Genomic DNA, 115,343 nt, shown 5'->3' with positions numbered 1-115,343 from the left:
CCGATAAAGATTTCATTCGGTATATGGATTTCGACCAATGTCAGACCCATTTTAACCGCAATGAAGGTAATCAGCGCATAGGCTGTTGTTTCCAGCTCCGGCACTCTGTTCATCAAGCTGATGAAGAAGGTTGCGACACCCCTCATCAGCAGGATGCCGATCATGCCGCCGAGCAGGATGACCCATACTTCCTCTGACACGGCGAGGGCAGTCAGGATGCTGTCGACTGAGAACGCCAGGTCCATAAGCTCGACACTGATGACGGTTGCCCAAAAGATTCCGAAAGTGGTGACGAGCCAGCCTTTTGGCTTGCGGGCACCATCTTCCTCACCATCTTCTTTGCCTTTCAGCTTGTCCATAAAGAACTTAACAGACAGCCATAACAGATACAGGGCGCCGATCAATTTGATGAACCATAATTTGATCAGGAAGGTTCCGAGGCCGATGAAGATGAACCGGAACAGATAAGCTCCCCACAGTCCGAATATAAGGGCTTTCTTTTGCTGTTCCTTAGGCAATGGCTTAACGAAAGCCGACAGGACCAGTGCATTATCGGCTGATAATATACATTCGAGGACGGCCAGCGATAGGATCATTCCCCATGCTTTTGATGAGGTCAGCATTTCGGCCCACATATGCCAATCAAACATTGATGCGTAAGTTGATAAAATTTCCTGCCACATTCTCCATATCTCCTTTGATGTAATTATTTCATTTTTTCCAGCAGTTCATTCAGCTTTTTAAGCCCTTCTATGATGTCAGTCAGCGACTCCTCTGATTCGTCTTTAATGGCAAAAGATATTTTCTCGATCAATGCCGCGTTGATTTCTTCAACGGTCTGGGCACCTTTATCGGTAAGCGCAACTTTGACGACCCGCTCATCATTCGGATCACGGAACCGCCTCAGGAATTCCAGCTTTTCGAGCTTTTTGCACATGGTCGAAATATTGGTGCCTGCCATGTTCAAGCGTTCTGCAAGGCTGCCGATTGTATGGGCACCATGCTGCTGCACTTCGACCAGTATCCGGATCTGCAGGCTTGTCAGTCCATATTGCTCGCAAATGGAAGTGATGATCACATTTGTATTTTCACTGATTTTCCGTGTATAGTTCCACAGCATATTTTTAAAGTCCATTACAACCATGCCTGTTCCTCCATTGTATATGTTTTATATTATATATAATCTATATATATTATAAATCATATCATTATGGTTAGCAATTATTAAATTTGGGTGGATTGATTGCCTGCTAAAATAAGCAAAAGGCCGCTTTTCAGCAGCCGGTTACAGTATCTTATTTTTCACGATGAACCATATAATCCAGAAGATGTCTTAAAAAGGAGAACTCTCCGCGCAGTTCCTGAAGCGAATCAGCTGCCTCGCAATAATGCTCCCACATCGACCTTTTGGCGCCGTCCATCCCAAGCGCTGATACATATGTTTCCTTCTGGTTCCTCCGGTCCGTTCCAACTGGCTTGCCGAGAAGCGCTGCATCTCCCTCCACATCAAGCAGGTCATCCCGTATCTGGAAGGCAATGCCGGCATGCCGGGCAAATTTTTTCAGGATGTCAATCTCACCCTGCTGTGCCTCTGCAAGGATGGCCGGCATGATGATGGACGCTTCAAAGGCAATGCCTGTTTTATAAAAACAAAGAGCATCAAGCTGTCCGGGTGTCAGTGCTTTTCCTTTTGCTCCAAGGTCCATTGCCTGCCCGCGGCACATTTCAGCGGTTGAACGGGCAGTATAGCGAATCAGCTCCAGAACTGCTTCCGGCGTGAATGAGGTGAGCGACGCCTGGTCCTCTATAGCTTTCTGTGTCAAGTAAAGGCCGGTCAGTTCTGCTTCCGCAGTGCCATATACCTCATGGACGGCTGCCTTCCCCCTTCGGCTCGGGGCATTATCCTGTGCCGGTAGGTCATCGAAAATCAGGGAAGCTGTGTGCATATATTCCAATGAACGCATCAGCGGCATCAGCGCCGCTTCCTCCATCCCATACGCCTCAACTCCGACGAACCAGGAAATGACCGGCCGCAGCCTTTTTCCTCCAGCAGCCAGGCTGTAATTAGCAGCCTCCCGGACAGGTTCCTCCATCACCAGCTCATTTTCCTCAATCAGAAGCACGCTATCGATTTTTTGCTGCACTTCTTCCACTCTGTCCCGGAACTCTTCCCGCTCATGCCGCTCCTTTTGGAGGCTGTCAAGCATATGGTCCCTGAGCAGTTTATCGAAAAAGTCGACATCAGCAGCCTTCGCGGCCATCTGCTGGATCAGCTTGCTGAACTCAGGGCTACCTGGTGCAAACAGCTCCATGACTTCCCTGTATTTCTCTTTCCCGAGCCTCTCCTTGCAGCGCTTCAAACCATTGACGGCACGGTCCAAAATCACCTCACACGCCTTAGGATCTGACCGGTAGACATCATGGATGAGGTGCGCAATAACGGCCCAGTACAGCTCAAACGGATTCAGCAGATCATGCCGGGTCCTATGGTGGGTGAGGTAGTATGTATAAGGGGTGACTGCGCCCTCCTCCAGGTCAGCGAACAGATCGGCAAAATCATCGGCAAGCTGGTTGTAAATTCCATAATAAAAGGTCCGGCTGTCAAAGCCGTCATCTCTTCCGCTGTTCAGGACCGAACGGACAATCAGGCGCGAGGAGGAAGACTTCAGGATAACCGGAATATAGATTTCTTCATTTGTATAGGAAGCATTATTCAAATCCTTCTGCCGGTCCACCTCCTGGGACTGGAAAAAGACATAGGCCATCTCGAGGAAGGCAGCCAGCGTCTCCGGCGTCTGCTGTGCTTTTATATAATGAAAGGCTTCCCGGAGTTCATTGTGTACATAGCTGATAAAAGGAAGAATAGCACGCTGCCACCTGCCGAGCGGCGGGACGCTCCCTGTCGTCAGAGTGGTGCGGATCAGCTCTGAATACTGCTTTTTCTCATTTTCAGACAGCACCCGGCTGTCCAGAAGGTCGTCAATGAAAGGATAAGTCAGTCCATAGGAATAACCCAGCCTGATGGCCCGCTCCAGTCTTCTTTTCCGCTCCGCCCCTTCTATGCCTTCTTCCATTCCATCGGTTTCATGCATCAGGACACCTGCGATGATCTTGATGAGCTTTCGCTGGGCATGGGCTGCATCCATGCCTTCAGGGATATGCCGGGCAGTCTGCTGCAACTTTTCCATCAGCCAGATGATCGCTGATTGGAGTCCTTCTTTCTCAGCCCATCTGTAAAGCCCGGCCATTCCGGTCTCCCCGAAGCTGCCTTTCTCCTGCTGCGGGGCCGTCAGACGCTCCTTCAGGCTTTCCACCGCCCGTCCGATGCTTTCCTTCGTAACCTGGTCATCCAGAGATTTCCCCAAATCCCTCATATATAAATAAGAAATGCTCCGGTCCAGATAATCATCCAGCTTGCCCCTGTACTCCAGCCACTTGATATAAGAATGATAGGCTTTGGAATCCGGCTTTCTGTTTTTTTTTCGTGAAAAAAACGGCAAAAATGCCAGCTGCCGATGATTCTTTTTCCATGAATGAAAGTCTCTTTCCAGCACGGGGACAAAGCTTTTTTCTGCAGCCTGGGCGAATAGAGCCTGAAAATAGGCAGCTGCCTTCTTCTCCGCCTCCCGGTAGCAGGCTTCAGGATTGATTATGGTTTCTTTTATCATCTGGACACTACCTTTGCTTTTGGTCTGTTTCTATATGTATGCATGCACATGGGCAATCATTAATGCGGCGATTCTCTCATTTCATTCTTTTAACATAGCATGTTTGGTGGCTTTTGCGGGGCTGGAAAGGAAAAAAATCCCCAGCCGGGAACCGGAAGGGGATTACTGATGCAATTAGTGGACCGGAAGTTCAATACAATCCTGTTAGGAATATTGGGGCCTGCCGCTGTTCTGCAAGGAATGGTGCAGCGGTTTGTTCCAGGAAAAAGACGGCCTTCCTGCTAAAAAACAAGAAACGCCGTCCCAATAGTGATGATTGCCCCGCCAGCAATGGTATGCTTCCTCGCTTTTTCTTTTAAAATGACGAAGCTCAAAATCATAGTGAGGACAACACTGAATTTATCGATCGGTGCGACGACCGAGACCTTGCCGATAGAGAGCGCCCCGAAGTAGCATAGCCATGACAGTCCTGTCGCGGCTCCTGATAAGATGAGAAACAGATAGCCTTTGGAGGAGATGGTTTTCATTTCCCGGTAGGTTCTTTGGTAAAAGACAATGCTCCATGCGAACAGCAGGATGACAATGGTCCTGAGAAAGGTGGCGACATTGGAGTCGACCCCCTCCATCCCGATTTTGGCCAGGATCGAGGTCAGGGCAGCAAAAACAGCACCCAATATTGCATAAACAATATAACTCTGCGAGCCGGTGAATCTCTTTTTGTCTTCGTTTTTGCCAATCAGCACAAAGGTGCCGATGGTGATGAGGGCACCTCCGGCCAGGATCTGGGGAGCTGCCGGCTCACCGAGCAGCAAAATGGACAGGATGATTGTCAGGACAATGCTGGACTTATCAATCGGCACGACCTTGGAGACCTCACCGATTCCCAACGCTTTGAAGAAAAACAGCCAGGACAGCCCTGTCGCGAAGCCTGATAAGATAATGAAGAGCATGGCTTTCGGCTGTATCGCAGCGATCGTGCCGAACTTGCCTGTGATCAGGACCATGAGGAAAGCGAGGATCAGGACAACAATCGTCCTCACGGCGGTTGCCAGATTGGTATTTACATTTTCCATCCCGATTTTCGCCAGGATATTGGTCATTGAGGCGAAAAGAGCGGCCAATAAGGCGAGGATCATACTCATTGTGACATCTCCCTTAGTGTCAGGATTCCAGACAAAGCAAAAAGGCTGCCGGTTACAGCAGCCAGAGACTGGGTACATCCGGGTTCTTGTACCCTATAGTGTACGCCCGTTTGTCCCAATTACATCCTTATACCAATAAAAAGATTTCTTCCTGCTTCTCTCCATGGTGCCGGTTCCGTCATCCTGCTTGTCCACATAAATGAAGCCATAGCGCTTTGAGAATTCACCCGTCGACATGCTGACCATATCGATGCAGCCCCAGCTTGTATAACCCATCAGATCAACTCCGTCTTCAATGGCTTCCCCCATCGCTTCCATATGCCCGCGCAGGTAATCGATCCGGTAGTCATCATTGATTGTGCCATCTTCCTCAGGCTTATCATAGGCACCCAGCCCATTTTCAACTACGAAAAGCGGCTTCTGGTAGCGGTCATGCAGCAGGTTCAAACTGATACGCAGCCCTTCTGGATCAATCTCCCAGCCCCAGTCGCTTCTCTTCAGGAACGGATTGCGGACGCCTCCGATCAGATTGCCCTGTGAAGCTTCTTCATCTGACTTCTCCTTCTTCTCGGTGCGGGACATATAATAGCTGAAGCCGATATAATCGACAGTCCCTTCGCTGATAATATCCAGGTCTCCTTCTTCCATTTCAAGCTGGATACCATGATCTTTAAAGTATCTGTCCATATAGGAAGGATATGCTCCCCTGACCTGCACATCTGCACAAAAATAGTTGAAGAGCTGTTCTTCCCTTAAGCTGTGCATAACGTTGGCCGGATTGCTGTCAAAAGAGTACACAGGGGCAAACAGGATCATGCAGCCGATCTGGGATTCAGGGCTGATTTCCCGGCAAAGCTTCACCGCAAGAGCGCTGGCTACAAATTGGTGGTGGTACGCCTGGAATGTGGCTTGATAACGGTCTTTTTCCTCTTGGATGGAAAAACCAAGCCCCTGGATCGGCATGACAAGGCCGCTGTTGATTTCGTTAAAGGTCATCCAGTACTTTACTTTGTCCTTATAACGGGTCAAAACTGTTCTAGCATATTTTTCAAAAAAGGAAACTGCCTTTCTGCTTCTCCAGCCGCCATATTCCTTCACCAGGTGCAGCGGCATTTCATAATGGGAGAGTGTCACGACCGGCTCAATGCCTTGCTTATGGAGCTCATCAAAGACACGGTCATAGAAAGCCAAACCCTCTTCATTTACCTCTGTTTCATCACCATTCGGAAAAATCCGCGTCCACGCAATCGACATCCGGAAAGCCTTGAAGCCCATTTCCGCGAACAAAGCGATATCCTCCTGATAGCGATGGTAAAAGTCAATCGCTTCATGGTTAGGATAATAGTAATCATCAGGATGAATCTCAAAGTCAAAGCCCGGCCTTGTTAAAATTTCATAGCGGCCTTTTCCGCCGGGAAGGACGTCTGCAATATTCAGCCCCTTGCCCCCTTCATTAAAGGCGCCTTCTATTTGATTGGCTGCCGTCGCGCCTCCCCATAAAAATCCTTCTGGAAAATGATATTCTTTCATAGTTGTTTCCTCCTCATGCCAGCTCTTTATTTACTATTTGCCTGATTGGCCATTTATAAAGCATAGTCTGTACTTAAAATCTTAACTCCATTGCGGCCGCAGCGGAATGAAGAAGGAAGATTCAGTTTGTTTTTACAAAAGTTGAGATTTGTTACAAAGGTGAAACACTGTGTTTCGCCAGGTTCATTATGTTAGAATGTGGATAAAAAGTGGAAGGGCACTTGTCCAAAGGAGCAGCATAGCTATGTTTACCCATGAAATAATCGCCAGTTTTAATCCTCTGGAAATTGATTTATACAATTATATATCGCAAAACCAGGAAAAGGTGGTTTATATGCGGATCCGCGAATTGGCAGACGAAACGCATGTCTCGACAGCCACAATTCTGCGCTTTTGCCGCAAGCTGAATTGCGAGGGGTTTTCGGAATTCAAAGTTAAGCTGAAAATGCTTTTAAAAGAAGAAGCTGGTGCGAAGGTCAAAAGCTCACAGGAGTCGGCAGCCGAATTTCTTGAACGGGCACTGAGAGGGGAAATGGAAGAAAAGATCAAGGAAGCTGCCAAAATTGTGGAAGAAGCGGACAGCGTCATTTTCATCGGAATCGGGAGCTCAGGGATCCTTGCAGAATATGGGGCCAGATATTTTTCAAGCTTAGGGGCCTTCTCCCTTTATATAAAAGACCCCCATTTTCCGATCCATTCTAAATGGCGGAAAAACAGCATCGTCATTGCCCTGTCTGTTTCAGGGGAAACCCCCTTTACTGTCGCCCACCTGAACCAGCTGAAGCAGGAAGGAAGCAAAATTATCAGCATCACGAACAACCGTGCCTCCACCATTGCGAAAATATCAGATTTAAATATTGCTTATTATGTAAGCGAGGAATTTATGGGACAATCCAACATCACCACCCAGGTGCCTGTTGTTTACATCCTTGAATCGATTGCCAGGGAAATTCACCGGGAGGGAACAGAATGAAAAGGCCGTGCAGCCCTTTGGTCCAGCCTCCTTATGACTGCTATTTGCCTCTCTGGGTTTTGGGCAGATCCAGCTTATTCACTCAGCGCTCTCAAGCGCTTCATTCCCGAATGCACAGTCAGCCTGTGATAAGAAACCAGCTTTTTCTTATAAACAGCCCCATAGATGCCGTAAGGGGTTGGCGAAAGGCGCAGAAGCTCTTCCCTGCTTGTTAATTCAATAATATTTGCCCTCAGCCCTAGTCTTACTGCCGCCGCTGTGAGATTGTCTGCCGCAATCTCCACAAACGGGCATTGCGGCATACGGAGTATCGTCAGCTCTTGGAATGGTTCCAGCCGCTTTTCCCAGTCATCGGGAAAATATGGATCAGGATCATCCCCGAATTTATGGACCATGAGCTGGAATCCATACGGCGCCCTGCCTTTTTCAACAAACCCGTGCTTGATGAAAATGTCCGCGCTTGGCGTCCAGGAGGTGTCCGGATTTGTGATGACAATAACGCCGGCTTTCTGCTGCTGCCTGGCATCCTCAAGGCACCGCTCGATCAATTGCGAGGCAAAACCTTTCCCTGTTACATGCACCCACAGGCAGTGGATGACAAGATAATTTTCCCCATAGACAGCTCTTGAGGAAAATTCGATCGGCGTATATTCTATGAACCCTGCCTGCTTGCCGTTCTCCAGGACTTTCAAATACTTCAGGCCCTCTGTAAACCTTTCTGCCAGCCATAGATTTTTATTTTGGTAGCCTGGGGAGCCCGGATTGCTGCGCAGGCAGTAACAGCTCTTGCTTCCCAGACATTCTTTATTCAGCTCTGCCAGTTCTGCTGCAGCCATATTTCCCTCCTTCATTTCAATTTATCCCTAATTTGCAAGAACGCTGTACATGATAAAAACGAAGAGCAGTCCCGCAGTGATGAAGCTTCCTGCGGGAGACCAATAAAGAGGGCGGTTCCAGCCATTAGCCGTCTCGATTTTGCTTTTCTCTTTTTGGTCATCCCTCCCGCCTCCATGCTATATTATTTCTCCATTCGGGATATTTTTCCTTCTTTCCCGAGCTGCCTGAAGGATGATTCTAACGTTTACCGCCAGTGCATTTAGGTCAAATACACAATATAGAATCTGGAAACAAGGAGGTTCACAACTTTGAGTTCTTTCCTGACAGGAGCTGCCCTCGTTTTTATCGGGGCGAATCTGTATTATTTTTTTGCCAATAAGTCCTATAAGAAGAGCCGCTTCAGCTCTGTCTTATTTTTAAAGCTGTTTTTTGTAATGCTCAGCCTTACCATTGGCTTTGCCGTGATTTTTTACGCCCTTTCAATGGATGAAGTGGTGCTGCGGATCGGGACACTGGACGGTAAGCCTGCAGACCAGTCGTTTGCGAATCTGCTCTATTTCAGCGGAGTCACCATTCTATCAGTCGGCTACGGAGACCTGATCCCGGTAGGCTCCCTGCGACTTTTCGCCTTGCTTGAAGCTGCCGTCGGCGTTCTGCTGCCGACTGCCTATTTTATGAAAGCGATGGGGTCGTCGGGGAAAGAAGAAGAGCAGGATTAGAGGCCCCATTCTGCCTGAATCAGACATATTTTCAAAAAAAGAGGCTGCCGGACAAAATTCTCCGGCAGCCTCTTTTTAATGTTATGATGCTTCCACGGTTTTCATGGAAGTTTTTTTCTTTGGACGTTCTTTTTCAGTCATGGTCAGCCCGGTGAATCCGTAGAACAGGGATACGAGCGGAGTGATCAGCGCCAGGAAACAGAATGGCAGATACGCCCCTGTTGCAACCCCGAGTGCGCCTGCTGTATAAATGCCGCTTCCGGTCCACGGGACAAGGGAAGAGCTTTGTGTCCCGGTGTCTTCCAATATCCTCGACAGATTCTCAGGCTTGAGGTTCAGCCGTTCAAAAATTGGCCTCATCAGTGTGCCGCCCATGACGGTAGAGAAGTATACCGAGCCGCCGATGGCAAGAGTTGCATAGCTGACAAGGATGGTTACAAGTGTCAGAACGCCAGTGCTTTGAATTTTATCGGCAAAGGACGCAATGAGCGCTTCCAGGACGCCGGATTCCGCGAGCATCCCGCCAAGGCCGAGGGCGAACAGGAACAGCGCGATGAGCGCCAGCATGCTGACGAGTCCGCCGCGCTGGAGCAGGCTGTCGGCCATTTCAATGCCGGACTCTACTCCATAGCCATTATAAAAAATGCTGATTGTATCTGAAAAGCTGAAGCCCTGATAAGCGATGGCCACGATGCCGCCAACTGCTGCGCCGATAAAGATGGCCGGAATGGCCGGCTTTTTCAGCATGAGCATCCCGATCAGGACGATGACAGGGATCATCGGCACAAGACCCAGGTTGAATGCTTCAGCCAAATAAGATGTCAGTTCATTTACACTTGCTGCATCCACACTGGCTCCGCTGTATTTAAAGCCAATGAAGGTGAAAATAATTGCTGTGATCAGATAGGCAGGTACAGTCGTCCAGAGCATATGCTTGATATGGCTGAATAAGTCCCCGCCTGCAACGGTAGGGGCCAGATTCGTCGTGTCAGACAAGGGCGACATTTTATCTCCGAAATACGCTCCGCTGATAATGGCGCCGGCCGTCACGCCGACCGGTATGCCCAATGTGGTCCCTACACCCATCATGGCAATCCCTGCTGTTCCGATTGTTCCCCAGGACGTCCCTGTTGCTACAGACACAAGCGAACAGAATAATAGTGTCGTAACAAGGAAGAACTGTGGAGATATTGCTTTAATTCCATAATAAATTAAAGTAGGCACGGTTCCAGATGCAATCCATGCACCGATTAAAATGCCGACGGTTAATAGAATCAGCGAAGGCTGCAGCGCCTTGCTCATCGATGACAGCATCGATTTTTCCACTTGCTTATAGGAGTATCCCAATCCCATCATGAAAGGGATCAACACAAGCATACTAATAAACATCAGAATTTGAATCGGTGCATCAAATGCAAGAATGCCCACCGAAATGACGGCAATTGCCGCAAAAAGCACCAAAAGCGCATAAATAAAAGACGGTTTTCTAATATCGGTTTCCAACCAACCACTCCTTAGAGTAAATTTTGATCTTACAACTGTCCTGGATTGTTTTTTGACAAGAATGAAATAAGATCGTGTGTTTTTGCAGTACGAGGTTTAAATAAGAAAATCAGGGGTCCCTAAAAAGGGCAACAGCGTGCAAAGCTTGGTATGACAAGCTTTACTCAGAAGGCTTATGCAGGGGTTCCTTCCCGCTGACCTTTTAAAAAGGTATATGAAAATAATACTATAGTGGAATTTTTCTGTAAATTCCGATATAAGCGCATATTTCATCATGAAACATGGTAAAGGTCGCTTGGGGCCCCTCACCTCATGCATGCGCAATAATACGCCAATATTGTCCGGGAGACTCCCGTAAGGTTATAGCTGCCGGGCTATCTTGGTTAGCAGGGTAGGGGCTGAAAAAGTTACATAAAAAATGGCCAGACTGAATTCTGGCCGTTCTAGAAATTTTTACAGATGCAATTCTTTATCTGCTTCGTTCTCGACATATTTTTTTAAATTCTGGTACTGCTCTTCAAATACCAGCTTAGTTGCCCACCCAAAAAGCTTTGTAACCAGTTTATAAAAGACATTGCTTGGAACAAGGCTTGCTTCTATTATGAGGCGCGTTCCGTTATGGTCCCTTGATAATAAATATTTGGATATGCTCAAGCCTTCCTTAGAGCGGGAGTGCATGACCACTTTATTGGGAGCCTCATACTCAACTAAAATGGAATCAATTTTTATTATTTTTTTATCCACCTTCTGAACAGTCACAAACTTGGTCCCCGGCTCATAGACCGGCTTGTTTTCCTCATTATCGTAGATGTTTTCAATGAGCATGGTGTTCCATAGCTTAATTTTTTCATCGTCATCAATATACCTGAATACTACATCAATCGGGGCATGGATAACCTCATCAAATCGGTAGACCAGCATTTCATTCAAATTCAATCCCTCTAACTTTCTATATATTTGGAGACACTGCCTAATATTTATTTCGGTAATATGCAGTTATTTTTAACAGGTATTAGAAATTCCCTTCTCCCTCCTCTGTCCATAATAGTTATTGCGGCGCTATCTCAGTTCTGGTATAATTTGTTCAATTTCTAATGAAATGGAGGTTTTCCTTTTGACAGCATCAATGAGATTAAGAAACCCGCTTTTCAATCGTTAATTGAATACGTTTGAGGGCTCTGCCTATGTTCAGAGCAGCGGGATTGGTCTGTCTATTTGAAGGAAACCTAACATTTAACGGTTAACTTTTAAAGAGGAGATGAATTTCTACTCTTTTTTGCTGTCTTTTGAAATAGAATATATAGATCAGATTGGCTCCTATGAAATTAGGCAAAGCTTGTTTTTATAAAATATTATAGAAATGAGTGGATAAGCAATGGATACAGTCAATAATAATCATAAGGAGAATTGGCTGAAGAATATCATTCTCTTTTTAAGCAGCCAGACGATTTCGCTTTTTGGATCGTCCCTCGTTCAATATGCCATCATGTGGCATGTCACCTTAACGACAGAATCTGGTTTGATGATGACGCTTTACATAATCTGCGGGTTCATTCCGACCTTCTTTTTATCACCGGTTGCCGGTGTCTGGGCTGATCGCTATAACAGGAAAGTGCTGATCATTCTGGCAGATGGCCTTATAGCCCTGTCAACTCTGATTCTGGCGATCCTGTTCTTGATGGGATATGACGCGATTTGGCTGCTGTTTGTCATGGCTGCGATCCGGGCCCTTGGAACAGGAGTTCAGACGCCAGCTGTCGGAGCCATCCTGCCTCAGATTGTCCCGAAGGAAAAGCTGACCAAGGTGAATGGGGCAAATGGAAGCATCCAGGCCGTAATCATGTTTGTTTCGCCGATGGTGAGTGCAGCATTAATTGCTATGGCTTCGATTGAAATCATCTTTTTTATCGATGTCATTACAGCAGCGATTGGGATCGGAACCCTTCTTTTCTTCTTAAAAATCCCTGTGCACGAGAAGGCAGCAGAAAAGCAGACAACAAGCTATTTCAGCGACTTTAAACAAGGCTTGCAATATGTGAACAGCAATCCATTTTTAAAGAAATTCTTCCTGTTCTTTGCAATCTTTTTTGTGCTGATGGCGCCTGCGGCGTTTTTGACCCCTCTGCAGGTTACACGCACCTTTGGTGGAGACGTTTGGAAATTGACTGCTATTGAAATTGCTTTTTCTGTCGGCATGATGGCTGGCGGGGCAATCATTGCTTCATGGGGCGGCTACCCAAATAAAATTAGAACCATGACACTCGCCAGCCTCATCATGGGTGTATGCACATTTGCCCTTGGGATTGTGCCGGTCTTTTGGATCTATTTAATTTTCATGGCTTTGTTCGGAGTGGCCATGCCCATTTTCAATACACCGACAACCGTGCTGCTTCAAGAGAAGATTGAAGAGAATTACATGGGAAGGGTGTTTGGTGTCATGGGGATGATTTCAACCTCGATGATGCCGATTGGGATGCTTATATTTGGCCCGATTGCTGATATCATTGCGATAGAATGGCTCCTCGCTGGAACGGGGGCATTCATTATAATACTGGCTATCTTATTAGGCCGGAACGAGGTTCTGATCGAAGCAGGAAAACCAGTTTTGAGTGGTGCACAAGGCTCCGTGGAGAAAAACTGACTATAAATATACAAAAAACGCTTGGAGTGGTTTCGAGAACCTCCAAGCGTTTTTGATGTCCAGTTATTAGCTGTTATCCATTAAGCATCCCGCCATCATCGCCCCATTTTCCAAACTGCCGCAATATTTGCTGCAGACTGCTCAACATATTCGGCGGCATGCTCAAAGGCTTCTTCAAGGGAAATTGCCCCAGGCACGATGCTGAACACCGCGTCAATCCCGTGCTCACGTACTATATCGCTGTCCCTGGCTATACTTCCGGCCAGCCCAATAACAGGAACGCCGGATTTCTTGGCTGTTCTGGCAACGCCAATCGGTGTTTTTCCAAAAATCGTCTGGCCATCGATCCTGCCTTCTCCTGTGATGACAAGGTCCGCATCTGCCACAATCTGCTCCAGTCCGGCAGCTGCAATGACAATATCGACTCCCCGCTTCAGCTCAGCCGGAAGGAATGCCAGCAGTCCCCCTCCCAGGCCGCCCGCGGCTCCAGCTCCAGGCACATCCTTTATTTTTTTCCCAAGATCACGTTCAATCACTGCCGCATAATGCGCCAGGTTTTTATCCAGCAGTTCCACCATCTGAGGATCAGCCCCTTTTTGCGGACCGAAAATGGCGGAAGCCCCTTTTTCCCCGGTCAGCGGGCTGTCGACATCACATGCGACTTCAATCTTTACACCTGCAAGGCGTCCGTCGAGTTGTGAAATATCAATCAATGAGAGGCTTGATAACGCTCCTCCACCCCCGCTGATTTCCCGGCCTTCTGCATCGAGCAAACGGGCGCCAAGTGCCTGCGCCATACCCGCCCCTCCGTCATTCGTCGCGCTCCCGCCGATGCCAATGATGATATGGGTGACTCCAAGGTCCAGCGCAGCCTTGATAAGTTCTCCAGTCCCCTTTGTCGTTGTCACGAGGGGATTCCGCTTTTCCGCCGGCACAAGATGAAGTCCTGATGCTGCCGCCATTTCAATGACAGCGGTTTTCTTATCTCCCAAAAGGCCGAAGAAGGCTTCAACAGGCTCCCCCAGCGGCCCTGTCACCATCGCCGGGATAATGCTGCCGCCGGTCGCATCGACCAGTGACTGGACCGTGCCTTCCCCGCCATCAGCCATCGGCACTTTCACATATTCAGCATCAGGAATGATGCGCTTGAAGCCTTTTTCGATAGAATCGGCGGCCTCCATCGCCGACAAGCTCTCTTTATAGGAATCTGGTGCAATCACAATCTTCATTTTTATCACTCCTGTTTATCGAATTTTACCCGAACAGCTGAAATACACCGAATATGAGAGTAGATACAACCGCCATCGTAAGGCCGACCAGTGATTCGTACGGCATAACCTTCAGGCGCTCTTTAATCTCCATATTAACGCTGCCGCCTGTTGCGTGAAAAAAGCTTCCGTGCGGCAGGTGGTCAAGGACGGTAGCTCCCGCATGGACCATGGCTGCGCCTGCCAATGCGCTGACGCCCATTTCCAGGATCGTTGAACTGAATACCTGGCTCGCTACAGCCGTTCCGGCAGTTGTCGAAGCAGTGGCAGCCGACATGAAGATGCCGGATGCAGGTGCAAGGACATAGCCTGGAAGACCGACGGCATCAAGGCCGTTTATGAGGACATCCTTCAAACCTGAATTGGCGATGATCCCAGCCAATGTTCCTGTTCCAAGCAGCATGATGGCGACGCCTGTCATTTTCCCAAGTCCTGAGACGGCAAAATCATTGATCTTTCTTGCTTTGCCCATCACAATCGCTCCCGCTATCCCTCCAAGCGGGAGGGCAATCATCGGGTCGATGCTGATATCAAATAATGGCCTCAAGGCCAGTAAAATAATTGTAATGATTGGACCCATCAGCGCGGCCCAAAATGCCGGCAGTGCGCCTCCAGTGTGCGGGGCAACTTCGCTTGCAGAAATGGCAGTCCCTTTATTCACAAGCTTCCGCGCGATAAAGTAGGTCATCGCAAGACCAAAGATTGCGGGAATAATCCCTGCTGCCATGATGCTGGTCAGCGGGATATTGAATGCATCTGATGCGGCAATGGCATTCGGGTTCGGCGACATAATATTGCCGGCCTTGCCTCCGCCGATCATGGCGAGCAATATCGCCGTTTTGCTGATCCCTGCTCTTTGCGCAATGGCCAGGGCGATCGGTGCAACCGTGATGACAGCCACATCGACAAACACGCCTACCGCTGTCAGAATCATCGTGGCGGCCGCCAGTGCAAGCAGTGCCCTCGTTTCACCGAGCTTTTTCACAATCGTTTCTGCAATGACAGACGCAGCGCCCGATTCGATCAGCACACCGGCCAGGACGCCGGCAGCCAAAATCCTCAGGACAGCCGGGATGATGCCTTTGGCACCCTCCATCATTAAAGTGACTGTATCGGTAATATTAACCCCGCCGATGAGGCCGCCGATTAACGCACCTGCAATCATGCCATAGGCCGGGGAAACTTTTTTCAAGATCAATATTATGGCAAAAGCTAAAGCGGCAATCGCCCCTAAAGCGCTTACTTGAATGGTAGCTTCCAAGATGATTCCTCCCTTAAAAGATGTTAACTCTATTGTAAGCGTTTCTGTAAGGGTTTACATTGTTCAGACAATAAAATAAAGGCCCGGGATTCCCGGACCTTTTTGTGCATTTGCACAATTAATTAAAGCTGATTTTGCAGAAGAGATATGTAGAGTTCCAGTAAATCTTTTGTTGTACGCGGATCCTTGCCGGTCAGTTCCTTGATCCGCTCCAGCCTGTATCTTAGGGTGTTACGGTGTATATAAAGCCGGCCTGCTGAGGAGCTGCTGTCCCCATTTTCTTCTATATAAATCCTCAAAGTCTCCAGCAGCTCGCCTTTTTTGTCATGCTGATTCAAGTTTACGGCATGATGCTGGAACGCTTCTGCTATCCCGAGCTCTCCCGCCCTGGCAACGAAGACAGGCAGCTTATAATCTTCGTAAAAGTAAACCCTTTGCTGCGGGTCAAGCTTCCTTCCCGCCTCCAGCGTATTTACAGCCTCGCGGTATGAGGCGGAAAGCCCCTCCAAACCTGGATGATACTGGCCGATGGCCGCCTGGCATGACAGCCCCTGGCTGACTGCAAGCCCTGATAGCCAATCCTCCACCTGGTTCATCGTTTGCCCGGAATCCCAGCTTTCCCCTTTTGTAAGCACCTTTTTCAGCAGGACGATATAACCGGGATTCATCACATACAGATCTTCCTTTTCCAGCCTGTCGCGGATCCATTTATAGCTTTTGGCCTGCTCATCGGCTGCAATGACGATTGCTGTCCTCGGGATATCCAAGTCCATTCCGAGGCGGTTCACTCTTTCGAAATAGAGCGAATCCAGAATTTCAACGCCTGACAGCAGCTGGCTTGTCAGATCTTCTTTCAATCTTTCATCCCATTGCATTTCATCCATCAAAACAGCCTGCTGAAGGATCATTTCGGCAGCCATCCTGACCAGCTCTCCGTAGCTGCGGATTTCCTCCGGCTCCCCCGTAATCCCGATCACGCCGATGATATGGTTCTGGAAGGTGATCGGCAGATTGATCCCGGCCCTGGCGCCGTTTAGCTCCTCGGCCTCTGCTTCGGTGATTTCGAATCCGCTGCCGGCTTCGATCACCCGGACCGCTCCTTCATGAACAGACTGAATCCTCGCCTCGTCTCCAGAACCGATTATCACACCCTTGTCATTCATTACATTAATATTCCGGCCGATGATCTTCATCGTCCGGTCGACTATCTCCTGAGCAAGTGCTCTATCTAAAAATTTCATCATGCACCTCCTACTGGCCGGACGTAGGAACAGGTTTACTGTCCCGGACTATCGGAAAAAGCGGGACAAGCAGCCTGCCCTATTCCCGTCCTGTAATCAGCTCGCGCTTTTCTTTGTAAGGGTCAGCTTCCACCCGGCTTTCACTGTCAAAAATATAGGTATAGCGGTCCAGCGGCTGGTACGCCGGCCAATTCAGGTCATCTCCATCCGCATTGGGATTGCCCGCTTTAGCAAACGAGATCCATGCTGCCTGCATATGCCGGGAAAGTCTTTGTATGGTTTCATCCACTTTGACGCCGAGCCTGCTGAAGTAGAAAAGGTTTGAAAAAACAAACGCAATCTCCAGTCCATGTGCTGCCTTGCCTACATGGGGATGTCCGGGAATATGCCAATCAAACCGGTACATCCAGACAGGAGCATGCTTAGCCTGCCCGGAAGCATATTCAATCGCAGGCTTCCAGAAAACAAAATCGGTCATGAACTGAGATTCCCCTTCAATTGTTGCCGGGTAGTGCTCTTTCACCTTTTCCGCCGCCTCCGGCCCGATCAGCTTGGCCATCGCATCATCTCTTGCCGGGCCTGGCATCGGGGCTGAACCCGGCCTGAAGAAAAAGGCCCCTTCATCATGATTGGTCCCAATCATGACAGGGATCCCTTCTGCTGCTCCCCCGGTGATTGCCTGCAATGGAGGAACCGGCAGTGTCTCCCCATCAACCGTTGGCTGGAAGATCATGCCCGGTCCCTGGCCCGCGGTTACCCGCTCTGCAGCCTTCAAAATATCCTCTGCCGGCACTTCTTTCAATTTTTCCATGTTCCCCTCATCAATGCCGAGCTGCTGCAGCACCGCTTTAGCTATCATGGAAGCCTGCTCCGGCGGGATGATCTGGGATGCCCCGCTTTCCAGGATGGCCTTTTGAAACAATCCTTTTGCAGCAGGCATGGCCAATAAAGAGGCGATGCTCATTGCCCCGGCCGACTCCCCGAACACCGTCACCTGTTCAGGATCGCCGCCAAATGCTTGAATGTTTTCCCTGATCCATTTTAATGCCGCAATTTGATCAAGCAATCCAAGGTTAGCTTGATAGCTGCTGTCCAATCCGGCAAGATGCAGGAAGCCGAATGCGCCCAGCCTGTAGTTGATCGTTACGACAATAACCCCGCCGTTTTCCGCCATACTTGTCCCATCATAGAGAGGACTGCTCCCCGCCCCTGCCCGGAAGGCACCGCCATGAATCCATACCATAACCGGAAGCCCTTCCCTTGGACCTGCCGGTGCCCATATATTCAAATACAGGCAGTCTTCTGACATATTGTCAGCAGGCGCGCCAAGCATGGCTGCTATATCTTTATTTTGCGTACAAACAGGCCCAAACTCATTCGCTTCAAAGGTTCCTTCCCATGCTTCAGGAGGCGCGGGAGGCTGAAAACGCCTTTCGCCGGCCGGTTTTTTTGCGAAAGGAATGCCTCTCCACACTGTGGCAGCACGGCCCTCCGTACCTTTTACTAATCCTTGCTTTGTTTTTACGATGGCTGAATCCATTTTCACACTCTCCCTTTGGGTTTTTTTCAAAAAAAGAGCCATGCCCCATGATCGGGGCAAGCTCCTGCTGATCAGGTTCCGCAATAAGTAACATAGCCCTTTCCATCATCATCGGGACCGGTGCAATATTCCTCTTCAGCCTCAGCATGAGAGTATGGCTTTGCCAGCACGTTCAGGAGCCTGCCCATCACACTGTAGTCTCCTTCACCAGCCGCCTCAAGGGCCTCTTCCACTCTATGGTTCCTCGGAATCACTGCCGGATTGCTGTTTTGCATCAGCGTTTTGCTGTCTTCCAGGGTCATATCCTGTTTTTCTAAACGGGACTTCCATTTATCATGCCACCCGGCAAATCCCTGCTTGCCTTCTAAAGCTGTTTCCCTGCCGATCGTCAAGGCCCTGAATGTGTTCGTATAATCAGCTTGATGATCTTTCATCAGGGAAAGCAATTCCTCAAAGAGCGCTTTGTCTTCTTTTTCAACAGAGAAGATCCCAAGCTTTGCTCCCATACCCTCCAGCCAATTGCCCTGATAAATGTCCATAAAACCGGAAATTTCCTTCTGGGCAATCTCAACAGCCTGGTCCTGATCATCATGCAGAAGGACCAGTAGGCTCTCCGCCAGACGGGCCAGATTCCAGCCGGCCATGTACGGCTGATTTCCGTAGGCATAGCGTCCCTGCACATCGATGGAGCTGAAGACAGTTTCCGGATTGTAGGTGTCCATAAAAGCGCATGGGCCATAATCGATCGTTTCGCCGCTGATCGTCATATTATCCGTGTTCATGACTCCGTGGATGAACCCGGCCAGCTGCCATTTGGCGATTAATGAAGCCTGGCGCTTGATGACCGCTTTAAGGAGTTCCAGATAAGGCTGCTCCTCTCCTTCTATTTCCGGATAGTGACGGAGGATGGCATAGTCCGCGAGAGCTTTTACATCTTCCTTCTCCCCAAATTGTGCGGCGAATTGGAAGGTGCCGACCCGCAGATGGCTCGCAGCCACCCTCGTTAAAATGGCCCCCGGCAGCCTGGTCTCCCGCCGGATCATTTCACCTGACATCACAACGGCGAGGCTTCTTGTCGTCGGGATTCCGAGGCTGTGCATCGCTTCGCTTATGATATACTCGCGCAGCATCGGACCGAGCGCCGCCCGGCCGTCTCCGCCTCGGGAATACGGCGTCCGCCCTGAACCTTTCAGCTGAATGTCAAAGCGCTCGCCTTCCGGGGTGATCTGCTCGCCGATCAAGAGCGCGCGCCCATCCCCAAGCATATTGAAGTGGCCGAACTGATGCCCTGCATATGCCTGTGCAAGCGGCGCCGCTCCTTCAGGCATTTCATTTCCGGCCAGAATGCTGATGCTTTCATCACTCTGAAGCTCTTCAGCATCCAGTCCCAGTGAAGCCGCCAAAGGGCCATTCAGAATCGCCAGCTCCGGCGCCTCCACAGGATTGGGATCCTGGTTTGTATAAAATATTTCCGGCAGGCGTGCATAGCTGTTATCTAACTTCCACCCTGTTTCATTGCTGTTTGTCATTGTATCCCCTTTACGTTTTTGACATAAAAACCCTCTTTGCAGTCGATAGTTTTATTATACCCTTTCCGTTTTGAGTTGACGCGCGGAATGCATGGGAGGAGCTGATGGATGATTTAAAAATCTGAAATATGCGTAACTTCTATGCATCATCATTTTTATAAATCGGGCATATAGTCCTTTTTGCCTAAGCATTATACTTCTATAATTTCTCAGATTAGGTCTATAATAAAAGTGGTAATACATCTAAAGAACGATACAAATAGAAAGGGAGTTTTTTCTATGAATTACAAGAATGTAACCGTTGCCGGAAGCGGAGTGCTTGGAAGCCAGATCGCATTCCAGACGGCATTTAAAGGGTTCAATGTATCTGTATATGATATTAATGACGAGGCACTTGACCGCGCAAAAGATAGAATCGGAAAGCTGAAGCCGCGCTACCAGGAGGACCTTGGGGCCAGTGAAGAAGAAGTAAATTCAGCCTATGAGCGCATCTCCTTCCACAGTGACCTGGCTGCAGCTGTCGCTGATGCAGACCTCGTGATTGAGGCAGTTCCAGAAGTCGTGCAGATTAAGATTGATTTTTATACAAAGCTCGGGTCTGTGGCACCTGAGAAAACCATCTTTGCCACTAATTCATCTACCCTATTGCCAAGCCAGTTTGCTGACGCGACAGGCCGTCCGGAACAATTCCTGGCACTGCACTTCGCGAACGAAATTTGGACAAACAATACAGCAGAAGTAATGGGACATCCAGGCACAAGCAAGGAAGTATTTGACGATGTCATCGAATTTGCGAAAGCAATCGGCATGGTTGCGCTGCCTGTGCACAAAGAACAGCCTGGCTATATCCTGAATTCCCTGCTTGTTCCTTTCCTTGAAGCAGGCCAGAAGCTGCTCTTGAACGGCGTTGCCGATCCGGAAACCATCGACAAAACCTGGATGATCGCAACCGGAGCGCCAAAAGGCCCATTCGCCATCCTCGATATCGTCGGCGTCACAACTGCCTACAATATCGCAAACGGCAAAGGCCAGGCCGGCATGGCAGAATCCGCCAAACTGGCTGAAATGCTGAAAAGAGATTACATCGACAAAGGCAAGCTTGGAAGAGAAACAGGCGAAGGATTTTATAAATATCCGAACCCGAGCTATATGGAAGATGATTTCTTAAACAGCTGATTAAGCTAAAGTGAAAAAGCTGCCCGATTGCGCTAATTGCGCTTGGAGGGCAGCTTTTTTTGTGTGGTTTGGTATGCTGTGCTGGGCTGGATTCAGGTTTTGGACGGTGAAACGGTGCTCTGAACGGATTATGTTTCGTATATTAGCTTTTTTGAACTGCTCGCCAGCTCGAATTTAACATTCTCAGTCCCAAATAGAGGGAGAATTCTGTGGCCTGCTGACTGGATGAGCCGTTTATTAGCAACTTTTCCGGTATATTAGCAACTTTTGGATTTTATTAGCAACTTTTCCATTTTATTAGCAACTTTCCAGATATATTAGCAACTTTCATTTTTTATTAGCAACTAGCCCAAAATCACCCTCCCCGCCACCTCAAAAAAACACCAGCCCCACAAGGCTGGTGTCCCCCAAACTCCGCTCAAACCGTCATCTGCCAGCTTGAAAGAGCGAGCCATCTCTCCTGCTCTTTATAATCCGGCATCAGCTTGCCCACAAGCCGCCAGAAGGAGCGGTCATGATTCATATGCATCATATGGCACATTTCATGGATCACCACGTATTCAATCACCTTCGGCGGAGCCATGGCCAGCTTCCAGTTGAATGTGAGCCGGCGGTTAGAGTCGCATGTTCCCCAGGTCGTCGGGCTGTCAGAGATGCGGAAGGATTGCGGCTTCATTTTGAAATGCTGCTGATTGGCCTGGATGTTTTTTTCAACAAGCGCTTTGCACTGCTGATAGTAAAACCGTTTTAAAGCCTGCTGAATGTGTTCTTCCCCCGGCTGCTTCACAAAAATGCGCAGCTTATCACCGTCCACTGCAGCATAATCCTGCTCAATGCCGGCATCCTGACTCACTTCGATAGGATAAGATTTCCCCAGGTAGAGGAATCTCTCGTCCCGATCATAGCTCCGCTCTTTCGGCCCCTGCAGCCGGTCCTGCATTTCCTGAGAATTCGCAAGGATCCAATCCCATTTTTCCTCAACCAGCTTCAGCACACTTTCATCTTTTGTGCCTTTCGGGACGCGGATTTCTATGTGGCCAAGACCATCAATATAAATCCCGGCCGTTTTCCTGTTTTTATGGACAATCTGAAAACTGATCGTCTCCCCTTGATAGGTGTGCAGCATGATCCTGTCATTCTCCTCTAAATTTAACCGTTAATCCTTTTAAGAAATTACGGGCAAAATTATCCCCGCATTCTTTATAATTTTTATGGCCTTTTTTCCTGAGAAAAGCCCCGAGCTCCCCTTTAGTCACTGTGAGCCCTGCCAGCCTGAAAACCTCCAGCATATCTTCACTTGTCATGGAAAGCGCTATTTTCAGCTTTTTCAGCAGAAGATTATTCGCATGTTCATTGTCAGACAGCCTGGCCTGCGGCGGTTCCGGCTCCCCTGGCTTGGTTTCCTTCCGGCCGCGCTTAAATACAATAAATCCATTCAAAAACGTTTCCAGCATTTCATCTGTGCACGGAATATGCTTATCCGTTGCCACTGGAGCCGCATCATCGTCCAAATCAGGTGATTTTGTCAGAATCAGCAGCACTTCCTCCCGCGTAAACTCCATGCCCCCGAGCTTGAAAATCTCCACAACGTCGCTGTTTTTAATATCCATTGCATATCTGCACCGAATCAAAATATCATTATTATCCACTTTTACACACTCCTGTAATACCGGGACAGGCACGCTGTCCCAATTTATTGATGAACCGGAAGAACTCTCATCCCAGCCAAAGCCCGATAGCTTTTTCCAGTTCTTGATTTAGTTCCTCTTTCCTGCCATACAGCACATGGAGCCTGTCATAATCACTGCCGGCCTCTGCCATGCAGGCATCAATCTCTTTTAATTCCTGCTCAAGCCGCTGTATTTTTTCTTCGGCTTTCTCAGCTGACGCTTCCTGCTTTGGAGAATGAAGTTGAGTCTTCTTCTTCTCCTCAGGCTCTGCCGCCACCTGGACGGCTTTTTGCTCCTTTATCATTTTATAGGAATCATAGTTGCCTGGGTAGTTTTTCAGCGAATAATCTTCTACCGCAATCACTTTTTCGCTGATTCTGTTGATAAAATAGCGGTCATGCGAGATGAAGAAGATCGTTCCTTCAAAATCTTCCAGCGCAGTCTCCAGGGTTTCGATTGATGGGATATCCAGATGGTTGGTCGGTTCATCCAGGATCAGCAGATTAATATCCTGGTATAACAGCATCGCCAGCTTCAGCCTGATTCTTTCGCCGCCTGACAGCTGCTTCACCTTTGTGAAGACACTTTTTTTATAAAACATGAACTTAGCCAGATACTCACGGGCCTTTCCTTCCACAATGGAAATGCCTTCGCGGAAGGCTTCGAGTACGGTCAGCTCTTCATCATTGAACACGATTTTCTGCGGCAGATAAGCTGCTTGCACATTGGCGCCGAGCTCCACCGTGCCTCCATCTGGCAGCACCTCGCCGAGGAGCATCTTCAGAAAGGTGGTTTTGCCGCTGCCATTTGAACCTAGCAAACCGACTCTCTCCCCATATTGGACCAATAGGCCGCTGTCTTTAAAAATCACTTTATCATCAAAACTTTTGCAGAGCCCGGCAGCTTTGATGACTTCCCTTCCCGAACGCTGGGCCGTTTTAATATCCAGCCTCATATTCCTGCGTTTGAAGACAGGCTTTTCAAGCATATCCATTTTATCAAGCTTCTTCTGGATGCTGGCAGCCCGCCGGAAGAATTTATTGTTATCCGCCCTCATTGCCCAGTCGCGCAGGTCGGACACCGTCTTCTCCATTCCGTTGATTCTTTTCTGCTGCTCGCGGAAATGCTCATATTGAATCCGCATATTCTCTTCCTTCTGGCTGATAAAAGAAGAATAGTTGCCTTTATAGGTGATCGATTCCATATCCTCGATTTCGACTATCTTAGTGACGGTGCGGTCAAGGAAATACCGGTCATGGGAAACAATCAGGACAATGCCCCTGCAGCTTTTCAGATAGCTTTCCAGCCACTCGATCGCTTCCATATCAAGATGATTTGTCGGCTCATCCAGCAGGAGGATGTCAGGATTGTGGATCAGCAGCTTGCCGAGCACCACGGTCGTTTTTTCCCCGCCGCTCAATTGATCAAAATCCGTATTCAAAAAACTTTCGCTTAACTTCAGTCCGGTGCACACCTTGCCCAGCTTCTCTTCTCGTTCGTACCCGCCCTTCGCCTCAAGCTGCTGGACAAGATCGCTGTATTGGTTCAAGGCTTTTTCAAGCGCCTTATCTGTGAGCACCTTCATCTGCTCTTCCAGTTCACGCATGCGTGCTTCAATTTCATCGATTTCTTCAAAAGCAAGATTCAGCACATCCTTCACCGTCAAGCCCGGCGGGAAAACCGGCGACTGCTCCAGATACGCCTTGCTCGCCCCTCTGGGAAAATGAATCAGGCCTTCATCATAGCCTGGGCTGGATGTCTGCGGAAATCCCGGATAATAATGCATTTTTTCGATCCCCGCAATCAGCTTCAGGATGGTGCTCTTTCCGCAGCCATTGGCCCCGACAATCCCAATCTTCTCCCCTTCAAATGCTTCAAGCGATACATTCCTCATAATCAGTGTGGCTTCCATATATTTTTTAATTCCGTTCAGTTTTAATTCGAGCATCTTTTATTCCTTCTTTCATCCATAATGGCTGCTGCACTTTTATGGACAAGGCAAAGAAGAACTTTCAACTATTCAATTTTCCGCATATAAAAAGGCTGCAAGAAGATCTCCCTCCCTGCAGCCTGGATGTTCCTATAATTTATCGCCAGCACAGCCGGAAATGCGCCCATCACAAAATAAGCCCATTTCAGCCTCTGGAGCAGCCAATAGCTGCCGGACTGATCCCTAAAATTATAAACCCCGGTCAAGTAAAGTAAGTTTCCTTCTAATTTGCCATCATTCCATAAAGAGCATAGCAAATAGACCTAATCAGATTAGGCATTTCAACACTCAATACAAAATTCATATTAATTTAAAAATCAATTAATATTGGCAATTAGTTGGTTCCATAAACTTACTTCACCCCTTCATAATTTTCTGTATTATCTCACATTAGCCTTTATTTGTAAATGGAGCGCGGTGCTGAATCTTTTAACCTGACCTTAAATTCCAATGATTTTTCTGCCCCGCAGCATTAGAACAAAAATATGTTAAAATATTCCTATATTTTGGTATTACAGATAGAAATGGAGCTGATTCATCATTTTGATTTTGAAACTCATCTCACTTGGCTTTTTGCTGCTGCTCACAATAAGTGTGTTAGTCATGAATGCCTTATCACCTCTAGGATCCAATTACACGGTGCTTGCTGTTATCATTATTTCTTTTACACTTTCCGCAATTGTTTTGTACTCGAGACAGGCAAAAAAATCATCAGCTCTCATCATCACACCTATCATATTCATTGGAATACTTTTAGCAGTTTTTCAGTATAAAGCAGAGCAAATCGCCAATTTTACAGATGAAAAGACTTGGAAAGAAGAGCGGCAATTTCAAGTTTACCGTCTGGACAGTGTATTGGCCGAAAAAGATGTTAAGGGAATGTCTATGGATGAAGTAAAAAGCTTCTTCGGCGTTCCTGAATTGATTGAAACAAGAGATGGCGAAACCAGGTATATGTTTGTGTATGAAGGCCTCTGGGGTTTGCATGAATGGACGGAACAACTCTTCATTTATTTTGATAAGCATGGCACTGCATACGATTACAAGCGTGCCCTGGCAGACATTGTAGAAGATCGAAAAAACTTAAAGAGCCCTCAATATAATTGATGGCCATTCTTTTTGAGCGCTTTAAGCTTTGCCATTTTACCCGCCCAACTCTCCCGCTGAAAGCCTTTTCCTTTGAATTCACCTGTAAACTTTTGCTAACATTGTTAATGATAGAATTATCAAACAATAGATTCGGAGGGGTTAGATGAAAAAAATAAAGTTATTCGGCTTTTTGATGCTAGTGATGCTGATATTGGCTGCATGCGGAACAGACGATGCAGACAACAGCAGCGGTGATGGAGGGGACTCTGGTGGTGACGGGAGCAAGACGTACACTGTCGGCACAGATACTACTTATCCTCCGTTCGAGTTTGAAGAAGACGGCGAGTATAAAGGAATTGATATTGATATCATCCGCGCCATTGCAGAGGAAGAAGGCTTTGAAATCGAATTGAAGCCTATGGATTTCGGCGGCATCATCCCGGCCATCCTTGCCGACCAGCTTGACGTGGCCATTGCGGGCATGAGCATCACGGATGACCGCAAAGAAAAAGTCGATTTTTCAGATCCGTACTTTGATGCCGGGCTGACCCTTGTTGTTTCAGAAGATAACAGTGACATTACCAGTATAGATGATTTAGAAGGGAAAGTTGTCGCCGTTAAGAATGGTACAACAGGCGCAGAGCATGCCGAGGAAATCAAAGAAGAAGCCGGCATAAAAGAAGTCCGCCAATTCAATGACAGCCCGTCCATGTTCCAGGAAGTGGCTAACGGGAACGCCGACGTGCTGATTGAAGACTATCCGGTTATTGCATATGCCATTAAAACAAGCGGCCTTGATCTGAAGACCGTCGGAGACCGCCTGACCGGCGACCAATACGGCATCGGTGTAAAGAAAGGTGAAAACCAGGAGCTGCTGGAAAAAATCAACAGCGGCCTTGAAAAAATAAAGGAAAACGGCACTTACGATGAGATTTTAGGCCGTTATCTTGAAGAGTAAGAATTTGCTCAGCGCGCTCCCAAAAAGCGCGCTGTCTTTTTCCAGAAAGAGAGGAGCAGCGATTTGGACATTTTCATGGAAGCCCTCCCCGTCTTATGGGCCGGGTTAAAACTGACTGCATATATTACTGTTCTAGGCTTGCTGTTTGGGTTCATCATTGGACTCATTACCGCATTATTCCGCCTTTCCCCGATTCCTCCTTTACGGTGGATCGCCATCTGGTTCATCAACTTGGTACGCGGAACACCATTCCTCGTTCAATTATTTTTTATTTACTTTGGATTGAATTCACTTTCATTCATTTCGCTTGAGCCTGTTACAGCGGGCATTGTGGGTGTTGCCATCAATGCAGGCGCCTATATAGCAGAAATTGTGCGGGCCGGCATTCAGTCCATTGATAAAGGGCAGACAGAGGCAGCCCGGACACTGGGGCTGACCAGTGCGCAGACGATGCGCTATATCATCCTGCCACAGGCTTTAAGAAGGATGCTGCCTACATTTGTGAACCAGGCGATCATCAGCCTGAAAGACACCTCCCTCCTGTCGGTCATCGGAATCGCCGAACTGACTCAAAGAGGGCAAGTTGTCGTATCGGCGACCTATGAACCTTTTAAAGTATGGGGAATGGTCGCGCTCATGTATTTCATCCTGATCTACCTGCTAACCAAACTCGGCGACTTTATTGAAGGGAGGTATCAGCTGCGATGAGCGTAATCCAAGTCAATAACCTGAAAAAATCCTTCGGGGAACTCGAAGTATTGAAAGATATCAGTACAGAGGTAAAAGAGCAGGAAGTGGTCTGTGTTGTCGGCCCCTCCGGCTCTGGAAAAAGCACCTTCCTGCGGTGCCTGAATAAACTCGAGGAAATCACAGATGGCCATGTTATCGTGAATGGCAATGATATTACCGACCCTAAGATCAACATTAATAAAATCCGCCAGGAAGTAGGGATGGTGTTTCAGCACTTCAACCTCTTCCCTCATAAAACAGTGCTGCAGAATATTACCCTGGCGCCGATGAAAACAAAGGGCACCGACAAAGAAGCAGCAAAAAAGAAAGCCCTCGAACTTCTCAGAAAAGTAGGCCTTGAGGAAAAAGCGGACAGCTATCCCGGCGAATTATCCGGAGGGCAGAAACAGCGTGTCGCCATTGCCAGGGCACTTGCCATGGAACCAAAGGTCATGCTGTTTGATGAGCCCACCTCTGCCCTTGACCCGGAAATGATCGGAGAAGTGCTCGAGGTTATGAAAGATCTTGCCCGTGAAGGCATGACCATGGTTGTCGTCACTCACGAAATGGGATTTGCCCGCGAAGTCGGGGACCGCGTCATCTTTATGGACGGCGGATACATCGTTGAAGAAGATGTCCCAGGCGAATTATTCGGCAACCCCAAGCATGAACGGACGAAGGCTTTTCTTGGCAAAGTTTTGTGAGAGAAAAATCAAAAGGAGCCCTGCTGCTGCGGCAGGGCTCCTTTTGATTTTTGATTATAGAAGAGGCGAGTTGCTAATATAATTGAGAAGTTGCTAATAAAACGGGAAAGTTGCTAATATATGGATAAAGTCGCTAATAAAATCTAAAAGTTGCTAATATATCCAGAAAGTTGCTAATATCCGCTGAGCTGCCTGAAAACACATATAAGAAACTCCGTCTGGTTAACTGAAATGGACCAAAATGCCTCAGCTCTTCCCCAAAACCTGCGGCTGCCCTGCAATATTTCTGCCGCGAAGGCCCCGATCATGTTCCTTGTACGTAAAACTTCATCCGCCAAATCCCAAGATTGCCGTCGCTCCGCCTCCAGCCTAGCTAAGATCCCTTATCCGCCTTGTAAGCTCATTAAATTTCCGGTCCAGCTCCTGATAGTCTTTGTCTTTCGGCGTCATAAAGCTGAGCTTGCCCAGCACTTCCTGCCTTTCGGTTTCAAGTTTCATCCGAAGCTCTTCCCGGTCATCTCTGGTCTGCAGGTCCTGGTCGAATTTCCTTTGAATGGACCCGTCTGCAATGACGAGCTTGCTGCTGGTTATTTTCTCAAGAAAATAGCGGTCATGCGACACGGCCAGAAGTGTCCCTTGATATGCTGACAGGGTTTCTTCAAGCTGTTCGCGCGAAGGCAGGTCAAGATGGTTGGTCGGCTCATCAAGAATCAGTACATCTTTTTCTTCTAAAATATACTCCATCAGCTTGCACTTGACGCGCTCGCCCATGCTCATATCCCTGATAGGCTCCTTCCACTGCGATGCCGTAAAGCCGAGATGCTTCATCAAGGTTTGGACCTTTCCTCTCTCTGCGAATGTTTCCCGGTAAAAAAGCTCCTCAGGCGTCTTGTCGAGCGGCAGATCGAATACTTCCTGCGTTAAATAGCCGACACTGGCTGCCGGCGACATCCAGACCTCGCCCTCAGCTGTTTCCATTCCCATGATAATTTTCAGGAAAGTCGTCTTGCCGCTGCCGTTCTGCCCTGTAATGGCCACTCTTTCGCCATGCTGGACGGTAAAATGCGCTCCTTCAAACAGCCTGCGCCCATCAAAGGATTTTGCCAGATTCTTCACTTCTAAAAACCGCTTGCCCCGCTTTGTGTTCGCCGAAATCGAAAAGCGCACCTCATGCTCGGGAGCGACAGGAGCTGCCTTTGATTTTTCCAGCTCCTTTTCCAGCCGCTTCCGTTTGGATTTCACCTGTGAATCAAGGCGCTTCGCCTTCACACGGTGATATTCCTTGAAGCCTTCCTCTTTCGTCGATTTAGCATGGCCGGTGTTTGCCCAGGAGCTCAGCTCATTCAGCTGCCCCTCGATCCGCTCAACCATCTTCTGCTGCTTTTCATATTCCCGCTGCTGTGCGAGCCGTTTCTGCCTCCGTGCCTCCATATAACTCGAATAATTCCCTTTATGCTCAATCAGCTGCTTATCCTCGATCGACCAGATTTTAGAAACCGCATCATCCAAAAAGTGACGGTCATGCGAAACGAGGATGATCGTCCCTTTATAAGCTTCAATCTGTTCCTTCAAAATTTCCATGCTCTGCTCATCCAGATGGTTGGTCGGCTCATCAAGGAGCAGGAGGCCGGCTCCTGCAGCAAAGCCCTTTGCCAGACGGGCCTTCAGCTTCTCCCCGCCGCTCATCAGCTCAAAGCCCGCATCAGGGACCTGCCATTTTTCCAGGAGCATTTTTTCCAATGGAGATTGAAGCCCGGAAGCAAAAGATTCGGTTTCCTGCTCTACCATCAGAATCTCAGCTTCCTGCCCGATCCACTGGATTTTCCCGCTGGAAGGCTGCCTCTCACCGCTGATCAGCTGCAGCAGAGTGGATTTCCCTGCTCCATTTTTTCCAATGATGCCGATCACTTCCCCCTGGCGGACACTGCTATTCACCCCTTCAAACAAGCTCACATCCATGATTTCATAGCTAAGGTCATTCAGTTTCAATATTTCCTTCATACCATCATCCCTCTCTTTAAAAGGGAGAACTAAAAAATCCTCCCAATCAATTGGAAGGATTAGCCGTACCTTTGCATCAGCAAATAAACCATTATGTTAATGGCTGAATGATGTATCGATGAAAAATGGGCAGACTAATCCTATTTTTTGTGTGATTTGAAATATGCTATTTCAATCGAGAAAAAATAAGATCAGTTATCCATCGTCCACCCATCATTCCTTTCGCTTTTAGTTGGGTATTAGTATATCACAAACTAGCGGAACATTGTGATATAATACGTAAAAATAAGGAAAAGGAGGACACCTCATGTCTGGCAAGAAAGTAGCCGTATTCATCTTTGTTGGTGTTTTGGCTTTGGTCATTGTTTTGTTTGTTGTGATGAATTTGTTTTTCAGTTATATGGAAACCAATGATGGTACAGGTGGCACGGCCTTCGATGCTCCTGCTGATACTGCTGAAACTCTCACTTTACACAATGTTTAGCAGTTAATTCTGGCTTAATCTTCAATCCCCAGTCTCTCCTCCAGCTCCCTTTCTGCCGGAGATGATGCCGGAAATGCATTTCAGTCAGCTGATGCCACTCCACCGCATTCAGCCAGCCGAAACCTCCATGCTCTCTTTTGAGGCTTGGATGAGTCTTATACAGTTTTTGCCCCAATCCATCTATCCTCTTCTCCAGCTGTTCAAGCCTTTCGAACAAAGAAGCTGAAGTGCCGGAGTTGTCCGGCGGCTGGTTCATTTCATCCGGCAGCCTGATTTTGACAGGCGGGAAGCCGCCATCCCTGAACAGCTTTTCGCCGAATTCGGTTTTCCCGCTGTTCTGTGCTGCCTCTGACGCAGCACATGCTTCTGCTTCACCCAAATACCAGTGGGCTACCACAGTCACATGATCATACATCTGCGCCAGAGACCACACACCATCAGCCGGGACTTGCCTCAGCTGCTCCAAAGTATACTTTCCGAGGCTATGTTTATAACTCTCAATGACACTCTGCTCCCCCATCGCTTCCGCTCCTTTCCTAAGTCCCTAACAATACTATTCTCCACACAAATAAAGAATTCCTCCGCCAGGAAAAGAGGCCGGGGGGACGGGTCCCTTGGCCCATTAATCCCAAATTTAAATACCTTTCAAAAATCACACTCTCCTGCTAAAGTTAATATTATCCATATGTACTAAACGGGAGGCTTCTTCATGCTTGGCATTAAAAACTATAACCCAGTCTTTCACGATGACTCTCTGAAGTTCACAAATGATAACGGCAATCGCCTTAGATCCCTGGTTAATAAAAATCTATGTGAAGTGTGGACCGTCCATGAAGTGCGCGGCGGTGATTTTTGGGGTGATTGTCCAGTCGTCTTACTAATAGGAGGACAGCAGCTGGAGTTTTGCTCTTTTAAAGAACAAATCGCTGTAAGCTGGAATGAGATCGATTTAAATGAAAATCTATTATGGTATGGCTCCCGGGATTTAAAACTTGAATGGCGGAAAAATGCGTTAGAAGGCATCTCTGCTTTCATTGGCACTCCATTAAAGAGGATAGACTTGATTGAAGCGGCACAAGGAGTTAACTCAATCATGCTAAAAGGATTAGGATTCACAGCCGGCAAAGGCTATTTATCCCTATCCAACGATTGTGATGAAACAGGGCTTGCATTCGGGAAAAATGAGGACTATCACTATACAGAGATATAGGGATCTTTCCATTTCTCTATCAACCCAGGAAGGAGTCATCCAATGAAAAAAATATGGACCTTTACCATAGGCCTTTTCCTCTCCTATCTCACCGTGTTCATGGTCACTGAAGTTTACACGATCAAAAGGTATGACATCATGTCCGGCAACGGAAATATCGGCCTGCTGCCCGCAGGGTTTTTACTCCTGCTCTTTATTTTTCTCATAGTATTCTTCTATCAATCTATCCGAAAAACAATTAAAAACAGCTGGATTGCAGCTGTTTTCTTCTCAGCATCCCTTCTATTGCCGATTTCTATTTATGTCGGAAAAACGAGACTGGACCACATAAGAGACTCACTTTCCGCACATTTCGAAAACAGCGATGTCCGCCAATTAACCAGCGGCATGACAATCTATACCAATGCTGTTTATATAAATATGTTCAGCTTCACCGCTGTACTGCTCCTCGGTGCATTACTCTCCATGACCATAAAAAAATACATCGAAAAGAGGGGCACATGATCTGCCCCTCCTCTCAAATAAGATCATGCATGAACGCCACCCGGTTCCGCCCCTCCTGTTTAGACTTATATAGTCCCTGATCAGCCCTTGAAAGAAGGGAGTCTGCTGTTTCACCATTCCTGAATTGGGCCACGCCAAAGCTGGCAGTCTGATTCCCTGCCGGAGGAAAGCCGCTTTCCATAATCACCTTCCTCAGGTTCTCTGCCATTTTTGCTGCATTTTCCCCTGCCTTTGGGGTGAGAATGATAAACTCTTCCCCTCCCCAGCGCCCAAAAAGCTCAGCACCTGTCAATTGATGTTCAACCAGGGATGCCAGCTTCTTCAGAACCAGATCACCTGCATCATGGCCATAAGTATCGTTCACACATTTAAAATGGTCGATATCAAAGAAGATCACAGAAAATCCCGTTTGGCCTGTTTCTGAATTTTTCATCCACCTTTCAAGCCACACATCAATTTGATGCCGGTTTGCAATGCCAGTCAGTGAGTCAGTATAGGCAACCCTTTTCATGCTTTCAAGCTCTGCAAATAATTTGAACAAATGAAGGGCCATATAAAATACAAGTATATAAAAAAGGTAGGCAACATAAAACTGAGCCAGGGATTCAAGGCTTTCACCAGAGGCACCTTTGAGATTCATCAATCCAAAAGCAAAAATGATGGTAAAAATGAAAAGGGAATACACAGCGCCCCATTTCGCCTTTAAAATGAGGAAGAAAATCAAAATAACTGCCGGAACCCAGATGACAGAGACCCCAAATGCCCCTTCCTTCCCCTTTCCAATATAATGAAAGACACCATCATATATGATTGCTATATGAGCTGCACTGATGATCGCCAAAGTAGCGAGCTCAAAAGCACGCAAAAACTTTCTTTTATAAACAGCAGCCCAGCTGATGATATTCCAAGCTATCAAAATCCTTGTCAGATATGTTTCCAAATCTCCTTCCGAATCATTTTCCATAAGATTATAACTAACCATTGCCAACAGAATCAAAGGAATCATATACAGATAGATCACACGTTTGAAGTCCATATATGAAGTGATTTTTTTCAAATAAGCTTCTCCTTTTAGTGTAGTGCCGTTGCTGCTTTATAAACTTCTTTCTTTTATCTTACAAACAAATGGAAAAAAGTCCAGCTCTTTCGGCACAAAACAAAGCTTCTGCCCCACCAGCAAAAACCTTTCCTCCGCCCCAAAATAGTCTGGAGCTCCGGGAGGTTTGTCCATTCGCTTCTTCCAGCTTTTCATATATTAGCTATGAAAGGAGTGAAAATGGATGCGATTTAATATTTTGACGACCGGACCGATGAAGATACCAGGACAAATTACCGGAGACCCGGCCGGCGGTCCGCCAGATGTGGTGAACGTTTCGATTTCTAATCCTGCAAACCGTGATTACAGAATTCAGCTGTTTGCGGAAGTCTGTTCATTAAATGATGAAGGTGTCGGCGAATCTATCCTTTATCCAGACAGTGTATTTGTCATTCCGGCAGGCAGCTGCCGAAACAGGACATTCGGATTTTCAGACCCGGACATAGGAGGCAATGCCGGTGACCAGCTCCGCTTCTTTGCAGTCGGGGATGTGGAGCTTCAAGCGGTGAAACTGGAGCTTTCCTTTGCAGGACAGAGGCTTGCTGATGAAATGAACGAACCGACCATGTTCTTCCGCCATGATGATCTGCTTGAGGTGAGAAACAGATATACACATCCAATCAGCCCGGCGGTTCTGGCCGGCAGCAGCCATTCCTGGGACACGCCCACTGCCGGTGTTGAAGGTTCGGATCCTGCAAGTGCAGGAAACGAAGAGCAGACAACCAATCTGTAGTGCCCCTTTGAACCTCCGGGCAGCTTACAAACAACTTCACTTCGGAAAGCGGGACAGGATTACTTGTCCATGTAAAAATAGGGACAGGATGCCACCTGTCCCTTTTCCAATCCACCCCCCTGGGCAGCCATGCCTCCGCCCACAGAACCCAGCCCTAAACAAAAAAAGAGGGACAGCAAAACCTGTCCCCCTTGTACCACTATTTACTCTTAATTTGTTTATATTCAGGCTTCCACATAGCATCGTCTACCGCTTGTTCAATATCGTCGATCTCCGCTTTGGCAATGCCTTCCTGGACGGCAGCCTTGGCTACTTCGATGGCGACATGCCTGGAGACGTCAGCCAGTTTATTGATGGCCGGCAGCAGGGAAGCACCAGGCGTGCTGCTGTCTGATTTCTCGGCAACGGCATTGGCCGCAGCGGCGAACATGCCTTTTGAAATGATTTCAGCTTTGGCGACAATGGCTCCAAGGCCGAGGCCAGGGAAAACAAATGCGTTATTGGACTGGCCGATTTCATGGCTGATGCCGTTATACTCTACATTCGCAAACGGGCTTCCTGTGGCAATGAGCGCCTTGCCGTCTGTCCAGCTGAAAAGGTCCTCAGGCACTGCTTCAGCAAGCAGCGTCGGGTTGGACATTGGCATGATGATCGGCCTTTCGACGTGCTTGGCCATTTCCCTTACGATTTCCTCTGTGAAGGCTCCGGCCTGGCCGGAGGTGCCGATCAGGATCGTCGGCTTTACCCGCTTCACCACTTCCAATAACGGAATCGTGTCCGCTCCGTCTCTTTCCCAATCCTTGACTTCCTCTGCACTGCGCACATAAGGCTTCTGGAATTTCAGGACATCAGGCGTTTCTTCCGTCAGCAGCCCGCGGTAGTCAAATGCCCAGAAGCGGTCATATGCTTCTTCCCGGTCAAGGCCTTCGAGGATCATCGTTTCTGCCATCTGGTCGGCATTTCCGATGCCTGCCGCCCCAGGTCCAAAAACAAGGATGCGCTGGTCTTTCAAGGATCCGCCTGTCACCTTCAGGGCAGACATAACGGCAGCCAGTGTAACAGCCCCGGTTCCCTGGATATCGTCATTGAAAGTCAGAATTTCATTGCCGTACTTTTCCATGATGTTCCGTGCATTCACATTTCCAAGATCTTCCCAGTGAAGAAGAACATTCGGGAAAAATTTGCGCGCCGTTACAACAAACTGGTCAACAAACTGCTCATAGCGCTCACCGCGGACGCGCGGGAATTTATTACCGATATATAAAGGATCATTGATCAGGTCCTCATTATTGGTCCCTACATCCAGCACAACCGGAAGCACGCGGCTTGGATCAATGCCGGCTGCAGCTGTGTAAACTGCCAGCTTTCCAATAGCAATATTGATCCCTCCTACACCCTGGTCTCCGATGCCGAGGATGCTCTCAGAATCCGTCACAACAATAAGATCGATTCCATCATGGGACTTATTCAGGTTTTCGAATGCTTTGTCCATTTCCTCCGGATCTTCAATGGTCAAATAGAGGCCGCCTGGGCGGTGATATTCATGGGAATAACGCTGTATCGCCTCACCCACAGTCGGTGTATAGATGATCGGCAGCATCTCATTCAAATGGTCCCTCAGAAGACGGTAAAACAGGACGACATTCCGATTATATAAGTCATAAAGCACTCCGTTTTTGAACATATTATTCGTCCTTCTGGAGAACTGCTCATACGCACGCGTTGCCTGTTCATCAAGAGTCAGCACCTGGGTCGGCAGCAAGCCCTGAAGCCCCAGATCATCCCTCTCTTCTTTTGTAAAAGCGACACCTTTATTCAAATAAGGATTCGATAGAAGCTCTTTTCCTCTCAAATCTGTATAAATTACGTTTTTTGCAAGCTCAGAAGCAGTCATAGATCTTTGTTCTTCCTTTCAAATGAAGTCAATTTCCGTACTATTCCATGTTAGTAGCCTTTACCCATTATCTCCAGGTTATTTAACTAAAATTATTTAAAAAAGCAAGCAGCATCACATGCTGCCCGCCTATTCCAGAATCCATTAAATACTATTGCAGCTTTTCTGTCAATTCGCGGGCCAGGGGGCCTGTCCCCTTGGCGCGGTTTTCGAGCCAGGGGGTCAGGTCCCTTGGCTCGGTTTTTCGGGCCAGGGGGCCTGTCCCCTTGGCGCGGTTTTCGAGCCAGGGGGTCAGGTCCCTTGGCTCGGTTTTTCGGGCCAGGGGACCTGACCCCCTGGCCCAGCCCCGGTTCAGTTCAAAATCTTCATTAACAGAATGGCAAGGATGACTGTTGATGCGCCGCCGATTCTTGTGGAAACTTGTGCGAACGGCATCAGGGACATGCGGTTGGAAGCTGAAAGGATGGCAACGTCGCCTGTTCCGCCAAGGCCGCTGTGGCAGCCTGTAACGATGGCGGCATCAACAGGATACATTTTCATCAGTTTTCCTGTGAAGTAGCCTGTGATGACCATGGCCAGAACAACGGCCACACAAACTGCAATATAAGAAGGCGTTACAATTTTAACAACATCCTCAAGCGGGATATACAGCATTCCAAGGCCGACCATCAATGGCCATGTCAGGCTGGATGAAACGAATTTGTAAAGGTGGAAGGCACCCTGCTCCATTTTGGCCGGCATAAGCTGCAGGCATTTAACAAGGGCAGCCGCAAAAATCATCAGGACAGGTCCCGGGATGCCAAGTACGTGGTGGCCAAGTCCTCCGATAATGAAGAAGCTGCAGGCAATCAGGAGCCCTGCCCCCATGAGCGGAAACTCGACAGGTTTGTTGATTGTAGTGGATTCTGTGATGGCATCTCCGCCTTTTGCTTTTACAAGAACGCCATTTCCTGTCAGTTCAGGCTTTTTCTCTCCGAAGCGGGACAGGATGCCGGCACAGATGATTGCTGCAATATTTCCGATGACCGCAGCAGGGATGAGCTGGCCGACAAATGATTCTGAGCTCTGGCCAAGGACATCAGCATAGCCGATGGACAGCGGCAGGATCCCTTCGCCAATCCCTCCGGCAATGATCGGCACAACAATATAAAACAGCGTATGCTTTACATCATATCCAAACAGCATGCCGACAAGAACGCCGGCACAAACTGAGGCAAGTGTACCCAGAACAAGCGGCACAAACATTCTGGTAAACCCCTGGATCAGGACCCTGCGGTTCATACCGAGGATACTTCCGACAACCAGGATCGAAATATACAGGTACAGGAAATTGGATGTTTTCATCAGCTGGGTGACAGCATCCATTCCGGTAGTATTAATAATATTAAAAAATACCAATATAGAAGGAACGAGCAGCGATAGTATCGCCGGGCCCCCGATATCCTTCAGGATCGGGATCCTCATTCCGATATCGCCAAGCAGGATTCCCATTGCCATAATGACGGCAAATCCGCCGATCATATCAGCCGGCAGTGATTCATAAGCTGCCGCAGCATACACAACAAGCGCTATTAAAACATAAAGCGGAAGCGGCACTGCTCCTACTTTTATACTTCCCAATTTTGCAAAAAAGCCTTTTTTCTCTTCCCTTTTATCTTCTGGTGCAGAAATCGGCTGCAGTTTCTTAGCTGGTTCCATAAAGCTTTCCTCCCATCTGTTCTACATGATCATCTTAATTTTTCTAAAAGCGTTTTCATAGATTATGTAATTAGAGAAATTCTTTTTGAAATTAAAAAAAGTAAGCAGTTTCAGAAACTGCTTACAAAAAGTTTTTAATAAGATGCTCTTTATATGGGTTATATTCATGCTGGTACACGGGACGGCCGATCGTGCCATAGATGACCTTCACATCCAGTATGCCAAGCTCTTTTAAAAAGTTCAGGTATTTCCGGGCCGATACTCTTGAAACTCCTACTGCCCCGGCCATATCGTCGGTGGAAAACGGGCCTTTCTTAAGCTCCTGAACCGCCTCCCATACCTGCTTAAGCGTATCCTTTGTCAGGCCTTTCGGAAGCTCTTCCACGACTCCCGGCTCCTCGCGCCGCAGCAAGTGGCTGTCCAGCTCCTGCTGGGTGACCTCTTCCCTCTTTTCAGCGAACCGGCTCTGCTGCTCATAGGCGGCAAGCGCCGCATTGAACCGCTCAAATTCAAATGGCTTGATAAGATAATCCACCACACCGGATCGCAAAGCCTGCCTGATCCGGTCCATATCCTTTGCGGCAGAGATGATGATCACATCGGTTTCCAGCTCATTTTTCCTCAAATATGTGACCAGCTCAAGCCCGAGCCTGCCGGGCATATAAATATCAAGGAGAATCAGCCGGATGTCCTCCTGCTCCAGAAGACTGACCGCCTCATCGACCGACTTGGCCGTCGCAGCCAGCCGAAACCCTTCTACCTTGGCTAGATACCGTTTATTAATCTCCGCCACCATCGGATCGTCTTCAACAATCATTACATTGATCAAGTCTCTTCACCTCCTGCTTTATAAGGTATATAGACGGCAAACTGAGTCCCTTTCCCTGCCTTGGAGGAAATGATCAGTTCCCCCTCCAGCTTATCAGCTGCCTGTGTGACCAGATACAGACCGAAGCCCCTGTCCTTCCCTTTTGTGGAAAAACCCTTCTCGGAAATCCGATCCTGTATTTCCTTTGTCATACCGGCTCCTGTATCTCTTACTTCTATTGTTAATATATCTTCTGCATAATCCAGCATTAATTCCACTTTTTTGACCGGCCTTCCTGATACTGCTTCCAATGCATTGTCGATTAAGTTGCCGATGATCGTGATCAGATCATGGGTGATTTCCGGGTCAGCAGGCTTGGGCAGATTATCGGCACAGTCAAACGACAGCACCGCCCCCGATTCCCTGGCATTGCTCAGCTTGCCGATCAGGAAACCGGCCAGGACCGGGTCCTGAATCTTCTTTGTCACAAAGCCCATCTCATTTTCCCGGTGATTGACCGTCTCATTCACATACCTTGCCAGATGCTCGTACTGCTCGGTATGGACCATCCCCAGGATAACGTGAAGCTTGTTCATGAACTCATGGGCCTGTGCCCTCAAAGCATCTGCATAATTGCGGACGCCTGTGAGCTGTTCGGCAAGCAGCTGGACCTCTGTCTTATCCCGGAAAGTCGCGATGGCACCGACGAGCTGATTATCCACCACCACCGGCACCCGATTCACAAGGATCGTCACCCCATGGAAGCTCTGTTCCTGGTCAAGATGAGTTTTCCCAGTGACCAGGACATCCTTCAGGCGGGTTTCGGGAAGATAATCCTCAATCTGCAGCCCCACCGGATTCTTCTCAATGCCGGCTTTTTGAAAAAGCTTCCTCGCCGCCCGGTTCACGAGCGTGATCTTCCCGGTCTGGTCGACGGCAATAATCCCTTCCCGCACTGACTGCAGCATCGAACTCCGCTCCTCCAGCACCTTGGCAATCGCGGAAGGTTCCAGTCCCAGCAGGATTTTTTTTATGTACCTGGCAAGTATCACCGCACCGATAACCCCCACCAGGATGCCGATCAGCGTGCCGATGTAGATTGCGTTCTGGCTCTTATGGACAGCCTTCGTTACCGTCTCAAGGGAAATGCCGACAGCCACAGCCCCGATCTGCTCCCCGGTGCTTCCAATGACAGGAGTGAATGCCCGCATCGATGGACCGAGTATTCCTTTGGAATAGGATACATACTCTTCCCCCTCCAGGACAGGGCCTTCATCACCGCCCCTGAAGTGCTTTCCTATCTCAGCTGCTTCCGGATGTGACAGTCGGTAGCCCTGCATATCCATGACAACAATAAAATTGACATTCGTCAGCTCCCGCATTTCATTGGCAAAATCCTGGACCCCGGCACCCTCAGGATCCCCCTCCAAAGCATCTTCAACAATCATGCTGTGCGACACCATTTTAGCGACATTCAGCGCTTTATCCTCCTGTGTTTCCTCAACACTGGAGGTGACCCTGCTGCTGATCAGCAGGTCGGTGATCATAAGAGAAATCATGACCACCACACACACAAATATAATAATGATGGCTTGCAAGCTCCAGCGGCCCTTCTTCATAGTTTCCTCCAGCCATAGATTTAATTAAAGTATTCTCCTCAATACCCTTATCCACACAAGTAATGACAAAAGACCGCAGAGCCCTTCCCTGAGGAAGGACCTTGCAGCCTGTTCTTTCCTATTTCAGAACAGCAGGATGAATCCGGCCATAATAGGCGTCAGCACCATTGCACTTTTTAATACCGGAAGCGGCACATAATTGGTGAACCGCGCTCCGATGTAAGAACCGATCATTGTTCCAGCCAGCACCTGCAGCAGCAGGATCATATCAAAGTATCCTTCAAAATAATAGCCGATGCCGCCCGCCAGTGCAATCGGCAGGATGACAAGCATGGTTGTCCCGACAGATTTCTGCACAGAAAGGCCTAAGACGGCTAATAATCCAAGCTGAATGAAAGGTGCTGAACCTATTCCGAACGTGCCTGACAGCAAGCCGCAGACGATTCCTACAAATGCAGTTTTGATAAACAGCCTGCGCTGCGGTTCTGCTCCCTTATCCTCCATCCGGCTGACAATGAACAAACGGACCAGCAGCATGACAGCGGAAAGAAACAGCATTCCGGCCGTCAGCCAATGAAGCGAATCAACCGGGATCCACACTGCAATCCCTGATCCCAGAAACGAAGTGACCGCTCCAAAGCAGCCGACAGCCAGTCCCATATTCACATCAATATTGCCCTGCCGGTAATGGCTGTATGCCCCCGACATGGTCGTAAACACCATCGCCGCAAGCGACGTCCCAAGCGCCGTATGGATCGGCACCCCGAACACCACCGTCAATAGCGCAATAATAAAACCAGATCCCCCGGCCCCGATAAAACCAAGCAAAATCCCCAAAAACAGCATCGTAAAAGTAATAGCCACGCAAATCCCCCCTCTTAAGCAGATCTAGCAGAATTCATAAATGGAAGAAAAGCACCAGCTACTATTATAAAACTTTAAAAAAGCGCGGAAGAATTTTGTAACTAAAAAAACTGGGCCAGGGGTCGGGTCCCTTGGCTCAGTCTGGGAATGTGCCAGGGGGGCAGGTCCCTTGGCGCGGTTTTGGGAATGTGCCATGGGGTCAGGTCCCTTGGCTCGGTTTTTAAAGTGTACCAGGGGGTCAGGTCCCGTGGCCCAAACTCCCTCGAAATCAACCTCCAAATCCCCGGCACAATACCAATTCCCCCCCACCTCCCGAAACTTAGTTCATTCATTAGACAAACTTAAAATAGTCTGCTATAATTCAATTATTCATTATTGTAAAAAAATTATCAGCAGGGGAGGGAATGGGCAGTGCATTTCATTTTTACTGGTAAATGTAAACGCTTCAACACTCACCGCGTTTATGTAAGCGTTTAACTATAATCGCAGTATAATGAAAACTGCTCTTACACATGACGAAACAGCACAATGGTTCTCTTTACATCTTCTCTATCACACTTGTTGCTACTCTTGGCGGCCTGCTCTTTGGCTACGATACAGCTGTCATATCCGGGGCCGAGAAATCGATTCAAACCTATCTGGTAGATAGCCTGGGCTTAAGCTCTTTCGTCCATGGGGCTACGATCTCCAGCGCGCTGATCGGCTGCATCATCGGCGGCATCATTTCTGGTTATTTCTCTTCTGCATTGGGCCGCAAAAAGTCGCTGATCATCGCGGCAGTCCTGTTCCTGCTATCGGCGCTTGGCTCAGCTTACCCTGAGTTTCTCTTCTTCTCAGCAGGTGAACCTACTGTCGGTCTTCTGCTGACATTCAATCTTTACCGCATCATCGGCGGAATCGGTGTCGGCCTCGCTTCCGCCATCGTGCCGATGTACATAGGGGAAATCGCCCCGGCAGCGATCAGGGGCCGGCTGGTTTCTTTCAATCAATTTGCCATCATTTTCGGCATGCTGGTCGTATATTTTGTCAATTGGGGCATCGCCCGCGGGCAATCAGTAGAATGGATCAATGAAACCGGCTGGAGATATATGTTCCTGTCTGAGGCGATCCCGGCCCTGCTGTTCTTCATTTTCCTTTTCTTCGTGCCGGAGACGCCGCGCTATCTGTCACTGAAGAATCAAGACGAAAGCGCATTGAGAATTCTTTCAAAAATCAACGGACCGGCAAGCGCCAAACAGATTCTCAGCGAAATCAAGGGTTCTATGGATAAAACGGCTGAGAAAATGTCCACCTTTGCTTTTGGAAAAAAAGTAATTGTCATCGGCATCCTGCTTTCCGTTTTCCAGCAGTTTGTCGGCATCAACGTGGCCCTTTATTATGCCCCGCGCATTTTTGAAAGCATGGGCGCCGCAAAGGATGCTTCCATGCTGCAGACGATCGTCATGGGGCTGGTCAACGTCGTCTTCACGGTCATCGCGATCATGACAGTCGATAAATGGGGACGCAAGCCGCTCCTCATCATCGGCTCAATCGGAATGGCCATCGGCATGTTCGGCGTTGCAGGCCTCGCTTTTGCCAATATCATCGGCATCAGCACGCTCTTATTCATCATCGTGTATACCGCTTCCTTCATGATGTCCTGGGGACCGATCTGCTGGGTGTTGATTTCTGAAATCTTCCCGAACCGGATCCGCGGGCAGGCGGTAGCGATCGCGGTAGCCGCCCAATGGGGTGCCAACTATCTTGTTTCCTCAACCTACCCGATGATGATGGAATTCAGCGGCGGCATGACGTACGGCATTTATGGCCTGATGAGCGTCCTTTCAGCCATCTTCGTCTGGAAGTATGTGCCTGAAACGAAAGGCAAATCCCTCGAGCAGATGGAAAGCCTGTGGAAGGCACCTTCAGCAAAACAATCTAAAGCAATGTAAGCAATAAAACGGGACAACAAACCTGTCCTCTCACCAAAAAAAGGCCTCCAGCCAAAGCTGGAGGCCTTTCCTATTAATAAACGCCCCGGATATGGGCATGCACTTCCTTCTGATAAAAGTCCTTCAATCTCCCTAATTCTTCTTCACTGAACGGCTTTGCTTCCAGCGCTTCGAGATTGCTCTCCACCTGCTTCACATTCCTGAAGCCCGGGATGACTGTGGTAACCTCCGGCTGCTGAAGAATCCACTTGATGGCGGCTCCTGCCATGCTGCCCCTGCCTTCTTTAATCCACTTCACCTGCTCGCTCAGCTCGACGCCTTTCCCGAAATCAAGTCCGCCGAATGTCTCGCCGACATTGAAGGCTTCCCCATTGCGGTTGAAGTTTCGGTGATCATCCTGCTCAAACGTGGTCTCCTTTGAAAACTTTCCTGTCAAAAGGCCGCTCGCCAGCGGCACACGCGCAAGAATCCCAACCTGCTTTTCCATAGCCATTGGAAAAAGCTCTTCCAGCGGCTTTTGCCTTAACAGATTGAAGATAACCTGCAGGGCGCTTGCCTTTGTTTTCTCCAGGCAGAAAATCCCTTCCTCGACCGTTTCCACACTGACGCCATAGTAGCGGATCTTTCCTTCCTGCTTCAGCTGCTCAAGCACTTCGAAGACGCTGCCATCTCTTAAAATTTCCATCGGCGGACAATGAATCTGATAAAGGTCGATGGCCTCCCTCTCCAGCCTTTTCAAGCTGTTTTCGCAAAAAGCCCGGACACTTTCCATTGAATAGGTGGCTGGATCATAAATATCAGCGCTGCGGCAGAACTTTGTAGCAATATGGATGGAATCTTCCTTCCCTTTCGTAGCCTTCGCCAAAAGCTCCTCGCTGTGCCCGTCTCCATACACATCGGCCGTATCAAAGAAATTGACGCCCGCATCCATGGCGCGTTCCAGGGCTTTAAGCGCTTCCCCATCATCTGTTTTTCCCCATGAACCGCCGATCGCCCAAGTGCCGAAGCTCAGTTCACTTACTTTCAAGTCGGTATTGCCCAGCTGATTATATTTCATTTCGCCAACTCCTTCTTTATCCAGAAACCTTTAAGGCTGCCCAGGGAGCTTTGCATATAAGATGCATCCTTCCAAGGCAGCCTTCTGAGTTTCATTATGATTATTTTCGATAGGCCAGCAGTTTCTCATTAAGCGCTTTTGTCTGCCCGTAGACTTCCTGGTATACATCGAATAGTTCTTGATAAATCTCCACATTTCCTGCATTCGGGACAAATTCTTTTTCCACCTTCAGGAACGCATCGCCGCATTCCTTCAAGGAAGAAAACCATCCGCAGCCGTAAGCGGCAAGCATAGCAGCACCCATGCCAGGCCCCTGCTCGCTTGAAAGCTTAACAATTTTGCTGTTGAAAATATCCGCCTGCATCTGCAGCCAGTCTTCATTCTTCGTCCCGCCGCCGGTAGATACGATTGTATCGATCTTCTTGCCATTTTCCCTGAAGATAGCGAGAGATTCATTCAGCGAGAAAGTAATCCCTTCCATAACGGCACGGACAAAATCCTTCCGTTCATGAGAGCTGTCCATCCCGATGAAGCTTGCCCGGATGCTTGCATCTGCATGAGGTGTCCGCTCCCCGGATATGTAAGGAGTGAACAGCAGTCCATTCGAACCTGGCGGAACAGTTCCTGCTTCAGCCAGCAATTCCTCAAAGCTCTCTTCCGCAGCAAACACATTTCGGAACCAGCTCAGGCTGTGTCCTGCTGCAAGGGTGACTCCCATCGTGTAAAAAGCGTCCTCTGCCCCATGGTTGAAATAGTGGACCTTCCCCTCGAAGTCTTTGTCGCTGCTGCCTTCATAAGACAGGACCACACCAGACGTACCGATGCTGCAAAGGGTTTTCCCATCCTCCAGGATTCCTGAGCCGATCGCTCCACAGGCATTGTCGGCGCCGCCGGCAAACACCTGGACAGAAGCTGGAAGGCCGGTCTCAGCTGCGAACTCAGGAGTGATATTCCCCGTCTTTTCATGAGACCCAACCAATGGAGGGCAAAGCGCAGCATCAATATCAAGAATATCGCAGATTTCGCTGCTCCACTCTTTTTTCGCAATATCTAATAACAAAGTGCCCGCAGCATCAGAATATTCCATATGCAGCTCACCTGTCAGCTTGTATCTTACATAATCCTTCGGAAGGACAAAGGTTTTCGCCTTTTCGTAGATCTCCGGCTCGTGCTCTTTCACCCAAAGCAGTTTCGGCAAAGTAAAACCTTCCAGCGCCGGATTCTTCGTAATCTCAAGCAGCCTCTCTTCGCCGACCCGATCGTAGATTTCACGGCACTGTGCCGTCGTCCTTGTATCATTCCAGAGAATCGCATTCCGCAGCACTTCACGGTTCTCATCCAGAAGGACAAGGCCGTGCATCTGTCCGGAAAAACTGAGTCCCTCAATGTCTTCCGGATTTCCGCCGAATTTCTGGAGCAGTTCAGACAGCCCTGCCGCTGTCTGATCAACCCACTCTTTTGGATCCTGCTCGCTGTAGCCGGTCTTCTCCTGGATCAGGGGATAGTCCTTGGAAACCTCCTGGACCACATTCCCCTCCTGGTTGACCAGCAATATTTTTACCGCGCTTGTTCCTAAGTCAACGCCGATCACATATTTCATTGGTGCACCTACCCTCTAAGAGTTACTCTCCGGCATAAGCCCGTAACAGATACTGGTTGATCGTAGCCTTGATGCTTTCGAGGCGGCCGGATTGATTCTTCACTTCAGCCAGGCCCAGTGCATGCTCCTCAAGCTTATGGAAGTCTGTCCTTCCTTCAACGATCTCAAGTCCAATGCCTTCTGTATAGCTCTTATAGCGGTTTTCAACCACAGAGTCCAGCACCTTGTCATCAATCAGCTTCTGTGCAACCTTCAGGCCAACCGCGAAGCTGTCCATTCCGGCAATATGAGCGTGGAACAGATCTTCAGGCTCAAATGAACCCCTTCTCACTTTCGCGTCGAAGTTGAGTCCGCCGCGGCCAAGTCCGCCATTTTTAAGGATTTCGATCATTGCGAGTGTAGTAGAATACAAGTCTGTCGGGAACTCATCTGTATCCCAGCCAAGCAATGGATCGCCCTGGTTGGCATCTACTGAGCCAAGCATATTGTTTACACGTGCATAGTGAAGCTCATGTTCAAATGTATGGCCTGCCAGTGTTGCATGGTTTGCTTCAATATTAAATTTGAAGTGGTCCTGCAATCCGTAATGCTGAAGGAATGCATATCCAGTCGCCACATCAAAATCGTATTGATGTGTTGTCGGCTCTTTTGGCTTCGGCTCGATCAGGAATTGGGCGTCAAAGCCGATTTCCTTCGCATAATCCACTGCCATGTGCATGAAGCGGCCAAGATTGTCCATTTCAAGCTTCATGTCTGTGTTTAAGAGCGTTTCATAGCCTTCACGGCCGCCCCAGAACACATAGTTTTCAGCGCCAAGTTCTTTTCCGACCTCAAGGCCTTTCTTGATTTTCGCTGCCGCATAGGCAAAAATATCTGCGCTGTTTGAAGTGGCAGCACCATGGACGAAGCGTGGATTCGTGAAGTTATTCGCTGTGTTCCAAAGCAGCTTCGTTTTGCTGTCTTTCATATAATCTTTAATCATGCTCACGATGATATCTAAATTTTGGTTGGTTTCTCTTAAGCTGCTTCCTTCCGGTGCAATATCGACATCATGGAAGCAGAAGAATGGCACATCCAGCTTTTCAAAAAATTCAAATGACGCTTCGACGCGCGCTTTTGCCAAATCCATTCCGGTGTACTTATCCCAAGAACGGAGCATTGTGCCAGTTCCGAACGGATCAGAGCCATCCATTGTGAAGGTATGCCAGTAAGCCACACCAAAACGCAGGATTTCTTCCATTGTTTTGCCGCCGATCTTTTCCTCCGGGTTATAAAATTTAAACGCAAATGGATTGGTTGAAGCTGAACCTTCATATTTAATTTTTTCAATGTTAAAGTAAGCCATTTTTCGTTCCTCCCAGAATCATAATAAAGTTCTCTTAGAATCTTTTGAGCAGATTCTTTCAGATTATCTTTTTATAAAAATGTAAATGCTTTCAAAAAGAATTATATCAATTTTTAATTTGTTTGTCTATTGAATAAACAAAGATTCCTCATAATACTGCGAAATGATTTTTATTCCAGTATAATAGGTTTTACTTAAGAAAAATTGGAGGCTTCAGCCATGGTAAGCAGCGTTTTATACCGGATATTCGAATGGATCACCCGTTTCGCTTATATGAATCTCTTATGGATAGTATTCACTTTCGCCGGAGGCATCCTCTTTGGCTTCTTCCCCTCCACCCTTGCCATGTTTGCCATCACAAGGGACTGGCTGAGGGGTAAAACAGACATGCCTCTATTCTCCAGTTTCCTGTCTTATTTTAAAAAGGATTTCTGGAAGGGCAATCGGCTTGGCCTCTTCGTGATCACAATCGGTTCCCTGGCCGGCTTCAATCTTTGGTTCACGCAGGCAGATTTTGATGTACCCGCCTGGGCGCATGTCCCTTCGCTCGCGTTCATGATGATTTTTCTGCTGTTTCTGCTGTATCTTTTCCCGGCATTTGTGCATTATGATTTGAACGTCAGGCAAATCATGAAACAGGCTCTGCTGATCATGCTCGTCAATCCGATTCATACCGTTTTAATGGTGCTCTGCCTTGTATCGTTTTTGTTTATCATGCAGCTGCTGCCGGCACTCGCCTTTATTTTTGGCGGCAGCTCATCAGCTTTTGTCATCATGTGGCTTGGCCTGCATGCCTTCAATAGAGTCCAGCGGAAGCAGGCCAAACAAAAAACACTTTCTCCCGAATAAGGAAGAAAGTGTTTTTTTATTATCCTTTAACCGCGCTGGAAGAGATCCCCTCGACGACTTTATTGCTGAAGAAAAGAAAGGCCAGCAGGATCGGGAGCACGCTGATGATGAGCGTTGCGCCGATCGCGCCCCAATCAGTCATATATTGGCCGATGAAATTCTGGATTCCGACCGTAAGGGTTTTATACTCATCCGAGCTGATAAAAGTGTTGACGAAGACGAATTCATTCCAGTTATAGATCATATTGATGATGACAGTTGTCGACATGATTGGAATCGTCATAGGCAGGATGATTCTGAAAAACATCCTGTGGACCGAACAGCCGTCCATGATCGCTGCCTCTTCAATTTCCCTCGGCAGCGTGTAATAAAAGCCGAGAAGAATCATCATCGTAATCGGCAGATTATAGGCCGTATAGGTTATGACGATCGACCATGGATTGTCGATCAGATTTACATTCAGGAACATGCTGAACAGCGGGATGATCGCTGAATGGATCGGAATCATCAGCCCGACCATGAACAAGCCAAGCACCAATTTGTTCAGCTTCCACTGCATCCTTGTAATCGCAAATGTCGCCATGCTTGCCAGGATCACAGTCAGGATGATGGCAATGCCTGTAATCCAGATGCTGTTCCAGAAATAGATGCCGATGCCGCCTTCCCACACTTTGCTGTAATTTTCCCATCTGAATTCAGACGGCAGTGAGAAAGGAGATTTCGAAAATATTTCCTGATTGTTTTTTAAAGAAAACAGGAATAGCCAAATGACCGGGAAGACCTGAAAGATGGCTACGATTGCCAGGCAAAGATAGAGTATAAAGTAACCTGCTCGTTTCATTGTACAACCCTCGCTTAATATTGAATTTCTTCTTTGGTAGCTGTTGCCTTGCGGACAATCACTGTCACAATCAGCGTAATGATCAGGAGCAGGAAGCCGATGGCACTGCCGTATCCGAAGTCATTGCTTGAGAAAGCCAGTTTATACATATAGGACGCCATGACCTCGCTGGCGCCGTTCGGGCCGCCCCCGGTCATAACATAAATCAAGTCAAAGTATTTCAGTGAGCCGACCACAGCCAGCACAATCGTTACTTTTACAACTCCCATGATCAAGGGAAGCTTGATCTTCCAGGCAATCTGCAGCGGTGTCGCTCCATCGATCCTTGCTGCCTCAACCAATGACTCCGGGATATTCTTCAGTGCCGCATAATAAATCAGAATGTAAAAACCGGCGTATTGCCATAAGATTGGAATGAAGATCGCATACAAAACGACAGACGGCTCTGCAAGCCATGCGGGAGGATCGTCGATTCCAATCGCCATCAAGATACTGTTGAGCATCCCGTTGGTCGGATTGAATACCTTGATCCACAGCTGGGCGATCGCCACAGATGACAGCAGCATCGGGATCAGATAAATTTTCCTCAATAAATCTGCCCCTTTGATCCGGGATGCCAATATCATAGAGATGGCCAGATAGATAACCAGGCTCAGCGTTGAAAACACGGCAAGCAAGAAAGAATGGTAGGCACTCTCCCAAAACTTCCCATCCTGAATGGCATTGATATAGTTTTCCATCCCTATGAACTCCATAGCTCCGATGCCATCCCAGTCCATCAGGCCGTAATAACCGGTCAGGATCAGAGGGATAAAGATGAGGACACCAATCAGGAGGAGTGCAGGGAGAACGTATAATGCGATAATCCACTTGTTTGACATTACTTTATTCATCACATTCAACCCCATATTTAAAAATGAAAAGGACAATCCGGCAAAGGGTATGTCCTTTTCTTTAGTTGATTACATGTGCTGCGCGATCCTGTTATTCTTTGGACAGCGCCTCTTCATGTGCCTTGGCAAAGTCTTCAGGAGACACTTCTTTTCCGAACAGGGACTGAATCATGTCCAAATGCACCTGTGCCGTGTCCGCACTCATTTGAACATCTGCAAACAGTGTGATATTGCTGGCATTGTTCAGATCCTCCAGAACATCCACATACATATCCGGCAGATCCAATGATTCGGCATCCACTTTTGTTGCCGGGATGACGCCTGCATCAGTTACAGACCTTTCTCCCCACTGCTGTACGAAGTAGGAGGCGAATTCTTTCGCTTCTTCCTTCACATCGGAATCCTCAGCAACGAACAAGCCAACACCAGGACCGCCTACAAAGCTGTCCATATCTCCTTTTCCATCAACGGTCGGGAAGTTGAAGTAGCCGACAGAATCCCTGAACTCCTGAGGGACGTCTTCATTGGTCGTGTAATTCGGCAGATCCCATGTTGCAATCAGGTACATAGCTGCCTGTTCGTTCATGAACATGCTCTTTGCTTCTTCATCGGCAAGTCCGTTGAAGCCTTTGACAAACGCATTCATGTCAACAAGCTCCTGCACTTTTTCAGCAGCTGAAACCAGGGCAGGGTCTTCGAATGAACCGCTGCGGTCGATCGCTTTTGTGAGGACATCTCCCCCGCCGATCCGGTCAGCCAGATACATATACCATAGAGAGCCGGTCCAGCGGTCTTTGTTTCCAAGCGCGATCGGAGCTACGCCATTTTTATCCAATGTTTCTATTACATTCTTAAACTCTTCATATGTTTCAGGCGCTTCCAGCCCATATTTTTCAAAAATGGCTTTATTATAAAATACTGTCGCGATATTCAGTTCAAGCGGCAGTCCGTATGTGCTTCCATCGACTGCATACGCTTCTGCTGTGCCGGATACAAATTTATCCTTTAGATCCCCTTCAAGCAGGTCATCCAGCGGGGCAAATTTCTTCCCGCTCACATAAGGATCCAGGAATCCTGCAGCCCACGTCAGCCCTACATCCGGCAATTGGTCTGAAGTTGATAATACTTTAAGTTTATCTTTATACTGCTCATTGCTCAGCACTTCCAGGTCGACTTTAACATCAGAATGCTCTTTCTCGAAATCCTTAATGATGTCGCTTACAATTTCGTTATGCAGCTTAGAGCTTCCTTCAGGCCAAAGATGCATGAATTCAATTGTCTTCCCATCTCCGGAACCGCCGCTCGCTTTTTCATCGGATCCTGAACAGCCTGTAATCAGGGCAAGGGAGGAAAAAATGGCAAAGAGTGTTGTAACCGCTTTCTTCTTTCTCAAACTAAATACCCCCAATATTCTTTATTTTGAAACCGAGATTTGTTGCTAAACTTAGATTACCATCTCAAAGAATGTTTGTCTAGCGGATAAACTAAGTTTATAATAGAAAATGAAAATGGTACACTTAGGGAAAACAAAATGAAATGGAGCTTTAAAAAATGAGGCTGACCCAGACTTACAACCAGCATGTTGTGAAAAAAGGCAATAAGTCATTAGTACTGCAGACTATCCAGGAGTACACCCCTATTTCAAGGGCGGATATCGCCAACAAGACCGGACTGAATAAAGGCACTGTATCCTCCCAGGTCAGCGAACTTCTTAATGAAGGCCTGATCCTTGAATCAGGGCCAGGGGTCTCAAGCGGCGGGCGCAGGCCTGTTATGCTGCTCTTCAATCAGGTTGCCGGCTATTCCATCGGCATTGACATCGGCGTCAACTACATCCTCGGGATCCTGACCGACCTGCAAGGGAACATCTGCAATGAAGAGCTGATTAAGTTCAGTGACCTGGCTTATGAAGAAATCAAAGAAGAGTTATTCAAGATTGTCGACTCCCTGATGGGTTCTATGCCTAAAAGCCGTTATGGCCTGGTCGGGATCGGCATCGGGGTGCCTGGAACTGTCAGCACGGAAGGCGAAATCCTCCTTGCCCCCAACCTGAATTGGCGGAATATTGATCTGAAGTCAGTGATGATTGAGAAATATGATGTTCCTATCCTCATTGAGAACGAAGCCAATGCAGGGGCTTATGGCGAGAAAAAGTTCGGGGCAGGCCAGGATGCCAATAATATCATTTATGTCAGCATTGGCATAGGGATCGGCGTCGGCCTCATCTTAAACGGGGAGCTTTACAAAGGAAATAATGGATTCTCCGGCGAGCTTGGCCATATGACGATTGAAGCTGACGGGCCGGTATGCCGCTGCGGCAACCAGGGCTGCTGGGAGCTTTATGCTTCTGAAAAGGCATTGGTTGAATCTGCGGCAAAGAATGCTATCCAGCCTGAGGACGGGCAGAAGCTCTCTCTCGAGGGCCTGAATGAACTGGCTGAAACCGGGGATGCCGGCGTCATCCGTGTTTTTGAAGGGATCGGCGGCTATATCGGAGTCGGCATCAATAACATCATCAATATCTTCAACCCTGAACAGGTCATCATCGGCAATCGGCTCGCTTCTTCTTCCAAGTGGCTGGCAGACCCGGTAAAGAAAAGGCTGGTCCATGCTCTTTCTACACACAAAAAGGACTTAAAGATTGATTTTTCCCAGCTATCCACGCGCGCCGCTGCCTTGGGCGCAGCCGCTTATGCAAGTGAAAACTTCCTGGCCATCGATATCCAGGAAGCCTAAATTAATTTTCCAGGAGAGGTGCTGTACAATGACAACCATTCAAAACCCGATTCTAACAGGCTTTAACCCAGATCCAAGCATTTGCCGTGCAGGCGAAGATTATTATATTGCCGTTTCTACCTTTGAATGGTTCCCTGGCGTCGGGATCTACCACTCTAAAGATTTGAAAAATTGGCGGCTCATCTCCCGCCCGCTCAACCGCCTCAGCCAATTGAATATGCTGGGCAATCCTGATTCCGGCGGCATCTGGGCCCCTGCCCTGTCTTACCATGATGATAAGTTCTGGCTGATTTACACAGATGTCAAAGTCGTCGAGGGACAATGGAAAGACAGCCATAATTATCTTGTCACCTGCGACAAGATTGATGGAGAATGGTCAGAGCCTATCTACATGAACAGCTCCGGCTTTGACCCTTCTTTATTCCATGATGAGGACGGAAAGAAATACTTCGTCAACATGATGTGGGATCACCGGGCCGGAAACCATAACTTCTATGGGATCGTCCTGCAGGAATACAGTGTTGAGGAGCAGAAGCTCGTCGGCAAAAAAGAAGTCATCTTCAAAGGCACCGATATTAAATTGACTGAAGCGCCTCATCTGTATAAAATGAACGGCTATTATTACCTCCTCACAGCTGAAGGAGGAACAAAATACGATCACCAGGCAACCATCGCCCGCTCAAAGAACCTGTGGGGACCATATGAAGTGCATCCTGACAACCCGCTGATCACTTCATTCCCGTATCCAAGGAATCCGCTGCAAAAAGCCGGGCATGCTTCGATCGTAAAGACACATACAGACGAATGGTTCCTGGTCCACCTGACCGGCCGCCCATTGCCGCAGGAAAACAAAGCGCTCCTCGACCCGCGCGGCTATTGTCCGCTAGGCAGGGAGACCGCCATCCAGCGCCTGGAATGGAAAAATGACTGGCCATATGTGGTCGGAGGCAACCAGCCATCCGTCGAAATTGAAGGGCCGGCCATCGAGGAAGTTAAGTGGGAAAAGGATTTTGATGAGAAAGATGATTTCAACTCTGAAACTTTGAATCTTCACTTCCAGTCACTGAGAATTCCGCTCGGAGAAAAAATCGTTTCATTAAAAGACAACCCTGGTCATCTGCGCCTTTATGGACGGGAATCTCTTACATCCAAATTTACGCAGGCGCATATCGCGAGGCGCTGGCAGCATTTCAATTTTACGGCTGAAACAAAGGTAGCTTTCAATCCTGACACATTCCAGCAGGCTGCCGGACTCGTAAACTACTATAATACGCAGAACTGGACAGCCCTGCAGATCACCTGGAATGAAGAAAAAGGGCGGATCCTCGACTTGACAGTCTGCGACAACTTCACATTCAGCCAGCCGCTCCAGGACAGCCCGATCACCGTCCCGGACGAAGCAGACTATGTTTACCTGCGCGTAAATGTAAGCACTAACACTTACCGCTATTCCTATTCATTCGACGGAAACAGCTGGACCGAAGTCCCAGTCACCCTGGAGTCCTACAAACTCTCAGACGACTACATCAACGGAGGCGGCTTCTTCACCGGCGCATTCGTCGGCATGCAATGCCAGGACACATCCGGCCAAAGACTGCATGCTGACTTTGATTATTTTGTTTATCGGGGATGAGCCGGGGGGGGCAGGTTCCCTGGCCCAAAAGATGAGCCGGGGGGACAGGTTCCCTGGCCCAAAAGAGCCAGGGGGACAGACCCCCTGGCTCAATAATAAGTATCACAATCACAAAAACTCCGCTTGCTGCCATCAGCCAAGCGGAGTTTTTTTCGGTACAATCGTTCAGAGCGACGGGGACAGGCCCTATGGCTTAAAAGAGCTATATTGTGAAACAGTCTTTAAAATAATAGTGCGTCACCAGTATTACCAATATATTAAAAAACTCAACTCTCTTCAAAGACAGTTGGGTTTTTTATTTTTGTGTTCATTTGTTTCATGTGCCGTTTCCTTTGTCCTTCCGCCAACACCCCAATACTTCTCAGGCACTGGCTGAACAATGACTCTAACCTGTTCAGGCCTTACATCAAGGATCTTAACAGCACTATCGGTAATTCCGGCAATCAATTCCCTGATTTTCTCATCGCTTCTGCCCTCTAGCATCTGGACTTGGATAATTGGCATCAAACTCCCCTTCCCTCCGCATAGCACTTGCCTTGAGTTAAGTTTTCTATTGCTTCATCGCTTTAGAAACCTAATAGTCTTGGAATGAATAGTGTTGCCTGTTCCCAATAAGTAACGATAAAAAGCATGGTGATCCCTAGTAAAAGCATTGGCATGACGGCTTTCACTAGTTTTTCAAATTTGACTTCTGCAATGGATGACACGATGAACAGTCCCGTGCCGACTGGAGGTGTCAGCAATCCGATTGTCAGGTTAATACAAATGATGACACCGAAATGAATCGGATCGATTTGAAAACCAGTAACCAATGGCATGAATACTGGGACAAGGATGATTAAGGCAGCAATACCATCCAGCAATGTACCAATTAATAGAAGGAACAAATTCACCAGCAGCAGGAATACGAATGGATTGTCCGAAATTGAGAGCATCGAGTTTGCGATTAACTGCGGAATCTGCTCGAATGCAATCAGCCAGCCAAACAGGTTGGCCATTGCAATAAGAAATGTAACCGTTGCTGTTCCTATCACAGTATTCACTAGTATTTTACCTAACATCCTCCATTTTAACTCTCTGTAAAATAACATCCCGACAATAAAAGCAATAAAGCTGGCTATAGCTGCAGATTCTGTTGCTGTAAACGCACCGCTCAATATTCCTACAATGATTACCAGAGGAACTAAAAGCGCCGGGAGAACTTTTACAAAAGAGCTCCAGATATCATTAAAGCTTGCTCTCTCACTGCGCGGAAAATTATGTTTGTACCCCAGGTAGGCAATTAATGAAACAAATCCCACTCCAAAAATCACTCCAGGAAAGATTCCTGCCATGAAAAGCCCGCCAATTGAAGTTCCTGATAAAGTTCCATATATGATAAAAATCATACTGGGAGGAATAATTGGCGCAACAATCGATGACGCAAGCGTCAAAGCCGATGCAAATTCCCGATTATATCCCTCTTTTTCCATTTCCGGAACCATTATCTTACTCATCATTGCGGCCTGGGCATTCGCTGACCCAAGAATTGAAGCAAGGAACATATTAGCAATCACAGTTACATATGCCAAGCCGCCACGCACGTGCCCGACCAGCATACGTGCAAAAACAACAAGCCGGTTTGTGATGCCTCCGCTATTCATTAGTTCACCCGTAAGCATGAATAACGGAATTGCCAGAAGCCCAAAATTTTCCATTCCGGAATACAGGCGCTGCGGAGTTGACTCTAAAAGCATTGCATTGCCAGTTACCAAAAAATACACAATTGTAGTCATACCTAGAACTAAAGAAATTGGAATACCCATTAGTAAAAATAATATAAAGGCAGCTATTACAAGTAACATCATAAAGCTTCACCGTCTTTCGAAACCTCAGACACCTGGGTTATGCCACGATTTCTTGCAACCTCCATAAGATTACAAATCAAATGGATCGCACCAAATAACAAACCGATCGGCAATATGGAATACGGGATCCACATTGGGAGCAGGATCGCACTCGACTTTTGGATCGCTACTGTTGGGGAAGTTATCCAACTAAAACAATAAAATAACAGAATCCCCATAAACAGAAGCATAAAAATATGAGCTATAATTCCAACAACCCTTTGGATATTCTCAGGAAGCAAGTCAGTGATAATGGTTACTGAAGCTTGAGTTTTATACTTTAAACCAAGGCTGCCGCCAATAAACGTTATATAAATCAGCAGAAAAATAGATACTTCCCCAGCCCAGAACAATGGCTCTTTAAATACGTAGCGGAATATGACTGCTGCCGTTACTATAATCGCCATCATAAACATGAGGACAGAAGCCAGTTTCTTTTCGAAACTGGCTACCAGATTACTAAGGTAGGTCACATAATTCCCTCCATTTACTTGCGGAATGTGTCCAAGAATTCCTTGATTAGAGGATCTGTAGGCCCATATTTCTCATCGAATTGCTTAATATATGGATCGAATAATCCCTTATCGATTTCATAAATTTTCATACCATTGTCGCTAAGGCTTTTCTTAAATTCTTCTTCTTGTGAGGCGCGAGTTTTTGCAGAATAATCTGCTGCCGCTTTAATTGACTCATCGATAATCTTCTTATCGGCATCTGACATCTTGTCGTATTTATCTTTATTCATCATTGCTACTGCCGGCCATACCATATGATTTGTAACAGCGCCGTACTTGGCAACCTCATAATATTTATTTGTAATGGTTGCATCTAAATCCATATCCATTCCATCAATAACGCCCGTCTGAATGGCTGCATATACTTCAGGAAGCGGCAATGATTCTGGAGAAGCTCCCAATGACTTGTAGAAATCCTGCAGCGGAGGACTAGGGGTAACCCGGAAAGCCAAACCATTCATATCTTCGGGCTTCTTAACTTCCTTGTCCTTGAAAAGCATAACCCGGTTGCCAGCAAACACATAATCCAATCCTTTGATTCCCTGGCTGTCAAGGGTACCAAGAATTTTCTTTGCCACCTCACTGTCCCGGGCATCATTTGTTGCCTCCAGGTCTTCAAACGCATAGGGAGCAAACCAGGCTGTAAACGCAGGTGCACGTGAACTCATGTAAGCAGCGGTAATAAAGCCAAAGTCTACAGAGCCGGAAGAAATCTGCTGTACCATATCCGCTTCAGTGCCTAACTGACTAGCCGGATAGATCTCAACCTGCATTCTGCCATCAGAACGCTTATCAAGCTCTTCCTTGAATTTTTCTGCAGCTTTGTGCCACATATGGTCAGTTGGAGTAATATGGGCAAGCTTGAAAGTATATTTCTCACCTGACCCAGACCCTGACGCAGGTTCTGCTTCAGTGTCACTGCTGCAGGCAGCAGTCATTGTAACCAGAACAAGGACTAAGACTATAAGCCCAAAATGTTTAAACTTCTTCATTTGCGCACCCCTTTTATATTCATTCTTTGTAAACGCTGTCATTATTCTGCACTCTGGTTTGTCTAACTGTATCTACTGTGATTATAGTCACATTGTTTTTGTAGAAGTGTAAACTAGTTAACATAGAATCATAATTTTTATCTATATATTCTGAATATTAGTAGCGAAGTTAAGCACTTAGTTATTAGAACTAAGTGCTTGATTTACAAGAAAAAGAAACACTGCCAAGCTCGGAAAATTGTACTAGAATAGTATCATTCTTTTCGAATGAGACCGCCTCTGAAACGGCTCCGCTCAAGATGACATCTCCCTTTTTAATTCCTTTGCCCACTTCTCCCAGCTTATTGACAGCCCATGCTACAGAGGTAGCCGGATGGCCCAGCACAGCGGCGCTCGCCCCTGTTTGGACAACATGCCCGTTTTTCGACATTACCATACCAAGCTGTCCCAGATCCAGCTCATTTGGCGACATCCATTTGCTGCCGATAAAAAATTTGGAGGAAGAGCAGTTATCTGCGATAACATCTGCCAAGGTAAACTTAAAGTTCAAGTATCTGCTGTCGATGATCTCAATTGCCGGCGCAACAAATTTCGTGACACGCAGTACATCCTCTGCGCTGATATCTGTCCCCTGCAAATTCTCATTGATGAAAAAAGCAATTTCAGGCTCAGCTTTTGGGTGAATAAAATTTGTGTAATCTAATGGCTCCCACTCTAAACCTAGCATATCATCGGTCAGATACCCGTAGATTGCTTCATGAACACCCATCATTTCCTGCTTTGCCTTACTTGTCAAACCGAGTTTTAAACCAATTTTGCGTGCGCCATCCTTTTCACGTCTCTCAATCAATTTTTCTTGGATGGAGTATGCCTCGCTAAAGCTCAATTCTGGATAACGTTCCGTAACCTTCACTACTTCACGCCGATCTTTTTCAGCAGAATATAAGTATTCTACAATTTCAAGATCGGCACCCTTAGTTATCGTCATATCCTATACCTCCAACTTCCGGGCTTTTGCCAGTTCAGCAGCCACATCAAGGATCATATCCTCCTGGCCGCCAACCGCCTTTCGCTTGCCCAGCTCAATCAAAATATCTCTTGAATCAATATCAAAACGCCTGCCAGCCCGCTCAGCGTGCAGCAGGAAGCTGGAATACACACCTGCATACCCTAACACCAGGCTGCCCCTATTGATTTCCTGAGGCCTCGGAATCATTGGTCCTACTATATTCTCAGCCACATCCATCAGTTTATAAATATCAATACCAAGCCTGATGCCCATGCGGTCCAGAACAGATAGAAGCACCTCTGTCTGAGCATTGCCTGCACCAGCCCCCAGACAGCGGATGCTGCCATCGATCCGGGTAGCGCCTTCTTCAATCGCCACCAGCGTATTGGCAACAGCAAGCGACAGGTTATTATGCGCATGGAATCCCACTTCAATTGATAAAGAATCTTTCAATGCAGAAATACGCTCACGAACTTCATTGGGCAAAAGGGCTCCGGCAGAATCAGTCACATATACAGCTTTCGCTCCATAGCTTTCCATCAGTTTGGCCTGCTCAACCAATTTATTGACCGGAGCCATATGCGCCATCATCAGAAATCCCAATGGTTCCATCCCAAGCTCACTTGCCATACTGATATGCTGGGCTGATACATCTGCTTCGGTCACATGTGTTGCGACACGGACAAGTTCCGCACCAAGAGAACGCGCCTGCTTAAGCTCATGGACCGTCCCTATCCCAGGTATAAGCAGTACCGCTACCTTAGATTGCCGGCACTCATCAACAGCTGCTTCTATCAGGTTCATTTCATTAACAAGCGACCTTCCATATTGCAGAGTTGATCCTCCCAAACCATCTCCGTGGCTGACCTCAATATAATGCACCCCTGCATTATCCAGCTCGCGCACAACCTTGCGGACCTGCTCCTCAGTATATTGATGCTGCATTACATGACTGCCGTCACGCAAGCAAACCTCAGTAATTTGAATCGGCTTGTCACTGTTTCTCCTCAATAAAACCACCCAGCCTTTCACTAGACACTTTTGGCTTTTTAATAGATTAACGTTTCAATATTGATTTGATCTCATTAAACGCTACTATTCTATATCTATCAGCAGTATAAGTACCTACACACTTTTAACATTTTGTTTTTCAAGCATTTTGCATGCAAAATCCTCTGCTATACGCGTTGCAGCTGCCGTCATGATATCCAGGTTGCCGGCATATACAGGAAAGTAATCTCCTGCTCCCTCCACCTCAAGGAATACGGTTACCCGGTTTCCATCGAACATTGGCTCCTGCTTCAAGCGGTATCCTGGGACATATTGCTGCACCTTTTTGATCATTTTTTCAATTGACCCAATAATTTTACCCTTGTCTATATTTTTCACTTCACAATAAACTGTATCGCGCATTAAGATTGGCGGTTCTGCAGGGTTCAGAATGATCAAGGCCTTGCCCCTGTCGGCTCCGCCTACTTCTTCAATGCCACGGCGCGTTGTAATTGTAAATTCATCTATATTGGCGCGTGTGCCCGGGCCCGCGCTCTTGCTCGAAATCGTGGCCACAATCTCAGCGTAGCTGACGTCTGCTGCGGAATTGATGGCGTATACAATCGGAATCGTCGCCTGCCCCCCGCATGTAATCATATTGACATTTTTCTCTTCCATATAGGCATCCGTTTTCACAGCCGGACTTACAAATGGCCCCCGTGCAGCAGGTGTCAAATCAATCGCAAGCTTGCCTAATTCCTCAAGCACCTTCGCGTGTCTAACATGGCTTTTAGCAGAAGTGGCATCAAAGACAATATCAGCTAAATCAGGATTTTGCTTTATGGCTTCAATCCCGTTATCGAATGCTAGATATCCTTTTTGTCTGGCTCGTTTAAGTCCCTCAGATTCAGGATCTATCCCTATCATAGCTGTAAGTTCAATAAAATCGCTTCGTTCAAGCTTATACATAAGATCGGTCCCAATATTGCCTGAACCAATGATTGCCGCTTTAATTTTTACCAATAGAATCCCCCCTACTCAAAAGTGACAGAAACAGAACCGATTGATCCAAATTGAGCTGAAACTGTGTCGCCTTTTTCAACCGGAATAGCAGCAGAAAGTGCACCTGGCAGGATCAGCTCACCGGCTTTTAAGGAAATCCCAAATTCGTGGAGCTTGTTTGCAAGCCAAGCGACTGCATGTGCAGGGTGCCCTAGTGCAGCCGCACCTGAACCAGTTGCAGCCAGTTCGTTATTCTTGGATAAAATCATTCCTGCAGTTCTTAGGTCAATTCCGCTTACTTCTGTGGAACCCTCTCCAACAACTACCATTGCAGATGAACCATTGTCCGCTACTGTATCAATCAGGCTGATTTCCCAATCAGCAATCCGGCTATCAATAATTTCCAAAGTTGGCACAACATACTCAGTGGCCATCAGAACATCCAGGAAAGTTACATTAGGTCCATTTAGATCTTCTCCTAAAACGAATCCTATTTCTGCTTCTACTTTAGGACTGAGCAAATCGACTGCATTGACCTTCGCTCCATTCTCCACCTTCATATCATCAAGCAGATGGCCATAATCCGGTTCATCCACACCCAGCATTTTCTGCATGGCAACACTTGTAAGACCTACTTTTTTACCAATCACATGGCGCCCATTCATTAGCTTTCTCTTTAAAACTTCCAGTTGGACGTTATATGCATCAGTTACTTTAAGGTCTGTATATTGCTTAGTCAGCTGGGGAATAGCCCGCTTGCTGTGCTCCGCCTCTAACAGCGAACCTGCAATTTCACTAATAACGCTACTACTCATAAATCCCCCTCCTTTTCCTCGATAATGATGAAAATCAATCAAAATTTGAGAATATTAATCCCGCACATTACTTACAATCACTTGTGCTCGATCTCCAGCTCTAAACATATTCTTGGCTCAGTATTTCAAAGCTTCATTGTGATAGTCTTCGCTTCAGTATAAAATTCAAAGCTGTGCCTGCCGCCTTCACGTCCAATTCCGCTTGCTTTAGAACCGCCGAAAGGTGTGCGCAAATCACGGTAGTACCAGCAGTTGATCCACATCAGTCCAGAATTGACATGGGAAGCGACTCTGTGTGCACGACGCAGGTCATTCGTCCAAACCACTCCTGCTAAACCATATATAGAGTCATTCGCAATGCGGACTGCATCCTCTTCGGTCTTGAATGGAATTACTGTCAATACCGGCCCAAAGATCTCTTCCTGGGCAACCCTCATTTTATTGTCAACATCATATAACACAGTAGGCTCATAAAAATTACCTTCGTGCAGACACTCAACACGCTTTCCGCCAGCTGCAAGTTTTGCACCTTCAGTTATACCAAGCTGCACATATTCGTCCACTGTCTCCAAATGCCCCTTGGATACAAGAGCCCCCATGTCAGTAGTCTCATCCAGTGGATTGCCAACCCTAATTTTCCTGGCTGCAGCTGTAATTTTCTCCAGGAATACATCATAGATGCTTTCCTGAACCAGCAAGCGGGAGCCAGCCAAACAAATCTCACCCTGATTACGGAAAATCGCTTCAATTGAACCTGCAGCTGCTTCATCTAAATCTGCATCCTCAAAAACAATATTCGCTGACTTTCCCCCAAGCTCAAGGGATACAGGAATAAGCTGGGATGCCGCTGTTTGCATGACGGTCCGGCCAGTTGTACTGTCTCCGACAAAAGAAATCCTGCGGACAGATGGATTGCGCGTCATTTCGGTTCCGACTGAACCGCCGGGACCGGTGATTATGTTTAAGACGCCTGGCGGAAGCCCAGCTTCATTCGCTATCTCACCGAGCATCACGGCACTCAGCGGTGTGTAAGAGGCAGGTTTGACTACCACGGTATTCCCCGCTGCCAACGCAGCAGATGCCTTCCAAGTCATCTGCATGAACGGCAGATTCCATGGGATAATCAAGCTTGTCACGCCTGCAGGAGCATATTTTGAATAAGACATATATTTAGCCTGATCGTAGTGCTCATGATGGATGTAGTTTGCCATTTCAGCAAAAAAACGCAGATTGGCCGCAGCCCGTGGAATGTCAAATCCGCGGCTTTCCTTGATTGGCTTGCCAACATCAAGTGTCTCAACAAGTGCAAGTTCATCAACCTTTTCCATAACCAAATCTGACATCCTGCATAGAATCTTAGATCTTTCAGCAATTGGCATTTTGCTCCATATTCCGCTTTCAAAGGTGCGCTGAGCCACATCTATTGCAAGCTTGGCATCCTCTACACCAGCCATTGCGACCGAAGCAAGTTTCTTATTCGTCGAAGGGTCTATCGTATCAAAGCTTTCCCCGGAAATGGCATCCCTGTACTTACCGTCGATAAAAAGCTTTGCGTCTTTAATTTTCTGTGTTTGAGTCAGATTCATCCTAAACATCCCCCCCGCCTTCAACTTCAACCACCATCTCTACTTCAACTGCATTATTGAGGGGCAATTGAGCCATTCCAACAGCTGATCTTCCATGCTTCCCTTTCTCTCCAAACACCTGAACAAGCAAGTCTGAAGCTCCATCCATCACCTTAGGCTGATCAGTAAAGTCAGGAGTGCTGTTTACAAATCCTAGCACCTTAATAATTCGCTTTACCTTGCTCAACTCACCAATTTCCTGTTTTACAACCGTCAGTAAATTAAGCATGCATTGTCTGGCGGCATCATAACCAACTTCTATAGAAACATCCTCTCCAAGCCGCCCGCGATATTCATTTGTTCCTTGCCCAGAGGTGAACACCAGGTTTCCCGTCCTCACACAGCTCACGTAATTTCCTGCTGCAGGGCGGGGAGAAGGCAAGGTTAGTCCTAATTCTTTTATCCGTTCTTCAGGTGTTATCAATGCCTTTTCCATCAAGTCAGCTCCCCACTTTTACAGGGATGTTCAGGAATTTCAAAGCATTTTTCCCGAGCATCGCCTCCGTCTGTTCCTTTGATAGATCGAGCGTATCATCAATCACCTTTCCAGGAGGAATTTCTCTCAATAGGAAAGGATAATCTGAACCCATGATGATCCGTTCATGTCCAAAGTTCTGAAGCAAATAATTTAAATTTACCGGTTCATTTACTAAAGAATCATAGTAGAACTGTTTTGCGTAATAGCTCGGCGGCTTTTCCAGCAGACGCAAGTGCGGCCAAACCTTCCAGCCCTGATCCAATCGAGGAAGCAGGTAAGGGAGTGCTCCCCCGCCATGAGCCAGACATATCTTGAGTTTAGGAAACTTATCCATTATTCCGCCAAGAATCAAGCTTGCCCCAGCAAGTGCAGTCTCGCTCGGCATCCCAACTGTATACATCAGGTTATGGCGCGGCATACGCTCCTTGCCCAGCGTTTCCCACGGATGAATGAAAAGCGGGACCTCCCACTGTTCTGCCATTTCAAAAAACTCTATAAAACGTGGATCATCAAGGTTGATGCCATTTACATTCGTACCAATCTCAATCCCGCTTAAGCCCAATTCATGCTTGCAGCGATCCATTTCACGAATCGCAATTTCAACATTTTGCAGAGGAACCGCACCAAGGCCAATGAACTTTGTTGGATATTGGTTACAAATATCAGCGATGAAATCGTTTTGGACGGTGGCTAAAATTTCCGCTTCCTCGGGAGGAGCCCAATACGAGAATGTGACAGGAATTGGTGATAGCACCTGCATGTCGACTCCTTCACTCTCCATATCCTTGATGCGTTTTTCTGCATCCCATACTTGATCCGTCACCTCACGGAATACTTTGCCGGCAACCATGATATTGGCGCCACAGGCACATGTCCGCTCCAGCGCTGGCCACTTCTCACCGCTGAAGCGCTTTGTGAGCTCAGTGAAATTTTCCGGGATAATATGTGTATGAAAATCTACTCGCATTTCCACTCACTCGCTTCTGGGGGCATCTGATAACCGCAGTTCTTGCATTTTCGCAGCTCCTCATTGCCGTTAAAGCTGGCAATTGCTTCTTTCACTTGAACTTCAATATTCGTTAGCTGAATGGTAGCGCGGTGCATCTCGTGATCACATTTGTCACAGAACCAAACGAAGTCCTCAAGCTCTCCTTCATCACGATTGCGCTCAATCACAAGACCAATTGTATCGGGCACCCGATGAGGCGAATGGGGGACATTTGCGGGAAGATGGAACATTTCCCCTTCTTTAACCTCAACAACCTCGCGTTTGCCTTTAGCATTAATAACCTCAACATAACAGCTGCCCTGAATTTGATAGAAAATCTCTTCAGATGGATCAACATGGAAATCACGCCTCTTGTTTGGCCCTCCCAAAAGCATTACCATCAGCTCGGCATCCTTCCAAATCACCTTATTATTAACTGGCGGCTTAAGCTGATCTCTATTTTCCTCAATAAATTTCAATAGATTAATCGGAGCAAATTGGCTTTTCATTTTTGTTGGTCTCCCTTCAATTTTTATAGATTTGATTAGTGATATTCAATATCACGAATACATGATAATGGAAAGATAGCCAGGCAACTTAACCATAAAATGAAATATTACTCTGCAGCCTTTGCAATACTGATTTTAAGAGATTTCTGCATATGCACTACTTCATCCGCTAAATGCGAAATACGCTGCAGCAGGTCAGCATCGACAATTTCATTTTCTCGATTAAAATGATCAGAGTTTGCATAAACATAGCCCGGTGCCACAAATGCCCGGAAATAACCGGCAATCGGCTTCAGCTGGTTCTCAATCACTAGATAATGCTGGTACGTCCCTCCATTGGCGACAAATCCCATTACCTTGTTACGGAAGTCATCTGGATGGACCAAGTCAAATAAATTCTTAAGCACCCCTGGGATAGAGCCCTGAAAAATTGGTGTACCGATAATGTAGAAATCTGCGTTAGAGACCTTTTCTATCACCATTTGCGTATGCTCAGAATACGTCAATGGATCGCGTCCATCACAAAACTGGACATCGTAATCCATCATATCGAGCATTTCAACATCAATATCCGGATATTTCTTTTTTACTTCATCCAGCACTTTGCGTACGACAATCCCTGTTTTAGCTCCAATGATTGTTCCCGAGATACCTAATAATTTCACCTTGTTTCCTCCTGTCCCGCAAACTAAATTTCCAGTGTTTACTGCAAACCTCCATCACTTTATTGCTTGGTTTCCTGAAGGCCACCCCAATAATGCATTCGAAAGAGCAACCTCTCCTTCCGAAATGAGCCCGCGGATTCTGGTTGACGAAATGGGACTTCCTTTTGGACAGCAGACCGGCTTTGTCACCTGCACACGGAAATATTTTTCAAGCAGCGCAACATCTCCTATCCGGTCTTTACCAAAGCGAAAATCACCGCCAACCATAATTTCGACTGGATTAAGCTTTGCTAATGTACGAATGAATTCATGGGCACTTCCATTCGCATACACCTCATCAAAACTGGCTACCACTGCATTTGCAATACCAAGTTTTTCAATTCTGCTCAACTTTTCCTCTACAGTTGTCAGCATTCTTACTCCTTGAAAAAATACACGCGGTGGAGGATCGAATGTATACACCACACTTGGAACCTTGAGCTTACAGCCTCTTTGAACCGCATTTTTGATGACGGTTTGATGCCCTCTGTGAACACCATCAAAAGCACCGATAGCAACAATGGATTTCTCCAGTTCTAAATTTGTGTAAACATGTGCATTCATCCGGATTCTCCTCCTATGTACTCACTTTAATTTGTAAGCGCTTTCTTATTGTCCAGCTGTACTCCCTTTAATGCTTCTTCAACCATTTCCAGTGAGGCCTGTCGCTTATAATTGTTATAGAAAATCCCTCTCTTGCGTATTGGATCTCCTGTATAATAACGTTCATACTGAAGCAGCCTCTGGCCAAATGCCTCGCCGCACAGATCCCAAGCAAGTTTGAAAATGCCTACACGCTCCAAGGAAGATACACCTTCGCGTCCAACATAGTAATTATCTATTGACCCTCTTAATTCTTCTGAGTCAAAGTCGGCTCCTGTTGGTGACATCAACAATCCCCCAGCACCTACGATCTGCATAATTTCGATTGCGCGTGGATACATTTTTGGCAGCAGGCCACGGATCGTTTCAAGTGCTACGTAATCAGGCATTGCTTCACCCTTATCCGTAAATGTGTGCTCATACTCTGAAACCTTTAATAGAGCCCTGATGGACTCAAGAGATTGTGCAAGTTCTCCAAGCTGGTCCTGAACATTCAAATATCCATCAACACCAATTGTGTCAGCCACTTTCATAGCAACTTGTGTAGCGAACTCCAGTTTCACAAGACCCCTGACTCCAGATTGGTGTGCCGGCTGCTGACCCGCACCTGTCATTGGATAAAGCTTATTAGCTGCTTCTACATTGTTATATAAGAAGACCCGGTCCCATGGAACCACAACATCTTCAAATACGAGTAATGCATCCATTTCTTCAAATCTTGATGCAAGGGGGTGATCAAAGAAGGAACGGGTACCATCCTGCATCGGTTCACGGCAGATGATGCGAAGACCTGGAGTATCAATCGGAATTGCAAATGCCAAAGCATACTTTTCGTCTCCAGGTGCAAATCCCGGGAATGAATAGATGATAACCTCATCTGTAACCGGTGCAAGCGTAGCAAGCATTTTTGCTCCTCTTACTACTAAACCATCCGGGGTTTCCTTCACAGCTCCTAAATGAGTAAACTCATCCTTTTGTTCATGAGAGGTTTTACTGCGGTCATTTTGCGGGTTAATGATTGCATGAGTCAGAAAGATGTCGTTATCACGCAAATATTTATAGTAGTTGCGGACATTCTCAGCCCAATCCTTGTTGTATTTTTCAAAAAAATCAGAGTTATAGTACATGGAAGTTACCACAACGTTCAAGAAATCCGGCGTGCGGCCCATCAATCCAAATGTCGCTTTTGCATAGGCTTCAAAAACATTGTGCCGTTTTATCAAATCATCATAGCTCTTGGGCACAAGAAATGCATTGTTCACTCTCTCGCCAGTTTCCTCACATACATGTGTAATTTTCTCCTGATATTCCGGATCATGCTGCATATCATATAGCCTTGCAATTTCAAGGATCGGCTGCTTGAACACCGGCTCATCAAACAAATTCTCTACTTTTCTGCCAGAAAGCCAAACCTCAGGTTTACGTGCTTTAACTGCTTCGATATATTGAGCTCCTGTCCTAATTCCCATATACACCCTCCCGGAATAAGTTGATTGAAAATTCAATTTGAATTGTAATACTAAATTTTGAACGTAACTGTAGTCTAATTAACATATTTTTAAAATTAGTTATTTGAAGAGTCCAAATTATCAAACTACCCATAGCGAAAAAACGTTATTTCCCCTATGATTATAGTAATTAAAAGAATCATGGCAAAGCTTCGTATCCAAAAAGAATGGGGAGGTAATGGTATGGTTACGGTTTATGAAGATGTATTTCACTGGGATGCTTATCTAAAGCATGGAACCCGTCAATTCTTCAAGAAAAAGGAATACATATACCAACAAGGGTGTAACGGTGAAGGCTTTTACTATCTGCATAAAGGATTAGTTCGAATAGTCACTGAAACGGCAGCAGGAAAAGAAAATATGCTGAATATCGTTATACCTAATCAGTTGCTGGGCGTTCAATCATTAGATCAAAAGATTCATTTCACTACCGCCATAGCAGTCAAAGATTCCGTCGTTTACCACTTCTCAGCCAGCGAGTTCAGAAAGTTGATGATCGCTCACCCAGAACTCTTTAAACTTTTTTCCAAAAGTGTCATCCACAAAATGAAAATCCTATTGGATCGCATAAATTTGAATGCGCTTACATCAGAACAAAAATTAGCTCTCCTTATCCACAATATCTGTGACCAATTCAAGAATTATCACATACCGCTCAACCAGCAGGATCTAGCCTGCTGTACCGGACTCACAAGAATTACTGTCTATAAAGTTTTAAGGCAATGGCAGGAAGCAGGAATAGTCGAAATTCAAAACCGAAAATACTATATAAAAAAACCAGATTTCCTTAGAAACCTGGTTGGCTGATTTATTCCACATGTGGATTGCTAGCAATGTCCCTGATTTTATTAAAATTTATAATCACAATCTCTCTTTTGTTAAGTTCTACGTATTCATTTTGCTTCCACTTTTGAATTATCTTGTTCACAGTAATACGGGACGTGCCGATATATTTTGCAAAAGCAGTCTGATTCATTGAAGCACTCCCGTTTTCCCGAACAAGTTTCAATAAGTAAAAAGCCATCTGCTGTTCTACCTGGCTATCCAGATGTCCAATGATTTCCGCCAGTGTCCGAAACTTATAGATGAGTGAATCAGTATAAATTCCTGCTGCATCCGAATGTTCTTTGAAAATCGTCGCAAGAACATCATTTGAAAAAAAATACACAGTTGAAGCACTCGTAGTTGTACTGCTTGTCAAGTATGGTTCTCCATGGATGCCATGCTCACCAAAAAGCATTCCGGGCGGCACTATATTGATAATTCGCTCATCACCATAGTCCGAGAGAAGCATAATCTTGACTTCACCCTTCTTTAAATAATAAATCCCCCGGCCAGCCTCTCCCTGGTGATAAACCACTTTGTTCTTCTCTACCTCAAACGACTGTCCATAGGACAAAAAAGGCTCCCATAAATAGCGAAGATCTTGCATGTTACCACCCTTTTTTCTCTGTTTTTTGACTATTATGATAATTATATCAGACATAAACCATGGGGACAGGTACCATGGCCCAAAATTAAGTATCACAATCACAAAAACTCCGCTTGCTGCCATCAGCCAAGCGGAGTTTTTTTTTAACTAGTATTAAACTTTATATTCAATTAAAGCCTCGTAGTTCTTAATAGTGTTGATATTTTATTGGTAGAGGAATAAATTTCAGTGAGATAAAACAGAGGAGTATTGCTTTTTAAGAGAAAGCTATCTACTGAGGGTAAAGAAAGTGTCGAATAGAGATTATAAAGAAAGCCTCCTTTTAATAAGCTCCAGTTCTCTTTCATTGCGTGCAGCTTTTTCCCAAATAAAGTCCTGATCCAGCTCTAATTTATTGAATCGGTCCATTACTTCTTTATGGTGACCATCAATTTTTGCATCAGTGCTATCCATTCTTGCTTCAATGACATCAAAGCGTCTATCAATGGAATCAAACTTCTTCTCAATTGAGTCAAACTTTTTATCGATAGAATCAAACTTCTTATCAATTGATTCAAATTTCTTATCGATAGAATCAAACTTCTTCTCAATTGAATCAAATTTCCTGCTGTGCTCCTGTTGAACGGTTTGCATATTGGCTACCTTTGTAAGCAGCTGAGTAAGCATTCCTTCAATTCGGTCAAATCTTTCTTCCGCCATTTTCTCACCTCCCTTTATTCTATTATAAAATAGAAGCTTAAAATTAGACAATGTCAAATCTTTCACCTTTAATCAACAAGCAATAAACATACGAAAAATAGTGTGCCATTATTTGCTCTCCACACTCTCATTTAAAACCGACTTCCCACTCCCCAGATTTGTTTCGATAAACCCCGGACCCGAGAGATCTTTTTCAATTCTCTCTCCGATCTTCCTGATATGAACCGTGCCATTGTGATATCACCAGGAGAGTGATAGCCCTAGACATGATCAAACAGATGCCCTTTCATACAGTCCTACCCGGATTGGCAGTGACTGGGCCAAGGGATCTGTCCCCCTGGTACACTCCCGGCCCCCTTGACATATCGAGATTATTCGATATACAATGGCGGCATGGAACCAATTGAATTGTTTAAGGTGCTGTCAAATGAGACGAGGGTGAATATTTTAAAGTGGCTGAAAGAGCCGGAGAAGAATTTTCCCAAGCAGCAATCGCATCTCCCTAAGGAGGTCAGCATTGAGGGCGGCGTATGTGTCGGGGATATACAGGAAAAAGCAAATGCTTCTCAATCCACGGTTTCCCATTATTTAGCCATGATGCAAAAAGCAGGTCTGCTGGAGTCTGTCCGCTATGGCCAATGGACATACTACAGAAGAAACGAAGAAACGATCCGCCAGCTGGCTGAGTTTCTAAAAACAGAAATCTAGGGCGTCGCTCGGACCGATTTCTGTTTTTTTCACAGCACTCATATCGATAATTCTAGATATCTATTTATATAAAAATTCCATGCACCAAGAAAAACTATAGGAGTGATTCTTTGAGCACCACCGAAAGTACATCATTATTAAAAAAGCATAAAATACTAATCTTCACTTTGACCCTTTTGACCTTTGTCATGGGTACCAGTGAATTTGTCATTGTCGGCCTGCTGACAGAGGTGTCCGGTGATTTAGGCATCACCGTGGCAGCTGCAGGTTCCCTTGTATCCGGCTTTGCCATCGCCTATGCCATCGGGACGCCTGTTGTGACAGCGCTTGTCAGCAGGTTCCCAAAATATCCATTGATGCTGGTCCTTATATCTATCTTCATCATCGGCAATATTGTCAGCGCCTTGTCAGGCAGCTATGTGATTCTGTTCTCTTCCAGAATCATCACCGCTGTGGTCAGCGGAGTTTTAACCGCGCTTGCCATGTCTGTAGCCAGTGATATCATGCCGCCCGCGAAAAGATCCTCTGCGATTGCCATGATCTTCGCAGGTTTCACGATTGCCAATGTAATGGGCGTACCGATCGGCACCTTTGTCGGCCAATTGGACAGCTGGCACCTGACATTTTGGCTGACTGCCCTTCTTGGTGCGGCAGCACTGATCATCAGCATTCTCGTATTGCCGAGGAATCTGTCCAGTGAAAAAAGCTCACTGAAAGATTCATTGAAGCTGTTCACTTATCCAAGGATCCTGCTCGCTTTCCTTATGCCCATTTTTTGTTTCACAGGAACTTATACGATTTACACATATATAACGCCAATCCTGGAAAATGGCATGAACCTGCCCGCAAAATATACTGGACTCATCCTGCTGGCTTACGGGATCTTCTCGATTTTCAGCAATATTCTGGCCGGCAAAATCGCAAGCAGCAACGGCATTGGAAAGCTGCGCTTTGTCTTCATTGTTCAGGCAGTCATTTTGGCCAGTTTGTACTTCACTATCCATTCAGCCTTTTGGGGACTTGTCAGCATCATGCTGATGGCCGTCATGCTTTATGCTATGAACGCCGCCATCCAGATCTACTTCATGGATCTGGCCCAGACATATGCTCCCGGAGCAAAGGACTTTGCCTCCTCCCTGACCCCCGTTTCCGTCAATATTGGAATTGCATCAGGGTCAGCCCTGGGAGGCTTAGTTGTCTCAACCGGAAGTCTCGTCCACCTGTCCTGGACAGGCGCCCTCGCTGCTCTAGCCGCTTCAGCCCTGGCTTTCATCAGCCGCCGGCTGGACAGAGGGACAGGTTCCACGTCCCGGTGAAAGCCAAGGGGACAGGTCCCTTGGCTCAAAAAAAGCTGAATGCCTGCCCTCTTCCAGGCAGGCATCCAGCTTCTAATCACCAAACAGTAAGCTCACTTCTATCATTTTCATCTGTAATATATTCCGCCTTCAAGAAACGCTTCTTGCAAAAACGGTACAGCCTTTCTGTCCTCTCTCCATCCCTGCAATAAACAGCTGTATAAGAGCTGTCCACAATGAGAATTGCTATTTGGCAATCACTTTTCAAGAAATCTTTATAGGTCCGGATATCACCAGCAGCCTTTCCTTTTGGGAAAGCCTTTAAGTCGGCAAAAATAAGATAGCAGGAATCAGGGCTGAGATGCAGCATCAAATCCCCGCCTGCCATGATCATTTTATTTTCCGGGAAAAGCTCTCTGCCCAGCTCTCCGTTTTCTATAAAATAACCTTCCTCACCAGCAATCATCCACTCAAAGCTGGAAGCTTCCAGCGCCAGCAGAATCTCAGAAAGAAACCGTCCATATCCATTGGGGATTTCAAAGGTGACCCCTCTTATCATGTGACCCTCCTAATAATAAGCACTCAAAAACGCTGCAATATCCTCATTAATCTTATTCAAAAATTCATCAGAAGGAAAATGCCCCATTTCATATGCCTTAAAGTCCGTTAGATTTGGGAGGATCTCCTTCGCTGCCCTGTTCAGCTCCTGCTCAGGAAAAAAGACATCTCTTTTCCCCGCTATAACCAGTGTCGGCGCCTGGTATCCCTCCAACTCTTGACGCTCCGTTATCTTCGGCATATCCTGCTCAAGCTTCACATATTTGAATACATGGCCAATAATCTCTTTATCCCGCACTTTCATCGAACCACCGGACATGACTCCTGTGAGTTTATCCAGCTGTTTTTCCGAAGAAAGAGCCTTAAAGGCCACCATCGGCAGTAGAATTTCCTTAATCATCCTGGCCTTGGACCCAAGGCCGATTCCTGCCGGCGATACCAGCACTGCACAGTCAATCAGGTCAGGCATATACGCTGCCATCCTGAGGATGATTCCTCCACCATAAGAAGGGCCGATAAAAGCACAGCTGCTGATCTGGAAATGGTCCATCAGCTGTTTGATCCATTTCGGAAAACTGTCATTCTGAGCTGAGATCCTCGTCTCTGCACTGAAACCAGGGTGTCCGATGGTATCAGGGGCATAAATCCGGTAGCTGTCCGCTAATGAGGAGAACCATGACAGTGTCATCGGATTGATGCAATTGCCTCCCTGAAAAATAAAAACAGGCTTCGCCTCCTTTGGCCCTGCAGCAAGAACATGCGTCCTTCCATAGCTGGTGTCCACATATACCCTTTCCACATCAAAACTCAAAGTGCCAAGATAATTTTCATAATCCTTCTCCAGCATTCGTTTGCCATTTTCATTTTTATAGATGGTCATTCGGCATCTCCTCAGTGATTTTTCTATCATCCTTTGCAGTGAATATACGCGCAAAGGGGCTGGTAAGTTTCATCTCTATTGAAGCTGTGCTAGTACTATTTATATTTATCAATATAAACATTAAAAAAGCGCTAAACCGATCAGGCTTAACGCTTTTCATTTACAGTGACCAATCTTCACCATGTTTACGAATAAATTCAAGTTCCTTCTGATAATGCTCAAGATGCCCTTCATCAATCATTTTCTGAAACGCCTTATCGCCCTCTTCGGCTTTCCTTCTTATAATTTTGCATAACCCTTCTATCCGAAGCAGCACCATCTCTAAATAACCACTTTCAAGCCCTTCAATGCCATAGGATTGAAAAAATAATGCTACCCTTTGTTTTACACGCTCCGCATCTTTTGACTTTTCATAATATACTGCCTCACCTGTTTCCTTATGATAAAGTCTGCTTAAAGGAACGCAAGTATAAAGAGCATAAGCTATATCCCAAAGCCTCGGGCCGGGAGCAGCAACGTCAAAATCAATAATCCCTGCCGGCTTTTCGCCGCTAAAAATAATGTTATAGACTGCAAAATCATTATGGCACACCATCTCAAACGGCTGAGGGGTGTTATCGATCGGCTGCCAGCTCTCATCGATTGGAAAGTCGCTCACTGCATCATGATAGAGCCGAAGCATTTCTGCAATTTCTTTTAAAGCATCATTAGACCACATATATTTTTTTAAAGGATAATTGCCGGCTTCTCCTTCAATAAATGTTAAAATCTCTCTATTTTTTTCGTCAATGCCCAGAAACTTTGGCGCGAAGGCGAAACCTTTATTTTCTAAATGCTGCAATAACCTATGGATTTTTATACTATCAGGCTTTAATTCCCGCCGGACCGTATCTCCAGAACGATAAACGTCCGATACATTTCCTCCTGTTAGCAGCTCTTCGTTTTTGTCCTGACTTTGCATGATAATCCCTCCTGGTCAGGGACGCATGATTATGCCAATTAGAGATGCAATTTCAAACGGAACATCTTTCTGATAATGGAAATTCAATTAGCCGCATCATGTATCCCTTGAAATGATTTTAGATCGACAAATAAACGTATCCCCTAAAAAAGGACCGCACACTGCCTCTATCCAATTCTATAAATCAATTCAAGGTATTCCACATATGCAATAGATTCCCCTTTCTATGCATCTCTCATTTTTAACAATACCAAATACTTCTATATATTCCAACAAAATGTTAAATTAGACTTTTTATGAAACTCGAAATGATAAGCAATATTATTCCTTTATTGATGTTCTTGTTTGTATATTTGCTGTGAAACAAATTAAGGCTCGCTGTCTCACAACCTATTAAGAAGCTAATATTAAACCCCTGACAATACTGGAAGCTGCCGCTTTTCTCCTGGTTCTTTTACTACAGTTAAATTCCCAAAAAAAGAAGGCACTTTACGCCTTCTTTTCTTTAATCTCAAAGCCGTTCTGCTCTATGGCGTATTCTACACCGTGCTGTAATGTGGAGAAGGTTTGTACTTTACTGAATTGAATATTTGAATTCGATATTTGTATGGCCTGGTCCGCGGAAATGCCAACGATAAAGCATTCCCCGCCTATTAAGCGGATAGAAAGAATCAGCTTTTGGATGCCTTCCACCGTGTAGCTGTCCAGCCCTTTCACACCTGTTAGATCAATTAATAGGTAATTGGCTTTTAGTCTGGAAAATTCAAGCAGCGAACGTTCGATAAAGTTGGACAAGCGTTCATCGTTGAAATTGCCAATTAGCGGAACAACAACAATCCCTCTTAATACCGGAATAATCGGAGTGGATAATTCATTTACAAGTGTGGAAAGCTCTTCAGTTCTCTCTTTTACTTTTTGCTCCAGCTCTAAGATATGCTCTGTCTCTTTTTGTCTTGCTAATTCAAAAATGTTTTTTGAGGGTGTAACATCTGAAGGAAAGATTTCAATTTCGTCATACTCGTTTCCATCCAGCTGGCTTTTGTTTATTTTGTACCAGACTTTTTGTTCAAATAGACCTGTAAAAACTCCTGCCCAGTGGCTCGGCAATAATACGCCAGCTTTGTCTTTGTCTGTATTATTAAAAATTCTATGTTCCCAGCTGTTGGTCAGCTGAACTTTTGCTCTCTTTTCCTCAAAATTATAGTGAACAATTTTGACATTGCCCCAGCCGGCGTTTCTGTATATGTCACTATATTCTTCAAGGAGCTGTTCAAGATCCCTTCGGCCGCTATAATAAGAAGAAACTAAATGACCCATTCGATATCCCGTTGCTTCAAAAACAGTTTTAGATACATCTTCACCAGAAACTTCTTCAATTGTTTTTAAAAATAATTCTATTGCTGAATCCCAAAACAAAAGTGCTGGTGCACCATCAAAGGTAAAGAGCCCGTTTTGGGGATCCCATACAAATTCATTACTGTTTACCTTAACCGTCACATTTTCCCTTGCCAACACGATATAGTTCACTCCCCGCTAATATTACGCCTGTTTATTCTAATAGATTAACTGCTTTTTTACCATTAAATTCACCATGTATTTGCAGTTCTATACATATCTCATTTGTGCCAAATCATTCGATCGATCGCCCAAATGTAAAAAGGACAATTTTTCAACACAAAAAAAGTGCTGACTGCACAAATCCATTGCGCAAGTCTGCACTTTTTTTTGCAAGGCTCAGAGCCTCGTATCATATTGAAAGCAGGCCAGTTTAATTAATCCGATCCCAGCCGCGCTGATTCCTGGCTTTTGGCAGCTTTCCCCAAGTGGTTAAAGCCAACAAATTTCTTGCCCTGTTCATCCCACAGACGAAACTTTAATGACGCAAGGCTTGTTGCCAGAGTGATGGTTGGAACATGTTGCAATGGTTCGGTGTTTTTATGCACCTCTTCAAGCTTATAGTTTGGGACTCTTGGGCTCAGGTGGTGAACATGATGAAAACCGATATTGCCTGTCAGCCATTGCATGACTTTTGGGAGTTTGTAAAAAGAGCTTCCTTCAACTGCTGCTTTTACATATTCCCAATGCTCATTTTCTTCAAAATAAGAATCTTCAAATGTGTGCTGAATATAAAACAGCCATACTCCGAGAGTGCCTGAAATCATAAAAGTCGGCACCTGAACGAGCAGGAAGTTCTGCCAGCCGATAGCCCAGCATACAAGTGCCGCCACAGCAGCGATTCCCAGGTTCGTAATATACGTATTCATCTTTTCTTTGCGTTTAGCACCTTTGCGATTGAAACGATTGGTAACGCCAAAAACGTAAATCGGACCAATAATAAACATAACAATCGGATTTCTGTACAGCCGGTACATTATTTTTGTCTTTGTTGAAGCTTCCATATATTCGTCAACAGTCAGTACCCAAATATCGCCTGTACCGCGTTTGTCCAGGTTGCTGCTTGTCGCATGATGGACAGAGTGGTCGTGTGCCCACTGGTCGAAAGGATGCAGAGTCAGGATCCCTGTTATGGTTCCAAGGATTCGATTCGCCTTTCTGTTTTTTAAAAAGGAATAGTGGCAGCAGTCATGAAAAATAATGAAGATTCTCACTAAAAAACCTGCAGCAGCGACAGAAATCGCTAATGTAAGAAAATAAGAAACCGATATGCTCTTATAAGCCAAATACCATAACAGGAAGAATGGCACCAATGTGTTAATGATTTGCCAGATACTTTTTTGTAAATCGGACTTTTCATAAGGTGTAACCAGTTTTCTCAAAGCCCTTGGATTCTGTTCATTCATTTTTGGAGATTTCCCCTTCACTAATTTATTCATTTATTTAATTATAGAAAACGTTTTAACGTTCCGTAAGTCCCAGCTGTCATATACCATACATGATAAGTGTCATGTTTCTCTCGTTTTCACAAAGAATTTTCACATCCTTTTTTAGCAAAATTGGATCTGTCCGCTGTCCACAGGTTTTCACATATTTTTTATTAAAAAATATGTTAACCATCTTTTATGTATTTACTTAAGAAAATAATAGATGATGAAGAAGGAACAAATAAGGCTGCCCCTTGGATAGAAAGGGCGTAAAAAAAATATACCCGGCTCTTTATCGTGCTAAACTTTCTCCTGCTTCTAAAGTTTATTTAAACCTCGAACAATGATTGTTGGAGAAACAAACATGGCTGAATTAGAAACAGAATAAAAAAGACATCTGAAATCATTTTCACGGTTTTCCAACCATTACAGTCACCCTTAACAAATATTGCCATAATAAATCAATAATATAATTTGCAATTATTTCCGATTCCTGCTATGATAAAGAAGAATTATTTTTGTTCGGTATAAAGGATAGTATGAATATCGATTTTTCGTCTAGATAAATACTTTGAGCAGGGATAGTAATACATTGTGCAGTAAGCACTAGGAGGCAACAAAAATGGAACAAGGTACAGTTAAATGGTTTAATGCAGAAAAAGGTTTTGGCTTCATCGAGCGTGAAAATGGGGACGATGTATTCGTACACTTCTCTGCAATTCAAAGTGACGGATTCAAATCTTTAGACGAAGGTCAAAAAGTAACGTTTGACGTTGAGCAAGGTGCTCGCGGAGCTCAAGCTGCTAACGTTCAAAAAGCATAATCTTAAACCAACCATACAAACAGGCTCTTATATAGAGCCTGTTTTTTATGTTTTCCGGGATAAAAAAACCACTCAACTCTTGAGTAGTGAAAAAAACGTTCTATCCTCTCGGATTAGCAGTTTGCTATATGCCAACACATCCCAATGGTCATCATCAACAAAATATTTCATTTTTTCCATCCTTAAATATATTAAAAATTTTTAATAACCGAAAAGAAAATCAACACATAACCTATATTTGCAGCTATGGCCAGCAAGGATTTGATAACCGGTTCTTTTAACACCAAAGCCCCGATTCCTAAAAGAACACCTGTAAACGACAGAAAAACCGGCAATGTCAGATTGCTTATAGTTAACAGCATTGTAAAAAATCCGCCGGCATCTCCTATAAGGAAAAACAGTATATTTGAGGTTAGGTTGATTGCAACGCACATATATGACATTCTATTTAATGCCATCATACATCGCCTGCTTTCGTAATTTCTCAATCTGCCCGGTTGCCAATAATTAAATTGACATTCTGTGTACGTCCTGCCTCTTCCATTATCCCTCAACAATGGCAAGATACTTCATACTCTCTCCCCCGGTCTCCACAATTAAAATCCCACTTGTCTTAGTCTTGAAAATCTTCGCACCGACAGGAAGCTTATTCGACATTCCATTTTCAAAATCTGTATCGTTTTCATTTCTGGATTGTATTTCACCAATTTGAGCGCCCTTTTTTAAAGCCAGTTCATTGACCCAATCTATATTCGTTTGGTAGATAACACCATCATACTGAAAAATATCAGCATCAGGATCTAATCGCAGAACCTCTTCCGCATCAATGATATCAATGGAGACTGTCGTGTTTTTTCCTCCATTAGTACACCCGGCAGCTGTGAAAAGCGTTAAACCGATTAAGAGAAAGAATAGCTTTCGGTACAAATCACTTCCCCCCTTGCTCTGACAATCCAACAAAATAATCCCTTATATCTGCTGGAAGCTCTTCGACAGCAAGGACTTTTAACTTCGTTGTGCCCGGTGAAGTCTTGATAATATAAGATTTATCATTATACTCAATCAACGTGAATTGACTTATGCTGTCGGCACTATGGTCTAAGCTGTTTATATAATCAAAGTCCTTTTTCTTAAAATGCCCCTCGTATCCTTTCAAACTTAGCTTTTGTGCCTCTTCAAAATCATCTGCAAAAGAAATATCCTGGTATAATTCAAGTGAATTTTTCGGAGTATGAAAGTAATAGATTGCTCCCCCCGCAATGATGAGTGCCATAATGGAAAGAATAATCCAGTATCTTACTTTGCTTGTTTTTTGGGTGTCCATCCTGTCCACTTCCCTCTGCTTTTATCAGTCATCTTTATTAATAAAAAATAAATTGTATATAACCATCAAGATGCCTGCCACTATTAACGCAACACTTAGAACATAGGGAACCCAGCCTGTTATGTCACTAAGCACTGATGCCAGTTTTCCCGGCGGATCACTCCAGCCGGTCAGATGGGGAATATATGCAGCAATCGCCAGATGCATGAAGCCGAATAAAACGATACCTGAAATAAACAATACATACCCAAAAGTGAGTAGTCTATTATCCAACGATACCCCTCCTAATTAGAGAAACCGATTACTCAAGTCTCAAAACCCATTAGATCTTTTTTCAAAATACGTCCATATCAAATAAATCAGAACCGACAATCCAATGATGATAAATCCCGCATTGGATATAAATTGAAAATCCCATTCTTTTACTATCTTTTTATCTTCTCCAAAATAATTCAGCAAAACATAATTTGAGTCCTCATAGTCCAGGAAAAAGTATGATAGGATGCCGCCGAGCAGGATTCCGCCGGTCAAAGACAAAAAGAATTTTTTCAATTAGCCTTCCCCCTTATCCTATTATCAAATAGGTTAACTTCTGAATTGATAAGCTCTAAATTTGTTTTTCTCCCTTTGCATTAGAATGAAGGAAGCCTCCTGATACCTCACCGTAAACAAATCATGAAGAAACCAAGGACTTCCAATAATTCCAGGCTCTAAGATATTCTGCTAAATCCTGAGGATGAACCCTGACACAAATGCCAAGGCGCGTGTATAATTGCACCACCACTTCGTCTATGAGCTGCGATTTTCCCATTGAGACATGCTCCAGCAGCAAGAATGAAGAAAGCAATGTTTCTACATTTAAATCATCAGGAGATGAACAGAAGGCATAGGTAAAGTCATAAATGACCGGCCCTATAATCGGGGAAGGGTCGATGACTCCGGTCAGAACTCTGTGATTAAAAACAAAATTATGGACCCCTGTGTCTCCGTGAAGCAGGTACTTTTTTTCTTCCCCGGACCTGCTTATCCGCTCGACAATTGATTTTACTTTGAAATAATCATCCGCCGGCAGCAGGCCCCCTAAATCTCTATATGCAAGCTCTACACTGATGCTATTGAACTCATGCCATGATTTTCTTGGCTGATCCAGCCTGCCCCATGCTTCTTCAGGATGACATTCTTCGTAATGATTCAATACTTCCTTCACTAGGGTCCTCATCCAATCCTTCTTCAAGCCGCGATTATAATGCGTTGTTCCCGTTATAAAAGAATAGACGATAAACTCTTTTTGAGGATCTGTATAGAGCCATTCAGGCAGAAGGCTGACATTCCGGCAGCTTTGAAGAAACCGTTCCACGTATTCAATTTCCTGCTGCCGGTCATACTTTATCACATACTTCGGCACAGTATTTTCAGATAAAGTATACACAAGCCCTTCAGTTGTTCCTTTCAGCATGTTGATATCTGGTTCGTTTAAATCAATAATCCTCTTGTCCTGTAAATCCCTAATAACATTTTCTATTTTTGATTTCACTGCCTTTTTCTCCTCGCAACTTGGAAATGATCTTTATTACTAGCATGAAAGAATCGTATTTCCTTCAGGTACCGTAGTTTCCAAAAAGTCCTCATCCACCTTAAAAAATATCCTCCCCAGATTCTCCCTACCGCCCATTTTCTCAAACCAATCCTGCACACGCTGGACGTGCTCTTTATCATTTCTCACATTGTTTTCAATATTTTCATATGCTTCACGGCTGTCATACTGCCATATTGCAAAGATTTCGACTGCCCCTTCTGCAGGCTGTCCCATCCATCTTCCGACCAGCCTTGACCCGTATTTCAGCTGGGCCGGCAGCAGCGTCTGATTAAAATGAAGATTGAAATCCTTTACAATGCTTTCATCCACTTTATAGCTTTTTCTGCGGTAAATCATCTGCTTTCCCCCTTACTTAAACTATGTATTTTCAACGCTTCCTTCACTGCCCATCCCTGGTGCTCATGAAACAGACCTGCTTCAGCATCCAAAGGATCCAGCCATATTAGCGAATGATCCTCTTCCAGCGGCGGGCTTATTTGCCTGACGATCTCACAAAAGTAGAAGTACCCTTCGCTCAAGTAGTATTTGTATTCATTGGTAGAGTAAAAATATCTTCGTGCCTGCCCCAGAAAAGGACCGAGTTCTATCTCGGTCCCCATTTCTTCAAGAGCCTCTCTTTTCATGCATTCTTCATGCGTCTCCCTGGCCTCTATTCCTCCGCCGGGAAGAAAATACTTTCCATCAACCGTCTGTATGACAGCGACTTTCCCATTCTCCGGGTGAAAAAACAGCCCGTAAACAGCCGGCCTGCTGGTATATTCTATTTTCTCGATTTTTTCTCCAAAAGTAATCATCTTGAATGATTCGGGCCTCCTTTTTTGGACAAAGGGACAGATCCCTAAGATAACCTGTTCTTAAAAACCACTTCACCTTCTGCATTGTAAGCAATATATTCAGCATCATAGATTTCAACATTATCTGTTCTGAATAGTCCAAACTTTTCATCCGCAGCTTTTGCAAGAAGCTTGAAGCTGTGTAGGGTTTGATCTCCATTCACAATTTCAACACGGTCTATTTCTTTATCGAATACCCTGAGAATTACAGCGTTGTATTCTTCTTCGCCTGTGAAAGGCGAATTGAAGAAGGCAAGGTGAATCGGGTCATGTATTCCTTCCGGTGTAAAAGCAAAATCTTTTTTGGCCTTCCATGAAAATAACGACCTCTCCAAATAAATTTCCCTTTCCTCGCCCCCTGCAGTGTGCAGGAAAGCAACGGATAGATGGTTATCGATCATTTCGATAAGCTCTATGCTGGCTCCGTTTGTTTTTTTCGCAATCTCCTTGGCTATTTGTTCCTCGCTCCCCCGTGCTGGCAGAAGCCAAATGAAGGAGAAAACAGCCGCAATGGCCATTCCAATGAAGAACCGCTTTTTTACAGACATTAACTATAACCTCTCTTTTACAAGTTTAAAGGTAAACTACTTTTCCCTGTTCAATTCAAATGTTTCTTCGGCATCATCCCATTTTACATAAACTTTGATAATACCATCCTCATTCACTATGCCGGTATTCTCTGAAGATCCGCCGCTTTTAAAAACCTTCTCCGTCGGCGGTGCATCAAATTCCCTTGCACCGCTTCCGCTCCCTGCTGAAGTTTCATAAGAATACTCAATTTTTTTCAAGGATGAAAGCTCTTCTAAAGGCCCTTTATACTCCAGATAAAATTCATCACTATTTTCGTTAGAGTATGAGCGGCTTCCTTCCTTTCCGCCCCACTCCTCTGTCCCTTTAAACACGTACTCCGCTTCCCAGTGCTCGCTTTCCCCGACAAACCGGTAGTCATAAGTGTTCACTTCTTTCGAACAGGCAGCTAAGAACATCAAGGCAAAAAATAACAAGAGTATCTTCCTCAACCTTACTCCCCCTGTCTATTGAATCAGTGATAACAGCTCCTCAGGAACCAGCCTTAAGCCTTTATCCCGAAACTCTTTGATAGGCTTCCACATTAACTTGAACTCTTCCCCATTATCCTCAAGACCCATGAAAGATGTTTTTTGATAGAAGGATGGATCAACAAACTCCCCATCATAGACAAAAACGAACTCATGGCGGGGAATTCCGTTGTAGGTAAAGATATTTTCAAGGGTGCCTAAATGAATGAGATTCCTAACGTTTGCCCCAATTTCCTCGAACACTTCTCTTTCCAGCGCTTCAGTACTTTTTTCGCCAAACTCAATCCCCCCGCCAATCGGACGGTAGAAATAGTCCTGCTTAACTTTGTCGAACCCCTCAGCCACCAGAATCGAGTCATCTTTTCTGAACACACAGATCGCAATGGCCCGAATATAATTTCTTATCATCCTGTCCCTCCAGCTTCGTCTTTCTTTTCCATATATAAAAGACAGCAAAAAAATTAATGGCCACACCCATTGCGTGCATGATAAAATTGCCGGTGCTGCCTAAACGATCTACGGTGATGCTTATTAAAAAACTCCCGATCATTAATAATGGAACAGCTAAAAAGAATCTCAAATCAAATTCCCTCCGGAACAATGCTTTCTGACGAGCTCATGCTGAAAAACTTGCCTTAAGATTGAGGCTTAATCAGTTATCGGCTGGTTCAATATTTACCAGCCTTATATTTTCGATAAGCTCTTTTGAATATGATGTTATATCTATGGTCTTTCAATCGTGATCACATCCTCAGCAGGCGTCAAATACTCCTCTTCCCCGATCGAAAAATTGGCCCCCTGCCTTTCCACTTCAGCATACTGCACCACTTCACCATCGTTCATGAAGACCAGCAGATAAATATCATCTCTAAAGTCAATGCTGCTGGGATCGTTAAAAGTGACACCTAACTGTTCCTCTATATACTCTTGAGGGCTATACGGCGTAAATAAAAAGGACTTATCCCAATCGAAATCCGCCAATGAGTCAAGAGTTATCTCATTGTTATCTTTATTTTTCACAATATCAGAAATAGACTTTTCTAAATCTATATTATGCTGAACACCACTGCATCCTGCTATTAACAGCAGGATGAGTAAGAATGCCGTTGCTCTTTTCAAAAGTATCCCTTCCCTCTGCAAACAGCCAAAATTTCCAAATAATTCATCTTTTATTATAGACGAAACAAAAGCTGTAATGTTTCATTTTCTCCCTCTCTAATTCTGCAACGGAAAAGAAAGTACAAAAAAGAGCCCCGCAAGGCCCTTCATTAATCAGTTAAAATTCACTATCCAGCCTGCTCATGAAATCCGATGCGGCGCTGTATCCCTGCTGCCGCAAATACCAGTTGTTCGCAGCTGCCTCAATCAACCCAGCCACGTCACGGCCTGGCTGAAGCTGGATTTCCATTGATGGCACTTTAACGCCCAGATATTCCGTGAAATCAGGCTGGTGCTCTAAATCATTGTTCAGCGAATTCTTTTCCCATTTCGTTAATTGGATATCCAGCGAAATTCGTGTTTCATTCTGGAATGCCTTCAGTCCATAAGAGCGCACAACATTAATCAGTCCTACACTCCGGAGGGCCAGAAACTCTTTTGTTTTTTCATCATGCGTCCCTAAGAGAGTCTGCGGGCTGAGCTTTTTCAGCACGACAATATCATCTGCCACAAGCCTGTGTCCCCGGCCAATCAGCGTATGAGCGGTTTCACTCTTCCCTACTCCCGAATTTCCCCGCAGCAGGATCCCCATTCCATACACATTCACACAAACTCCATGAACATAGGTTTCTTCTGCCAGCTCTTTGACCAGATAAGCATCTAATTGAGAGATATAATCTGAAGTCGTTTCAGGAATTTCAGTTGTCAGCAGCGGTATGCCGTACTCATTGCAATAATGCCTTAAGTACGTCAGCCCCTTATCACCTGTTGTTACAATAAAGCATGGCGGATGATAGTTGACGATATTGCCAATCCGTATTTTCCGTTCCTCTTCTGTCTGCTTATGTAAAAAGTTGATCTCTTTTCTTCCCAAAATCTGAATCCGGTCTGTAGGGAAAAAATCAAAATGCCCCACAAATTCCAAGCCCGGCCTGTGCACCCTGGACTGAGTGATAGGCTTATCCAAATTATCCTTCCCAGCCAGCACCTTCAACGAAAACCGCTCAACCAAATCACTAACCTTAACGCTCTTCACTCTCCAAATCACCGCCAATAACGTATATAACTTACTATTATACTCAAAAATGAGCCAGGGGGACAGACCCCTTGGCTCAAACGAGCCAGAGGGTCTGTCCCCATATCCATCAAGCTAACTTGAAAGTGAAGAGGAATGTGCTAATGCTTTGAGGCTAATCTAAAAATCTGCATACCTAAATAAGCATTATTAATTGATTTTTTCAAAAGTACCATGCTTAAGCTGCTGAATCCTTGGCAGCCATTCCAACGGTCCTTTCATAGGAGACTTTCAATATATCGAATACAGTCAGCTTCTTTTTCCGATGACTTTTCTTCCCGTTTTTCTCTATCTGGGAATAGATTCCTTTTAAGATTTTCAGTATGGAAGTCTTGCTGGAAATAATTGCTTCAAACAGCTTTGGAATAAACTCCATCGTGATGGATATGGACTTGTATTCGCTCGTTTCTTTTTTCTTTTTTCTTAAAAGATACTCCCTTGCCTGAAAGGCAATCGTCGAACTAATCAAAAGAGAGATTAATGTTCCGTATAAATGACATTCAAATCGTTCCAATTTCATCTTTTTCACTTTATGAATCTGGAAAAGGGACTTCCAGGTTTTAAACAGGATTTCGATTTGCCAGCGAAGGGAGTATATAAGGTGGATTTCTTCCTTGGGTACACTCTGATGTGGTATATTTGAGATGAACATGTTCAATTTGTAGAGTTTTTTTGTGGGGTGTGATAATTTTACACCCTTCTTTTTTTCGGTTTTCTCTCTCTTTTTTTCCCTTTTCTTGATTTGGCCGGGAGTCAACTTATAAAGGATTAACCGTGGGATATAATGTTTTTTCGCCGTTGCGTAAATATCTACAAGCTCCCTGCATTCCCCTTCCTCCATCTCTTCCATTACCTCAGCTAAATCCAATTTGATAAAATCCTCATCTTTCTTTGTAAATAGTGTAGTGGTTGGCTTTAGGCGAGTGAGATAGTAAGCGCCCTTCTGGGCGATCTGGTACAATTCCTCGACGTTGAAGTAGCCAAGGTCCCGTATGATTAAATCCCTTTTCTCTATTGTTTTAAGCAACGTAGGACCATATTTTTGATCACTGCTCCTGCCATTCTGGACTTCGAGGTGAAGGAAGCTTCCTGTAAGCAATTCATATTCTAATTGTAATTTCACACCCGATTTAGACTTAGTACAGCCGAGATATTCATCTTCATACATAATGGGAAGTTCAAAGCTGGAAGAGTCAAGGATTCGAATACGGCTGAATCCCATGGCATCGAGACCTGGAATCTTATTTTTGAGGAACTGCCTGGTGAAGAGTTGGCGAAAAATGACCTTCATCATATCCACAGCGTTCTTATTAAACCGCTGATTCAATCCTTCGGTGCTAAGAGAGACTTTTCGCTCCGCTGTAAGGAGCGCGCATAGACTTGACAACGATTTGACTCCTGAGCCTTCATTAAAGAACGAACATAATGACACAAAATCCAACGGCTCCAGCTTGCCTTTCCTCTGCTTAAATTTATGCGTCTTAGCCAGTTCATCAAGAAAATCGGAAGAGAAGATGCGACCAAGTTCATCAGACAAGAGTTTAAATTCGTCTTTAAAGGTAAGTTTAACCATACAAAAAGCCCACCTTTCTAAGGATTTATAGAAAGAATAGGCCATTTACCAGAAATGTGGTATTTATTTGCTTAACTTGATGGATATGGGGTCTGTCCCCCTGGCTCACTCTTGTTCCTTCTCCTGTATCTCATCTACCTTTCTCGGTGTAAGGATCATATCCTGGACAGCCGAAACTCTTCCCCATTCGTCTTTATAGACAATATGCTTCCGTTCAAATTTAGTCGGGGTATCAAGGCCTGCAGCTGCGGCCAGATTGAACAGCCCTTCACGGAGTGAAACCACATAATTGGCCACCCGGTATTGCTTTTCCTCAACAACAAGTCCGTCCTGGAGCTTTGGATCCGTTGTGGCGACCCCTGCAGGACAGTGGTTCGTATGGCATTTTTCCGCCATGATGCAGCCGACGCTGATCATGAATCCGCGGGCGATATTGACGAGATCTGCTCCCATGGCGAGAGCAATCGCGATTTTATCCGGGGTAATCAGTTTTCCTGATGCAATCAGCTTCACCCTGTCGCGGACTTTATATTTAGCCAGCATTTCGTCAACTGCGGGCAGTGCAGATCCAATCGGCAGCCCCACTGCATCGGCAAGCTCCTGATAGGTGGCGCCTGTCCCGCCTTCGCCGCCGTCAACGGTGATAAAGTCAGGGCCCATTCCTGTTTCTTTCATCACCTGCGCCATTTCTTCAAGCGAATCCAGGTCTCCGACCACGATTTTGATGCCAACTGGCTTGCCGCCTTTATCCCGCATTTTTTCTATGAATTGGAACAGCTCATCATAATTGTTAAATTCGTAGAATCGGTTGGGGCTATTGATGGTCTGCCATGGCTCCACAAGGCGGATTTGGGCAATTTCCTCATTTACCTTCTCCCCTTCGATATGGCCGCCGCGGATTTTAGCCCCCTGGGCCAGTTTGATTTCAAATGCCTTTACCTGCTCAATTTTGCTCTTTTTCTCAAATTCATCCCATGAAAACTCCCCGCCCGGCGTCCGTACGCCAAACAGGCCCGGCCCAATCTGCATCATAATGTCCGGGTTTCCGATTAAATGATACTTAGACAGACCGCCTTCCCCGGTATTCATCCATGTTCCGCCGGCAAGGCCCAGCCCTTTCGACAAAGCCGTGATCGCCCGGTCGCCAAGCGCGCCATAGCTCATTGCAGACTGGCCTACCAGCCCTTTCAGCTTAAACGGCTGCCGGCATGTATGCTCGCCGAGGATGACTGCGTCTTCGTCTGTTAAAAAATAGGGATCTGTCTGCTTTTCTTCCCGATGCTCTTTCCTGGTCATAAGGCCTTCTTCATCCACTTTATAGACATTTGTATTGATCTTCTGGCTGTTATCGATCCGCAATTCTTCCCGCTGCTTCGGAAACATGCTGTTGCGGATATAATAGCCGCTTTTTGAAAAATCCCTCTCCGAACCGAAGCCGATCAATCGCTCCTTATATTTACCCGCCTTGACGACATCCTCGAACTCTTTCCGGGAAAAAGGAGTTCCTTCGTTATTGCTTTCGAACAAATATTGCCTGAGCTCGGGACCGATTCTCTCTGTCATATACCTGACCCTGCCAAGGAGCGGAAAATTCCTCAGGATCGAATGCTGCTGCTGCGTGTCATCTTTCCGGTAGAAATAGGTCGCAGCTGCTGCAGCACTGAGTGCCGCAGTCCCCTTCAGAACGGCCGGGAGGTATTTTTTTATATTGGACATCTTATCACCCTTTTCTTGAAATAGTTAAGTATGTTTTAGTTGTCTAGCAGCTGCAAGGCCTCACGGATCGGCGTTTCTCCTGAAGAAACTTCAATGGTTCTGTTATAAGCCTCCTCCAATTCCAATGCCTCGACCAGTACAGTCGCAATATCCTCTTTCGGAATTTCGCTTTCCTTACTTTTAAGAGAAAGTGCTGCTTCAATCTTCCCTTTCCCCGGCTTGTCTACAGGGTTGCCTGTCCGTAATATGGTATAAGTTAATTGCGCGTTTCTTAAAAGCTCCTCCGGCTGATTTTTTGCTCCGTCTGTTCCTGAACCGCCTTTGTCCGTCTCATTGGCCCGCATTGCACTCATCAGCAGAAAGCGCTTTACCCCCTGATCCTTTGCCGCCTGCACCGAATCAATAACCGATTGATGGTCTATCAGAATCGGCTTGCTTTCTCCCGTTCTTGCACTAGAGTCGCCTACATAAATGACTGCATCACAAGATGAAAAGGCTTGAGCATAATCATCACTTTCCAGCACAAAAACATCACTTGCGCCCAGCCTACCCATTTCCTCCACCTTACTCTTCGTCCCGACCAATGCCATAACCTCATGCTGCTTGTCCGACAGCTGTTTGATCACATGCTCCCCGGTCAATCCTTCCGTTCCGATCACAAGGACTTTCATAAAATGCCTCCCCGCTTTAGTTAATCTTTATTATTTACCACACTATTTCCAGAGAAAACCAAAAAGGATTCTTTCATTTGTGCCAGGGGGACAGACACTATGGCACAGTTTTAAAAGAGAAGCTAGGGGGACAGGTCCCATGGCCCAAATTAATAAGCCATGGGGACAGACCCCATGGCTCAGCTTCAAAAAAGAGCCAAGGGACCTGTCCCCTTGGCTCGTAAGTGAATATTAAAGAATGAATACAAGAATTAATGTTATGAATGAAGTTTGAGTAAAAAGGACTTTAATATGTTTTGAATTACCGACGTTTCTATTTGGCAAAAAGAAATTTACCACAAAGCTGATAGCACCAACAAATACGAAAGTTACTATAAAGGTTAATAAAATTTCAAATAAAATTATTATCAGCTCCTATCAAAATTTCCAATTATTGTAACATATAGACAGTCTAGAATTGGAAATCCCCATCCTTCATTAGCAGGACTTCATCTCCACCTTTTTTAATGCCCACTACTTTCATATCTTCGGTACCAAAGGTCACATTGACTAACAAAAGTGAAGCATTCAAACCCACTGCCTTCAACTCTTCCTCTGATTTGTTAATGCCATTTTGAATATTGGAGGGAGAGGCATTTCCGATTCCAATATGACAGGCTGTATTTTCATCAAACAAGGTATTATAAAAAAGAGTGTCTGTCTGAGCAAGAGGTGATTTATTAGAAACCAGGGCAATCTCGCCCAGATAATGTGAACCTTCGTCTGTTTCGATAAGATTCTGCAACACTTCTTGTCCCTTTGCAGCGTAATAGTCAGTAATCATTCCATCTTTAAAAATCAGATAAAATTTATCTATGACACTTCCCCCATGGATAAGAGGTTTCGTACCGGCCAATTTGCCATTCACCTTATTTTTATGGGGAGCTGTAAATATTTCTTCTGTAGGAATGTTCGGAAAGAAAGGTATTCCATTTTTATCTGTGACACCGCCGCCGATGTAGCGATGATTTTCAGGCAGGCCAACTAATAAATCAGTTCCATGGCTATTTTTAAAATGGAGGTCTTTGAATTGGCTCTCGTTCAGGATTTTTTTGCGGGACTCGAAGGCTCTGTTATGACTCTCCCAATCTTTTATAGGATCTTTTCCATCTGCCCGGGATCCTTTTAAAATTAATTCCCATAATGACTGCAAGGCTTCTTCTCTACTTAGGTTCGGAAATACTTTAGCTGCCCAGGAAACATATGGGACAGCCAGCAGACACCAGCGTATCTCGTGGGATCTGAGTTTCGCATGATAATCCTTTAATTTGGTACGAGAAGCTTTTTGGAAACGGCTTATCCTTTCTGGAGGAACCTCCTTAAATACATCCAGGTTTTCTGAAATTATATGGATATAAGCAGCACCCGCATCTTCCCACTCCTTAAAACGGGCAGCCTGCCAATCAGGAAACTGATCAATATCACGATCTGCTGCATGTAAGTAAAATTCTTTGGCAGACTGTTCATCTGTCCAATCTATAAATACATTTGAGGCCCCTGCCTCGTAGGCTGCAGTTTGGATCAGACGTGCGAACACAGCATTTTGTATATCACTATGAATAACCAATAATTGATTTTTTTGCAGATTTACACCAGCCCTCACAGCAAGCTCTGCATACTTTCTTAACTGTGCTTCACTTATGAATTCATATATTCCTTTAATCATTTAGAATCTCCTCTGTGGTATTCTTTGTGTAATTGTACTTTAAATGAAGCCACAGGGACAGGTCCCCTGGCTCAAAAAGAGCCATGGGACCTGTCCCCTTGGTTCCAGCGGATCTAGCGATATATTGATTACTCCTAACTAACTTAACGAAAAACACGATAGCCGCAATGAGTATAACCATGATTGATAAAAGAACATATGGCAAAACCCCTGTATAAAGCTCTACAATACCCGATGTCTCTATCTCTGGCCTTACGATTTTCTCCACTTTGGTATCACTCCTTTAGATAACCTCTTTTCATATGAAAAAAAGATCTGACAAATTCACATTCAGATCTTAAGCATTCCTGCATTTAGCTTATTATTCTATATTCATAACAATTTCAAGTCCTGTTGGCTTTTCCTTAAAGGTGTCGCTATACTCTTTAAAGACTAACTTTGTATTGGAAATATCGTCAGGCAATGGCGGAGAAACAATGAAGCTGTATGTAAAATGCCCTGTTGAGCCACCACCACGAGACTGCCAGCAATCGTATTGCTCTCCTAAAAACAATTCAAAACTATTACGATGATGCCGGCCGATTGGCGAATCATCCGGCTCATCCCAATCGATATGCAGCTGTATAACGCTGGCATTCTCGTACTGCCGAATAACGGTTATGGAATATATCCGATCATCTTTTTCTACCGATTTTAGAACCAATAGGTGTTTTCTGAATCCAGCCGGTTCAATACGCGGTTTAAAGAAATCGTATATTCTCATTCCCCCGAATAACGCCTTCAAATACTCTTCATAGAGATCATATTTTATAGCCCAGTTAGAGATAAAATGATCAGACGGAATCCCTGGGTTATCGTTTGAAATATCCCTCCGCTGTTTCAGCAAAGAACAGATTTGCTCATCAACTTTGCTTAACCGTTCGTCGTAAAAATCGGTTGGTGGCTCAAATGGCGTTCGTTTAATTTTAATCGCCTCCTCATTAACTTATTTTACCATATATTAACAAAGTAGTAACTTTCTTTCTTCTCCTTTTATGGTATAAGATAAGCTGCCTGGATTGGCAGCTGAACTGGTACATAAGCATCAGCTTGTTTAAGTACGTTTATTAGCAAGATATATTTATTCACTGCTGGTGCATGAAATAAGGGATTTGAATTTTACTATTTGGCATTCTTTATCTCCTAAATTTTTAGGAGGAGTATGTAAAGAAATTACTTAATAATCTCACTTTCTAAGTTATTTCCTTCAAAAATATAAAAGGCCGCCTGATTGGCAGCCGATTTAACATAAGTCAACCTATAATTTAAGAACATTATTTCACAAAGTATATTGTTAACTGCCCATTTTATTAGAGAATATCAGTACACCTGAATGTTAGCTACTGTGAATAAGAATGGCTATTCTTACTACTTAGAAAATTGTCTTTAACATCTTTTTATGAACCTACCCATATCTAAGGCTGCCCGATTTGACAGCCGATCTTAATCCTAAGTCCCCTTTAACGGAATATTAGCCGTGTCAAATTAAATACGTTCCCGTTTATTCCTTTCTCTTGGCAGCTAAATAAGCCTCTATATATCCGATAATAGCAACAAAAGAGTAACCTATTTTTATATCCATTAAATTACTTTGCAGTGCCAAATAACTAAAGATAAGACCTATCATCACTAACAGAGTACAAATGATTTTTTTTTCATTTTCATAAACAAATTTCCTCTCTACATACCTGCCTGTTGCGTTCAAATCCTTGAAAACAATTCTGGAGACGTTGAGACTCACATTATAGTTTATTCAATTAACCTCCCATTTATAGAACAATTAACCACTGATTTTAATAAACAACCTAATTAGATTTTAATCCTGAATACCCGTTTTCAAACTTTTCATCAGTTCATTAACAACCTCTATCGCTTCTTCCCTCTGCTTATTATCAGATGTGCATGCCAGGGGGACAGGTCCCGTGGCCCAGTCTCAAAATGAGCCACGGGACCTGTCCCCTTGGCTCACTTTTTTACTGTGTAATGCATTTCAACAAATTGGTTAAAAGTTCGCGTCCCTTTTAGATTTAATTCCAGCTGATAATTGCCGGATTTGAATAATGGAATTCCATCTCCGATGATGGAAGGAGCAATTGTGAGAATCAATTCATCGAGTAATTTTTCTTTCAAAAATGTGTGTAATAAGTCTCCTCCGCCAACTACCCAAATATTTTTTCCTTCTTCTTTTTTAAGGCTATTGGCGAAATTTACAATATCTCCATTCACAAACTTAACATAAGCTGTATCTTCTACTTGAGACCTGGAAAAGACGTAACAATCTTTGTTTTTATATGGAAATTGACCTTTTTCATGTTTCATTATCCAGTCATATGTTCTTTTGCCCATAATGATTGTGTCAATTTCTTCATAAAATTCCGAGTAGCCATTATCACCTTCACCCTCTACTTTAAATAACCAATCTAATGAGTCTTCTTTTGTTGCAATGTATCCATCCAAGCTTTGAGCAATAAAGAGTACTATGTTCCGCGGATTCTTCATCATACACCGTCCTAACTACGGAGAAATTCGTGCCATTCTATTTTAACAACAAGACACTAACTGCATCTTTTATAAAATAAGGATTCAATAAAAAAGGCGGTTATCCTTCCTGGATCAACCCACCTGTAACATTAAAATATTTTTTTCTGCTCTTTGTTCTTTTATTATTATCAGTTTTAACAGTTATAACATCACAAAATGACTTGCCACAGGGACAGACCCCCTGGCCCAGCTTCAAAAAGAGCCAAAGGACCTGTACCCTTGGCTCAAACATATTGATCCTGCCTGGTACATATGATCAAGGTATTCATATTCGATTACAATGCTGCCTGCAAAAGCACCTGGAGAGAATTGTGGATGCAGTACGGCATATAGTTTATGATCTCTTACCTCGTACTTAATGATGCTGCCAAAGTTAATCTCAGGAAACAAGGTATCAGGCAGAAGCCCTAACTCTTTAACATTGATCTTATAATGCTTCTCTCCGATCGTTATCTCGGCTGTGCTTTTTGATAAACTTGATTTTATATTCTTATTTACAATTGCCATTGGATTATCAACCAGTACTTCTCGCAACAGCTGACCATTTACATGGAAGACAACCACTTCTTGCTCTAAGACGCCTGTACCATAACCTTTGGTCAGGATAATAATCAGTTCTTTCTTTTTATCACCATTAATATCCTCGTAATGGATTTCAGGGGCGTAAGTGGGATTGGATACATTTATCCAGAAAGGCCTGGAATACTCACTTCCCTGAAAATTCAACTTAAAGTCGTAAAAAAGACCATTCCTCTCTATGGCATGCAAAGTGATGCTGTCTGATTTGGCGACTATTTTATGTTGGGGTTCTGCAGCTCCGGCATCCTTGGTTAAAATCACTAAGAATATAGACAATAGTAAAAATGCTCTTCAATAGCCCTCACCTCGTTTTTAGCTTTCCCCATTTGTTAAATATGCTGTGAGGCATCTTAATATTATTGCTGCCAGAGGGAGAGCCACTGGGACAGACCCCGTGGCCCAGCTTCAAAAAAAGCCAAGGGACCTGTCCCCTTGGCTCTTCATGTTCTCTTAATCATAATGGCCCCCGGCCCATTCCTCTCCTCTTCCCAAACCGTCTGAATCTCAAATGTCCCCGGCTCGAAAAACGAATCAAATCTCATTTTGATATCTTCCTGCATCGGCAGATTTTTCGCATCCTCGATGCTGATCCAATGCAGCTGCCCTTCCGGCGGATTCTCCAGCAGTTCGCCCTGAAAGTCCTTCGTCCAATAATTCATCATCATATACCGCTCATTTTTCACCGGATTCACAAACTCCGAAATCCCCTTAAATACAAGATTGCTCACTTCAAGGCCGGTTTCTTCCCTGACCTCCCGGATTGCTCCATCAGTAAAGCTCTCCGGGAATTCCACTCGCCCGCCCGGCGGAAGAAAGCCCTTAAAGTGGTCATGCTGCCTGTCCAGCAGCAGCACTTTATCTCCATCCTGGATCATCACAACTGTCCAGATTTTATAGGTTATTTGATTCTCCAAAATATCTCCTCATTTCGTGCCACGGGGTCAGGTCCCATGGTCCAGCCTCAAAATAAGCCAAGGGACCTGTCCCCTTGGTTCATTTTTTGCTTATCACCATATACACAAGAATCCCTCCAGCTAGAAATAGACCTGTGCCCAAGAGAACTTTTACATAAGACACTCCAGCTGCAGCTGTATCATAGCTGGTCTCTCTGCTTTCAAGCACAGACCACCAATCATTCTCTGTGGAGAAATAGATGGCCATGAATATCCATGTGAGAAAAGTAAAAAAAGTAAGCAGAAATACGATTATTTTTGTTTTCAAGGTATCACCCAAATTAAATCATATTGTATTTGGAGAGCCAGGGGGACAGGCACCCTGGCCCATTCATAAAAAAGAGCCAAGGGACCTGTCCCCTTGGCTCAAAGACACTTCCGAATATCCATAATAGCCTGCAGATGCATGCCTTCATGGAAAATCGTCCGGATCAACACTTGTTCGATTGTCCGCATTCCCATCTCTGTTGGCGGATATTCTTCCTCAAGGCGGTGGCCATAGGCTTTCCTCAGGCTTGATGGCTGCTGTCTCAGCAGGTCCTTAAGTTCATCAAATGAGGGTGTTTCTTCAGTAAAATCAGCAGGTGTTGAGCCATAGCGAAACCAGGTGCGGAATGCTTCCGGCACCGGTGATTTTTCCTTCGTCAGCGCTTCTATCCATAGATATTGGTCCAGATAAATATGCCCCATATTCCATCTGATATTATTGCGGAAGTTATCGGGAACAATCTCTGCCTGACCGGCGGTTACTCCTTCTAGCACAAGCAGAATATCTTCCCTGTAAGCTTGCAACTGGGTGAAAAGATTTTCGTGGCGGTCATTCATTGTTTGAACTCCTTCTTATAATGACATCCACCATAAGTTCCACAAAACAGTTCGCCAATCCTTCTTGAAAAAAGAGCCAGGGGGACAGACCCCGTGGCACAGCCAAAAAAGAGCCAGGGGACCTGTCCCCTTGGCTCTTTATAATGTTTCGGTTTCCGATTTCTTCTGGGGTGCAAACCATCCAATGAGGGCAATGGCTATCAGCACTCCATAGAAGACCAGTGTCCAGCCTGTGCTGTGCGGAAAATGGTGGTCGAGGATGCCGATATCCTCATGCGCCAGCGTGATGACAGCAAGCTTGACTCCAACCCATGCTACAATGGCATAGGCGGTTGTTTCGAGTGCCGGGCGTTTCCCAAGCAGCTGCACAAACCAGGTTGCGGCGAATTTGATCAACACCAATCCCGCGATTCCTCCAAGGACTACGACAATGAATTGCCCGCCGTCCATGCCTCCAAAATCGCCAAGCGGTGAATCCGGCAGCCCAAGCGCCAGCGCGACTGCAGCAAGGATCGAGTCAATCGCAAATGCCAAATCGGCTAATGCAATTTTCCCTACTGTCGGCCAAAATCCCTTTCCGCGGGACTCTTCTTTCAAATCCTCACGGTTATGTTTGTTGTCTTTCCCAAACTTAGCTTTAATTACATGCTTTAATCCGAGATAAAGCAGATAAGCCGCTCCGATTGCCTGTATCTGCCACACATTGGCGATGAACGAAATGGCAAAAAGCGCGATAAATCGAAAGGCAAACGCCATAATTATTCCGTAGTTGATAGCTCTTTTCTTCTCGTCCTCAGGCAGATGCTTTGCAATGACAGCCAAAACAAGCGCATTGTCCGCAGAAAGCAAGCCCTCCAATCCGATTAAAATCAATAATGCCCAGGCATATTCAAGCCATATGGACTCCATAAAAACACTCCTCTCAACAACAATACATTTCCTGTAGATTTCCCTGATAAGACAGGTTATAACCATTTAAATACGCATTAATAATTTCTTTTATAAATATCCCCTCAACGGATACAATAATTCCATTTTATAACACAAAATGTTGTCTGTAGTATAAATTTATTAATTTAGTTGTTTTTAATCATAAATCAAAATAATTACGTTTTACATTGACACATTTTTTCGCTCATAGTATATTCAGTAAGGTATAAATAGTAACAGTTACGATTTATACAATACATAATGATCGGAGCGAATTTATTTATGAACAAAAAGCTTACCAGTTCTATTTTTTCCCTTTTCTTATTAGGCATCATCCTTGCAGGCTGCCAGGAAAAGAGCGATGCACCCGCTGAAGAGGCAGCACCTGAGGAATCCGCTGAAAATGCCGAGGAAACCACTGAAAGTTCCGAAGAAAGTCATGATCATGAGCACGACCATGAAGATGAGGAAGAACATGAGCACAGCCACGGCTCAGAAGAAGAAAAACAAATCTATTCAGGGATATTTGAAGATGACCAAGTCGAAGACCGTCCCCTATCTGACTGGGAAGGCGACTGGCAGTCTGTTTATCCTTACCTGCTGGACGGAACGCTGGATGAGGTTTTTGAACACAAAGCTGAAACAAAAAAGGATAAATCCTCTGAGGAATACAAAGCTTATTATAAAACTGGTTATGAAACAGACGTTGAACGAATTGTTATCAAAGATAACGAGATGACATTTTACCGAAATGGTGAAGCAAAAACAGGAGAATATGAATATCACGGCTACGAAATCCTGAATTATGAAGCCGGAAATCGGGGCGTCCGTTTTCTATTTGATCTGGCAGGAGAAGAAACAGATGGACTGCCAAAGCATGTCCAATTCAGCGATCACAGTATTTACCCGACAAAAGCCGATCATTATCACATTTATTTCGGGGATGAAGAACATGCAGATCTTCTGCAGGAAATGGATCATTGGCCAACCTATTATTTCTCTGACTTAAGCGGTGATGAAATAGTGCATGAAATGACTGCTCATTAATAAATATGAGCTGAGAGTATAGATATTGCCTTTTTGAAGGCGATATCCGTCTCTCAGCTTTGTTTTCAATAAGCCCGCCGGCCAGGGTGAGCTGTTTCGCTTCCTGAAAAGCGCTTCTCTCTTTGCACAGCTTTTTATCATCAATCCCGCTGTTTCTCTACCAAACAGACTAAACAGCCTGAAAGTTTCCCCTGCCCAGGACTCACCTTTCCCAGCCTTTCTTTACAAACCATCCCCATCAAACACCCCTCTCATCTCCTCCGGCACAATCACCACATCCTGTATTTCATACTCATCAGGCGTTAAATGAAGCAGCACCATTTCGCCGTTTTCAAACTTTAACAGCTCATAGGTATTGAAGCTTGTACCTGCACCCATCCGAACCTTAATTTGCTGCAGCAGCTCATCAGAGATTTCCGCCTTTCTTTCCTCGGCCATGAGTGTTCTTGCCTGCTGATCATTTTCTGTCCTAACCGCTTCCTTGAATGACAGCCCAACTTCACTAGCATCTGGTTTGCTCAACTCTTTATAGACAACCAGCCCTAAGCCTATGTTCAGAAAAATAGATGCAACCATAAAGATATTCTTGACTCGCATTTCTTCACTCCTCACACACAGCTATATTTTTAGTAACCAAATAGGTTTAAAATATATTTCAGCACCGGCAGCAGAATCAGAATCAAAACGCTTTGATAAAAAGAAGTCAAAATATCCTTTTTCCACGTATTCCTTTCAGGGTAGCGATTGGCCAAGCGCTGAAACAGAAGCAGCATGAGCCACCAGAAAAATAAGGCGGTCAGCACCATTTGTATATCACTATAAAACATTCTTTCCTCCCCCCTTTGCCGGCAAATTCCTTAATCGCTTATACGGTTGTGAAGGGAAAAAGTTCCTTTTCAAAAAGTTTTAGTACCAATAAAAAAGCATCTTTCTATAACAATATGCAGTTCTGATAATGCAGAAATCGCAGTAGTTTTTTTGATATAAAAAACAGCATTAAACTAAAGGATTCCTCATTAAAATCAGCAAATAAAAAACGCTTGGCACTCCAAGCGTTTTCACCGTATTTAAATTCTAGTTCTTGTCTTTCTGCTTTTTATAAATTCGAGTATAAAAAAGTTAATCCAAGTGATTATCGGTATGGAAAATACAAGTGTTAAAAGATTAGTTTGACCGATACCAAACACTCTTGCTTCTTCATTTTTTAAATATAAAGTCCACGTTGCTGCCACCAATAATAATGTATTTAAACATAACGCAATTAAAAGCGCCAACCATTTGTTATTCTTTCTTTTCAAAGCTAAAACAGCTACAATCGCAGAAACTATTAATGAAAGCAAAATGATTATAAGGTTCAAATCAAGATCACCTTACTCTGTATTTATCAAAACCGCAGTTCGACCGATAAGGATTCGTACAGAAATTGTATTAAGGTATACTGTGAAATTCAATTCCAAGTAAATTCGGTGGTAATCATTTCTGCGCCCAGCTAATCAAATATATGCAGCAGCAATTACGGCTGCCTGGATACCAGGAAAAATTCAAGCACACTCTAAAAGCTTATTTCGCGCCCTCATCCGTCTGATGGATGCCAAATACATTTCCTTCTGTATCCAGATAATATCCCTGCCAGGCCATTCCGGGCAGGGCGTGTTTTGCCAATGCAACCTTGCCCCCATTTTCCAGGATCTTTGCTTCAGAGCTGTCATAATCTGTTACATGCAAAGTACAGGTAAAGCCGTTTACAGGCTGACCGGGTGCTGGCGGCGGAGTTTGGCGCTGCATCAATGCCCCGTTAATACCCAGTTCATTATCATCACCGGTCACTGCACCAAAGTAAGGCATTCCGGCATATTCGCTCCAGTCCTGAAAAGACCAGCCAAATGCTTCCCCATAAAATGTTTTCGCACGCTCCATGTCGTCTACATGAATTTCAAAATGAATTAACCTGCCCATAATTACCTCCCACATTTCCCATACTATATTTTTGAAACATCTTATACTAATTTCGAGTAAACTTCAGAAAATCCTTCCATTAAAAAAGCCTGTCCCCATTTTAAATGGGGTCAGGCTTTTTTATTAGTGGATATCCTTCTTCCTGAAGTTCCCGCCCTTTACCTCTGCCACATCATATACCGTGACAAAGCAATCGGGGTCAATTTCATTGATGATTTCTTTTAGCTTGGTTTCTTCCATGCGGTTGATGACACAGGTGATTTCCCTGAATTTTTCATGGGAGAAGCCTCCGTAGACTTCTTTATAAGTCGCACTGCGGCCCAGACGGTCGCGTATGGTTTCTACCATTAATGCCGGCTGGGTGGTGATAATCTGAAAAGTTTTAGAACCGCTCAGCCCTACCTCAACAATATGAATGACCTTGGATGCGATAAAGTAAGCAATGGCTGATAGTATCGCTCCCTGCAGGCCAAACACGGTTGAAACGAAGATAAACACAAAGATGTTCAAGAAGAGAATGATATCGCTCGTCCCAAACGGCAATTTCCGGGACAGCAGCACGGCAAGCATATCAATGCCATCCAGTGCACCGCCGTTGCGCAGTGCCAGCCCCATGCCGAAACCGAGGATGATTCCCCCGACGACGGTGACAAGCAAGGTATCGCCTTCGATGATTGCCGGGGTATGGTGCATCATGCTTGTCCCTATAGCAAGCGAAGCTATTCCGATAATGGAAAGGATCGCAAAGGTTTTTCCGATCTGCTTATAGCCCAGCCAGATAAACGGGATATTCAGGATTGCAATCAGAACCCCCAATGGAAAAGGAAACAATTGCGCCCCAACGATACTTACACCCGTAACACCTCCATCGGAGACATTGTTTGGAATCAGAACGGTTTCAAGGCCGTACGCAGCAATGAAGCCCCCGAGGATGACCAGAAATCCCCTCATGGCCAGCTTCAGTTTGTTGGATTTGTGTTTTCTGATTTCACTCATCGTATTTCCTGCCTTTACACTTTTTTCATCCTATTAGTTTACCACACTATATCCTTATTCCTGAATTTATTCATTCTGTTGGCTCTGTTAGTGTCCCATATAATTTAGGGCTCACTTAAGCCAGATACAGAGTTCACACGAATGAGTCCAAAATCAACACAGCCCTGCTTTTAAAAAGAAAGCCGCTGTACCGTCCCTTGTTCCTGAGCCGCATATCCGGTTTAATAGAACATAAGAAATATACTAGTAAGGAGCTTAAAAGCATGTCCGGAAAAGAACAGCTTTTACAAATCAACAAAGTACTTGAATATATAGATCATCACCTGCAGGAAGCCCTTCCGCTCGAAAAATTGGCCAAAGTATCGACTTACTCGCCATTTCACTTTCAGCGGACATTCAAAGCGATTGTTGGAGAAACGCCATCTGCGTACATTAAGAGGCTCCGTCTCGAGAATGCTGCACATTTACTGATATATGAACGTGATATCCCAATTACCGAGATATCTCTCATGTGCGGCTTTACTTCCTTATCATATTTTACAGCCTCTTTTACAAAGAATTTCAACACAAGTCCGAGGAAGTGGCGGGAAGGAGCTTATCTGGAATTATTCCCAAGAGTCTATCAGGACAGCAAGAAATCTAAACTTTTCAGCAATATAGGGAAAGAAGAACATGGGCAGAATCTCTATAATGAGTTTAGATGGCTGGACCTGGATAAATTGAAGACCATTGAGTTTCCAGTTTGCGCAACTGTGAATAGACAAAGCATCGGCCCTTATACAAAAGGAATTCCTGATGCCTGGGAAGAACTCTACCATTGGACAAAATCAAGAGAACTAATGAAGCCGGACACATTCATCTTTGGGGTGCCAAGAAATAACCCATATATAACACCGCCGGACAAAACCAGATACGACTGCCGCATGGCAATTGATGAGGATAAGATTCCGGAGGACGAGCCCTATTTTCTTTTTAAAGGGGGAAAGCATGTTGTATATGAGTTTGATGAACCTGTGGATTACAGTGAAAGAGGCAGAATGATTGAATGTTATTCTGAACTGTACAGCTTCTGGCTGCCAAGAAGCGGATACAGATATCTGGATAATCCCGTGGAATTGGTCGATGTGCTGCCTCTCAAAGGATCGCTGTCAGTAGAGTGTAAAATAAGGGCGATATGCCTGGCCATCGAACCTAAATAAAGGAGCATACTTATGTCAATTGATTGGAGCAGCATCCACTTCCTTCCTGTGATTGCTGGAGGGCTGGTATACATCATATACGGAGGAATTTATTATTCAGCCTCCTTATCAAAAAAGAATACAAGCAATCATGAAATCCTTCATAAACAAAGCGGGGGTCCGTTCAAATATATCTACTCAGTCGTGACTGCATTCATCATTTCATTTGCAATGGCTGCAGCCCTTCAGGCGACTGGCTCAGACAGCTTTCTGGACGGCGCTGCTCTTGGATTATCCATTGGATTTGTGATTTCCATTGTTTATGTGAAAAATGCTTTATTCGGGCTTGTCACAAAGAAATCACTGGGCGTTGCTGTTGGAGACCATTTAGTTGCGTTTACGCTGGTGGGGATGGTTCAGGGGTTATTTATGGGGTAACAAAAGGAGAACAAAAAAAGGCAGGAAGTTTCCCTGTATAGGGTTATTCCTACCTTTTCTTTAATCCTCCGCAACGACCACTTTCATATCCCCTTCTTCCAGCCGCCTCTTAATCTCGTCCGTAATTTTCGAATCAGTGATCAGCCAATCGATATCCGAGATGGAAGCAATTCTGGCAAAAGAACGGATGCCCAACTTGCTTGAATCTGCCATCAATATCGTTTCCTCAGCAATGTCCATCATTTTCATCTTCACCAAAGCCTGCAATTCATTGAAGTCGCTCAAACCTGTTTCAAGGTGGATGCCTTTGCATGAGATGAAAGCCTTGTTGACGTGATAGAGAGCGAGGGAGCGTTCAGCGAGCGGCCCTACATAGGAAAGCGACTGGGACAGAAGGGAACCGCCAGTGGAAATGACCTTGATCTGCTCCTTTTTGCTTAATTCAATGGCCACCTTGATGGAATTGGTCAGCACGGTCAGCGGCATATCAGGCAATTCCTTGGCCATATACCAGGCAGTGGTGCTTGCATCCAGAAGAATCTGGTCGCCCTTCCCGATCAATTCTACTGCCGCTAAGGCTATTTTTTTCTTGTCTGCCGCATTGGTAACTTCCCGTTCCAAATAGGAGATTTCAGACTGTTCTTCCTGTATGCTGACTGCTCCGCCATGGCTCCGGCGCAGCAGATTTTCTTTTTCAAGCTTCTCCAGGTCCCGTCTGATCGTCTCTTCTGTGACGGAAAAAATCCTGCTTAATTCAGATACGCGGATGCTTAACCGCTCATTCACCAGCTCCACGAGCTTTCTTTGCCTTTCAGCAACCAACACTAGAAAACACCTGCCCTTTGCAATACCCGTCATCTATTTAACTTCTTCATTTTTGTATGACTATTCATTCAACTATAGCATAAATCATAGCACCCAAATATTCCTGTAAAATAAAAGACTCCTGTAAGCCGGAGTCTTTTTTGCCGCTTACCGTACAGCGAGCACGCTCTGTTCATATCCTTTGATTTCTTCCAGCCATTTCTCCTGGACAGGGGCGCCCATCTGCTCGCAATAATAATCCCATACCGCACCAAAAGGATAGGTCTTAAACTCCTCGAGCAGCGCCAGTCTTTCCGTATAATTGCCTTCTTCCTGCAGTTTTTTCAGATGCCGGTTCGGCATTAGCAAAGCATAAAGAAGGGCTTTGATCATATTGCGCGTCCCGATGGTCCAGGCCGCTACCCGATTGATGCTGGCATCAAAGAAATCAAGGCCGATCATGACCTTTCCAAGCGCATCATTGCGGACAATTTCCAGGGCAATTTCCTTTAGTTCGTCATCAAACACAACCACATGGTCGCTGTCCCATCTTACTGGCCGCGAGACATGCAGGGCCAGCTTATCACTGTATAAGAGCATGGCAGAAATCTTGTTGGACACTGTTTCCGTTGGATGGAAATGCCCGGTATCAAGCAGGCACAGCTTGTTATTTTTCAAGGCATAGCCCAGGTAGAATTCATGGGAGCCGACGACAAAAGATTCAGAGCCTATCCCGAATAATTTGCTTTCAACCGCATCCAGATTATACTTTTCGTCAATTTCTTCGGCAAATATGCGGTCCAATGACTCTTTCAATCTCACTCTCGGTGTCATCCGGTCGCTTGGGACATCCTTGTAGCCATCCGGGACCCAAATATTTGTCAGGCACGGAGTCCCTAATTCTTTGCCAAAATACTCGCCGATCCGGCGGCTTGCCACACAGTGATTGATCCAGAATTCCCTGATTTCAGGATCCGGGTGGGAAAGGGTCAGTCCGTCTGCTGCCTTTGGATGGGAAAAGACGGTTGGGTTGAAGTCTAGGCCCAGCCCATTTTCCTTCGCCCATCTTACCCAGTTTTCAAAATGCTTCGGTTCGAGCTTGTCACGGTCAACTGCCTCCCCATCTGTTTCCGCATAGATTGCATGCAGATTGACCCGATGCTTCCCCGGGATCAAGCTAAGAGCCTTTTCCAGATCCCTGCGCAGCTCTCCGGGCGTCTTCGCTTTGCCGGGATAATTACCTGTCACATCAATGCCGCCTGATAATTCGCTGCTATTCACTTCGAATCCGCCTATATCGTCTCCCTGCCAGCAATGGATAGAAATAGGGATCTGCCTGAGTTGATCCAGCACTTCATCTACCGTGATCCCCCATTTTTCATAGGCCGTTTTTGCGTAAAGATATCCCGCCTCAACCGTCATTCTGCCCTCTCTCCTTCCTAATTCACAAGCTTGTGTTCAGGTGTATATTTTTTCACATCAAAAGAGTTCCTGATGATTTGGCGTGCTTCCCTTATGTCTCCAATTTCGCCAAGCGCCATCAGCTGGACGATAATATTGCCGATTGCGGTGGCTTCAACCGGCCCTGCGTATACCGGCTTGCCTGTCGCATTGGCTATCAGCTGATTCAGCATTTCATTCTGGCTGCCCCCGCCAATGACATTGATTTTGGAGAACTCTTTCTCAAAAATTTCTTCAAGCTGGCCGGCTGCTTCCTTATATCCGGCTGCCAAGCTGTCAAACACACACTTTGCCACTTCTCCAGGCGAGGATGGCACAGCTTGACCTGTTTCCAGGCAGTAATTCTGTATTTCTCCGATCATATCTTCAGGCTTCAGAAACCTGCCGTCATTCACATTGACAATAGCTGAAAACTCCCTTGCCCCCCGCGCCATTTCCACAAGCTGTGCAAAGGAATAGTCATTTTTGTAATTCCTTTTGACTTCCTGGATCATCCAAAGGCCCATGATATTTTTCAGAAAGCGATATTGATAGTCCACTCCGCCTTCATTGGTAAAATTGGACTCTTCTGCTTTAGGAACGCATATCGGAAAGTGATTTTCCACCCCCATCAATGACCAGGTGCCAGAGCTGATATAGATTGTTTCCTCTGTTTCAGGGACAGAAATGACGGCAGATCCGGTATCATGGGTTGCAGGCAGGATCACCTTCAAATCAAAGCCGAACCCGGAAACCAGCTCTGCAGATAAGTTTCCAAGGATCGTTTTAGGCGCCCTGATTTCCTGGAATAGCTCCCGGTTGATCCCCAGCTCACCTAAGAGATTGTCATCCCAGTCTTTGGTGAACGCATTGACCAGCTGGGTGGATGTTGCATTGGTATACTCATTTGCTTTGATTCCTGTTAAAAGATAGTTCAGATAATCGGGAATCATCAGGAAGGTTTTCGCTTTTTTCAATAACTCCGGGCTGCTGCGCTTCAGTGCGAAAAGCTGGTAGATGGTGTTGAACTTCTGGAATTGGATCCCGGTTTCCATGTAGAGATTTTCCTTTGGCATGATGGAGAATACCTCTTCCATCATTCCATCCGTCCGCGGGTCGCGGTAAGAAACAGCCTCTGTCAGCGGCTGCCCGTCCCTATCCAATAAGACAAAGTCGACGGCCCATGTATCAATCCCGATGCTGGCCGGCACAATGCCCATCTCTCTGCAATGATGGATCCCTGCTTTTATTTCTTCGAAAATACGGCTGATATCCCAGCAAAACTGGCCGTTTTTTTGGATCAGCTTATTCTCAAAACGGTGGATTTCCTTCAGCTTCAGGCGTCCTTCATCTAATTTTCCTGCAATCAGCCTCCCGCTGGAAGCCCCAATATCAACTGCAACAGCATATCCTGCCAACTTGCACTCCCCCTTCACCAAAGCTCTTAGCGGCCTTCATTCGGAACACTGCTACCTTGTAAACGCAGCCGGCACTCCGCCATCGACCGTCAGCATGCAGCCGGTTGTCCGCTCCGATTTGGAAGATGCGAAGAAGGCAATCGATTCAGCAATATCGCTCGGATAGATGTTGACCTGTAAAGTGGTGCGCTTCCGGTAATGCTCTTCCAGCTGGTCTGGTTCGATCCCATAAGCCGCCGCCCGTTCTTCGCGCCAGCTCGATCCCCAGATGGCCGAGCCCTGGAGGACAGCATCAGGGAGGACCGAGTTGACCCGGATTCCATATTCGCCGCCTTCAGCTGCGATGCATCTGGCCAGATGGGTTTCCAGTGCTTTCACAGAGCTGTAGGCTGCCGCATTTTTTCCGGCATATACAGAATTCTTGGAGCCGACGAACACCATATTCCCGCCGATTCCTTGCTGCTTCATTTGCTTGAAGGCTTCACGCGCCACCAGGAAATACCCTGTGCCTAACACGTTCATATTCAGGTTCCATTCCTGGAGGGTGGTCTCATCAATCGGGCTGGAGGTTGCGAGGCCCGCGTTGTTGACGATGATGTCGACACCGCCGTATGAGCGTGCGGCTTGATCAAATGCAGCCTTCACCTGCTCTTCTTTGGTCACATCCATTTTAACGGCCAGTGCCCGCCCGGCACCATATGCTTCATTGATGGCTGCAGCTGTTTGCTCCGCTCCTTCCAGGTTCAGGTCGGCTATCACTACATGTGCCCCCTCCGAGGCAAACCGGCGGCATGTTTCACTGCCGATTCCACCTGCTCCTCCTGTAACGAAAGCAATTTTCCGGGAGAATTCAGCTTCTGCTGGTGCAAGGCTTAATTTATACAGCTCTAGCGGCCAGTACTCGATGTTGTAAGATTCATTTTCATTTAAGGAAACAAACTGGCCAAGCGCAGTTGCGCCCTTCATAACCGCAATGGCGCGATGGTAAAGCGCCCCGCTCACACGGGAATTGGCTGCATCTTTTCCTGTGTTCACCATTCCAATCCCGGGGATCAGGATCACGCGCGGGGCCGGTTCGAACATCTTATCGCCGGCATTTTTATTTTTTTCAAAATAGGCTCTGTATTCTTCCTTGAACCTTTCAATGCCAGACCTGATGCTTTTCTTCAATGCCGCAGCATCCTCTGTCTGCGGGTCCCACTCAACGTATAAAGGAACACGTTTTGTATGCACAAGATGGTCCGGGCACGCGGCGCCTATCTGGGAGAGCACTGGAGCAGCCTCGCTGTTCACGAATTCGAGGACATCTTCTCCGCGGTCACAGGACAGAATCATCTTCTTCTCAGCACTGACCGCTCCGCGGATGACCGGCATTACTTCGGCCAAGATCGCTGCAGCTTCTTCCTCAGGCAATATGCTGTATTTTTGCCCGCCAAAAACAGCTTCTGGTTTCACGCGCTCATTGATATACCGTTCTGCTTCATTGATGACCGCAATCGTTTTATTGTAGCTTTCTTCTGCCGTTTCTCCCCACACAACCAAGCCGTGCTTTTCCATCAATACCAGTTCGGCGTCAGGGTTGTTTTGGACACCTTCGGCAATCATCTTCGAAAGAGTGAATCCAGGGCGGATATACGGCACCCATACGAATCGGCTGCCATAGATTTCTTCGGCGATCTGCCTGCCATTGTCCGCACAGCATAAAGAGATGATTGAATCTGGATGGGTATGGTCGACATGTTTAAATGGAAGGAATGCATGCAGAAGCGTCTCGATGGAGGCTCGCGGGTGTTTGCTGTCGATCATGCAGTGAGAAAGATCATTTACCATCTCTTCATCCGGCATTTCTTCCCGCTCCATCAGCGGCCGGATATCGTCAAGAGACAAGCCGGTGAAATTCTGGGCCTTCATGGAAGCAAGGTCCGAACCGCTGCCTTTAACCCACATCACTTCCACTTCACGGCCCCGGAAATCTTTTTCGATTGTTTTCATCGATGTGTTTCCTCCGCCCCAATTGCAGACTGCACGGTCAGCTCCAATCAGGTTCGAACGGTAAACAAGCTCCTCCAGCCCTTTGCCGACCTTTGAAAACTTCTGACTAACCCATAAATTTTTGACCATACTGTTTCCCCTCCAGCTCGTTTTTGTTTGTTTATCTTTGTTTTATTATAAAATACTTTTGTTTATTTTTGAATGTTTATTTTTAAATTTTCTAAATAGTATTTATTCTGTGAAAAACCGCCCTGAAAACAGGGCGGCCGATGAACTAGTTTTATTCTGCATCTTTTTCCCACATGCTGATGATCTGGTCTGCATGGTGCACCAGATTTTTCTTCGCTCCGGGTGAAACCTTGCTGTGTTTTGTATGATGGCCAAGCAGATAACGGTATCCTTCCATCAGCTTGATGGCCTGCTTCAAGGCCCCTTTCTGTTCCTGATGGACGGCCAGCTTATAGGCAATTTTCAGCTGAATCAATATCGGTCCAGAAAGCTGTCCGCTCTTCTCGTATTCTTTCATCGCGCTCTCTAATGCCGGCAATAGACCGGGCGCCCTGTAAGAAGGAACAGGCACTTTTGACCAGTCTGTATCTGACGCGAAATAAAAGCTGGTATAAGCAGGCTGATTGTATGTCGTATTCTGCCAGGCAATTCCTGTGCGGTATTGCACGTCATGCATCAGTGTATAAAGCTTTCTGTCTGTCACTTCTGTGCTGAGGTAGATTCTGATGGCAGAGCTGTCAGCCTTGCGCACGAGCAGCTCTTCCCGCCAATCGCCGAAAATATCAGCCACCAGCGACGGATTCCCTTTTGTGCCGTTATTCGTTCTTGTATCGGCTGCTGTCAGGAGCCTGCCCCTCTGCCAGTCTTCTATTGTCGGGGTCGCCTCTTGGGCGCCATCGACAATCTGCGTGGTCATATCAGCTGCCCACTTGATGTTCATATTTGTACCGGGTGCCGCAGAGCTGATTTTTTCTCCCTGGGCGCTATACATGCCAACACCTGTATTCGCCCATGCTTCCAGTCCGCGTTTTGACGGGTCGATGTCCCCGATGATTCCCCGGCCTGTATCTTTCCCGGTGTATCCCCCAAAGATGGTTTCACCAGTCTTTGCATCCCGCATGGCGTACCCGTATGGGGCACCGGCTGAACCCTCATGGACCATGAAGATTTCAAGGCCTTTGCGGTCAGGATCGATATCGGTTACGTGGAGGGCATCGCCATGGCCTACCCGGGCTGTTTCTCCCGGTGCCGCACTGCCTTCCGGAAGAACGCCCATTGAGCTGTACAGAAGAGAGCCGTCATGGTCGATGGTCGCACCGCCATACACGATTTCCTGCTTGCCGTCGCCATCCACATCCGCAGTGGCTAATGAATGGGCGCCCTGTGTCGTAAGAAGGCCAAACTCCGGATCTGTTCCATCCCTGCCATGCGGGCTGTCATTGAATGGATTTGTCATTGGCGTCCAGCCGCTGTCGACGCTCCAATTCTCTTTTAAATGTTTTCCATCCCAGCTGTAAGTGACAAGCGTTGCACGGGTATAGTAGCCTCTTGCAAAGACGGCTGATGGCTTTTTCCCGTCGAGATAAGCGACTCCTGCAAGGAACCGGTCGACCCTGTTGCCCGGTTCAATCCGGGACATCGCATAATCGCCCCACATGAGCCCATCATCATGGCGGCCCTCTTTGTAGGGAATTGTCTCCAATTCCTTCCCTGTGCTGCCTTCAAATACTGTCAAGTACTCGGGCCCCTCTACAATGAACCCTTCAAATGTCCTGAGGTCATTGCGGGAGCTGCGGCCTGGGGCATAGACGTCCATAAAATAGTCCGCTAGCTTCTCAGCATCTTCCTGGGATAAAGGATATGGGTATTGCTTTTCTATCCCGAATGCCTCTTCCAGCGTTTCCGGCCAGTTTCCGTTCACCACTTCTTCATGCTCATGCCAGCCTTTGAACATATCAACCACATGATCATAATAATCTTCTGCGCTCATCCGGTAATCATCTTTATTGCTGTACCCGGCCTTCACGTCCTTCGCAGGCATGGTGATGAATTTTTCAGAAGTCTTCTTGCCATCTTTATCAAACTGAATGGTTTTTGTCCCAGGTGCTGTCTTAAACATCACTTCTGCTTTGCCATCGCCGTCAAAGTCATAGACGACCATCTGGGTATAATGGGCGCCCGCCCTGATGTTGACGCCAAGATCAATTCTGTAAAGCAGCGTGCCGTCCTGCTCATAGCAGTCAATATACACATTCCCGGTGTATCCCTTTTGCGATACATCCTTGGAATTAGACGGATCCCACTTCACGAAGTACTCATACTGGCCATCCCCATCCACATCGCCGACGCTCATATCATTGGCAGAATAAGTATATGCCTCTCCCGCCGGCGTCACTCCATCCGCAGGCTTTTGGAGCGGCAGATCATAAAACGAATCAGACCACGAACGGATGGAGCGGCTCTGGTCGACTTCCTTCCCCCGGACCACCGCACTCACATAATAAGCGGAGCTGGAGGTGCCTGTTTTATCAAGAAAATTGCTGCTGTCCTTGACTTCTGCAATCTTTTTCCCATCGCGGTATACATTAAATTCTGCACCTGTCATGCCTTTGCCGGAATAGCCTGCTGCCTCACTCCCGAGCAGCCTCCAGCTGAGAAAAATCCCTTCCGGTGTTTTCGCTGCCGCCAGGCCCCGGTCGAGATACTCCAGCTGCACTACCTTATGTACGTCTCCCGGAGGATTTTTCTTTGCTAAACTCTCAGCCGAAGCACCACTGACGCCCGCAAATAACAATGGTACTGCCAAAGCTGCAGACAGCATCTTTTTGGCAGCCGTCTTTTCTCTCTTCCAACCCATATAATCGCCACCTTCTCCTTTTTGTAAACCCTTACATTTTGTTCTGGTTCATTATAGATTTAATATTCAGAATACTTTAGGGGCAAAAGTCCCAGGAAAATCATTGCCTCTGATTTTTGATAGAAATCAACTGTTTTTTAAACGCTTGAATGAATCTTCAAAAAAAAGCCAGTGTTCTTTTATGAAACACGGCTTCTACTCTATATAAAAAACTTCCTCCAGCTCTACACTGACCGGACTATTATCAGGATTCGCCTTCATTAGCGGCTTCATATATTTCCACCATTTTTGGCAGACTTCTGTTTCACTCATCTTATTCCACATTTCTTCACTCTCTATTTCCACATAAGCAAATAGCTTCCCTGATTCCCTTTCCAGGAAGATAGAATAGTTTTGAGCTCCATGGGCTTTCAACTCACTGGCCATTTCCGGCCAGATTTCGTCATGGCGCTTTTTATAGTCCTCATAGCAATCCTGATGGACAAACATGATCGATGCTTTCCTGATCAATTTCTTCACTCTCCCATCTCCGATATTGTTCTGGGCGGTGAAGCACCGCCCAAATAAATTTGTTACGTATATTGATGAAGAAACTCCGATAAACAAAGAACGGCCAATGATTGCCCGTAAGGCATGGCAGTTATTCGGATCTCCTTGTAAAAGTCCAGCGTTTCTCCCATCCCGGTTCCCACTGAAACCTTCTGCAGGGTGCCATCATCCGTAATTTCACGCAGAATGGCATGGATCGCTTTATGGGCCGTTTCTTTATATTCCTGGCTGACATAGCGCTTATGTACAGCTTTCAGGATGCCATAAGCAAATCCGGCCGTTGCCGAGGCTTCAAGATAAGAGGTTTTGTCATTAATCAGGGTGTGCCACAGGCCGCTGTCATCCTGGAACCTTGCCAGTGCTTCGATTTGCCTTTCAAGTGCATCAGCCAAAAACTCTCTGAGAAAATCGCCCTCCTCCAGTTCCAGAATCTCAATGATTTCAGGGATTGAGATGGTGATCCAGCAGTTCCCCCTTCCCCACAGCGCTTCTGCATAATGATGGTTATCTTCGAAAGTCCACCCGTGGAACCATAGCCCGGTCTGTCTGTCAGTAAGGTATTTAATATGGATGAGAAACTGCTTTTTGGCTTCCTCCAGATATTGCGGCCGATGCAGCAGCTTGCCGATTTTTGCCAGGGGAAGCACCGTCATCATCAGGGTGTCATCCCAAAGCTGATTCTTATTTTCGGGTCCATAGGTCATATGCTGCAGCCCGCCTTCTACTGTCCGGGGCATATCATGCATGACCCATTCGGCCCACTCCTCCAGATACGGGAGATAGGTTCGATCTTTCGTATCTTCATATAAATGGGCCAGCGTTAACAGCGGCGCCATTGTATTGACATTCTTAGGCGGCACTCCCTCTTTGAATCTTTCAGCGAACCAGCCGTCGATAATCTCCCGGGCTTTCTGATCATTCGTGAGCTTCCAATATTTATAGATTCCATAAAGGCCGACGCCCTGCGGCCAGTTCCAAACGTTCCAGCTCTTGTCATCCACAACCAGCCCGTCAAAATTGAGCAGGAATTCACCGGAATCATCACTGATTCCCGTAAGATTATTCATCAGCAAATCAATATAATGGATGATTTCTTTCTTAGCGATAACACTTGTCTCTGCCATCAATATCCCTCCCTTTTCCAATGCCTGTTACACGAGCAGATGCTTCTTGGTCATGCCCATTTCCTCAAAGAGCTTCTCCGCCTCTTCACGCGGAATGGCGGACACTAGCGGATCATTGATAAAGGCATTAAATGCCAAGCGCTTATCATTTGAAAGAGCGGCCTTCAGAACACCCTCCTGATTAAGGATATGGCGCTGCACCATATTGGCAATATCAAGCGGCAGCCCGCCTGCAAGCACAGGCTGTACACGATTTCTCCTGATAAGGGCATTCGTTTCAACGATCGCCCCCTGCGGAAGGTTCGGAATCTGTCCAAGGTTCGGGATATTGACATTAGTGGTGAGCTCCTCAATCCCAAGCAGGGCAAGCAGTATGTCAACTCCCTCTTCACCGGAAGGCTCTATCGCCACTTCACTTTCGCCGCTGAAGACCTTCTGATTTTCTGTCACCTTCCTTTTTTGATCCTCGATCCGGAAGTCCACTGGCGTCAGGTGAAACTTCCATTTCTGCACCGTTTCAGGGTCCTTTAAGTAATCCGGCGGCATGAATTCGGCAAGATGGCGGTCTCCTGCTGCCGCAATCTGCCCATATTTTAAAAACAAATCGAATTTCACACGGTGTGAGGAGCTAAAGACGCTATCTTCCCAGCTTCCCTCTTCTTCTTCGTAACCGGATTCCCGGTATTTTTCGGCAAACTGCCTGTAAAGCGGCAGCAAATCAATATTTTTATAGGAAGCTTCTGTAATCCAGGTAAAATGGTTGATGCCTGCAACCGTGACTTTGATATCCTTCCGGCTTTTCACTTCAATGCGCAGCATTTCAATGACCATATCTGCAAGAAGTTCCTGGGTCCCGAATACTTCATGGCAGCATCCGAATGCCTTGACCTCCGGGAATACCTCGTATAAAGTCCTCGTACACAAAGACATTGGATTGGTGTAATTGATCACCCATGCTTCCGGGGAATGCTGTTTGATTTTTCCGGCAATCTCCACGAACATCGGAATGGTCCTCATTGCCCGGCTTATCCCGCCCGGCCCGACTGTGTCGCCGACAGACTGATAGATTCCATATTTTTCAGGCAAGTGGACATCATTCCTCATATCTTCAAAGGTGCCGGGAAGAATGCTGATGATGACGAAATCCGAGCCTGTCAAAGCTTCCTCAATAGAAGCAACGGCCTGATAATCCCATTTCCCTTTGGCCTCAGGATGGCTGGAGATGAGATTTCCGATTCTTTCATTGGTTCTTGCCGCTTCGATATTCACATCATATAAAGCAACGGTCCCCGAGATCCGCTCCTCGAGCGCAAGGTCGCTCATCAATCTCCTGGCCCAGCCCTGGGAGCCTCCGCCGATATAAGCAATCTTAATGCCTTCCACTACATTTGCTCTGCCCATTTTGCTCTTCCTCCCCTGTTTTTCTAAAATTCTATGACCCTGTATTCATATTTTTCCAGCTTCAGCTCTCCCTCTGGCACTGCATTTCCGGACAGTACATCCGTGCCTGCAGCAGGGAGGCTGGAAATGCCGCCCTGGCCATCCATATTAATGATCACCCAAACTTGGCGGCCATCCTTCTCCCTTGGGGCAATGATGGTCCCTTCTGACACATCAGCTTTTACCTTCACGCCTGCGTCAGCGGCGTACGCGCTGATCAAGTTCCTCATCATTTCCCTGCCGGCTTCCCCCATTGGAAGGGAACCGAGCATCACAATCTTCCCTTTCCCCCTCCGGTGCTCTGTCAGGAATAATTTTCCCGGTGTGAGGCCGCCCTCAATCCTTCCCACTGCTTCAGCATCTTTCGCCTCAAAAACGGAGCTCCACAAACCAAGCGGGGCAGATGTGCCGAATGCTTCGCCGACTGCACCAGTCTCTTCCAGTGGGAAGGTATACAGCGCTTCAACCCCTGCCAGATCCTCCAGCTCACCCAGTGCTGCATCAGTATGAATGGTATGGTGCTCTGTCCGCCCGCCCGTCATCGGACCTGCCACCCATATTCCTCCAGCTTCAGCGAATTCTATGGCCCTCTGGATATAGTCAGAAGAGAGATAGTGTATAAATGGAGTGAATAGAAGCTTATATCCTGACAGATCCTCTGATTCTGTTATAAGGTCACGATGGATTCCTGTATTCAGGACCTGCTGATAAAAATCAGTGATCAGCTCTTTGTATGGCAGCCCTTTATGGGGCTCTGTCTTCATGAACATCTTCGCCCTGTCGGAATAGGTGATGGCAGCTTCTGCCTGGAGAGGCGAGGTGCTTGTAAGAATCGGCTCCAGCTCTTTCCTCATCTTTTCTACCTCCAGCACGCTCTGGAAACCGACTGTCGGCTTCCCCCAGGCGCTGATCACAGAACCGTGCGGCTGTTCACAGCCTGCTTTCTGCTGGCGCCAGAGCCAATAGCAGAAAGCCTCTCCCCCAAGGGCGTAAGCGGCAGCAGCTTCCGCTTTCAGATACCCATTAGGATGGGGAGTGCTGTAGCTCTCAAGCGATGCGCTATAAGAGGTGCTCGTTTCCATGATCCAAAACTCCCGCCCCTTTTTGATATTCCGCCAAAGATCACAATTGAATAAATAATTGCTGTAAGAATGAGAAGGTGCATAGGTATCAAAGGAAGCGAAGTCGAGGTTCTTAAACAGGCGTTCATTATCCACCGAGAACATGATTGTGCTGTTATGGGTGATTGGCGCATGAGAATATCGCCTGATGATTCCGGCCTGTTCATCCGCAAATTCAGCGATCTTTTCAGCCGAAAAGGTCTGGTATGCCGTCTTTAGCGAGGAATTATGCAGAAATGGCACTGGCCCGGGCTGCGGTACCTGGTCAAAGGAATGATACTCCTCGCTCCATATCTTCGTTCCCCAAGCTTCATTCAGTTGTTCAATCTTGCCGAAACGCTCCTGGAGCCATTGATGCCATTGCTCTTTGCAGCTTTCGCACATGCACTCGGAAACATGGCACTTGAATTCATTGTCCAGCTGCCAGCCGATCAGCCCTTCCTGCCCGCCTAAAGCTTTGGCGATATGTTCTGTGATGATGGCGGCCCTTTCCCTGAAATAAGAATTATTCGTACAAACATGCTGCCGGGAACCATGCCCCATGATCCTGCCGCCGTCATCCACATACATCCGTTCCGGGTGTCCATGCGACATCCAGACCGGAGGCGTCGGGGTTGGGGTGCACATGACC

Annotated in this window: 113 protein-coding genes (2 of these 113 only partly in view); 23 read left to right on the top strand and 90 right to left on the bottom strand. The window is 45.9% G+C overall.

Annotation, left to right across the window (positions count from 1 at the left end; translation table 11 throughout):
* The 5 genes from AC4E8B_RS05490 to AC4E8B_RS05470 all read right to left on the bottom strand — a co-directional run.
* Nucleotides 1-683, bottom strand: the 5' portion of a protein-coding gene (locus AC4E8B_RS05490; RefSeq protein WP_490217540.1) for a TerC family protein. The gene continues 79 nt to the left of window position 1, outside the view; 683 of the gene's 762 nt are visible here — the first part of the coding sequence; the start codon lies at nt 681-683; the stop codon falls past the left edge of the window.
* A gap of 23 nt (nt 684-706) precedes the next feature.
* Nucleotides 707-1,144: a MarR family winged helix-turn-helix transcriptional regulator gene (locus tag AC4E8B_RS05485; RefSeq protein WP_490217538.1), complete on the bottom strand. Its 438-nt coding sequence runs from the start codon at nt 1,142-1,144 to the stop codon at nt 707-709.
* 151 nt (nt 1,145-1,295) lie between these two features.
* Nucleotides 1,296-3,668 (bottom strand): polyprenyl synthetase family protein, encoded by a 2,373-nt coding sequence (locus AC4E8B_RS05480; RefSeq protein WP_490217536.1) that lies wholly within the window; start codon nt 3,666-3,668, stop codon nt 1,296-1,298.
* A 281-nt stretch (nt 3,669-3,949) separates the two neighbouring features.
* Complete coding sequence (locus AC4E8B_RS05475) at nt 3,950-4,810, bottom strand: EamA family transporter (protein ID WP_490217534.1); 861 nt, start codon at nt 4,808-4,810, stop codon at nt 3,950-3,952.
* A 93-nt stretch (nt 4,811-4,903) separates the two neighbouring features.
* Nucleotides 4,904-6,340, bottom strand: coding sequence for a glycoside hydrolase family 1 protein (locus AC4E8B_RS05470; protein ID WP_490217533.1), 1,437 nt, complete (start codon nt 6,338-6,340; stop codon nt 4,904-4,906).
* Between the two features lie 244 nt (nt 6,341-6,584).
* Here AC4E8B_RS05470 and AC4E8B_RS05465 point away from each other — a divergent pair, with 244 nt between their 5' ends.
* The gene (locus AC4E8B_RS05465; protein WP_490217532.1) at nt 6,585-7,313 is read left to right on the top strand and encodes a MurR/RpiR family transcriptional regulator; all 729 of its coding nucleotides are present in this window, start codon (nt 6,585-6,587) and stop codon (nt 7,311-7,313) included.
* Nucleotides 7,314-7,387: 74 nt separating this feature from the next.
* Here the strand turns inward: AC4E8B_RS05465 and AC4E8B_RS05460 are convergent, their stop codons facing one another.
* The gene (locus tag AC4E8B_RS05460) at nt 7,388-8,149 is read right to left on the bottom strand and encodes a GNAT family N-acetyltransferase (RefSeq protein WP_490217531.1); all 762 of its coding nucleotides are present in this window, start codon (nt 8,147-8,149) and stop codon (nt 7,388-7,390) included.
* Nucleotides 8,150-8,458: 309 nt separating this feature from the next.
* Here AC4E8B_RS05460 and AC4E8B_RS05455 point away from each other — a divergent pair, with 309 nt between their 5' ends.
* The gene (locus AC4E8B_RS05455; protein ID WP_490217530.1) at nt 8,459-8,869 is read left to right on the top strand and encodes an ion channel; all 411 of its coding nucleotides are present in this window, start codon (nt 8,459-8,461) and stop codon (nt 8,867-8,869) included.
* 81 nt (nt 8,870-8,950) lie between these two features.
* Here the strand turns inward: AC4E8B_RS05455 and nhaC are convergent, their stop codons facing one another.
* Entirely contained in the window at nt 8,951-10,372 is a 1,422-nt protein-coding gene (gene nhaC, locus AC4E8B_RS05450; protein WP_490217529.1) for a Na+/H+ antiporter NhaC, read from the bottom strand.
* 453 nt (nt 10,373-10,825) lie between these two features.
* A complete protein-coding gene (locus AC4E8B_RS05445) occupies nt 10,826-11,293 on the bottom strand; it encodes an SRPBCC domain-containing protein (protein WP_490219514.1) in 468 nt (155 codons plus the stop codon).
* A gap of 454 nt (nt 11,294-11,747) precedes the next feature.
* Here AC4E8B_RS05445 and AC4E8B_RS05440 point away from each other — a divergent pair, with 454 nt between their 5' ends.
* Nucleotides 11,748-13,013 carry an MFS transporter gene (locus tag AC4E8B_RS05440; RefSeq protein WP_490217528.1) on the top strand — a complete coding sequence of 422 codons (1,266 nt, stop codon included), beginning with the start codon at nt 11,748-11,750 and terminating at the stop codon, nt 13,011-13,013.
* Nucleotides 13,014-13,108: 95 nt separating this feature from the next.
* Here AC4E8B_RS05440 and AC4E8B_RS05435 read toward each other — a convergent pair whose 3' ends face one another.
* The 5 genes from AC4E8B_RS05435 to AC4E8B_RS05415 form a co-directional block, all read right to left on the bottom strand.
* Nucleotides 13,109-14,242 carry a glycerate kinase gene (locus AC4E8B_RS05435; RefSeq protein ID WP_490217526.1) on the bottom strand — a complete coding sequence of 378 codons (1,134 nt, stop codon included), beginning with the start codon at nt 14,240-14,242 and terminating at the stop codon, nt 13,109-13,111.
* Nucleotides 14,243-14,267: 25 nt separating this feature from the next.
* A complete protein-coding gene (locus tag AC4E8B_RS05430) occupies nt 14,268-15,542 on the bottom strand; it encodes a GntP family permease (RefSeq protein ID WP_490217525.1) in 1,275 nt (424 codons plus the stop codon).
* A gap of 122 nt (nt 15,543-15,664) precedes the next feature.
* The gene (locus AC4E8B_RS05425) at nt 15,665-16,786 is read right to left on the bottom strand and encodes a sugar diacid recognition domain-containing protein (protein ID WP_490217523.1); all 1,122 of its coding nucleotides are present in this window, start codon (nt 16,784-16,786) and stop codon (nt 15,665-15,667) included.
* Nucleotides 16,787-16,862: 76 nt separating this feature from the next.
* Entirely contained in the window at nt 16,863-18,323 is a 1,461-nt protein-coding gene (locus AC4E8B_RS05420; protein ID WP_490217522.1) for a carboxylesterase/lipase family protein, read from the bottom strand.
* A 71-nt stretch (nt 18,324-18,394) separates the two neighbouring features.
* The gene (locus tag AC4E8B_RS05415) at nt 18,395-19,852 is read right to left on the bottom strand and encodes a protein adenylyltransferase SelO (protein WP_490217521.1); all 1,458 of its coding nucleotides are present in this window, start codon (nt 19,850-19,852) and stop codon (nt 18,395-18,397) included.
* A 279-nt stretch (nt 19,853-20,131) separates the two neighbouring features.
* Between AC4E8B_RS05415 and AC4E8B_RS05410 the strand changes: the two genes are divergently transcribed.
* Nucleotides 20,132-21,028 carry a 3-hydroxyacyl-CoA dehydrogenase gene (locus AC4E8B_RS05410; RefSeq protein WP_490217520.1) on the top strand — a complete coding sequence of 299 codons (897 nt, stop codon included), beginning with the start codon at nt 20,132-20,134 and terminating at the stop codon, nt 21,026-21,028.
* A 418-nt stretch (nt 21,029-21,446) separates the two neighbouring features.
* On the opposite strand, the gene AC4E8B_RS05405 is transcribed toward AC4E8B_RS05410, so the two are convergent.
* The 3 genes from AC4E8B_RS05405 to abc-f (AC4E8B_RS05395) form a co-directional block, all read right to left on the bottom strand.
* Nucleotides 21,447-22,154 (bottom strand): M48 family metallopeptidase, encoded by a 708-nt coding sequence (locus AC4E8B_RS05405; protein ID WP_490217518.1) that lies wholly within the window; start codon nt 22,152-22,154, stop codon nt 21,447-21,449.
* Between the two features lie 7 nt (nt 22,155-22,161).
* Nucleotides 22,162-22,677 (bottom strand): YehS family protein, encoded by a 516-nt coding sequence (locus AC4E8B_RS05400; RefSeq protein WP_490217517.1) that lies wholly within the window; start codon nt 22,675-22,677, stop codon nt 22,162-22,164.
* Nucleotides 22,678-22,744: 67 nt separating this feature from the next.
* On the bottom strand, nt 22,745-24,646 hold the full coding sequence (gene abc-f, locus AC4E8B_RS05395; protein WP_490217515.1) for a ribosomal protection-like ABC-F family protein: 1,902 nt from the start codon (nt 24,644-24,646) through the stop codon (nt 22,745-22,747).
* A gap of 591 nt (nt 24,647-25,237) precedes the next feature.
* Here abc-f (AC4E8B_RS05395) and AC4E8B_RS05390 point away from each other — a divergent pair.
* The 4 genes from AC4E8B_RS05390 to AC4E8B_RS05375 all read left to right on the top strand — a co-directional run bounded on the left by AC4E8B_RS05390 (nt 25,238) and on the right by AC4E8B_RS05375 (nt 28,168).
* Nucleotides 25,238-25,795, top strand: a complete 558-nt coding sequence (locus AC4E8B_RS05390) for a hypothetical protein (protein ID WP_490217514.1) — start codon at nt 25,238-25,240, stop codon at nt 25,793-25,795.
* A 145-nt stretch (nt 25,796-25,940) separates the two neighbouring features.
* The gene (locus AC4E8B_RS05385; protein WP_490217512.1) at nt 25,941-26,735 is read left to right on the top strand and encodes a transporter substrate-binding domain-containing protein; all 795 of its coding nucleotides are present in this window, start codon (nt 25,941-25,943) and stop codon (nt 26,733-26,735) included.
* Nucleotides 26,736-26,798: 63 nt separating this feature from the next.
* Nucleotides 26,799-27,443, top strand: coding sequence for an amino acid ABC transporter permease (locus AC4E8B_RS05380; RefSeq protein ID WP_490217510.1), 645 nt, complete (start codon nt 26,799-26,801; stop codon nt 27,441-27,443).
* Nucleotides 27,440-28,168 carry an amino acid ABC transporter ATP-binding protein gene (locus tag AC4E8B_RS05375; protein ID WP_490217508.1) on the top strand — a complete coding sequence of 243 codons (729 nt, stop codon included), beginning with the start codon at nt 27,440-27,442 and terminating at the stop codon, nt 28,166-28,168. The genes AC4E8B_RS05380 and AC4E8B_RS05375 overlap by 4 nt, the downstream gene beginning before the upstream one ends.
* A 369-nt stretch (nt 28,169-28,537) precedes the next feature.
* On the opposite strand, the gene abc-f (AC4E8B_RS05370) is transcribed toward AC4E8B_RS05375, so the two are convergent.
* Nucleotides 28,538-30,169: a ribosomal protection-like ABC-F family protein gene (abc-f, locus tag AC4E8B_RS05370; protein ID WP_490217507.1), complete on the bottom strand. Its 1,632-nt coding sequence runs from the start codon at nt 30,167-30,169 to the stop codon at nt 28,538-28,540.
* A 307-nt stretch (nt 30,170-30,476) separates the two neighbouring features.
* Here abc-f (AC4E8B_RS05370) and AC4E8B_RS05365 point away from each other — a divergent pair, with 307 nt between their 5' ends.
* Nucleotides 30,477-30,653, top strand: a complete 177-nt coding sequence (locus AC4E8B_RS05365; RefSeq protein ID WP_490217506.1) for a hypothetical protein — start codon at nt 30,477-30,479, stop codon at nt 30,651-30,653.
* Here AC4E8B_RS05365 and AC4E8B_RS05360 read toward each other — a convergent pair.
* Nucleotides 30,634-31,173: a DinB family protein gene (locus AC4E8B_RS05360; RefSeq protein ID WP_490217505.1), complete on the bottom strand. Its 540-nt coding sequence runs from the start codon at nt 31,171-31,173 to the stop codon at nt 30,634-30,636. The genes AC4E8B_RS05365 and AC4E8B_RS05360 overlap by 20 nt on opposite strands.
* A 189-nt stretch (nt 31,174-31,362) precedes the next feature.
* Between AC4E8B_RS05360 and AC4E8B_RS05355 the strand changes: the two genes are divergently transcribed.
* Together AC4E8B_RS05355 and AC4E8B_RS05350 are read left to right on the top strand one after the other, a co-directional pair.
* The gene (locus tag AC4E8B_RS05355) at nt 31,363-31,863 is read left to right on the top strand and encodes a hypothetical protein (RefSeq protein ID WP_490217504.1); all 501 of its coding nucleotides are present in this window, start codon (nt 31,363-31,365) and stop codon (nt 31,861-31,863) included.
* Between the two features lie 42 nt (nt 31,864-31,905).
* Nucleotides 31,906-32,367 carry a hypothetical protein gene (locus tag AC4E8B_RS05350; protein WP_490217502.1) on the top strand — a complete coding sequence of 154 codons (462 nt, stop codon included), beginning with the start codon at nt 31,906-31,908 and terminating at the stop codon, nt 32,365-32,367.
* Between the two features lie 13 nt (nt 32,368-32,380).
* On the opposite strand, the gene AC4E8B_RS05345 is transcribed toward AC4E8B_RS05350, so the two are convergent.
* Nucleotides 32,381-33,424, bottom strand: coding sequence for a GGDEF domain-containing protein (locus AC4E8B_RS05345; RefSeq protein WP_490217501.1), 1,044 nt, complete (start codon nt 33,422-33,424; stop codon nt 32,381-32,383).
* Between the two features lie 223 nt (nt 33,425-33,647).
* Between AC4E8B_RS05345 and AC4E8B_RS05340 the strand changes: the two genes are divergently transcribed.
* A complete protein-coding gene (locus tag AC4E8B_RS05340) occupies nt 33,648-34,196 on the top strand; it encodes a hypothetical protein (protein WP_490217500.1) in 549 nt (182 codons plus the stop codon).
* Between the two features lie 199 nt (nt 34,197-34,395).
* Here AC4E8B_RS05340 and AC4E8B_RS05335 read toward each other — a convergent pair whose 3' ends face one another.
* From AC4E8B_RS05335 to AC4E8B_RS05315, 5 genes are all read right to left on the bottom strand, one after another.
* Nucleotides 34,396-36,090 carry an NAD-dependent malic enzyme gene (locus AC4E8B_RS05335; protein ID WP_490217498.1) on the bottom strand — a complete coding sequence of 565 codons (1,695 nt, stop codon included), beginning with the start codon at nt 36,088-36,090 and terminating at the stop codon, nt 34,396-34,398.
* A gap of 351 nt (nt 36,091-36,441) precedes the next feature.
* Complete coding sequence (locus tag AC4E8B_RS05330) at nt 36,442-37,788, bottom strand: 2-hydroxycarboxylate transporter family protein (RefSeq protein WP_490217497.1); 1,347 nt, start codon at nt 37,786-37,788, stop codon at nt 36,442-36,444.
* 121 nt (nt 37,789-37,909) lie between these two features.
* Nucleotides 37,910-38,617 (bottom strand): response regulator, encoded by a 708-nt coding sequence (locus AC4E8B_RS05325; RefSeq protein WP_490217496.1) that lies wholly within the window; start codon nt 38,615-38,617, stop codon nt 37,910-37,912.
* Nucleotides 38,614-40,215 (bottom strand): DcuS/MalK family sensor histidine kinase, encoded by a 1,602-nt coding sequence (gene dcuS, locus AC4E8B_RS05320; protein WP_490217495.1) that lies wholly within the window; start codon nt 40,213-40,215, stop codon nt 38,614-38,616. The genes AC4E8B_RS05325 and dcuS overlap by 4 nt, the downstream gene beginning before the upstream one ends.
* A 123-nt stretch (nt 40,216-40,338) precedes the next feature.
* The gene (locus tag AC4E8B_RS05315) at nt 40,339-41,079 is read right to left on the bottom strand and encodes a sulfite exporter TauE/SafE family protein (protein WP_490217494.1); all 741 of its coding nucleotides are present in this window, start codon (nt 41,077-41,079) and stop codon (nt 40,339-40,341) included.
* Between the two features lie 512 nt (nt 41,080-41,591).
* Between AC4E8B_RS05315 and xylE the strand changes: the two genes are divergently transcribed.
* On the top strand, nt 41,592-43,010 hold the full coding sequence (gene xylE, locus AC4E8B_RS05310) for a D-xylose transporter XylE (protein ID WP_490217492.1): 1,419 nt from the start codon (nt 41,592-41,594) through the stop codon (nt 43,008-43,010).
* 73 nt (nt 43,011-43,083) lie between these two features.
* On the opposite strand, the gene AC4E8B_RS05305 is transcribed toward xylE, so the two are convergent.
* The 3 genes from AC4E8B_RS05305 to xylA all read right to left on the bottom strand — a co-directional run bounded on the left by AC4E8B_RS05305 (nt 43,084) and on the right by xylA (nt 47,012).
* Entirely contained in the window at nt 43,084-44,067 is a 984-nt protein-coding gene (locus AC4E8B_RS05305) for an aldo/keto reductase (protein ID WP_490217490.1), read from the bottom strand.
* A 100-nt stretch (nt 44,068-44,167) separates the two neighbouring features.
* Nucleotides 44,168-45,667, bottom strand: coding sequence for a xylulokinase (xylB, locus tag AC4E8B_RS05300; protein WP_490217489.1), 1,500 nt, complete (start codon nt 45,665-45,667; stop codon nt 44,168-44,170).
* Between the two features lie 22 nt (nt 45,668-45,689).
* A complete protein-coding gene (gene xylA / locus AC4E8B_RS05295; RefSeq protein WP_490217487.1) occupies nt 45,690-47,012 on the bottom strand; it encodes a xylose isomerase in 1,323 nt (440 codons plus the stop codon).
* A gap of 219 nt (nt 47,013-47,231) precedes the next feature.
* Between xylA and AC4E8B_RS05290 the strand changes: the two genes are divergently transcribed.
* Entirely contained in the window at nt 47,232-47,861 is a 630-nt protein-coding gene (locus AC4E8B_RS05290) for a YesL family protein (RefSeq protein WP_490217486.1), read from the top strand.
* Between the two features lie 19 nt (nt 47,862-47,880).
* Here the strand turns inward: AC4E8B_RS05290 and AC4E8B_RS05285 are convergent, their stop codons facing one another.
* The 3 genes from AC4E8B_RS05285 to AC4E8B_RS05275 all read right to left on the bottom strand — a co-directional run bounded on the left by AC4E8B_RS05285 (nt 47,881) and on the right by AC4E8B_RS05275 (nt 50,988).
* Complete coding sequence (locus tag AC4E8B_RS05285) at nt 47,881-48,702, bottom strand: carbohydrate ABC transporter permease (RefSeq protein WP_490217484.1); 822 nt, start codon at nt 48,700-48,702, stop codon at nt 47,881-47,883.
* A gap of 14 nt (nt 48,703-48,716) precedes the next feature.
* Nucleotides 48,717-49,595, bottom strand: a complete 879-nt coding sequence (locus tag AC4E8B_RS05280) for a carbohydrate ABC transporter permease (RefSeq protein ID WP_490217483.1) — start codon at nt 49,593-49,595, stop codon at nt 48,717-48,719.
* 91 nt (nt 49,596-49,686) lie between these two features.
* Nucleotides 49,687-50,988 (bottom strand): extracellular solute-binding protein, encoded by a 1,302-nt coding sequence (locus tag AC4E8B_RS05275; RefSeq protein ID WP_490217481.1) that lies wholly within the window; start codon nt 50,986-50,988, stop codon nt 49,687-49,689.
* Between the two features lie 158 nt (nt 50,989-51,146).
* On the opposite strand from AC4E8B_RS05275, the gene AC4E8B_RS05270 reads away from it, so the two are divergent.
* Complete coding sequence (locus AC4E8B_RS05270; protein WP_490217480.1) at nt 51,147-52,331, top strand: ROK family transcriptional regulator; 1,185 nt, start codon at nt 51,147-51,149, stop codon at nt 52,329-52,331.
* 28 nt (nt 52,332-52,359) lie between these two features.
* Nucleotides 52,360-53,964, top strand: a complete 1,605-nt coding sequence (locus AC4E8B_RS05265; protein ID WP_490217479.1) for a glycoside hydrolase family 43 protein — start codon at nt 52,360-52,362, stop codon at nt 53,962-53,964.
* A 276-nt stretch (nt 53,965-54,240) separates the two neighbouring features.
* Here AC4E8B_RS05265 and AC4E8B_RS05260 read toward each other — a convergent pair whose 3' ends face one another.
* From AC4E8B_RS05260 to AC4E8B_RS05190, 15 genes are all read right to left on the bottom strand, one after another.
* A complete protein-coding gene (locus AC4E8B_RS05260; protein ID WP_490217478.1) occupies nt 54,241-54,468 on the bottom strand; it encodes a 2-hydroxymuconate tautomerase family protein in 228 nt (75 codons plus the stop codon).
* A gap of 62 nt (nt 54,469-54,530) precedes the next feature.
* A complete protein-coding gene (locus tag AC4E8B_RS05255; protein WP_490217477.1) occupies nt 54,531-55,811 on the bottom strand; it encodes a TRAP transporter large permease in 1,281 nt (426 codons plus the stop codon).
* Nucleotides 55,808-56,323, bottom strand: a complete 516-nt coding sequence (locus AC4E8B_RS05250) for a TRAP transporter small permease (RefSeq protein ID WP_490217475.1) — start codon at nt 56,321-56,323, stop codon at nt 55,808-55,810. The genes AC4E8B_RS05255 and AC4E8B_RS05250 overlap by 4 nt, the downstream gene beginning before the upstream one ends.
* 14 nt (nt 56,324-56,337) lie before the next feature.
* Nucleotides 56,338-57,357 carry a TRAP transporter substrate-binding protein gene (locus AC4E8B_RS05245; RefSeq protein ID WP_490217473.1) on the bottom strand — a complete coding sequence of 340 codons (1,020 nt, stop codon included), beginning with the start codon at nt 57,355-57,357 and terminating at the stop codon, nt 56,338-56,340.
* A 190-nt stretch (nt 57,358-57,547) separates the two neighbouring features.
* Complete coding sequence (locus AC4E8B_RS05240) at nt 57,548-58,345, bottom strand: 2-keto-4-pentenoate hydratase (RefSeq protein WP_490217472.1); 798 nt, start codon at nt 58,343-58,345, stop codon at nt 57,548-57,550.
* 3 nt (nt 58,346-58,348) lie between these two features.
* Nucleotides 58,349-59,377, bottom strand: a complete 1,029-nt coding sequence (gene dmpG, locus AC4E8B_RS05235) for a 4-hydroxy-2-oxovalerate aldolase (RefSeq protein ID WP_490217470.1) — start codon at nt 59,375-59,377, stop codon at nt 58,349-58,351.
* A 114-nt stretch (nt 59,378-59,491) separates the two neighbouring features.
* Entirely contained in the window at nt 59,492-60,379 is an 888-nt protein-coding gene (locus AC4E8B_RS05230) for an acetaldehyde dehydrogenase (acetylating) (RefSeq protein WP_490217469.1), read from the bottom strand.
* Between the two features lie 11 nt (nt 60,380-60,390).
* A complete protein-coding gene (locus AC4E8B_RS05225; protein WP_490217467.1) occupies nt 60,391-61,173 on the bottom strand; it encodes a 2-keto-4-pentenoate hydratase in 783 nt (260 codons plus the stop codon).
* 125 nt (nt 61,174-61,298) lie between these two features.
* The gene (locus AC4E8B_RS05220; protein WP_490217465.1) at nt 61,299-62,759 is read right to left on the bottom strand and encodes an aldehyde dehydrogenase; all 1,461 of its coding nucleotides are present in this window, start codon (nt 62,757-62,759) and stop codon (nt 61,299-61,301) included.
* 1 nt (nt 62,760) lies between these two features.
* The gene (locus tag AC4E8B_RS05215; protein WP_490217464.1) at nt 62,761-63,234 is read right to left on the bottom strand and encodes a RidA family protein; all 474 of its coding nucleotides are present in this window, start codon (nt 63,232-63,234) and stop codon (nt 62,761-62,763) included.
* 4 nt (nt 63,235-63,238) lie between these two features.
* Nucleotides 63,239-64,243 carry an amidohydrolase family protein gene (locus AC4E8B_RS05210; RefSeq protein ID WP_490219512.1) on the bottom strand — a complete coding sequence of 335 codons (1,005 nt, stop codon included), beginning with the start codon at nt 64,241-64,243 and terminating at the stop codon, nt 63,239-63,241.
* Nucleotides 64,234-64,773 (bottom strand): 3-hydroxyanthranilate 3,4-dioxygenase, encoded by a 540-nt coding sequence (locus AC4E8B_RS05205; RefSeq protein ID WP_490217463.1) that lies wholly within the window; start codon nt 64,771-64,773, stop codon nt 64,234-64,236. The genes AC4E8B_RS05210 and AC4E8B_RS05205 overlap by 10 nt, the downstream gene beginning before the upstream one ends.
* 107 nt (nt 64,774-64,880) lie before the next feature.
* Nucleotides 64,881-65,438: an NADPH-dependent FMN reductase gene (locus AC4E8B_RS05200; RefSeq protein ID WP_490217462.1), complete on the bottom strand. Its 558-nt coding sequence runs from the start codon at nt 65,436-65,438 to the stop codon at nt 64,881-64,883.
* 54 nt (nt 65,439-65,492) lie between these two features.
* On the bottom strand, nt 65,493-66,041 hold the full coding sequence (locus tag AC4E8B_RS05195; protein WP_490217461.1) for an FAD synthetase: 549 nt from the start codon (nt 66,039-66,041) through the stop codon (nt 65,493-65,495).
* A gap of 26 nt (nt 66,042-66,067) precedes the next feature.
* Nucleotides 66,068-67,549 (bottom strand): 4-hydroxyphenylacetate 3-hydroxylase family protein, encoded by a 1,482-nt coding sequence (locus AC4E8B_RS05190; RefSeq protein ID WP_490217460.1) that lies wholly within the window; start codon nt 67,547-67,549, stop codon nt 66,068-66,070.
* A gap of 180 nt (nt 67,550-67,729) precedes the next feature.
* Here AC4E8B_RS05190 and AC4E8B_RS05185 point away from each other — a divergent pair, with 180 nt between their 5' ends.
* Nucleotides 67,730-68,395 (top strand): Crp/Fnr family transcriptional regulator, encoded by a 666-nt coding sequence (locus tag AC4E8B_RS05185; protein ID WP_490217459.1) that lies wholly within the window; start codon nt 67,730-67,732, stop codon nt 68,393-68,395.
* Between the two features lies 1 nt (nt 68,396).
* Here AC4E8B_RS05185 and AC4E8B_RS05180 read toward each other — a convergent pair whose 3' ends face one another.
* Nucleotides 68,397-69,143 carry a Crp/Fnr family transcriptional regulator gene (locus AC4E8B_RS05180; RefSeq protein ID WP_490217458.1) on the bottom strand — a complete coding sequence of 249 codons (747 nt, stop codon included), beginning with the start codon at nt 69,141-69,143 and terminating at the stop codon, nt 68,397-68,399.
* Nucleotides 69,144-69,323: 180 nt separating this feature from the next.
* Complete coding sequence (locus AC4E8B_RS05175) at nt 69,324-69,719, bottom strand: hypothetical protein (RefSeq protein ID WP_490217456.1); 396 nt, start codon at nt 69,717-69,719, stop codon at nt 69,324-69,326.
* A gap of 393 nt (nt 69,720-70,112) precedes the next feature.
* Here AC4E8B_RS05175 and AC4E8B_RS05170 point away from each other — a divergent pair, with 393 nt between their 5' ends.
* Complete coding sequence (locus AC4E8B_RS05170) at nt 70,113-70,427, top strand: ArsR/SmtB family transcription factor (protein WP_411234404.1); 315 nt, start codon at nt 70,113-70,115, stop codon at nt 70,425-70,427.
* Nucleotides 70,428-70,537: 110 nt separating this feature from the next.
* Nucleotides 70,538-71,743 (top strand): MFS transporter, encoded by a 1,206-nt coding sequence (locus AC4E8B_RS05165; RefSeq protein ID WP_490217454.1) that lies wholly within the window; start codon nt 70,538-70,540, stop codon nt 71,741-71,743.
* Nucleotides 71,744-71,819: 76 nt separating this feature from the next.
* On the opposite strand, the gene AC4E8B_RS05160 is transcribed toward AC4E8B_RS05165, so the two are convergent.
* The 5 genes from AC4E8B_RS05160 to desA form a co-directional block, all read right to left on the bottom strand.
* Nucleotides 71,820-72,281, bottom strand: a complete 462-nt coding sequence (locus AC4E8B_RS05160) for a DUF2691 family protein (protein WP_490217453.1) — start codon at nt 72,279-72,281, stop codon at nt 71,820-71,822.
* Between the two features lie 9 nt (nt 72,282-72,290).
* Nucleotides 72,291-73,160: an alpha/beta fold hydrolase gene (locus tag AC4E8B_RS05155; RefSeq protein WP_490217452.1), complete on the bottom strand. Its 870-nt coding sequence runs from the start codon at nt 73,158-73,160 to the stop codon at nt 72,291-72,293.
* Between the two features lie 160 nt (nt 73,161-73,320).
* A complete protein-coding gene (locus tag AC4E8B_RS05150; RefSeq protein WP_490217451.1) occupies nt 73,321-74,121 on the bottom strand; it encodes a phosphotransferase in 801 nt (266 codons plus the stop codon).
* Nucleotides 74,122-74,610: 489 nt separating this feature from the next.
* The gene (locus AC4E8B_RS05145) at nt 74,611-75,648 is read right to left on the bottom strand and encodes an STAS domain-containing protein (protein ID WP_490217450.1); all 1,038 of its coding nucleotides are present in this window, start codon (nt 75,646-75,648) and stop codon (nt 74,611-74,613) included.
* 245 nt (nt 75,649-75,893) lie between these two features.
* Nucleotides 75,894-76,922 carry a Delta(5) desaturase DesA gene (gene desA, locus AC4E8B_RS05140; protein WP_490217449.1) on the bottom strand — a complete coding sequence of 343 codons (1,029 nt, stop codon included), beginning with the start codon at nt 76,920-76,922 and terminating at the stop codon, nt 75,894-75,896.
* A gap of 643 nt (nt 76,923-77,565) precedes the next feature.
* On the opposite strand from desA, the gene cspC reads away from it, so the two are divergent.
* Nucleotides 77,566-77,766 carry a cold shock protein CspC gene (gene cspC, locus AC4E8B_RS05135; protein ID WP_013351108.1) on the top strand — a complete coding sequence of 67 codons (201 nt, stop codon included), beginning with the start codon at nt 77,566-77,568 and terminating at the stop codon, nt 77,764-77,766.
* Nucleotides 77,767-77,957: 191 nt separating this feature from the next.
* Here cspC and AC4E8B_RS05130 read toward each other — a convergent pair whose 3' ends face one another.
* From AC4E8B_RS05130 to AC4E8B_RS05015, 24 genes are all read right to left on the bottom strand, one after another.
* Nucleotides 77,958-78,227, bottom strand: coding sequence for a hypothetical protein (locus AC4E8B_RS05130; protein WP_490217447.1), 270 nt, complete (start codon nt 78,225-78,227; stop codon nt 77,958-77,960).
* A gap of 82 nt (nt 78,228-78,309) precedes the next feature.
* Nucleotides 78,310-78,693, bottom strand: coding sequence for a hypothetical protein (locus AC4E8B_RS05125; RefSeq protein WP_490217445.1), 384 nt, complete (start codon nt 78,691-78,693; stop codon nt 78,310-78,312).
* Nucleotide 78,694: 1 nt separating this feature from the next.
* Nucleotides 78,695-79,090 carry a hypothetical protein gene (locus tag AC4E8B_RS05120; protein ID WP_490217444.1) on the bottom strand — a complete coding sequence of 132 codons (396 nt, stop codon included), beginning with the start codon at nt 79,088-79,090 and terminating at the stop codon, nt 78,695-78,697.
* Between the two features lie 24 nt (nt 79,091-79,114).
* On the bottom strand, nt 79,115-79,363 hold the full coding sequence (locus AC4E8B_RS05115) for a hypothetical protein (protein ID WP_490217443.1): 249 nt from the start codon (nt 79,361-79,363) through the stop codon (nt 79,115-79,117).
* A gap of 39 nt (nt 79,364-79,402) precedes the next feature.
* Nucleotides 79,403-79,642, bottom strand: coding sequence for a hypothetical protein (locus AC4E8B_RS05110; RefSeq protein ID WP_490217442.1), 240 nt, complete (start codon nt 79,640-79,642; stop codon nt 79,403-79,405).
* A gap of 121 nt (nt 79,643-79,763) precedes the next feature.
* Nucleotides 79,764-80,624 (bottom strand): phosphotransferase, encoded by an 861-nt coding sequence (locus tag AC4E8B_RS05105; RefSeq protein WP_490217440.1) that lies wholly within the window; start codon nt 80,622-80,624, stop codon nt 79,764-79,766.
* A 39-nt stretch (nt 80,625-80,663) separates the two neighbouring features.
* Nucleotides 80,664-81,023, bottom strand: a complete 360-nt coding sequence (locus tag AC4E8B_RS05100) for an NIPSNAP family protein (protein ID WP_490217438.1) — start codon at nt 81,021-81,023, stop codon at nt 80,664-80,666.
* Entirely contained in the window at nt 81,020-81,481 is a 462-nt protein-coding gene (locus AC4E8B_RS05095) for an NUDIX hydrolase (RefSeq protein WP_490217437.1), read from the bottom strand. Before AC4E8B_RS05095 ends, AC4E8B_RS05100 begins: the two co-directional genes overlap by 4 nt.
* A gap of 44 nt (nt 81,482-81,525) precedes the next feature.
* Nucleotides 81,526-82,068: a hypothetical protein gene (locus AC4E8B_RS05090; RefSeq protein WP_490217436.1), complete on the bottom strand. Its 543-nt coding sequence runs from the start codon at nt 82,066-82,068 to the stop codon at nt 81,526-81,528.
* 36 nt (nt 82,069-82,104) lie between these two features.
* A complete protein-coding gene (locus AC4E8B_RS05085; protein WP_490217435.1) occupies nt 82,105-82,539 on the bottom strand; it encodes a hypothetical protein in 435 nt (144 codons plus the stop codon).
* Between the two features lie 15 nt (nt 82,540-82,554).
* Entirely contained in the window at nt 82,555-82,986 is a 432-nt protein-coding gene (locus AC4E8B_RS05080; protein ID WP_490217434.1) for an NUDIX hydrolase, read from the bottom strand.
* A 315-nt stretch (nt 82,987-83,301) separates the two neighbouring features.
* On the bottom strand, nt 83,302-83,697 hold the full coding sequence (locus AC4E8B_RS05075) for a hypothetical protein (RefSeq protein WP_490217433.1): 396 nt from the start codon (nt 83,695-83,697) through the stop codon (nt 83,302-83,304).
* Between the two features lie 157 nt (nt 83,698-83,854).
* Nucleotides 83,855-84,772, bottom strand: a complete 918-nt coding sequence (hprK, locus tag AC4E8B_RS05070; RefSeq protein WP_490217431.1) for an HPr(Ser) kinase/phosphatase — start codon at nt 84,770-84,772, stop codon at nt 83,855-83,857.
* A 217-nt stretch (nt 84,773-84,989) separates the two neighbouring features.
* On the bottom strand, nt 84,990-86,384 hold the full coding sequence (locus AC4E8B_RS05065; RefSeq protein ID WP_490216139.1) for an IS4 family transposase: 1,395 nt from the start codon (nt 86,382-86,384) through the stop codon (nt 84,990-84,992).
* Nucleotides 86,385-86,489: 105 nt separating this feature from the next.
* Nucleotides 86,490-88,100, bottom strand: coding sequence for an FMN-binding glutamate synthase family protein (locus AC4E8B_RS05060; RefSeq protein ID WP_490217430.1), 1,611 nt, complete (start codon nt 88,098-88,100; stop codon nt 86,490-86,492).
* Between the two features lie 35 nt (nt 88,101-88,135).
* Nucleotides 88,136-88,771 carry an NAD(P)H-binding protein gene (locus AC4E8B_RS05055; RefSeq protein ID WP_490217429.1) on the bottom strand — a complete coding sequence of 212 codons (636 nt, stop codon included), beginning with the start codon at nt 88,769-88,771 and terminating at the stop codon, nt 88,136-88,138.
* A gap of 451 nt (nt 88,772-89,222) precedes the next feature.
* A complete protein-coding gene (locus AC4E8B_RS05050; RefSeq protein WP_490217428.1) occupies nt 89,223-90,476 on the bottom strand; it encodes an aminopeptidase in 1,254 nt (417 codons plus the stop codon).
* A complete protein-coding gene (locus tag AC4E8B_RS05045; RefSeq protein WP_490217426.1) occupies nt 90,469-90,744 on the bottom strand; it encodes a hypothetical protein in 276 nt (91 codons plus the stop codon). The genes AC4E8B_RS05050 and AC4E8B_RS05045 overlap by 8 nt, the downstream gene beginning before the upstream one ends.
* 93 nt (nt 90,745-90,837) lie before the next feature.
* Nucleotides 90,838-91,362 carry a hypothetical protein gene (locus AC4E8B_RS05040; RefSeq protein ID WP_490217424.1) on the bottom strand — a complete coding sequence of 175 codons (525 nt, stop codon included), beginning with the start codon at nt 91,360-91,362 and terminating at the stop codon, nt 90,838-90,840.
* A 1,118-nt stretch (nt 91,363-92,480) separates the two neighbouring features.
* Nucleotides 92,481-93,014: a dihydrofolate reductase family protein gene (locus tag AC4E8B_RS05035; protein ID WP_490219511.1), complete on the bottom strand. Its 534-nt coding sequence runs from the start codon at nt 93,012-93,014 to the stop codon at nt 92,481-92,483.
* A gap of 234 nt (nt 93,015-93,248) precedes the next feature.
* Nucleotides 93,249-93,896 (bottom strand): hypothetical protein, encoded by a 648-nt coding sequence (locus tag AC4E8B_RS05030; protein ID WP_490217422.1) that lies wholly within the window; start codon nt 93,894-93,896, stop codon nt 93,249-93,251.
* A gap of 179 nt (nt 93,897-94,075) precedes the next feature.
* Nucleotides 94,076-94,549, bottom strand: coding sequence for an 8-oxo-dGTP diphosphatase (locus tag AC4E8B_RS05025; protein WP_490217421.1), 474 nt, complete (start codon nt 94,547-94,549; stop codon nt 94,076-94,078).
* Between the two features lie 405 nt (nt 94,550-94,954).
* Complete coding sequence (locus AC4E8B_RS05020) at nt 94,955-95,413, bottom strand: DinB family protein (RefSeq protein WP_490217420.1); 459 nt, start codon at nt 95,411-95,413, stop codon at nt 94,955-94,957.
* A 138-nt stretch (nt 95,414-95,551) separates the two neighbouring features.
* A complete protein-coding gene (locus AC4E8B_RS05015) occupies nt 95,552-96,322 on the bottom strand; it encodes a TerC family protein (protein ID WP_490217419.1) in 771 nt (256 codons plus the stop codon).
* A gap of 303 nt (nt 96,323-96,625) precedes the next feature.
* On the opposite strand from AC4E8B_RS05015, the gene AC4E8B_RS05010 reads away from it, so the two are divergent.
* Nucleotides 96,626-97,390 (top strand): metal-binding protein ZinT, encoded by a 765-nt coding sequence (locus tag AC4E8B_RS05010; RefSeq protein ID WP_490217418.1) that lies wholly within the window; start codon nt 96,626-96,628, stop codon nt 97,388-97,390.
* Between the two features lie 222 nt (nt 97,391-97,612).
* Here AC4E8B_RS05010 and AC4E8B_RS05005 read toward each other — a convergent pair whose 3' ends face one another.
* The 5 genes from AC4E8B_RS05005 to AC4E8B_RS04985 form a co-directional block, all read right to left on the bottom strand.
* On the bottom strand, nt 97,613-97,987 hold the full coding sequence (locus AC4E8B_RS05005; RefSeq protein ID WP_490217417.1) for a hypothetical protein: 375 nt from the start codon (nt 97,985-97,987) through the stop codon (nt 97,613-97,615).
* A 29-nt stretch (nt 97,988-98,016) separates the two neighbouring features.
* A complete protein-coding gene (locus AC4E8B_RS05000; RefSeq protein ID WP_490217415.1) occupies nt 98,017-98,217 on the bottom strand; it encodes a hypothetical protein in 201 nt (66 codons plus the stop codon).
* A gap of 240 nt (nt 98,218-98,457) precedes the next feature.
* The gene (locus tag AC4E8B_RS04995; protein WP_490217413.1) at nt 98,458-98,748 is read right to left on the bottom strand and encodes a hypothetical protein; all 291 of its coding nucleotides are present in this window, start codon (nt 98,746-98,748) and stop codon (nt 98,458-98,460) included.
* 202 nt (nt 98,749-98,950) lie between these two features.
* Nucleotides 98,951-99,346 (bottom strand): VOC family protein, encoded by a 396-nt coding sequence (locus AC4E8B_RS04990; RefSeq protein ID WP_490217412.1) that lies wholly within the window; start codon nt 99,344-99,346, stop codon nt 98,951-98,953.
* Nucleotides 99,347-99,469: 123 nt separating this feature from the next.
* The gene (locus tag AC4E8B_RS04985; protein ID WP_490217411.1) at nt 99,470-100,342 is read right to left on the bottom strand and encodes a YitT family protein; all 873 of its coding nucleotides are present in this window, start codon (nt 100,340-100,342) and stop codon (nt 99,470-99,472) included.
* Between the two features lie 263 nt (nt 100,343-100,605).
* On the opposite strand from AC4E8B_RS04985, the gene AC4E8B_RS04980 reads away from it, so the two are divergent.
* Together AC4E8B_RS04980 and AC4E8B_RS04975 are read left to right on the top strand one after the other, a co-directional pair.
* Complete coding sequence (locus AC4E8B_RS04980) at nt 100,606-101,541, top strand: AraC family transcriptional regulator (RefSeq protein WP_490217409.1); 936 nt, start codon at nt 100,606-100,608, stop codon at nt 101,539-101,541.
* Between the two features lie 12 nt (nt 101,542-101,553).
* Entirely contained in the window at nt 101,554-101,958 is a 405-nt protein-coding gene (locus AC4E8B_RS04975) for a DUF1761 domain-containing protein (RefSeq protein WP_490217408.1), read from the top strand.
* 60 nt (nt 101,959-102,018) lie between these two features.
* Here the strand turns inward: AC4E8B_RS04975 and AC4E8B_RS04970 are convergent, their stop codons facing one another.
* From AC4E8B_RS04970 to AC4E8B_RS04930, 9 genes are all read right to left on the bottom strand, one after another.
* Entirely contained in the window at nt 102,019-102,783 is a 765-nt protein-coding gene (locus AC4E8B_RS04970; RefSeq protein WP_490217407.1) for a DeoR/GlpR family DNA-binding transcription regulator, read from the bottom strand.
* A 147-nt stretch (nt 102,784-102,930) separates the two neighbouring features.
* Nucleotides 102,931-104,184, bottom strand: a complete 1,254-nt coding sequence (gene rhaA, locus AC4E8B_RS04965) for an L-rhamnose isomerase (protein ID WP_490217405.1) — start codon at nt 104,182-104,184, stop codon at nt 102,931-102,933.
* A gap of 17 nt (nt 104,185-104,201) precedes the next feature.
* Complete coding sequence (gene rhaB, locus AC4E8B_RS04960; RefSeq protein ID WP_490217404.1) at nt 104,202-105,620, bottom strand: rhamnulokinase; 1,419 nt, start codon at nt 105,618-105,620, stop codon at nt 104,202-104,204.
* Nucleotides 105,621-105,671: 51 nt separating this feature from the next.
* The gene (locus AC4E8B_RS04955) at nt 105,672-107,741 is read right to left on the bottom strand and encodes a bifunctional aldolase/short-chain dehydrogenase (RefSeq protein WP_490217402.1); all 2,070 of its coding nucleotides are present in this window, start codon (nt 107,739-107,741) and stop codon (nt 105,672-105,674) included.
* A gap of 151 nt (nt 107,742-107,892) precedes the next feature.
* Entirely contained in the window at nt 107,893-110,478 is a 2,586-nt protein-coding gene (locus tag AC4E8B_RS04950) for a rhamnogalacturonan lyase (protein WP_490217401.1), read from the bottom strand.
* Nucleotides 110,479-110,673: 195 nt separating this feature from the next.
* Nucleotides 110,674-110,988, bottom strand: coding sequence for an L-rhamnose mutarotase (rhaM, locus tag AC4E8B_RS04945; RefSeq protein ID WP_490219510.1), 315 nt, complete (start codon nt 110,986-110,988; stop codon nt 110,674-110,676).
* Nucleotides 110,989-111,050: 62 nt separating this feature from the next.
* Entirely contained in the window at nt 111,051-112,151 is a 1,101-nt protein-coding gene (gene bglB, locus AC4E8B_RS04940) for a beta-galactosidase BglB (RefSeq protein WP_490217399.1), read from the bottom strand.
* Between the two features lie 27 nt (nt 112,152-112,178).
* Nucleotides 112,179-113,552: a family 4 glycosyl hydrolase gene (locus AC4E8B_RS04935; RefSeq protein WP_490217398.1), complete on the bottom strand. Its 1,374-nt coding sequence runs from the start codon at nt 113,550-113,552 to the stop codon at nt 112,179-112,181.
* Nucleotides 113,553-113,575: 23 nt separating this feature from the next.
* On the bottom strand, nt 113,576-115,343 hold the 3' portion of the coding sequence (locus AC4E8B_RS04930; RefSeq protein WP_490217397.1) for a beta-galactosidase. 215 nt of this gene lie beyond the right edge of the window; the window shows 1,768 of its 1,983 coding nt (coding positions 216-1,983); its start codon lies off the right edge, out of view — the gene reads right to left on this strand; its stop codon occupies nt 113,576-113,578.

The organism is Bacillus sp. SRL543 (assembly GCF_984799205.1).
Note: the sequence above shows the minus strand (reverse complement) of the source record. Positions and strands in the feature narration are given on the sequence as shown.

Coding starts and splice junctions, on each gene's coding strand:
- AC4E8B_RS05485 (WP_490217538.1), bottom strand. CDS start 1,144: ATGGTTGTAATGGACTTTAAAAATATGCTGTGGAACTATACACGGAAA.
- AC4E8B_RS05480 (WP_490217536.1), bottom strand. CDS start 3,668: ATGATAAAAGAAACCATAATCAATCCTGAAGCCTGCTACCGGGAGGCG.
- AC4E8B_RS05475 (WP_490217534.1), bottom strand. CDS start 4,810: ATGAGTATGATCCTCGCCTTATTGGCCGCTCTTTTCGCCTCAATGACC.
- AC4E8B_RS05470 (WP_490217533.1), bottom strand. CDS start 6,340: ATGAAAGAATATCATTTTCCAGAAGGATTTTTATGGGGAGGCGCGACG.
- AC4E8B_RS05465 (WP_490217532.1), top strand. CDS start 6,585: ATGTTTACCCATGAAATAATCGCCAGTTTTAATCCTCTGGAAATTGAT.
- AC4E8B_RS05460 (WP_490217531.1), bottom strand. CDS start 8,149: ATGGCTGCAGCAGAACTGGCAGAGCTGAATAAAGAATGTCTGGGAAGC.
- AC4E8B_RS05445 (WP_490219514.1), bottom strand. CDS start 11,293: ATGCTGGTCTACCGATTTGATGAGGTTATCCATGCCCCGATTGATGTA.
- AC4E8B_RS05440 (WP_490217528.1), top strand. CDS start 11,748: ATGGATACAGTCAATAATAATCATAAGGAGAATTGGCTGAAGAATATC.
- AC4E8B_RS05435 (WP_490217526.1), bottom strand. CDS start 14,242: ATGAAGATTGTGATTGCACCAGATTCCTATAAAGAGAGCTTGTCGGCG.
- AC4E8B_RS05425 (WP_490217523.1), bottom strand. CDS start 16,786: ATGATGAAATTTTTAGATAGAGCACTTGCTCAGGAGATAGTCGACCGG.
- AC4E8B_RS05420 (WP_490217522.1), bottom strand. CDS start 18,323: ATGGATTCAGCCATCGTAAAAACAAAGCAAGGATTAGTAAAAGGTACG.
- AC4E8B_RS05415 (WP_490217521.1), bottom strand. CDS start 19,852: ATGACAAACAGCAATGAAACAGGGTGGAAGTTAGATAACAGCTATGCA.
- AC4E8B_RS05410 (WP_490217520.1), top strand. CDS start 20,132: ATGAATTACAAGAATGTAACCGTTGCCGGAAGCGGAGTGCTTGGAAGC.
- AC4E8B_RS05405 (WP_490217518.1), bottom strand. CDS start 22,154: ATGCTGCACACCTATCAAGGGGAGACGATCAGTTTTCAGATTGTCCAT.
- abc-f (WP_490217515.1), bottom strand. CDS start 24,646: ATGCTCGAATTAAAACTGAACGGAATTAAAAAATATATGGAAGCCACA.
- AC4E8B_RS05385 (WP_490217512.1), top strand. CDS start 25,941: ATGAAAAAAATAAAGTTATTCGGCTTTTTGATGCTAGTGATGCTGATA.
- AC4E8B_RS05375 (WP_490217508.1), top strand. CDS start 27,440: ATGAGCGTAATCCAAGTCAATAACCTGAAAAAATCCTTCGGGGAACTC.
- abc-f (WP_490217507.1), bottom strand. CDS start 30,169: ATGAAGGAAATATTGAAACTGAATGACCTTAGCTATGAAATCATGGAT.
- AC4E8B_RS05365 (WP_490217506.1), top strand. CDS start 30,477: ATGTCTGGCAAGAAAGTAGCCGTATTCATCTTTGTTGGTGTTTTGGCT.
- AC4E8B_RS05360 (WP_490217505.1), bottom strand. CDS start 31,173: ATGGGGGAGCAGAGTGTCATTGAGAGTTATAAACATAGCCTCGGAAAG.
- AC4E8B_RS05355 (WP_490217504.1), top strand. CDS start 31,363: ATGCTTGGCATTAAAAACTATAACCCAGTCTTTCACGATGACTCTCTG.
- AC4E8B_RS05350 (WP_490217502.1), top strand. CDS start 31,906: ATGAAAAAAATATGGACCTTTACCATAGGCCTTTTCCTCTCCTATCTC.
- AC4E8B_RS05340 (WP_490217500.1), top strand. CDS start 33,648: ATGCGATTTAATATTTTGACGACCGGACCGATGAAGATACCAGGACAA.
- AC4E8B_RS05335 (WP_490217498.1), bottom strand. CDS start 36,090: ATGACTGCTTCTGAGCTTGCAAAAAACGTAATTTATACAGATTTGAGA.
- AC4E8B_RS05330 (WP_490217497.1), bottom strand. CDS start 37,788: ATGGAACCAGCTAAGAAACTGCAGCCGATTTCTGCACCAGAAGATAAA.
- dcuS (WP_490217495.1), bottom strand. CDS start 40,215: ATGAAGAAGGGCCGCTGGAGCTTGCAAGCCATCATTATTATATTTGTG.
- xylE (WP_490217492.1), top strand. CDS start 41,592: ATGACGAAACAGCACAATGGTTCTCTTTACATCTTCTCTATCACACTT.
- AC4E8B_RS05305 (WP_490217490.1), bottom strand. CDS start 44,067: ATGAAATATAATCAGCTGGGCAATACCGACTTGAAAGTAAGTGAACTG.
- xylB (WP_490217489.1), bottom strand. CDS start 45,667: ATGAAATATGTGATCGGCGTTGACTTAGGAACAAGCGCGGTAAAAATA.
- xylA (WP_490217487.1), bottom strand. CDS start 47,012: ATGGCTTACTTTAACATTGAAAAAATTAAATATGAAGGTTCAGCTTCA.
- AC4E8B_RS05290 (WP_490217486.1), top strand. CDS start 47,232: ATGGTAAGCAGCGTTTTATACCGGATATTCGAATGGATCACCCGTTTC.
- AC4E8B_RS05285 (WP_490217484.1), bottom strand. CDS start 48,702: ATGAAACGAGCAGGTTACTTTATACTCTATCTTTGCCTGGCAATCGTA.
- AC4E8B_RS05280 (WP_490217483.1), bottom strand. CDS start 49,595: ATGAATAAAGTAATGTCAAACAAGTGGATTATCGCATTATACGTTCTC.
- AC4E8B_RS05270 (WP_490217480.1), top strand. CDS start 51,147: ATGAGGCTGACCCAGACTTACAACCAGCATGTTGTGAAAAAAGGCAAT.
- AC4E8B_RS05265 (WP_490217479.1), top strand. CDS start 52,360: ATGACAACCATTCAAAACCCGATTCTAACAGGCTTTAACCCAGATCCA.
- AC4E8B_RS05260 (WP_490217478.1), bottom strand. CDS start 54,468: ATGCCAATTATCCAAGTCCAGATGCTAGAGGGCAGAAGCGATGAGAAA.
- AC4E8B_RS05255 (WP_490217477.1), bottom strand. CDS start 55,811: ATGATGTTACTTGTAATAGCTGCCTTTATATTATTTTTACTAATGGGT.
- AC4E8B_RS05245 (WP_490217473.1), bottom strand. CDS start 57,357: ATGAAGAAGTTTAAACATTTTGGGCTTATAGTCTTAGTCCTTGTTCTG.
- AC4E8B_RS05240 (WP_490217472.1), bottom strand. CDS start 58,345: ATGACGATAACTAAGGGTGCCGATCTTGAAATTGTAGAATACTTATAT.
- AC4E8B_RS05225 (WP_490217467.1), bottom strand. CDS start 61,173: ATGAGTAGTAGCGTTATTAGTGAAATTGCAGGTTCGCTGTTAGAGGCG.
- AC4E8B_RS05220 (WP_490217465.1), bottom strand. CDS start 62,759: ATGAATCTGACTCAAACACAGAAAATTAAAGACGCAAAGCTTTTTATC.
- AC4E8B_RS05215 (WP_490217464.1), bottom strand. CDS start 63,234: ATGGAAAAGGCATTGATAACACCTGAAGAACGGATAAAAGAATTAGGA.
- AC4E8B_RS05210 (WP_490219512.1), bottom strand. CDS start 64,243: ATGCGAGTAGATTTTCATACACATATTATCCCGGAAAATTTCACTGAG.
- AC4E8B_RS05205 (WP_490217463.1), bottom strand. CDS start 64,773: ATGAAAAGCCAATTTGCTCCGATTAATCTATTGAAATTTATTGAGGAA.
- AC4E8B_RS05195 (WP_490217461.1), bottom strand. CDS start 66,041: ATGAATGCACATGTTTACACAAATTTAGAACTGGAGAAATCCATTGTT.
- AC4E8B_RS05190 (WP_490217460.1), bottom strand. CDS start 67,549: ATGGGAATTAGGACAGGAGCTCAATATATCGAAGCAGTTAAAGCACGT.
- AC4E8B_RS05185 (WP_490217459.1), top strand. CDS start 67,730: ATGGCAAAGCTTCGTATCCAAAAAGAATGGGGAGGTAATGGTATGGTT.
- AC4E8B_RS05180 (WP_490217458.1), bottom strand. CDS start 69,143: ATGGCAGCAAGCGGAGTTTTTGTGATTGTGATACTTAATTTTGGGCCA.
- AC4E8B_RS05175 (WP_490217456.1), bottom strand. CDS start 69,719: ATGGCGGAAGAAAGATTTGACCGAATTGAAGGAATGCTTACTCAGCTG.
- AC4E8B_RS05170 (WP_411234404.1), top strand. CDS start 70,113: ATGGAACCAATTGAATTGTTTAAGGTGCTGTCAAATGAGACGAGGGTG.
- AC4E8B_RS05160 (WP_490217453.1), bottom strand. CDS start 72,281: ATGATAAGAGGGGTCACCTTTGAAATCCCCAATGGATATGGACGGTTT.
- AC4E8B_RS05155 (WP_490217452.1), bottom strand. CDS start 73,160: ATGACCATCTATAAAAATGAAAATGGCAAACGAATGCTGGAGAAGGAT.
- AC4E8B_RS05150 (WP_490217451.1), bottom strand. CDS start 74,121: ATGCAAAGTCAGGACAAAAACGAAGAGCTGCTAACAGGAGGAAATGTA.
- desA (WP_490217449.1), bottom strand. CDS start 76,922: ATGAATGAACAGAATCCAAGGGCTTTGAGAAAACTGGTTACACCTTAT.
- cspC (WP_013351108.1), top strand. CDS start 77,566: ATGGAACAAGGTACAGTTAAATGGTTTAATGCAGAAAAAGGTTTTGGC.
- AC4E8B_RS05130 (WP_490217447.1), bottom strand. CDS start 78,227: ATGATGGCATTAAATAGAATGTCATATATGTGCGTTGCAATCAACCTA.
- AC4E8B_RS05120 (WP_490217444.1), bottom strand. CDS start 79,090: ATGGACACCCAAAAAACAAGCAAAGTAAGATACTGGATTATTCTTTCC.
- AC4E8B_RS05100 (WP_490217438.1), bottom strand. CDS start 81,023: ATGATTTACCGCAGAAAAAGCTATAAAGTGGATGAAAGCATTGTAAAG.
- AC4E8B_RS05095 (WP_490217437.1), bottom strand. CDS start 81,481: ATGATTACTTTTGGAGAAAAAATCGAGAAAATAGAATATACCAGCAGG.
- AC4E8B_RS05090 (WP_490217436.1), bottom strand. CDS start 82,068: ATGTCTGTAAAAAAGCGGTTCTTCATTGGAATGGCCATTGCGGCTGTT.
- AC4E8B_RS05080 (WP_490217434.1), bottom strand. CDS start 82,986: ATGATAAGAAATTATATTCGGGCCATTGCGATCTGTGTGTTCAGAAAA.
- AC4E8B_RS05065 (WP_490216139.1), bottom strand. CDS start 86,384: ATGGTTAAACTTACCTTTAAAGACGAATTTAAACTCTTGTCTGATGAA.
- AC4E8B_RS05060 (WP_490217430.1), bottom strand. CDS start 88,100: ATGTCCAATATAAAAAAATACCTCCCGGCCGTTCTGAAGGGGACTGCG.
- AC4E8B_RS05055 (WP_490217429.1), bottom strand. CDS start 88,771: ATGAAAGTCCTTGTGATCGGAACGGAAGGATTGACCGGGGAGCATGTG.
- AC4E8B_RS05050 (WP_490217428.1), bottom strand. CDS start 90,476: ATGATTAAAGGAATATATGAATTCATAAGTGAAGCACAGTTAAGAAAG.
- AC4E8B_RS05035 (WP_490219511.1), bottom strand. CDS start 93,014: ATGAAGAATCCGCGGAACATAGTACTCTTTATTGCTCAAAGCTTGGAT.
- AC4E8B_RS05020 (WP_490217420.1), bottom strand. CDS start 95,413: ATGAATGACCGCCACGAAAATCTTTTCACCCAGTTGCAAGCTTACAGG.
- AC4E8B_RS05015 (WP_490217419.1), bottom strand. CDS start 96,322: ATGGAGTCCATATGGCTTGAATATGCCTGGGCATTATTGATTTTAATC.
- AC4E8B_RS05010 (WP_490217418.1), top strand. CDS start 96,626: ATGAACAAAAAGCTTACCAGTTCTATTTTTTCCCTTTTCTTATTAGGC.
- AC4E8B_RS05005 (WP_490217417.1), bottom strand. CDS start 97,987: ATGCGAGTCAAGAATATCTTTATGGTTGCATCTATTTTTCTGAACATA.
- AC4E8B_RS05000 (WP_490217415.1), bottom strand. CDS start 98,217: ATGTTTTATAGTGATATACAAATGGTGCTGACCGCCTTATTTTTCTGG.
- AC4E8B_RS04990 (WP_490217412.1), bottom strand. CDS start 99,346: ATGGGCAGGTTAATTCATTTTGAAATTCATGTAGACGACATGGAGCGT.
- AC4E8B_RS04985 (WP_490217411.1), bottom strand. CDS start 100,342: ATGAGTGAAATCAGAAAACACAAATCCAACAAACTGAAGCTGGCCATG.
- AC4E8B_RS04980 (WP_490217409.1), top strand. CDS start 100,606: ATGTCCGGAAAAGAACAGCTTTTACAAATCAACAAAGTACTTGAATAT.
- AC4E8B_RS04975 (WP_490217408.1), top strand. CDS start 101,554: ATGTCAATTGATTGGAGCAGCATCCACTTCCTTCCTGTGATTGCTGGA.
- rhaA (WP_490217405.1), bottom strand. CDS start 104,184: ATGACGGTTGAGGCGGGATATCTTTACGCAAAAACGGCCTATGAAAAA.
- AC4E8B_RS04955 (WP_490217402.1), bottom strand. CDS start 107,741: ATGGTCAAAAATTTATGGGTTAGTCAGAAGTTTTCAAAGGTCGGCAAA.
- AC4E8B_RS04950 (WP_490217401.1), bottom strand. CDS start 110,478: ATGGGTTGGAAGAGAGAAAAGACGGCTGCCAAAAAGATGCTGTCTGCA.
- bglB (WP_490217399.1), bottom strand. CDS start 112,151: ATGGCAGAGACAAGTGTTATCGCTAAGAAAGAAATCATCCATTATATT.
- AC4E8B_RS04935 (WP_490217398.1), bottom strand. CDS start 113,552: ATGGGCAGAGCAAATGTAGTGGAAGGCATTAAGATTGCTTATATCGGC.